98 protein-coding genes, 1 tRNA gene and 1 riboswitch (2 of these 100 cut by a window edge) are annotated in these 115343 nt (G+C 51.3%); of the genes, 46 read left to right on the top strand and 53 right to left on the bottom strand.

Annotation, left to right across the window (positions count from 1 at the left end; all coding sequences use genetic code 11):
* Positions 1–2855: the 5' portion of an ExeM/NucH family extracellular endonuclease gene (locus tag NG665_RS00720; protein ID WP_252673424.1), read on the bottom strand. The gene continues 439 nt to the left of window position 1, outside the view; 2855 of the gene's 3294 nt are visible here — the first part of the coding sequence; its start codon is at positions 2853–2855; the stop codon falls past the left edge of the window.
* 175 nt (positions 2856–3030) lie between these two features.
* Here NG665_RS00720 and NG665_RS00715 point away from each other — a divergent pair, with 175 nt between their 5' ends.
* On the top strand, positions 3031–3444 hold the full coding sequence (locus tag NG665_RS00715) for a DUF3806 domain-containing protein (RefSeq protein WP_252673423.1): 414 nt from the start codon (positions 3031–3033) through the stop codon (positions 3442–3444).
* Here the strand turns inward: NG665_RS00715 and NG665_RS00710 are convergent.
* From NG665_RS00710 to dnaK, 5 genes are all read right to left on the bottom strand, one after another.
* Positions 3431–3988 carry an NUDIX hydrolase gene (locus tag NG665_RS00710; RefSeq protein WP_252673422.1) on the bottom strand — a complete coding sequence of 186 codons (558 nt, stop codon included), beginning with the start codon at positions 3986–3988 and terminating at the stop codon, positions 3431–3433. The two genes, NG665_RS00715 and NG665_RS00710, sit on opposite strands and share 14 nt — an antisense overlap.
* Complete coding sequence (locus NG665_RS08645) at positions 3985–4647, bottom strand: heat shock protein transcriptional repressor HspR (RefSeq protein WP_289812918.1); 663 nt, start codon at positions 4645–4647, stop codon at positions 3985–3987. The genes NG665_RS00710 and NG665_RS08645 overlap by 4 nt, the downstream gene beginning before the upstream one ends.
* A 58-nt stretch (positions 4648–4705) precedes the next feature.
* Positions 4706–5695 (bottom strand): DnaJ C-terminal domain-containing protein, encoded by a 990-nt coding sequence (locus NG665_RS00700; RefSeq protein ID WP_252673421.1) that lies wholly within the window; start codon positions 5693–5695, stop codon positions 4706–4708.
* Positions 5696–5764: 69 nt separating this feature from the next.
* The gene (gene grpE / locus NG665_RS00695) at positions 5765–6385 is read right to left on the bottom strand and encodes a nucleotide exchange factor GrpE (protein WP_252673420.1); all 621 of its coding nucleotides are present in this window, start codon (positions 6383–6385) and stop codon (positions 5765–5767) included.
* Positions 6386–6460: 75 nt separating this feature from the next.
* Positions 6461–8311: a molecular chaperone DnaK gene (gene dnaK, locus NG665_RS00690; RefSeq protein ID WP_252673419.1), complete on the bottom strand. Its 1851-nt coding sequence runs from the start codon at positions 8309–8311 to the stop codon at positions 6461–6463.
* 357 nt (positions 8312–8668) lie between these two features.
* On the opposite strand from dnaK, the gene NG665_RS00685 reads away from it, so the two are divergent.
* A complete protein-coding gene (locus NG665_RS00685) occupies positions 8669–10762 on the top strand; it encodes a prolyl oligopeptidase family serine peptidase (protein WP_252673418.1) in 2094 nt (697 codons plus the stop codon).
* Between the two features lie 7 nt (positions 10763–10769).
* Here NG665_RS00685 and NG665_RS00680 read toward each other — a convergent pair whose 3' ends face one another.
* The 3 genes from NG665_RS00680 to NG665_RS00670 form a co-directional block, all read right to left on the bottom strand.
* Positions 10770–11948, bottom strand: a complete 1179-nt coding sequence (locus NG665_RS00680; RefSeq protein WP_252673417.1) for a carboxylate--amine ligase — start codon at positions 11946–11948, stop codon at positions 10770–10772.
* A complete protein-coding gene (locus NG665_RS00675; RefSeq protein WP_252673416.1) occupies positions 11948–12949 on the bottom strand; it encodes a lipid II:glycine glycyltransferase FemX in 1002 nt (333 codons plus the stop codon). Before NG665_RS00675 ends, NG665_RS00680 begins: the two co-directional genes overlap by 1 nt.
* 107 nt (positions 12950–13056) lie before the next feature.
* Positions 13057–14349, bottom strand: a complete 1293-nt coding sequence (locus NG665_RS00670; protein ID WP_252673415.1) for an MFS transporter — start codon at positions 14347–14349, stop codon at positions 13057–13059.
* A gap of 77 nt (positions 14350–14426) precedes the next feature.
* Between NG665_RS00670 and NG665_RS00665 the strand changes: the two genes are divergently transcribed.
* Complete coding sequence (locus NG665_RS00665; protein ID WP_252673414.1) at positions 14427–15758, top strand: DUF4921 family protein; 1332 nt, start codon at positions 14427–14429, stop codon at positions 15756–15758.
* A gap of 122 nt (positions 15759–15880) precedes the next feature.
* Here the strand turns inward: NG665_RS00665 and NG665_RS00660 are convergent, their stop codons facing one another.
* The 11 genes from NG665_RS00660 to dcd form a co-directional block, all read right to left on the bottom strand.
* The gene (locus tag NG665_RS00660; protein ID WP_252673413.1) at positions 15881–16528 is read right to left on the bottom strand and encodes an ABC transporter ATP-binding protein; all 648 of its coding nucleotides are present in this window, start codon (positions 16526–16528) and stop codon (positions 15881–15883) included.
* Positions 16528–18228 carry an ABC transporter permease gene (locus tag NG665_RS00655; protein ID WP_252673412.1) on the bottom strand — a complete coding sequence of 567 codons (1701 nt, stop codon included), beginning with the start codon at positions 18226–18228 and terminating at the stop codon, positions 16528–16530. Before NG665_RS00655 ends, NG665_RS00660 begins: the two co-directional genes overlap by 1 nt.
* A 13-nt stretch (positions 18229–18241) precedes the next feature.
* Positions 18242–19318 carry a thiamine ABC transporter substrate-binding protein gene (locus tag NG665_RS00650; RefSeq protein WP_252673411.1) on the bottom strand — a complete coding sequence of 359 codons (1077 nt, stop codon included), beginning with the start codon at positions 19316–19318 and terminating at the stop codon, positions 18242–18244.
* 57 nt (positions 19319–19375) lie between these two features.
* Positions 19376–19480, bottom strand: a riboswitch (TPP riboswitch).
* 153 nt (positions 19481–19633) lie between these two features.
* Complete coding sequence (locus NG665_RS00645; protein WP_252673410.1) at positions 19634–19894, bottom strand: DUF4235 domain-containing protein; 261 nt, start codon at positions 19892–19894, stop codon at positions 19634–19636.
* A 53-nt stretch (positions 19895–19947) separates the two neighbouring features.
* Positions 19948–20304, bottom strand: coding sequence for a monovalent cation/H(+) antiporter subunit G (gene mnhG / locus NG665_RS00640; protein WP_252674117.1), 357 nt, complete (start codon positions 20302–20304; stop codon positions 19948–19950).
* On the bottom strand, positions 20304–20564 hold the full coding sequence (locus NG665_RS00635) for an MrpF/PhaF family protein (protein ID WP_252673409.1): 261 nt from the start codon (positions 20562–20564) through the stop codon (positions 20304–20306). Before NG665_RS00635 ends, mnhG begins: the two co-directional genes overlap by 1 nt.
* Complete coding sequence (locus tag NG665_RS00630; RefSeq protein WP_252673408.1) at positions 20561–21172, bottom strand: Na+/H+ antiporter subunit E; 612 nt, start codon at positions 21170–21172, stop codon at positions 20561–20563. The genes NG665_RS00635 and NG665_RS00630 overlap by 4 nt, the downstream gene beginning before the upstream one ends.
* The gene (locus NG665_RS00625) at positions 21169–22719 is read right to left on the bottom strand and encodes a Na+/H+ antiporter subunit D (protein WP_252673407.1); all 1551 of its coding nucleotides are present in this window, start codon (positions 22717–22719) and stop codon (positions 21169–21171) included. Before NG665_RS00625 ends, NG665_RS00630 begins: the two co-directional genes overlap by 4 nt.
* Positions 22719–23219, bottom strand: a complete 501-nt coding sequence (locus NG665_RS00620; RefSeq protein ID WP_252673406.1) for a Na(+)/H(+) antiporter subunit C — start codon at positions 23217–23219, stop codon at positions 22719–22721. The genes NG665_RS00625 and NG665_RS00620 overlap by 1 nt, the downstream gene beginning before the upstream one ends.
* Entirely contained in the window at positions 23216–26101 is a 2886-nt protein-coding gene (locus tag NG665_RS00615) for a Na+/H+ antiporter subunit A (protein WP_252673405.1), read from the bottom strand. Before NG665_RS00615 ends, NG665_RS00620 begins: the two co-directional genes overlap by 4 nt.
* Positions 26102–26154: 53 nt before the next feature.
* Positions 26155–26736, bottom strand: a complete 582-nt coding sequence (gene dcd, locus NG665_RS00610; protein ID WP_252673404.1) for a dCTP deaminase — start codon at positions 26734–26736, stop codon at positions 26155–26157.
* A gap of 106 nt (positions 26737–26842) precedes the next feature.
* On the opposite strand from dcd, the gene NG665_RS00605 reads away from it, so the two are divergent.
* Positions 26843–27517: a metal-dependent transcriptional regulator gene (locus tag NG665_RS00605; protein WP_252673403.1), complete on the top strand. Its 675-nt coding sequence runs from the start codon at positions 26843–26845 to the stop codon at positions 27515–27517.
* Positions 27518–27557: 40 nt separating this feature from the next.
* Here NG665_RS00605 and NG665_RS00600 read toward each other — a convergent pair whose 3' ends face one another.
* The 4 genes from NG665_RS00600 to NG665_RS00585 are packed head-to-tail and all read right to left on the bottom strand — an operon-like array spanning position 27558 to position 31079.
* On the bottom strand, positions 27558–28424 hold the full coding sequence (locus NG665_RS00600) for a metal ABC transporter permease (RefSeq protein WP_252673402.1): 867 nt from the start codon (positions 28422–28424) through the stop codon (positions 27558–27560).
* A complete protein-coding gene (locus NG665_RS00595; protein WP_252673401.1) occupies positions 28421–29368 on the bottom strand; it encodes a metal ABC transporter permease in 948 nt (315 codons plus the stop codon). The genes NG665_RS00600 and NG665_RS00595 overlap by 4 nt, the downstream gene beginning before the upstream one ends.
* Positions 29365–30075, bottom strand: coding sequence for a metal ABC transporter ATP-binding protein (locus tag NG665_RS00590; protein WP_252673400.1), 711 nt, complete (start codon positions 30073–30075; stop codon positions 29365–29367). Before NG665_RS00590 ends, NG665_RS00595 begins: the two co-directional genes overlap by 4 nt.
* Before the next feature lie 44 nt (positions 30076–30119).
* Positions 30120–31079 carry a metal ABC transporter substrate-binding protein gene (locus tag NG665_RS00585; RefSeq protein ID WP_252673399.1) on the bottom strand — a complete coding sequence of 320 codons (960 nt, stop codon included), beginning with the start codon at positions 31077–31079 and terminating at the stop codon, positions 30120–30122.
* Between the two features lie 264 nt (positions 31080–31343).
* On the opposite strand from NG665_RS00585, the gene NG665_RS00580 reads away from it, so the two are divergent.
* Positions 31344–31847 carry a phosphoribosyltransferase gene (locus NG665_RS00580; protein ID WP_252673398.1) on the top strand — a complete coding sequence of 168 codons (504 nt, stop codon included), beginning with the start codon at positions 31344–31346 and terminating at the stop codon, positions 31845–31847.
* A gap of 73 nt (positions 31848–31920) precedes the next feature.
* Here NG665_RS00580 and aroD read toward each other — a convergent pair whose 3' ends face one another.
* Complete coding sequence (gene aroD, locus NG665_RS00575) at positions 31921–32673, bottom strand: type I 3-dehydroquinate dehydratase (protein ID WP_252673397.1); 753 nt, start codon at positions 32671–32673, stop codon at positions 31921–31923.
* A gap of 114 nt (positions 32674–32787) precedes the next feature.
* Between aroD and NG665_RS00570 the strand changes: the two genes are divergently transcribed.
* The 10 genes from NG665_RS00570 (at position 32788) to NG665_RS00525 (ending at position 44724) form a co-directional block, all read left to right on the top strand.
* A complete protein-coding gene (locus NG665_RS00570; RefSeq protein WP_252673396.1) occupies positions 32788–33684 on the top strand; it encodes a hypothetical protein in 897 nt (298 codons plus the stop codon).
* A gap of 58 nt (positions 33685–33742) precedes the next feature.
* Positions 33743–34477: a YwiC-like family protein gene (locus NG665_RS00565; RefSeq protein WP_252673395.1), complete on the top strand. Its 735-nt coding sequence runs from the start codon at positions 33743–33745 to the stop codon at positions 34475–34477.
* 17 nt (positions 34478–34494) lie between these two features.
* The gene (locus NG665_RS00560) at positions 34495–34899 is read left to right on the top strand and encodes a phage holin family protein (protein ID WP_252673394.1); all 405 of its coding nucleotides are present in this window, start codon (positions 34495–34497) and stop codon (positions 34897–34899) included.
* A 13-nt stretch (positions 34900–34912) separates the two neighbouring features.
* Entirely contained in the window at positions 34913–35578 is a 666-nt protein-coding gene (locus NG665_RS00555) for a DedA family protein (RefSeq protein ID WP_252673393.1), read from the top strand.
* An 83-nt stretch (positions 35579–35661) separates the two neighbouring features.
* Positions 35662–37125 carry a hypothetical protein gene (locus NG665_RS00550; protein ID WP_252673392.1) on the top strand — a complete coding sequence of 488 codons (1464 nt, stop codon included), beginning with the start codon at positions 35662–35664 and terminating at the stop codon, positions 37123–37125.
* A gap of 83 nt (positions 37126–37208) precedes the next feature.
* Positions 37209–37439 (top strand): heavy-metal-associated domain-containing protein, encoded by a 231-nt coding sequence (locus NG665_RS00545; protein WP_252673391.1) that lies wholly within the window; start codon positions 37209–37211, stop codon positions 37437–37439.
* On the top strand, positions 37436–39619 hold the full coding sequence (locus NG665_RS00540; RefSeq protein WP_252673390.1) for a heavy metal translocating P-type ATPase: 2184 nt from the start codon (positions 37436–37438) through the stop codon (positions 39617–39619). Before NG665_RS00545 ends, NG665_RS00540 begins: the two co-directional genes overlap by 4 nt.
* A gap of 9 nt (positions 39620–39628) precedes the next feature.
* Positions 39629–42253, top strand: a complete 2625-nt coding sequence (locus tag NG665_RS00535; RefSeq protein ID WP_252673389.1) for a lysylphosphatidylglycerol synthase transmembrane domain-containing protein — start codon at positions 39629–39631, stop codon at positions 42251–42253.
* Positions 42254–42286: 33 nt separating this feature from the next.
* Positions 42287–43969 (top strand): phosphoglucomutase (alpha-D-glucose-1,6-bisphosphate-dependent), encoded by a 1683-nt coding sequence (gene pgm, locus NG665_RS00530; protein ID WP_252673388.1) that lies wholly within the window; start codon positions 42287–42289, stop codon positions 43967–43969.
* 5 nt (positions 43970–43974) lie between these two features.
* Entirely contained in the window at positions 43975–44724 is a 750-nt protein-coding gene (locus NG665_RS00525) for a GntR family transcriptional regulator (protein ID WP_252673387.1), read from the top strand.
* Between the two features lie 660 nt (positions 44725–45384).
* On the opposite strand, the gene NG665_RS00520 is transcribed toward NG665_RS00525, so the two are convergent.
* Genes NG665_RS00520 through NG665_RS00510 form a run of 3 tightly spaced genes read right to left on the bottom strand, consistent with a single transcriptional unit; the run spans position 45385 to position 52128 of the window.
* The gene (locus tag NG665_RS00520) at positions 45385–46563 is read right to left on the bottom strand and encodes a hypothetical protein (RefSeq protein ID WP_252673386.1); all 1179 of its coding nucleotides are present in this window, start codon (positions 46561–46563) and stop codon (positions 45385–45387) included.
* Positions 46553–48964 carry an RHS repeat-associated core domain-containing protein gene (locus NG665_RS00515; RefSeq protein WP_252673385.1) on the bottom strand — a complete coding sequence of 804 codons (2412 nt, stop codon included), beginning with the start codon at positions 48962–48964 and terminating at the stop codon, positions 46553–46555. The genes NG665_RS00520 and NG665_RS00515 overlap by 11 nt, the downstream gene beginning before the upstream one ends.
* Before the next feature lie 14 nt (positions 48965–48978).
* Positions 48979–52128 carry a DUF6531 domain-containing protein gene (locus NG665_RS00510; protein WP_252673384.1) on the bottom strand — a complete coding sequence of 1050 codons (3150 nt, stop codon included), beginning with the start codon at positions 52126–52128 and terminating at the stop codon, positions 48979–48981.
* Positions 52129–52245: 117 nt separating this feature from the next.
* Here NG665_RS00510 and NG665_RS00505 point away from each other — a divergent pair, with 117 nt between their 5' ends.
* Positions 52246–53490 (top strand): MFS transporter, encoded by a 1245-nt coding sequence (locus tag NG665_RS00505; RefSeq protein WP_252673383.1) that lies wholly within the window; start codon positions 52246–52248, stop codon positions 53488–53490.
* Between the two features lie 299 nt (positions 53491–53789).
* Positions 53790–54905: an App1 family protein phosphatidate phosphatase gene (locus tag NG665_RS00500; RefSeq protein WP_252673382.1), complete on the top strand. Its 1116-nt coding sequence runs from the start codon at positions 53790–53792 to the stop codon at positions 54903–54905.
* Here the strand turns inward: NG665_RS00500 and NG665_RS00495 are convergent.
* The 5 genes from NG665_RS00495 to NG665_RS00475 all read right to left on the bottom strand — a co-directional run bounded on the left by NG665_RS00495 (position 54864) and on the right by NG665_RS00475 (position 57560).
* Positions 54864–55283, bottom strand: coding sequence for a hypothetical protein (locus NG665_RS00495; RefSeq protein ID WP_252673381.1), 420 nt, complete (start codon positions 55281–55283; stop codon positions 54864–54866). The genes NG665_RS00500 and NG665_RS00495 overlap by 42 nt on opposite strands.
* Positions 55280–55645, bottom strand: coding sequence for a helix-turn-helix domain-containing protein (locus NG665_RS00490; RefSeq protein ID WP_252673380.1), 366 nt, complete (start codon positions 55643–55645; stop codon positions 55280–55282). Before NG665_RS00490 ends, NG665_RS00495 begins: the two co-directional genes overlap by 4 nt.
* 62 nt (positions 55646–55707) lie before the next feature.
* Positions 55708–56262, bottom strand: a complete 555-nt coding sequence (locus NG665_RS00485; protein WP_252673379.1) for a hypothetical protein — start codon at positions 56260–56262, stop codon at positions 55708–55710.
* Complete coding sequence (locus NG665_RS00480) at positions 56259–56444, bottom strand: hypothetical protein (protein ID WP_252673378.1); 186 nt, start codon at positions 56442–56444, stop codon at positions 56259–56261. The genes NG665_RS00485 and NG665_RS00480 overlap by 4 nt, the downstream gene beginning before the upstream one ends.
* A gap of 90 nt (positions 56445–56534) precedes the next feature.
* Positions 56535–57560, bottom strand: coding sequence for an endonuclease/exonuclease/phosphatase family protein (locus tag NG665_RS00475; protein WP_252673377.1), 1026 nt, complete (start codon positions 57558–57560; stop codon positions 56535–56537).
* Positions 57561–57738: 178 nt separating this feature from the next.
* Between NG665_RS00475 and hrpA the strand changes: the two genes are divergently transcribed.
* The 4 genes from hrpA (at position 57739) to NG665_RS00455 (ending at position 65205) form a co-directional block, all read left to right on the top strand.
* Positions 57739–61995: an ATP-dependent RNA helicase HrpA gene (gene hrpA, locus NG665_RS00470; protein ID WP_252673376.1), complete on the top strand. Its 4257-nt coding sequence runs from the start codon at positions 57739–57741 to the stop codon at positions 61993–61995.
* A gap of 487 nt (positions 61996–62482) precedes the next feature.
* Complete coding sequence (locus tag NG665_RS00465) at positions 62483–63397, top strand: ABC transporter substrate-binding protein (protein ID WP_252673375.1); 915 nt, start codon at positions 62483–62485, stop codon at positions 63395–63397.
* A 38-nt stretch (positions 63398–63435) separates the two neighbouring features.
* The gene (locus NG665_RS00460) at positions 63436–64410 is read left to right on the top strand and encodes an amino acid ABC transporter permease (protein WP_252673374.1); all 975 of its coding nucleotides are present in this window, start codon (positions 63436–63438) and stop codon (positions 64408–64410) included.
* A 15-nt stretch (positions 64411–64425) separates the two neighbouring features.
* Entirely contained in the window at positions 64426–65205 is a 780-nt protein-coding gene (locus NG665_RS00455) for an amino acid ABC transporter ATP-binding protein (protein ID WP_252673373.1), read from the top strand.
* Between the two features lie 146 nt (positions 65206–65351).
* Here the strand turns inward: NG665_RS00455 and NG665_RS00450 are convergent, their stop codons facing one another.
* A complete protein-coding gene (locus NG665_RS00450; protein ID WP_252673372.1) occupies positions 65352–66035 on the bottom strand; it encodes a hypothetical protein in 684 nt (227 codons plus the stop codon).
* A gap of 240 nt (positions 66036–66275) precedes the next feature.
* On the opposite strand from NG665_RS00450, the gene NG665_RS00445 reads away from it, so the two are divergent.
* Positions 66276–67679 (top strand): ATP-binding protein, encoded by a 1404-nt coding sequence (locus NG665_RS00445; RefSeq protein WP_252673371.1) that lies wholly within the window; start codon positions 66276–66278, stop codon positions 67677–67679.
* A gap of 183 nt (positions 67680–67862) precedes the next feature.
* Positions 67863–68312: a SprT-like domain-containing protein gene (locus NG665_RS00440; RefSeq protein WP_252673370.1), complete on the top strand. Its 450-nt coding sequence runs from the start codon at positions 67863–67865 to the stop codon at positions 68310–68312.
* A gap of 109 nt (positions 68313–68421) precedes the next feature.
* On the opposite strand, the gene NG665_RS00435 is transcribed toward NG665_RS00440, so the two are convergent.
* Both NG665_RS00435 and nrdF read right to left on the bottom strand, forming a co-directional pair.
* Positions 68422–69003, bottom strand: coding sequence for a low molecular weight protein-tyrosine-phosphatase (locus NG665_RS00435; RefSeq protein WP_252673369.1), 582 nt, complete (start codon positions 69001–69003; stop codon positions 68422–68424).
* Positions 69004–69166: 163 nt separating this feature from the next.
* Entirely contained in the window at positions 69167–70141 is a 975-nt protein-coding gene (gene nrdF, locus NG665_RS00430; RefSeq protein ID WP_252673368.1) for a class 1b ribonucleoside-diphosphate reductase subunit beta, read from the bottom strand.
* An 87-nt stretch (positions 70142–70228) separates the two neighbouring features.
* On the opposite strand from nrdF, the gene NG665_RS00425 reads away from it, so the two are divergent.
* On the top strand, positions 70229–71419 hold the full coding sequence (locus NG665_RS00425) for a DUF418 domain-containing protein (protein ID WP_252673367.1): 1191 nt from the start codon (positions 70229–70231) through the stop codon (positions 71417–71419).
* 34 nt (positions 71420–71453) lie between these two features.
* Here the strand turns inward: NG665_RS00425 and nrdE are convergent, their stop codons facing one another.
* Genes nrdE through nrdH form a run of 3 tightly spaced genes read right to left on the bottom strand, consistent with a single transcriptional unit; the run spans position 71454 to position 74259 of the window.
* Positions 71454–73604: a class 1b ribonucleoside-diphosphate reductase subunit alpha gene (gene nrdE, locus NG665_RS00420; RefSeq protein WP_252673366.1), complete on the bottom strand. Its 2151-nt coding sequence runs from the start codon at positions 73602–73604 to the stop codon at positions 71454–71456.
* On the bottom strand, positions 73586–73987 hold the full coding sequence (gene nrdI, locus NG665_RS00415) for a class Ib ribonucleoside-diphosphate reductase assembly flavoprotein NrdI (RefSeq protein ID WP_252673365.1): 402 nt from the start codon (positions 73985–73987) through the stop codon (positions 73586–73588). Before nrdI ends, nrdE begins: the two co-directional genes overlap by 19 nt.
* 20 nt (positions 73988–74007) lie before the next feature.
* Complete coding sequence (nrdH, locus tag NG665_RS00410) at positions 74008–74259, bottom strand: glutaredoxin-like protein NrdH (RefSeq protein WP_252673364.1); 252 nt, start codon at positions 74257–74259, stop codon at positions 74008–74010.
* A gap of 439 nt (positions 74260–74698) precedes the next feature.
* Between nrdH and NG665_RS00405 the strand changes: the two genes are divergently transcribed.
* A complete protein-coding gene (locus NG665_RS00405) occupies positions 74699–75160 on the top strand; it encodes an S-ribosylhomocysteine lyase (RefSeq protein WP_252673363.1) in 462 nt (153 codons plus the stop codon).
* Positions 75157–76494: a 5'-methylthioadenosine/S-adenosylhomocysteine nucleosidase gene (gene mtnN, locus NG665_RS00400; protein ID WP_252673362.1), complete on the top strand. Its 1338-nt coding sequence runs from the start codon at positions 75157–75159 to the stop codon at positions 76492–76494. The genes NG665_RS00405 and mtnN overlap by 4 nt, the downstream gene beginning before the upstream one ends.
* 171 nt (positions 76495–76665) lie before the next feature.
* Here the strand turns inward: mtnN and NG665_RS00395 are convergent, their stop codons facing one another.
* On the bottom strand, positions 76666–78843 hold the full coding sequence (locus NG665_RS00395; RefSeq protein ID WP_252673361.1) for a S9 family peptidase: 2178 nt from the start codon (positions 78841–78843) through the stop codon (positions 76666–76668).
* Positions 78844–78961: 118 nt separating this feature from the next.
* On the bottom strand, positions 78962–79579 hold the full coding sequence (locus NG665_RS00390; RefSeq protein ID WP_252673360.1) for a ribonuclease H family protein: 618 nt from the start codon (positions 79577–79579) through the stop codon (positions 78962–78964).
* A gap of 71 nt (positions 79580–79650) precedes the next feature.
* Between NG665_RS00390 and NG665_RS00385 the strand changes: the two genes are divergently transcribed.
* Both NG665_RS00385 and NG665_RS00380 read left to right on the top strand, forming a co-directional pair.
* Positions 79651–80589 (top strand): macro domain-containing protein, encoded by a 939-nt coding sequence (locus NG665_RS00385; protein ID WP_252673359.1) that lies wholly within the window; start codon positions 79651–79653, stop codon positions 80587–80589.
* An 8-nt stretch (positions 80590–80597) separates the two neighbouring features.
* Positions 80598–81431, top strand: a complete 834-nt coding sequence (locus NG665_RS00380) for a trimeric intracellular cation channel family protein (protein ID WP_252673358.1) — start codon at positions 80598–80600, stop codon at positions 81429–81431.
* A gap of 42 nt (positions 81432–81473) precedes the next feature.
* Here the strand turns inward: NG665_RS00380 and NG665_RS00375 are convergent, their stop codons facing one another.
* The 4 genes from NG665_RS00375 to NG665_RS00360 form a co-directional block, all read right to left on the bottom strand.
* Positions 81474–82379, bottom strand: a complete 906-nt coding sequence (locus NG665_RS00375; RefSeq protein ID WP_252673357.1) for a class C sortase — start codon at positions 82377–82379, stop codon at positions 81474–81476.
* 110 nt (positions 82380–82489) lie between these two features.
* Positions 82490–83983: a SpaH/EbpB family LPXTG-anchored major pilin gene (locus NG665_RS00370; RefSeq protein ID WP_252673356.1), complete on the bottom strand. Its 1494-nt coding sequence runs from the start codon at positions 83981–83983 to the stop codon at positions 82490–82492.
* 48 nt (positions 83984–84031) lie between these two features.
* Positions 84032–86809 (bottom strand): MSCRAMM family protein, encoded by a 2778-nt coding sequence (locus tag NG665_RS00365; RefSeq protein ID WP_252673355.1) that lies wholly within the window; start codon positions 86807–86809, stop codon positions 84032–84034.
* A gap of 639 nt (positions 86810–87448) precedes the next feature.
* Positions 87449–87532, bottom strand: a tRNA-Leu gene (locus NG665_RS00360).
* A gap of 240 nt (positions 87533–87772) precedes the next feature.
* Between NG665_RS00360 and NG665_RS00355 the strand changes: the two genes are divergently transcribed.
* From NG665_RS00355 to pknB, 6 genes are all read left to right on the top strand, one after another.
* On the top strand, positions 87773–88471 hold the full coding sequence (locus tag NG665_RS00355) for an FHA domain-containing protein (RefSeq protein WP_252673354.1): 699 nt from the start codon (positions 87773–87775) through the stop codon (positions 88469–88471).
* Positions 88468–88926, top strand: a complete 459-nt coding sequence (locus NG665_RS00350; RefSeq protein WP_252673353.1) for an FHA domain-containing protein FhaB/FipA — start codon at positions 88468–88470, stop codon at positions 88924–88926. The genes NG665_RS00355 and NG665_RS00350 overlap by 4 nt, the downstream gene beginning before the upstream one ends.
* Positions 88926–90230, top strand: a complete 1305-nt coding sequence (locus NG665_RS00345; RefSeq protein WP_252673352.1) for a PP2C family protein-serine/threonine phosphatase — start codon at positions 88926–88928, stop codon at positions 90228–90230. The genes NG665_RS00350 and NG665_RS00345 overlap by 1 nt, the downstream gene beginning before the upstream one ends.
* Positions 90227–91765, top strand: a complete 1539-nt coding sequence (locus NG665_RS00340; RefSeq protein WP_252673351.1) for an FtsW/RodA/SpoVE family cell cycle protein — start codon at positions 90227–90229, stop codon at positions 91763–91765. Before NG665_RS00345 ends, NG665_RS00340 begins: the two co-directional genes overlap by 4 nt.
* Entirely contained in the window at positions 91762–93207 is a 1446-nt protein-coding gene (locus NG665_RS00335) for a peptidoglycan D,D-transpeptidase FtsI family protein (RefSeq protein ID WP_252673350.1), read from the top strand. Before NG665_RS00340 ends, NG665_RS00335 begins: the two co-directional genes overlap by 4 nt.
* 83 nt (positions 93208–93290) lie before the next feature.
* Complete coding sequence (gene pknB / locus NG665_RS00330) at positions 93291–95192, top strand: Stk1 family PASTA domain-containing Ser/Thr kinase (RefSeq protein ID WP_252673349.1); 1902 nt, start codon at positions 93291–93293, stop codon at positions 95190–95192.
* Positions 95193–95325: 133 nt separating this feature from the next.
* Here the strand turns inward: pknB and NG665_RS00325 are convergent, their stop codons facing one another.
* A complete protein-coding gene (locus tag NG665_RS00325; RefSeq protein ID WP_252673348.1) occupies positions 95326–95481 on the bottom strand; it encodes a hypothetical protein in 156 nt (51 codons plus the stop codon).
* 3 nt (positions 95482–95484) lie between these two features.
* Entirely contained in the window at positions 95485–96417 is a 933-nt protein-coding gene (locus NG665_RS00320) for a class E sortase (protein WP_252673347.1), read from the bottom strand.
* Positions 96418–96541: 124 nt separating this feature from the next.
* On the opposite strand from NG665_RS00320, the gene NG665_RS00315 reads away from it, so the two are divergent.
* Positions 96542–96811 (top strand): cell division protein CrgA, encoded by a 270-nt coding sequence (locus tag NG665_RS00315; protein ID WP_252673346.1) that lies wholly within the window; start codon positions 96542–96544, stop codon positions 96809–96811.
* A gap of 833 nt (positions 96812–97644) precedes the next feature.
* On the opposite strand, the gene NG665_RS00310 is transcribed toward NG665_RS00315, so the two are convergent.
* Both NG665_RS00310 and NG665_RS00305 read right to left on the bottom strand, forming a co-directional pair.
* A complete protein-coding gene (locus NG665_RS00310) occupies positions 97645–98220 on the bottom strand; it encodes a rhomboid family intramembrane serine protease (protein ID WP_252674116.1) in 576 nt (191 codons plus the stop codon).
* Positions 98221–98301: 81 nt separating this feature from the next.
* A complete protein-coding gene (locus tag NG665_RS00305; protein ID WP_252673345.1) occupies positions 98302–98823 on the bottom strand; it encodes a peptidylprolyl isomerase in 522 nt (173 codons plus the stop codon).
* 302 nt (positions 98824–99125) lie between these two features.
* On the opposite strand from NG665_RS00305, the gene NG665_RS00300 reads away from it, so the two are divergent.
* The 3 genes from NG665_RS00300 to NG665_RS00290 all read left to right on the top strand — a co-directional run bounded on the left by NG665_RS00300 (position 99126) and on the right by NG665_RS00290 (position 101989).
* Positions 99126–100013, top strand: coding sequence for an apolipoprotein A1/A4/E family protein (locus tag NG665_RS00300; protein ID WP_252673344.1), 888 nt, complete (start codon positions 99126–99128; stop codon positions 100011–100013).
* Positions 100014–100218: 205 nt separating this feature from the next.
* Positions 100219–101094 carry a glucose-1-phosphate thymidylyltransferase RfbA gene (gene rfbA, locus NG665_RS00295; RefSeq protein WP_252673343.1) on the top strand — a complete coding sequence of 292 codons (876 nt, stop codon included), beginning with the start codon at positions 100219–100221 and terminating at the stop codon, positions 101092–101094.
* Position 101095: 1 nt separating this feature from the next.
* The gene (locus NG665_RS00290; protein ID WP_252673342.1) at positions 101096–101989 is read left to right on the top strand and encodes a glycosyltransferase family 2 protein; all 894 of its coding nucleotides are present in this window, start codon (positions 101096–101098) and stop codon (positions 101987–101989) included.
* Positions 101990–102140: 151 nt separating this feature from the next.
* Here NG665_RS00290 and NG665_RS00285 read toward each other — a convergent pair whose 3' ends face one another.
* Both NG665_RS00285 and NG665_RS00280 read right to left on the bottom strand, forming a co-directional pair.
* Positions 102141–102758 carry a dTDP-4-dehydrorhamnose 3,5-epimerase family protein gene (locus tag NG665_RS00285; protein WP_252673341.1) on the bottom strand — a complete coding sequence of 206 codons (618 nt, stop codon included), beginning with the start codon at positions 102756–102758 and terminating at the stop codon, positions 102141–102143.
* Between the two features lie 159 nt (positions 102759–102917).
* Positions 102918–103934: a glycosyltransferase family 2 protein gene (locus NG665_RS00280; RefSeq protein WP_252673340.1), complete on the bottom strand. Its 1017-nt coding sequence runs from the start codon at positions 103932–103934 to the stop codon at positions 102918–102920.
* Between the two features lie 344 nt (positions 103935–104278).
* Here NG665_RS00280 and NG665_RS00275 point away from each other — a divergent pair, with 344 nt between their 5' ends.
* The 5 genes from NG665_RS00275 (at position 104279) to NG665_RS00255 (ending at position 110509) form a co-directional block, all read left to right on the top strand.
* Positions 104279–105541 (top strand): lipopolysaccharide biosynthesis protein, encoded by a 1263-nt coding sequence (locus tag NG665_RS00275; protein ID WP_252673339.1) that lies wholly within the window; start codon positions 104279–104281, stop codon positions 105539–105541.
* Positions 105542–105746: 205 nt separating this feature from the next.
* Positions 105747–106598: a dTDP-4-dehydrorhamnose reductase gene (gene rfbD / locus NG665_RS00270; RefSeq protein WP_252673338.1), complete on the top strand. Its 852-nt coding sequence runs from the start codon at positions 105747–105749 to the stop codon at positions 106596–106598.
* 28 nt (positions 106599–106626) lie between these two features.
* Positions 106627–107736, top strand: a complete 1110-nt coding sequence (locus NG665_RS00265; RefSeq protein ID WP_252673337.1) for a glycosyltransferase family 4 protein — start codon at positions 106627–106629, stop codon at positions 107734–107736.
* An 87-nt stretch (positions 107737–107823) separates the two neighbouring features.
* The gene (locus NG665_RS00260; protein WP_252673336.1) at positions 107824–109620 is read left to right on the top strand and encodes a phosphotransferase; all 1797 of its coding nucleotides are present in this window, start codon (positions 107824–107826) and stop codon (positions 109618–109620) included.
* 31 nt (positions 109621–109651) lie between these two features.
* Positions 109652–110509, top strand: coding sequence for a LicD family protein (locus NG665_RS00255; RefSeq protein ID WP_252673335.1), 858 nt, complete (start codon positions 109652–109654; stop codon positions 110507–110509).
* A 36-nt stretch (positions 110510–110545) separates the two neighbouring features.
* Here NG665_RS00255 and NG665_RS00250 read toward each other — a convergent pair whose 3' ends face one another.
* Positions 110546–111427 carry a glycosyltransferase family 2 protein gene (locus NG665_RS00250; RefSeq protein ID WP_252673334.1) on the bottom strand — a complete coding sequence of 294 codons (882 nt, stop codon included), beginning with the start codon at positions 111425–111427 and terminating at the stop codon, positions 110546–110548.
* A 52-nt stretch (positions 111428–111479) separates the two neighbouring features.
* On the opposite strand from NG665_RS00250, the gene NG665_RS00245 reads away from it, so the two are divergent.
* A complete protein-coding gene (locus NG665_RS00245; RefSeq protein WP_252673333.1) occupies positions 111480–112700 on the top strand; it encodes a lipopolysaccharide biosynthesis protein in 1221 nt (406 codons plus the stop codon).
* Between the two features lie 15 nt (positions 112701–112715).
* Here NG665_RS00245 and NG665_RS00240 read toward each other — a convergent pair whose 3' ends face one another.
* The gene (locus NG665_RS00240) at positions 112716–114263 is read right to left on the bottom strand and encodes a DUF2142 domain-containing protein (protein ID WP_252673332.1); all 1548 of its coding nucleotides are present in this window, start codon (positions 114261–114263) and stop codon (positions 112716–112718) included.
* Between the two features lie 139 nt (positions 114264–114402).
* On the opposite strand from NG665_RS00240, the gene NG665_RS00235 reads away from it, so the two are divergent.
* A complete protein-coding gene (locus NG665_RS00235; protein ID WP_252673331.1) occupies positions 114403–115116 on the top strand; it encodes a glycosyltransferase family 2 protein in 714 nt (237 codons plus the stop codon).
* 2 nt (positions 115117–115118) lie between these two features.
* Positions 115119–115343: the 5' portion of a DUF2304 domain-containing protein gene (locus NG665_RS00230; RefSeq protein ID WP_252673330.1), read on the top strand. It continues 126 nt past the right edge of the window; 225 of the gene's 351 nt are visible here — the first part of the coding sequence; the start codon lies at positions 115119–115121; its stop codon lies beyond the right edge, outside the window.

Below are 115343 nucleotides of genomic sequence, written 5' to 3'. Positions count from 1 at the left end.
TCAACACTTACCGTATACTTCACGCCCTCGACCGGCTGAACTTCGACAAATGGTCGAACACTACAGGTCACTGGATCGGCTGCAGACGGTTCACCTGGCACTACCGTAATCGGGTCTGGCTCAGGATCGCGAGTATCGATAGCCACCTTGATTGGATCGTGGTCTGAGGAACGGAATGGTGATTGGGCATCGAAGAGATTTTCGTAGTTGATGTTGTAGTTCCAACGCGAATACTCGAAAGCAACCGGCTCCATCGCGTTAACGTTCCATACATCAGCGGCCTTAACCATTTCCATGGCTGCCGGGTTACCAAGAGCATGATCGAGCGAACCGACAACACCACCGAATTGGTAGGAATGATTCGTTACGCCCATCTTCTCGGCAATTGACTCGTATCCGAACTGATCTTCCAACGTTACCAGCGGGTCTTCATGGGTGTAGGAATTCAAATCACCGAGCACAAACACCGGTTCTTCAGCGAAATTCGCAGCGACCCATTGTGCCATTTCGGTTACTTGCAAGACTCGCATATTGTTGTTGTTTCCTTGGAAACCATCGTTTGGCACCGTGTCTTTATCGGAACCCTTAGACTTCAAGTGGTTAACGACGACGACGAACGGCTTACCTTCAGCCACACCATTCTTGATCGCTTGGAACTTTTGTGCCAATGGCTGGCGGGCATAAGCCCACTGATCACCGTCGTACAAAACCTTAGATTCGTCAATTGGTTTAACCTCATCTTTTTGGTAGATGAAAGCCAATCGAATAACGTCTTGGTCGTCTAACGCAGGCAACTTATCGACCGTAGGCGACTTCACGTATGCCCACTTCTCAGTGCCGGCGTCTGCGTTCAATGCTTGAACCAATTTGGCGATAGCGAAGTCGCGATCCTTCCCAAACTTGACTGAGTTTTCGATTTCTTCAAGTCCTACAACCGATGAGTCAAGGGCGTTAATTGCTTTAACGATCTTCGATTCTTGCTTGGCAAACGCGGCAGCCGAATATGCTCCACGCGGTAAACAACGGTTGGTGGTCAGTTTCGTTCCATCAAACGCCGCATAGCCGGAACATTTCTCGACGTCTTCACCCAAGGTGGTGAAGTAGTTGAGCACATTAAACGAGGTAATCGTGACATTACCTTCGTCAAACTGTGGTGCGTCTTGGCGGGTAGAGGTAAACGATACCCACTTCGTCCACTCAGTATTAGTCAGATCGTTTTTGTCTGAAAGTGGCTTCGTTGGCTGTAGATTCCACCGATTTTCGTAATTGTTTCGGCCAACTGAGTTTGCCCGGTAGTCCAAGATCATCGGCTTGGGGAGCTTGATAACCGTACCGACTCGCAACGGATTATTCACGTCCAAGTATGGCACTGGGTTGTTGTAGTTTGGCCAACGGTTATCAGCCTTGCCGAAGGTGGTGTAATCAATGGAAGCACCGTCATCAAGGGCGATGCGTTCGCGTTCGATCTTATCTGCTAAACCTTGCCACTGGCTCTTATCGGCAGTTTGATCCGATGGAATCCGGAACGGCTTGTCGCCTGGCGCCAAATCTAGGCGACCGTGGCGGTTGGTTAAATAGTTAGCTGTAATGGTGTAGTCGCCAGTGACTTGGACCAGCATACCTTCAAGCTTTTCGCGTGCTTCTTCTGCATCTGGAATACGCTCAACAGTAACTGGCTGGGGTGCCTTGAAGCTTTCGTCTTTAACTAGTTGGGTGACGTTCTTCGCTGGGTCACCACCGTTTTTGTCGTAGACGCTGATCTGGGTCAATCCATAGTATTCGGTCGCTGTTCCAGCTACTTCGAGATAATCGCCTACCGCAATCATTCCGGTTTTTCCGCCGTGCTTGTCACTTAAATTCTTAAAGTTTCCGACGTAGACGAAGATACCTTCCGAGGCATTGCGTGCTTCTTGTGCAGTTGTTCCGCCGCTTCCAGAGGTTTGGAGGTAGAAGCCTTGGAAACCACCATATGGATAAACCGCAGTGACGACGCCGACCGTTTTGACGTTTTGATCAGCATACGGGCTTTGATCGCCTTCACCCTGGATTTGTGCAATGGTCAGGTACTGAGATGGATCAGCAGGATCAGTTGGATCTGCTGGATTAGCCGGGTCAGCAGGATTAGCTGGGTCAGCAGGATCGGCTGGGTTGGTCGGATCAGCAGGATCTGCCGGGTCAGCCGGGTCAGCAGGATCGGCTGGGTTGGCCGGATCGGGTGGAGTGACCTCAGCATTATCCTTCGCGCTCATCGGAGTGGCAACCAAAACCGAGAAATCTGCACTGTTGTTATTGGTATCAACACCAGCAACAGTGCGTTGGAAAGACATCTCTCCCTTGGCAACTCCTGCAATAGCCTGACCTTCACCAATGCCTGATGTACCCCAACCAACTAGGTCAACTGCCGCAGCATCAGCGGTGAGCTGCGATGGAACACTATCTGTTGCAAAAAGACCAACCGAGGCACCAGCTTTGGCTGCACTCATATTAAATGCGCCATCGGTTTGATCGGCATTCAATTCATGTACCGGATTGCCATCACGAGCTGTGACGAGATAATAACCCTTAGGCGCAACTGTTCCCACCAAATGCGTTTGACTACCCGCCTTCTTACCGCTGCGAGCATAGCCTTGCAGTACATAATTACTGAGGTCAATTGGATCATTAGTTGGGTTATACAGCTCAACAAAGTCCCGGTAAGTTCCTTTATTCGCTGTACCATCAACATAAACTTCGTTGATAACTAGATGGTCTGTTCCAGTGCTCTGCGCCGCAGTGGCTGGCAATGCTTCCACCGCGATTCCGAGCATAGATACCAGCACAACACTCATCAACTTCTTCGAACGCGAAAGCATCATATGCGTGCACTCCCTATCCATCTCAACGCCATCGCCATTCGATAACGTCTGCAATGCTATAAGACCATCTAAAATTATCAATTTTCCTGTTATAACGCAGGTAGATAGTCAGAAATAACGAAACGATGTGAGGCACTACATTTACACCGAGCCTGCTACCAGTACACTAGTGGTTATGACTAGCTTGCATGTACGCCAATTATCCGAATCTGAAATCGACCACATTACCTCGAATTCTCAACTTGCTGAAGAACGCGGTTTACTACAATCGCTCGATATGCTTGATACCGCCGCTGGAGAGCTACGCCGATCCACGCCAACAGATCTGAGTGCGGACGTCGATATTTTAGGTGCAGCTCTGGGACTACACCTATCACAACGCACCCAGATGCAGTGGGCGGCACTCACTGATGGCGTCGAATCTGCAATCGTCTTAATTGGCACTGCCGGCCAGTCAACAATCGTCGTCTACCCATTCGACGTCGCCCAGCGGCGCTGGAAGGATAACGACGACGAAACATTCCAGTCCTACGTCGCCGAAGTTCTCCAGGCAATCGAGCAGAGCGAAACTGACGCTACCGCGGACTAAACCGGGAAGGAATCACCAGTTTCCGGGTCACATCCCACGGTTGTGTGAAACCTTCCCGGATCAGCAACCGATCCATAAGATACCCGGTTAAACCCCAGATCATCAGCCCATCTAACGCGAAACCAGGTCCAGTGCGCGTCGAATACTGCCACGTACCTCGATTGTCCGGGTGGGCAAGGTCAGCTAGCTTGAGCCAATGCGCACTAGCAACTTCTAACTGGCTCAATACCAGCGGATACGGATTCGACGTCGAATATCGGGCTGCGAGCCGGCCCACGACGGGCACTATTTTTTGCCCGGTACGCGGCGCTACTATGGCAGGCATCTGGCCATCCACATCAATATCTTCTGGGCAGATACCCACTTCTTCGAAGGTCTCTCGAAGCGCAGTTTGTACTGGGGTTTCATCCCCTTCTTTCCCACCGCCCGGAAAACTGATTTGCCCAGCGTGGCTACGCATACGCGAGGCCCGAACAGTAACCAAAACTGCCGGGTCATCTTCAGCCGTCAATAACGCCAAGACTGCTGCGTTGAAATGCGTCATGAGATATCGTGAACGTCTACGATATCGCTCTGATCATCGTCCAGCTCTTCGCCGGGGCTCAAATACGGCAAGCTTTGCCTATCAATCCGCGCACGCATGTGCTGCTCAAAAAGTTCCATCAACCAGTCAAGCTGACCTGGACTTGGCACAAGTGCACTGGAGGTATCGTAATGCCCGCTATCGTGAAGTGTTTGGGTTGTACGCTTGCGTTCATCTTCGCGAACTGCCCGCAAGGTACGTCGCAAAACGTCGATGGATCCAGAAGCTTCTACTTGGCCAGAGGAGTTCACGGCAATCACACGCTGTTGACGTTCTTGTTGTGAACGCAGCTTTTCTTCAACAAACGTGTATTCGGCGCGCAACTGCGCTAGTTGGCGTTCGATAACGGATTTCGCGTTGGCGAGCTGGGCGAGCTCGTCACGCAATTCGAAAATACGTGATATGCCAGCTAGGTTTATGCCTTCTTCTTGCGATAACCGCTGGATCTCGGTGAGCCGTTCGACGTCGTTGAGTGAATATCGCCGGCCGCCTCCGCGAGTGCGTTTGGCAACAACCAGGCCAAGCCGGTCATATTGGCGTACCGTCTGGGCGTGCATTCCAGCTAGTTCGGCGGCAACCGAGACCGTAAGAATCGGTGCATTGTGTGAGACTTTTGCCAACGTGCCCACCTCCTAGTGGATTGTGCGCCCGCCGCGAGTGCGCGGCGGGCAGATTTGGTTAGATATGAGCCATCTTAGTAAATTCTGCGCGCGGATCGTGATCTTGCATCGCTGTGCGATATTCTTCGACGGCGCGGCGAGCCTGGTCAGGTAGCTCTTCTGGAACGTTGATGGTGAGATGAACGAACATATCGCCAACGACTCCGTTAGCTCCTTGGAGGCCTTTGGCACGTACGCGCATTTTCTTTCCAGACGACGATCCTGCCGGGATCTTTACTTTCACTGATTCACCATCAATGACGGGCACATCGATCACGGCACCTAGTGCTGCTTCATCGAATGATACTGGCACGGTGAGGTGAACATCGTGTCCGTGGAGTTCATAAACCGGATGGGTCTCTACAGTGACTTCGACAAGTAGATCGCCGTTTTGGCCACCGTTGGAGCCTGGATTGCCTTTGCCTTTCAGGCGAATTTTTTGCCCGCTCGCAACGCCCTTCGGGATGCGGGCAGTTACTGGTTTACCGTTGATATTCAGGGTTATGGTTGCACCATCAACAGCTTGACGGAACGTCAGTTTTGCTGAGGCTTTGACGTCTTGGCCGCGTTCTGGCCGACGCCCGAACCCGCCGAATCCGGATGGTCCGTTGGGGTGTGGTGCTCCTTGGCCGAACATGTTTTTTAAAATATCTTCAAATCCGGGGGTGTCACCCATCGAGCTATACTGTGCTCCGCCGCGGGCGCCTTGCCCGAAAACTCCAGAGAAAATATCTTCGAAGCCGCCACCAGATCCGGGGGTAAACCGTGCCCCGCCAGACATTGAGCGAATCGCGTCATATTGTTTGCGCTCTTGGTCGTCTTTGAGCACGCTGTATGCTTCGGAAATATCTTTGAATTTTGCTTCTGCGCCGGTATCTCCCGGGTTGCGATCTGGATGGTATTTTCGCGCAAGTTTACGGTATGCGTTTTTGATTTCTTCGGTGCTTGCATTCTTGGAAACTCCAAGGGCCGCATAGAAATCTTTGTTCATCCAATCTTGACTTGCCATAGTCCTCACCTCCTCACAGGTGTACTTTGGTTGTGTAGTTCAACGTAGGTTGGGTTCTTTAGCTTGAAATTACTCTGGTTTGACGACGCCGACGCGCGCCGGACGCAAGATACGTTCGCCGACCTTGTATCCGGGTTGAATAAGCTGGCTGATCTGTTCTTCTTCGACGTCACTAGAGGTGGTAGCCATGAGTGCTTCGTGGAGGTTGGGATCAAACAGATCGCCTTCGGCGCCAAAGCGCTCAAGCTTGAAATTGGTTTCCAGCGTTGATTCTAACTTGGTGATAATTGCACCAGTTGGGCCTTCCAGATCGCCATGAAGGCGCGCTAAGGCAGCATCGTCAAGTACGGGTAGGAGTATGTCGAGAACTTTGTTGACTCCTGCTTCGTATTGCATGATGCCATCGGCTTTGGAACGCTTAACGTAACCGTTGTATTCTTGGCGCAAGTTATATAAATCTGCATTGCGGCGGGCAAGTTGTTCTTCAAGTTCTGCCACTTTAAGCAGTGCTTGATCTGCTTGTGATAACTCTGGTTCGCCATCTTCGACCGCGCTGATTCCTGGCTCGGGTTGGCTTGTTTCCTCAGTTGGTTGAGCTGCAGGTTCGGTGGTTTGGTCTGCCGCCTCGTTATGCTCTAGCTGTTGATCATCTTCGGACTGGGAGTGTGGGTTGAGTGGTTCATCTACCATTATTGTTCCTCTTTTTCTCGTGATATATGTAGCGTGCGGGGGCCGCGATGATACCGCGGCCCCCGGATACGGCTATCACTTGGAGTCGTTGTCGTCTACGATCTCAGCATCGATGACGTCATCGTCGCCTTGAGGACCTTGCTCAGTGGCACCAGCGTTGGCTTGCTCGGCTTGAGCTTGTGCGTAGAGTGCTTCACCGATCTTTTGTGCCTTGGTGTTTAGCTCTTCAGAAGCAGACTTGATGGCTTGAATATCTTCGCCCTTGAGTGCTTCGTTGAGAGCTTCAACAGCAGTGCGCACTTCGGTTGTTACGGCATCATCGAGCTTGTCTTCGTTGTCCTTTAGGACCTGCTCGATGCTGTAAACTTGCTGTTCTGCAGTGTTACGGATATCGGCTTCTTCCTTGCGCTTAGCATCTTCGGCAGCGTGCTCTTCTGCTTCTTTAACCATGCGCTCGATATCTTCCTTCGACAGCGCCGAACCGCCGGTGATGGTAACCGACTGTTCCTTGCCGGTGCCCAGATCCTTAGCTGAGACATGGACGATACCGTTGGCGTCAATATCGAATGTGACATCGATTTGTGGGCGTCCGCGTGGAGCTGGAGCGATACCACCTAATTCGAAGGTGCCAAGGAGCTTGTTGTCGCGGGCGAATGGACGTTCGCCTTGGTAGACCTGAATGAGAACCGAAGGCTGGTTATCTTCTGCGGTTGAGAAGACTTGGGAGCTCTTGGTTGGAATTGCGGTGTTGCGCTCGATCATGGTTGCCATCCGCCCACCGAGGGTTTCGATACCAAGGGATAGTGGGGTGACGTCGATGAGCAAAACATCGGTGCGATCTCCAGCTAGTACGCCTGCTTGGAGAGCTGCACCTACAGCAACAACCTCATCTGGGTTTACGCCCTTGTTTGGTTCCTTACCGCCGGTGAGTTCTTTGACTACTTCGGTCACAGCTGGCATACGGGTTGAGCCACCAACGAGGACGACGTGATCGATCTCGGAGATCTTCACATCGGCATCTTCGATAACCTTCTTGAATGGAGACTTGGTTCGTTCGAGCAGATCTTTGGTCATTTCTTCGAAGGCTGCGCGGGTGAGGCGCTCATCGAGGTGGAGTGGACCGTTTTCTGACATCGACAGGTACTGCAAGTTGATGTTGGTGGAGGTGGCCGAAGAAAGTTCCTTCTTTGCCTGCTCTGCAGCTTCCTTCAACCGCTGGAGTGCAACCTTATCCTTGGATAGGTCAACGCCGTGGTTGTTCTTTACCTGGGTGACGAGCCAGTCGATGATGCGCTGATCCCAATCATCGCCACCGAGCTTGTTATCGCCCGAGGTTGCCCGAACCTGGATGGTGGAAAAACCATCTTCGTCTTTGCCTACTTCGAGGAGGGAGACATCGAATGTTCCACCGCCGAGATCGAAGACGAGGATGAGCTCATCTTCCTTACCTTTTTCAAGCCCGTAAGCCAGAGCCGCTGCGGTTGGCTCGTTGACGATGCGCTGGACGTTTAGGCCAGCGATCTGGCCGGCATCTTTGGTTGCCTGGCGCTGTGCATCGTTGAAGTATGCCGGGACGGTGATAACCGCATCGGTCACGGTATCGCCCAAATAGGATTCTGCATCCTTCTTCAATTTCTGTAAGATAAATGCGGAAATCTGTTGCGGGGTGTAGGTCTTTTCGTCGATGTCAATCGACCAATCTTCGCCCATGTGGCGCTTGACGGACGAAATAGTGCGTTCGACGTTGTTTACTGCCTGACGCTTTGCGATTTCACCGACAAGAACTTCACCAGTCTTAGAAAAGCCCACTACTGATGGGGTGGTACGCATACCTTCTGCGTTTGCGATAACGGTTGGTTCGCCGCCTTCAAGGACGGTGACGACCGAGTTTGTTGTTCCTAGGTCAATACCCACTGCTCGTGCCATGGAATTGTCTCCTTATCTGTTAGCGCTATGCGCTGTTCACATCTTCTACCTCTCAAGTGTGCACCAGTAACGAACTTATGTCCAGTTGACTAATTCATTCTTGAGTCTGCTCTACTCAACTTCGGTGAACCGTTTTTTATTCCCACCACTTCCATTCCACATAACCACATTCCGTAAAACATTGCTATATCAACACTTGCACCATTTGATATCTGCGCTACCACCGGCGGATCGCGGCAGCTACACCGCCCGCAAAATGATTCGTGCCACCATCTGCGCTCAGAGCGAATCAGGCGTGAAGACATGGCCCCCAACGCCGGTGCGATATACTTTGACTCAGCAGAAAGGTAAAGCAACATGCAGATTAACGACTCGACAACAGCCAACGATCCCTATCGTTATCTAGAAGACCTCTCCCCAGATAACCTTCAGTGGGCAAATACTATATCTGAGCACACCATCCAACACTTCTCCGGCCCAGAGTTCATCTCGCGCCAAAACCAGCTCGATGAGATCCTTTCTGCAAAAGACCACCTTGTTATCGGCATTCAGCGCGGGGAGTTCGTCTACGATTTTTACGTCGACGGCGATCATCCGCGCGGCCTGTGGCGGCGCACCCCAGCCGCCGACTATCTCACCTATGTTTCACCAGAAACTGAACCCGAGTGGGAAATCTTGCTCGATATTGACGAACTAGGCAAAAAAGAGAACGAATCATGGGTATTCGGTGGCGCCCAGCTACTCTACCCCAGCTACGATCGCGCCCTAGTTTCGTTGCATCCGGGCGGCTCAGATACCAACGTCGTGCGCGAATTCGATATCGCAACCCGCTCGTTCGTCCCTGAAGAACAAGCCTTTATTAAACCCAACTCCAAGGGCACGATGCGTTGGGTGGACCGCGATAGAGTGGTTATTAGCGCCGACTTTGGCGCCGAGTCTGTGACTGCTTCTGGCTACCCGATCTCGGCACGCCTGTGGTCGCGCGGCGAAAAACTAGCCGACGCAACCGAGATCATTCGCGGCGAGTTCGACGACGTCGTCGTCGCAGCCTCCTACGACCACACTCCCGGACACGAAAAGCTTCTCGCGCAACGCGCCACCGATTTTAGAAATACGATCGTCTACGACGTCGATATCGCCAAGTTGGCGAACGGTGAACCAGAAGCATTGCGGCCAATCAAACTACCCAGCTCAGCTATGGTGAGCGTCGTACGCAATTGGGTTATTGCCGAACTACGCTATCCGTGGGAAGTCCACGGGCAGACCTATCCAGCTGGTTGCCTCCTGGCAATCGACTACGCCAGCGCACTATCTGGCCCGACGCCACACGATATTCACCTCATGTATGAACCCAACGAGACATCATCGCTATTGAGCGTGAGCCCAGTAGCTTCCGGGGTCGTGTTCACCACGCTCGACGACGTGCGCGGGCGGTTCTGGTTTGCTCACTACGCCGATTCACAATGGCACATCCTCGAACTACACCCCCAGATACCTGAGTTTTCCACCGCCAGTATTGCCGCGGTTGATTCCCACACATCCGATGAGGTGTGGATCATAGCCTCCGGCTTCCTCGACCCAACAACCCTCTTCCACGGCACAGTTTCACCAGATGGCCTGGCAATGAAACAACTACGCCAAGCACCCCACCGGTTCGATAACTCTGGATTAGGCGTTGCCCAACACTGGGCTACATCAGCGGACGGCACCAAGATTCCATACTTCGTCGTCGGCCCACACGATGCGATCGCTGGAAAGAAAAACGTCCGAACTTTGCTCGATGGATATGGCGGATTCGAAGTCTCGCGCCTGCCATCCTATATTTCCACCTACGGCAAGATGTGGCTGGAACAAGGCTACGTCTATGCGCTGTCAAATATTCGCGGCGGCGGGGAATACGGACCGCGCTGGCACCAAGCAGCACTGCGCGAAAACCGCCACAAAGCCTATGAAGATCACGCAGCCGTTGCCGCCGATTTAGTTGCTCGCGGTATCACAACTGTTGCCCAGCTTGCCGCAACCGGCGGATCGAACGGCGGTTTACTGATGGGGAATATGTACACCACCTATCCTGACCATTTCGGGGCTATCGTCTGCCGCGTCCCGCTTCTCGATATGAAACGATTCTCCCATCTGCTAGCTGGAGCATCCTGGATGGCAGAATACGGCAACCCTGATACTGATGATTGGGAATACCTCAAGCACTACTCCCCCTACCATAATGTTCACGAAGGACCTTACCCACCCATTTTGATCACCACCTCAACGCGCGATGATCGCGTACATCCAGGCCACGCCCGAAAATTCTTCCAAAAACTAAGCGATGCTGGCTTTGAAGCCTACTATCACGAAAATACTGAAGGCGGACATGCCGGGGCAGCAGATATCAAACAAACCGCGCTTCTCACGGCACTAATCTTCTCCTACCTCGATTCAGTGCTCGCGCCGTGAACGTGGGCTACCACCCTAAGGTTCGTCCAATGTTTTCCCGTAGTTTGCCCAACCGTTGGATTCGTATCGGATCGTCGTCGAAACCATAATCGAGCGCATTGCCCGTATTCTCATAGCGCGTAGCGTCCATAAAATAAGATAACGCGCTGCCGGTGAGCTGGTTGGCTACTTGGGAACGCAACGCCGTAATCCACGAAAACGGCTGCCGAGAAATCTTAGGGAAGTCCCTACCTTCAGCATCCCTAATCGCATGGTCGATAAAATTCACGCCGTTGAGCAAACCATAATAGGAACTGCGCCCCAAGCGCGTATTCATCTCCAACATATAAGGAACATCTGTTCCTAGATCAACCTTGAAATCAATATTAAAAAACCCGACATACCCCAAGCCATCTACCGCACGTTGGCACAAGTCTTGCAAATCAGGGCGATCGGTATCGGTGAGCAATAAATGGTTGCCCACCCACATTGGCCGAGTATCAGTCAACACACTGCGCGCTTGGACAAAGACCGTGCGCCCATCGCGGCTACGATAACCATTGACGGAAAACTCTTGAGTGTTATCCCCCGAAATATAGGTTTGCACCAGCATGTTTCCACTAAAGCCCGAAGCGAAAACCGCAGCCAGATAATCCTTGGCCTCAGCGGCATTGTGCGCATGAAACCCTTTATGTTTTTGTGGGAAATCGAAAGAATTAAACGTCTCGTAATCGTCGGCTTTAATGAACTGCTCTGCGTCTAAGACCTGCGAGGAATAGTTATGTGGACCGGCAATCAGCGTCTTAGGAACGGCAATCCCCAACTCTTCCATTCGCGCATAAAAGAAACTTTTATCCATCAACGCCCTGCCCAACTGAGCATCCGGGTAGGGCATCACGGGCGAGAAATCTAGCAGATCTAGGGCCCGGTAAAGCATGTGAAGATACTCTTCGGTAGGGGCAATCATCAAGAAATTCTCGACGTCTTTATCACGGCTGGCCCAGACCTCATTGAGTAGCGCCGCAAAAATATCGACATCAGCAGAAAACCCGGAACGAACATGAACCTGGGCAATTTTGGTGTGGTAAAACGGCGCCAGAATACCTGCGCCGCACACTACCGCCTGGCGCCCGTAGGCTTGATGGTAGGCGCGAGCTTGAGTGTATGAATTCTCGTCTGTTCCCAAGATCAACGGAACAATAGCCATCAGTCTTCCTTCCGGCCAGTCAACTCCCGGAACCGGTCATATTTTTCGGCATCGAGAATGCGATCTATATTCCCGATCCAGTGAATAACGTTATCCTCGGTGAACTTGCGCTTGAAATGATAGAGCCCATTATCTTCATCCGTATGGAAAATACCGCCCATGTCATAGTATCGGCAGCCCTGCTCAGCAGCATACGATATTTCCTCATAGTTGATCTGATAAGACTGCCCCACCTGGAACTCGTGAGAATCTGCGCCATAGAGGGCATTGGCCGTATCGTTAAACGTAATCAAAAACGAAGTGGTGATCGCTCGTCCTTCAAACATCGAAAAGCTCAGTCGAACCCGATCTTCAAAGGCATCATAGAGCCGCTCAAAATAACTATAGGGCCGATACGAAATCCCGTGATGTTGATTCATCATCTCAAAAAGACGATAAAACTCCGGCAGATCCTCACGCCCACCCACGCGGTTAGTAACCCCAAGCCGGTAAGACTTACGCACATTTTTCCGAGTGTTCTTCGACAACGCCGCCAACAACTCTTCCCGATTGCGTCCATTGATATCCAACACCAGGCTCATCAGTGGCTGAGTGGTATTGGCATCCTCACGCTGGAACGGATACCCGGCTTGAGCGTAGGCCTGACGCAAACCTTCATCATCAGCCACGCTCGGATCAATTCGCAACAAGAAACCCTCGTGGGCCCGAGCATACGCTTCGGCTTCGTCGATAAGGCTAGTAACGACGTCGATCTGGTTCAAATCACAGACCGGGCCACGCGGAGCGTAAAACAACCGGGCGCCAAACCGTGAATCCATAATGGATAAAACCGAAAGGGTGGCATCGATTTCGCCGTCAGTTTCGTGATAGAAATAGTGGCTATCCCAGCCGGCTTTCACATGCGCCCAGGCACGAGTTTGCAACAGGTTAGCGTGCGGGCTCGAAGCTATAAAATCATCAAAACGTTGGGTTTGGTTCGCGTCGTTAATATCGAGAAACATAGTTTAAGAATAGTCTAGGAGATTGGCTACCTGCACGAACACCACTCCACTCACACAAAATGTGGTCTTTTAACGGTGCGGAAAAGCCCACGGGTTCGGCGATTTTGTCATTTTTCTGAATCGAAGAAGATCCATGCCAACCCAGCGATGATCAAAACACTACCGCCAACAATATATGCGGCAAGATAACCCGAATAGTCGATGATCAGCCCGGCGATAATCGGGCCGAGAATAGTGCCGAAATCGGTGAACTGCTGGAAGAAGGAGACCACCGATCCGCCTTGCCGATCACCGATGATGTCCGCAACTGCTCCTTGTTGAGCCGGCTGAATAAAACCAGCGCCAATACCACCGAAGAAACACAGGGCAATGAATGTCACCGTCGTGAGTGAAAAACCGAGCGCAATCGTAAATACGCCTGAGATCAGCAAACCCCAAATCGTCACGCTGGCGCGACCATAGAGATCTGCCCAGCGCCCGGCACGTAGCAAGGCCACCACATTACCCAGAGCAAAGGCCGTCATTGCACCGCCAGCCAGCCAGTCGCCCGCCGGCAGCCAGTGCGGGCCAACCATAATCGTGCCCGCTAGAAGAGGAACCACCGCAACACGCATACCCATATTGGCCCAGCCTTGAACGAATGCAGTGCCTAACACGAGCGGGAAGCGTCGATGCTCAAACGCCCCAGCGATAGTTAGCACGCCGCGGTCAGTTGAGTTAGGCACCATAACCGTGGGCGCAACTTTAGGAAACACCTCCGCAGCGCGCGGAGCTTGGGCTTTGCCGCCAGAGCGCTTGAATAAAATTTTCCGCCACTGACGACGCCGATGCCCATCAGCAGGAATTTCGTAGGCAACGATCGCCATCGCGATTAACAACATCACCGCATAGATCATGAACGGCCACCGATAGCCTAGTGGCGCGATCAACGCCCCCAAGGCTGGGCCAGCAATATTACCGATAAGGAACCCACCACCGAACGCTGCCGAGGCGCGCCCGCGCGCATTGGGCGGAGCCAACTGGATTACCAGCGACATCGCTGCAACCGAAAACATTACCGAACCAAAACCACCCACACCGCGCAGAATCAACAAATGCCAGTATGCTTGCGAGCCCGCGCTAGCAGCTGAGGAGATAGCAACAATGAAAATACCGAGCAAGTACAGTCGGCGTTCCCCGAGACGCCCAGACAAGCGCCCAGCTGCTGGAGCAAAAATAAGTCGGGTGAAAGCGAATGCGGACACAACTAAAGTGGCCGCCGTCGTCGTTACCCCGAACTGGATAGCGAACCGCGGCAAGACCGGGGCAACGATTCCATAGCCCAACGAAATTGCAACCGACGCTGCAACAATCACCCAGATTTCGCGCGGTAGACGCACTTTCTCAACATTTTTACTCACATATTTATGTGTATCAGGCACGCCCAGAAAAGAAAAGCTGTAGCCACGTGCCCTGACACACGTATAAACTAAGAACCATGGTTGACACATATTCTTTCCCACCGCCCATCACAAAAATGGCAGACGGCACGATCAAACAGATCAACCCGTTTTCCGGAACCGAAGTGTGGACCATACCCGGGCGCGCTGATCGTCCGATCGATATCGTGCACACCGACGTCGAACCGATCGATCCCGAACTCATCGGCCACACGTGCGCGTTTTGTACCCAGCGAATTTTAGAGACGCCGCCGGAAAAAGCGCGGATTGTGCGTAAGCGCGACGATGCCGTGGTTTACCGCGGTACCGACGTCGATATGCTCACTCGCGAGTGGGAGTTCCGTCGCATCCCTAACCTGTTTGAGATTTTGTCGTTTGACTACTGGGCGAAGAACTATGATTATCGTCTGCCGGCTGCTGCTCGTGGCCGGCTCGAAGCCTACATGGCTGATCCGGCTGGGCGCGCTCACGTACTTAAAGTCTTGCGGATGAAACTGCATAACACCCATACTGAGGAAGAGTTTGAGGCACTTAGCGATCTCGAAATCACCACGTTGGCCTATCCGCTTTTCGGGGGCGGCCACGATTTGATCCTGGCACGCCGGCATTTTATTCCCGGAGCAACCACCACCGCACAGTTAGCTTCGGCTGGCACTCTCACACCACAAGAACACGAATGGTTTATTCGCCTCACAGTTGATGCTATGCATGATCTCTACACCCAAAATAAATACGTTCGTTACGTGCAAGTGTTCCAAAACTGGCTCAAACCAGCCGGTGCGTCCTTTGACCATTTACATAAGCAGCTCGTAGCAATCGATCAACGTTCAGTTAACGGCAAACTCGAAGTCGAACGAGTGCGCCAAAATCCGAACCTGTACAACGAAGCTGCCGTGAACTATGCGGGCTACCATAATTTAATTTTGGCTGAAAACGCCCACGCTATTGCGATTGCGGGATTTGGCCACCGTTATCCGACGTTAGAGATTTGGTCTAAATCCCCTGCCTCCCAGCCGTGGGAACACACCGATGAAGAACGTCGAGCGATGAGCGATTTAATCCATGCGATGCATGCAGCAACTGGCCCAGATGTTCCCACCAATGAAGAATGGCATTGTAAACCGATTGATGCTGATGTGAATATGCCGTGGAAAGTGCTGATTAAATGGCGTGTTTCCACCTTGGCTGGATTCGAAGGTGGCACAAAGATCTACGTCAACACGATTGATCCATGGGCACTGCGTGACCGCGTCGTGCCGCGCCTACTAGAGCTGCGCGCCGAAGGGGCAATCGCACACAATATCTCCATTGCCAGCGAATGCAGCAATGAGCCTAATGTGCTCAAATATAATCCGAATCTTTCCTTATAGGAATCTCGGGGTTTTCAGCGGCGAGTAGAACAAGCAGTAGCGACACCCCTATAAAGCCGATGATACAACCACTGTAAACCCCGTGGTAGCACCACGTTAAGGTAAATGTTGGCCGCAAACACTTACTGCACAATCGTCCCATCTGCCATGCGCAAAACACGATCGGCAACCGAGGTAGCCTCATCCGGATCGTGAGTGACGAAGATAGCCGTCATCTGAGCAGCTTTGAGGATCTGGCGCACATCTACTGCCAGGCGTTGGCGCAACTCTTTATCCAGAGCAGAAAGCGGTTCATCGAGAAGGAGTACCTGTGGGCGCGCAGCGAGCGAGCGCGCCAAGGCAACCCGCTGGGCTTGACCTCCCGAAAGAGTGCCCACCTCACGCTTTTCAAAGCCAGCCAACCCCACGACGTCGAGCATGTGTGCCACCCGCGCTTGACGTTCACTGCGCTTAACCCCAGCCATTTCGAGACCGTAAGCGATATTGCGTTCGACGTTGCGGTGCGGGAAAAGTTGGCCATCTTGAAACACCATGCCCACGTTGCGCCGGTGTGGGGGAACTCCATCCATATCCTGCCCACCCACTGTGATACGACCCTGCGCGATCGGCTCCAGCCCAGCAATTGCCCGCAACAGTGTGGACTTACCCGACCCTGAAGAACCAAGTAGCCCTAAAATCTGGCCGTGATCAACATCCAGGCTCACATCTCGTAACGCCTGGAAACCATCTGGATATCTCAAACTCACATGCTCAATGTGGATCGTGGTCATCACGTTTTCTCCTTGTTGGGCCGCTGAGACGAACTGCGCGGTTTGCTCAACACTTCCACTACCACCATCACCAATGCAGTGATCGCACACAAAATCACGGTGCCAGCGTATGCCATTCCTTGATCAGCTGCCCCTGCGCGACTAACGAGCTGATAAATCATGACCGGCAATGTTGGTTCACGTTGCAATACGAGGAAGGAGGTAGCTGAAAATTCCCCGATACTAATCGCAAACGCAAACCCGGCCCCAACTCCGAGTGCCCGCGCAAGCACCGGGCCTTCAACGGTGAAGAAGGCGCGAAAGCGTGAAGCACCCAACGTCACGGCAGCATCGTAGAGATCGCGATTAACCCCGTCTAACATCGGAACGATGGTACGAATAAGAATCGGCAACGCCACCAGAGCTTGCGCCAACGGCAACAACAGTGGCGAATCGGCAACAAAACGTAGCGAACTGCCCATCGCTACCAACATACCAAAGCCCAACGTCACAGACGAAATACCAACCGGAACAATGAACAGCGCATCGTAGAGACTTTGCACCCGATGCCAGGCACGTTGATGGGTGCGCATTTTGCGCGTCACCAAAAGTCCAACCATGCCACCAACAACGACGGCGATCACCGAAGCATAGATAGCTGACGATAACGATTGCCAGATGGTTGAGGCGATAGCGAAATCTACTGACCTTGCCGCACCTGCCCGGAACAAATCAGTGAAATTAGCGATTGTGAACTCCCCGTTACGCCGCAACGAACGAATAATGACTTGGACAATCGGTAAAACAATCAGCGCAAGCACAATCGCTAAAACACCGATAACCATCGGGCGTTGTTGGCGGGTAACGCGCGGCAAGCTACGCACGAAACGCGAATGGGTATCAACCACAACCGCGTCTTTACTAAAGCGCTGGGAGATAATGAGGGCAGCAACGACGATAATTGCTTGAACCAGAGAAAGAACCGCGGCCGTGCCAAGGTTGAGGAACTGCGCTGTTTGCCGATAGATTTCTGTCTCTAACGTTCGCGTGCGCGTTGTTCCCAGTATCATCACCAAACTGTATGAGGTTGAACAATACAAGAAAACGAGAGTTGCTGCCGAATACACTGCTGGAGCCAACCGCGGCCACGTCACAGAGGTAAACGCACGCAGTGGCGAGGCGCCGAGCGTGCGCGCTGCAGCTTCATAGTTCGGATTGAGTCCGCCCCACGCCGCACCCACGGTACGGACGATCACCGAAATGTTGAAAAACATCATTGCTAGCACAATGAGTATCGGCGAACCGGCAAGGTTGAGGAAACCGAATAAACCGCCGTCGTCGTATAGGGAACGAAACGCGGTAGCAACCGCGATCGTGGGCAGCACGAACGGGAAGACAATCAAAAATCGAATAATGTTTTGGCCCGGGAAACGTCTGCGATACAAAATGTAGGCAGCTGGCACGCCCACCGCAATGGACAATAATGTTCCGGCAAAAGCTAAGGCTAACGTCGTCACCAACGCAGTGCCTGCTCGCGCTCGCGACAACTGCTCGCCTATGCCGGCCAAGCCGCCTGAATTCCAGCTCGCCGCCAGTTCTGCTACACCCAAGCTCAGTAGATCAATAACCGGAGCGAAGAAGAACAATCCGAGGAAGAGCGCCGGGCCTAGAGCGCACAGCGCCCACACAATCAGTGGGCGCTGTGTCAGAGATTTCAACATCGAAGGAGTTTTCTTAGAACAGTTCCGTAACCGCGGTAATCCATTCTTCCTTCGAATCGACAATCTTTTGCGGATCTAGGGATGCAACAGCGTCTGGCCGCGGCGCAAATTCTGCCATGCCCTTGGGCAACTGTGCAGATTCGTCGATTGGATACGTAACATTTTCTTCGGCAATGACGGTCTGAATCTTCGGGGTAGACAACCATTGGAGGAACTTTTGTGCACCCTCAACGTTCTTCGCACCCTTGAGAACACCGGCGTATTCCACTACCGGGTAGCAGCCACCGGCAACGTTAGCTGTGCTGGAGGCGTCACCTGCTTCGTTAATCGTCCAAAATGGCGAAGAAGCATATGACATGACGATCGGATAGGCACCCTTACCTTCACCGGCAGTGAAATCTACCTGGTAGGCGTCCTTCCATCCGGCATCAACCTTAGTGCCGTTAGCCAAAAGCTGCTTCCAGTAATCAACATAGCCATCTTCACCAAAGTGCGAAATTGTTGCCGCCAGCAACGCAAACCCAGTATCGGACTTTGACGGATCCTCAATCACAGTTAGGTTTTGGTATTCTGGCTTCACTAAATCTTCCAAGCCAGCCGGAGGCGTCAAACCTTTATCTTCGAAATAGGCAATATCGTAGTTGAAACATGCATCAGATCGATCTAGTGGCATAGCACCGCTAGCTTGGGCGATCTTGTATTTATCGGCACCTTTGGGACCATCTAGTTTAACCGAATCGTCAAGAACACCAGCGTTAGCAACGTCGATAATGTTATTAGCAGTTAAGCCAATAACTGCGTCACCTACCGGATTGTTCTTCGTTAAGATGAGTTTGGAGTCCAGCGTGCCAGACTCTTCACCATTAACTAGCTCAACTGTGAATCCTGATTCCTTGGTGAATGCAGCAAGGACATCGTCAGGTAAGGAGAAGGATCCATTGGTAACGACCTTAACCGTCTGTGGAGCCTTCTGAGTTTCCTTCTCCATCGCATCAGGCGTTTTATCTGCCGCTGGAACGCTCGATGAGCAAGCGCTTAATGCCAGTGCACATGCGGTAACTAAACCAAGGCTCAACTTACGGGTTTTCATATCTTTCCTCCGTTATTCATGGAGGGCCTGCTACACATAGCATTAAACCGTAGCGTAGTAGGGAGAGAACTCACTTCCTCCGCCGGTATGACCCGGATCAGGTATGAGGGTCTGCAGAAAAGTTCGCACTCTCAGCACATTTGCGCTCCCCTGTGACATCCTCATCCTATCACCGAGTTTTCGGCATGAGAAAAGCGAAAACCAAGGTTTGAGTTTCCTCTCACTAGGAGCGAACAGCAAAATCCCGAGATCGCCTACACTCATCTCCGCTACGGAGTTAGAACAGGTAATCTCGGGATCGTCTGCGAAGAAAAATCAGGCTTTGTCTTCAGAATTCCGTGCGCCATACCATTGGGCGGTCTTGCGTTGCATCGCCTCGTTGACAAGAGCAGTCACTCCTGCCGTGACTGCAGAGAAGGTAGCAATCTGTGCCAGCGGGAGATCGAGATCAGTCTCATCACCATTCGGTGTGGCTTTCCCCAAGCCCTTTTCCCACACCAGCGTCACAACCTGACGGGCAACAAGACCAGCAACAGCGCCGGTAGCCAAACTTAGAAGGCGGTATCCGAGGTTCATCTTTTTCCTTTCGTAACGCAACTCGCCAGCATCGTTGGCGAGCGCAACTATCTTTAGTCTACCGTGAGATCTCCTCCAGCGAGCAGGTCACTATCTAATTCATCAACATCAAAAGCGGACATACCAGGCCGGCGGGTGCGATAAGCGGCCCGGGAAATAACATGTGCCGAAATCGGTGAAGTAACGAGTTGGAAACCAATGACGGCAAGGAGAGTCCACGTCACTGCACTATCGCGCACAACCAACATCACGCCGAACATCAGCAAAATAAGCGACATCACTTGCGGCTTAGTAGCAATATGCTGCAAGGAAAACACATCAGGAACCCGCAACGCGCCAATAGTGGCGATTAGGGTCAATACACTGCCGAAGAAAATCAAAACAGTGCCAACCCAGTCTAATATCACCATCACTCTTCCTCCTTAGGCAGTGCACGCGCAGTGACCGTAGAACCAACGAACCCTACGAGCGAAACCACCACAAACACCGGCAAAAGATCGGTGCGCCGCGTAACGGCAAACAAAATGGCGATACCTCCAACCAGCACTGAGGTGATCATGTCTAAGGTAACCACGCGGTCTAAAATAGTTGGCCCGCGCCCCAGACGCCACATCAATAACACCACCGCAATCAACTCAATCACGGCACTTGCTGCTAATAGCCAGATCACTGCCCATCCTCCAATCTGCCATATGAGCGTGAGGGGCCAGGAACATAGCCTGCATCAACCAACTCATCATGCGAAGCAAAGGCGCGCAACAACCGCTCTTCAACGGTAAGTATCGATTGCCGCGCGTTATCAATTCCACCCGCCAATTCCATATCAAAAATATGAACATAGAGAATAGATTCTTCACGCGAAACATCAACCACCACTGTGCCGGGGATCAGTGCCGTCAATCCAGCCACACTCGCAATATAAACATCGGATCGCGAATGTAGCCCTACTTTGATAACTCCAGATCGAGGCTCATGCCCGCGAACTATAAACCACGATATCTGTGCAGTGGCTAGCGCCATCTCCCACATCACCGTCGTCACCAACAAAACTACTCCCCACGGCCGAAACCGCCCGTCGAAGGCGACAGCTGGAAATGGAGCCAAGCTCGTAACTACCAGCGCAGCTAAAAAGCCAGCCGCAACATTTCCGACGCTGAACTCACCCCAAAGTAAAACCCACGCCAGAGTCAAACCAAGCAACAACCCCATCGAAGCGTGCGGGAATCGTTCCGACTGCAAAACCGCATGGCGCATCGAGCGCGAACTACGATATTTCACCGCTGAGCCTCCTTTTCCTCAGTGACCTCACTACTTTGGCCCGTGCCGCGTTCCTCGTCAGGTAAAACTGCTGAAATATAGGGGGTGCGTTGATGTAACTCGCTGGCCGCATCCCAGGTGTATCGTCCCAGCGGTCCCGCACCCAGCGAAATTCCGATCGTCACTGCTACTAGAGTCGCGGTGGAGATAATCATAGCGCGCGGAATAGTTTTCTCCGGCAACTCGTGCGGTGCCTCTTGCCAAAACATCATCGTCCATGCTCGCGTCACCGCATACAAGGTCAAAAGCGATGTCACCACGCCAGCACCGATGAGCCACCAGTCGATTGCTAACCCACGCGAGGCAGAGGCTTGAATCAGGCCAACTTTGCCGAAAAATCCCGATAGGGGCGGAATACCTGCGAGGTTTAGGGCCGGGATCAGATACAGTACAGCAAGCACCGGAGCCAGCTTTGCCAATGATCCGAGTTTGATCAGCGAGGTCGTGCCCCCGCGACGTTCAATTAGCCCTACCACCAAGAACAGGGCAGTTTGGACCGTAATATGATGGACGGCGTAATAGATTCCGGCACCCAAACCGTTGTCAGTTGACGACGAAATTCCCCACAGCATGTAACCGATGTGCGAAACCAGAGTGAAGGAAAGTAGACGTTTAATATCTTGTTGCGCCACTGCGCCAAGAATACCGACGAGCATGGTGACGATTGCGAAAACACCAAGGATGAGATCTATCCGGTTCGAGGCGAAGAGCAAGGTTTGAGTTCGAATAATGGTGTAGATACCAACCTTGGTCAATAATCCGGCAAAAACTGCTGTTACCGGAGCCGGAGCAGTCGGGTATGAATCTGGTAGCCAAGCAGATAGCGGGAAGATCGCTGCTTTAATACCAAAACCGATCAGCATCATCGTCTGGATCGCAAGGCCCACACCCGGATCGACGTCGGGCAGGCGCAACGCCAACTGCGCTAGATTCACTGTTCCAGTAGCTGCGTATGTGAAGGCAATCGCCATCAATAGCACAACTGAAGAGATGAGCGAAACCACAATATACACTGTGCCAGCCCGGATGCGATCATGGGTTCCACCTAAAGTGATGAGCACGAACGAGGCCATGAGTAACAGCTCAAAACCCACGTAGATATTGAATAAATCCCCGGAAAGAAACGCGTTGGACACCCCGGCAGAAAGCAGTAAGAACGCCGGATGGTAGACCGCGATCGGGGCCGCATCATCGCCGTCGGCTGCACCTTGGGATACCGAATACACCAGCACTGCCAGCGTCACAGTTACTGACGTGGCCAACATGATCGCCGCGAGCCGATCACCTACCAAACTCACGCCCACTGGCGAAGCCCAGCCACCGACGTCGAGCACAATCGGCCCGGACTGAGATAAAAATACTAACGCGAGCGCAACAACGAGCACGATAGATAAAATCGTGATGGAAATCCAGCCTTGCAAGCGGCGAAACGACGCCGAAGCCAGCGATAACCCGGCACCTAAGATAGGGACGACTACCGGTAGGGCAACAAGAAAATTCAGGTTCATCAGTGTTTCGCCTCCGAAGTCTCCTGCTGGCTCATGTGTGCCTCAGATTCATTTTCACTGCGTGACTCCGTCTCGTCTCGAGCTTCTTCTGCGTCATCTTCAATACGCTGTGGCTTATCGGCACGCTCGGCAATCTTTACTGCCTCCGAATGTTTCGCAAGGCGCTTGTCTTCAAGGTCGTCTTGGACTTCGTCGTTGCCATATAACTGCCACGAACGATAGCCAACTGCCAATAAAAACGCCGTTAAACCCAAGGAGAGCACGATTGCAGTCAGCATCATTGCTTGGACGAGCGGGTCAGCCATCTGGTGTGGTTCTGCCTGCCCCACAATAGGAGGCTGGCCAGATGGACCACCGGCTATAAGGAATAAAATATTGACCGAATTGGTGATCGAGGCTAACCCCACCACGATTCGCGAGAGGGATCGCTCCGTAACTAGGTAGACTCCCACTGCCATGAGTACACCAGCTAAAAGTATTAAAACTGCAGACGACGTCATGGGTTCACCTCCCCAACTAGGTGCGATACCCGGTTCGACTCAGGTTCTTCGTCTTGTTCGATATGGCGGTCGATTTCGGCGCCTAGGGAACGCACGATATCGAGACAGAAACCGACGACGGCGATGTAGACGCCGATATCGAAGAACAGTGCCGTGGCGAGCTTGACTGGCCCAAAGATCGGCATCACGAACTCCAATGAGGCCGTTTGTAGAATCGTGCCTCCAAGGGCGATGGGTGCTAGTGCGGCTATGGCTGCAATAATCATTCCACTTCCCATCAAATGCCCCGGGTGGAGCGGGATAGCAGCACCGAGCTCGTAGCGCCCACCGGCGATGTAGCGCAAAACCAATGCGATACCAGCGAGTAGGCCGCCAGCGAAACCGCCGCCAGGGAGGTTGTGCCCGGAGAAAAGATAGAAAACTGACACGATGAATATTGTGTGGAAGATCAGCCGGGTACCGACTTCGACGATGACGGAGCGATGGGCTGGGTCTTGGAGGCGCGATGCTGCCAGCCAGACGTGGTTATCTGCCCGGGATCTGTGGGCCAGATCGGCGTCGGGGATGATTAAGTTGCGGAATCGATCTACGCGCCCGGAACGGGCGTTGATGAATAGGAGGGAGGAAATTCCAATACCGCACGCTACCAGTACCGACATTTCGCCTAGGGTGTCCCAGGCACGAATATCAACTAGCGTCACGTTCACAATATTTTTACCGTAGCCGTAGGCGTAGGCTTCGTCGTGGAAAAGTTCGGAGATGGGTGTTAGGCTGCGTGCACCGGCCGCAAGCCAGGCCATTGCAGACATTGCCACACCCATAAGGATCGCCAAGCCGAGGCGTATGTGCCGCACAGCTATGACGGGCCGCGCCGAAAAGTATACGGGTAGGCGACGCATTACCAGAATGAAGACCACCAAGGTCATTGTTTCTACCAGCACCTGGGTCAGGGCTAGATCTGGAGCGCCGTAGAGTTCGTAGATTAGGGCTACGCCATATCCTGAGACTCCAATGAACATGATGGCTTTTAATCGCCGTCGCGAACGCGCCGCCAGAACCGCAGCGATGGCCGTTACCAACGCAACTCCTGCTTGGGGTAGCGAATCCCATAGCCGCACGCGCGCTATGGTTTCTACCCCACCCCACCACAGTGATAGTGGAACAGCAACAATAATAAACGTCATGATCATCGACATGTATGCCGGTAGCGAGCCGCGCTGGGTTAACGCCGTCGCCCAGCCTGAAACGGTTTCGAGTTCGGAAATGATCCAACGGTACACACCATCAGCGCTCAGTGGAACATCATAGGTGTGCATCTTAGTGGCGAAGCGTCGCGTTAGTACGAAAAGCACACCACCCACCCCGATGATCGCACACGTTATGAACAACGGCAGGTGGAACCCGGCAAAGACAGCCAGGTGGGCGCGATCCCCGGGAAGAGTATGGGCGTACGGAGCTAGAACGTTTTCGAGTGTGTTTGCGTTGAGTCCGACGACGATGCCCAGTATTGCTAGAAACATGATTGGGGAGGTCATGAGCCAGGAGGGGTGTTTTACATCGGTGCGTCCAACGCCAGGCTTGGTTGCAAACCCACCCCACCAAAAGCGTAGCGTGTAGGCAACTGTGAATGCTGAGCCGAGTGCGATGACTATCCAGGTGAAGGTATCAAGTCCGTTGGAATCAACTAAGCCTTCTAGGGCGGCTTCTTTCGCAACAAATCCTGCTGTCAAGGGTAGCCCCATCATTGAAGCCCCTGCTAGACCAGCCCCTATCGCTACTGGCAGACATTGTTTGCCGACGCCGGAGAGTTCGCGCAGATCACGTGTGCCGGTTGACCAGTCGAGCGAACCAACGGATAAGAAAAGCGTGGATTTGAATAGGGCGTGGGCCACCAATAACGCTAGACCTGCTAGGAGGGTTGCTGGGGTTCCATAGCCTACAAGTACGATGATGAGTCCGAGTTGCGAAACTGTGCCAAATGCTAAGACGAGTTTGAGATCGAACTGTTTCATGGCGCGAAAACCGCCCACAATAAGTGTTCCTAGGCCGGCTGTAATAACCACGTATCGCCATTGTGGTAGGTGGGCAAAGCCGGGTGCTAAGCGGGCAATGAGATAGACTCCGGCTTTAACCATCGCAGCTGCATGAAGATAGGCCGAGACAGGTGTGGGGGCAGCCATTGCTGCGGGTAGCCAGAAGTGGAATGGAATCAGTGCAGATTTAGATAATGCGCCGATGAGGACCAAGACTACTGCGGTGGAGATCAGTACGCCGTGGGTAGAAACCAGATATGGGCCTTGGGATACCAGTTCCGATAGCCGATAAGAGCCACCGGAGATTTGCCCGAGGATAATGATTCCGGTGAGCATCGCCAAACCACCGGCGGTGGTAACGATGATGGCTTGGCCGGCCGCGCGCCGGGATGCACTGGAGGTGAAGTTGTGCCCGATGAGCAGATACGAAAAGACGGTTGTTAATTCCCAATACATGTATAGGGCGAGGGTGTTGTCGGTTGTGACAAGGCCGAGCATTGCTCCTGAAAAAGCCACGAAGACGCCTGCGAATCGCCCTAAGCCTTGGGCGCGTGGGGAAAAGTAGCGTGCACAGTAGATCAGGACCAGTCCACCGATCCCGGTTACGATTAAGCCTAATACCCACGAAAGGTGGTCGATGCGCACATCAAGGTTGAGGTTTACTTGGTCTACCCACGGTATTTGTTCTTCGAGGCCTCCGCCGCCCAACACTTGTGGTGCGTGCAATATCAGCCATGTGAAGGCCGTGAGCGGAATAGCTGACAGAATCAAAAATCCTAGTCGGCCAGCTCGCATTATTCGCGGTGCGCTGAGGCCACCTAGCACGAAAAGTGCCAGCACAAAAAGCATCGTCATCCCTTCGCTGTGTCTTGTTCACAGTTTACGGGAAAGTTCCCGGTATTTTAACGAGTGACGTCGATGCGGTGGAAATTGAGGTGGGAACGTGAGGCTGTGGGGCCGCGTTGGCCTTGGTAGCGCGATCCGTTGGCACCGCTGCCGTATGGGTGAGCTGCGGGGGAGGAAAGTTCGAAGAAGCACAACTGCCCGATTTTCATTCCCGGGTAGAGCTTGATCGGCATGGTGGCAGTGTTGGATAACTCCAATGTGACATGGCCAGAAAACCCCGGATCAATAAACCCTGCCGTGGAATGGGTGAGCAGACCTAGCCGGCCAAGGCTTGATTTACCTTCAAGCCGAGCGGCAACGTCTGCTCCCAGAGTCACTAGCTCATAGGTTGCTCCCAAAACAAATTCGCCGGGGTGGAGGATAAAAGCTCCGTCAGCATCTACTTCTACTAGCCGCGTGAGATCGTTTTGATCGGCTGCCGGATCAATAACATCGTATTTGTGGTTATCGAACAGGCGGAAGAGACGGTCTAGGTGCACATCGACGCTCGAGGGCTGGATCATCTGCGGATCCCATGGTTCTAACGTGATGCGACCTTGGTGGACATACCGAGCAATATCACTATCTGAAAGCAGCATGGTTCTATTGTGCCACCTTCTGGACGCACCTGACTATCTTTTTGCTAAATTCCACCTGGGTAAGGCATAAATCGAACCGGCTCACTGGGCGTGTTACCATGCATTTATGCCAGTTTCTTCGCTATCTGAAAGCAGCCAAAACTACATGAAGGCAATCTGGTCTCTGGGCGAATGGTCTGATGAGCCGGTTACTGCCTCGAGCCTTGCCACGCGTGCCGGGGTTAAACTCTCTACCGCCTCAGATGCGATTCGTAAACTCAAAGACCAGGGATTGGTTGACCACGCTCCCTATGGCGCGGTGTATCTGACCGATCACGGGCGGGCGTTGGCGGTTGCGATGGTTCGGCGCCATCGACTCATCGAGACTTTCTTAGTTGATATTTTGGGATACGCCTGGGATGAAGTCCACGCTGAAGCCGAAGTCCTTGAACATGCGGTTTCTGACATTATGATCGAGCGCATGGCACTTCGGTTAGGTAACCCGGATCGCGATCCACACGGCGATCCTATCCCAGCTGCTGACGGAACGATTATTCGCCCGCGAGCTGTTTTGCTCAGTTCGATTGACCAGGGCGGTCAATTCCGAATTGAACGGATTTCCGACGACGATCCGCAGTTGTTACGTTTCTTCGATGCCTGCGGTATCGCCTATGGATGTACCTTGGTAGCTCAACCTCCGGCTCCTTATTCTGAATCAATTGAGGTGCAGGTATCAGGCCATAACTCCGTATTGTTGGGCAGTGGGGCACTGCGCGCAATCTGGGTTAGTGCCGTTGAGTAGGCTTAGTCCAATCTAGGCAAATCCAGAACAACGCCTAGCTTTAGTGCTGGCTTTGCGATTGGTGAACCACTCCGAAACGTTTACCACCAATCAAGACAACGGCAAAGACCAGCCCATACCATACTGCCATTGCCGCCGATGTTGGGGCGTGGAGAATATAAGCCAGCCAAAACCCTACAATCGCCCCAGATACTGCGATGATCATTGTGCTCACAAGCATCTGGCGCATTGAAATACTAAAGAGACGAGCTGTTGCGGCTGGTGCGATCATCAAAGCCACGATTAAGATAGCTCCGGCTGCGTTAAACGCCGCTGTCACGGTTACTGCAACGAGAAACATGAACGCCGTATCGACGCCGCGGGTTCGAATACCGAGGGTTCGAGAAAAATCTGGATCGAAGCTCGTGATCTTTAGTCGCGGATACATCGCCCAGATAACGATGATGTTGATAAGGAGTACAACAAGGAGTACATATAAGTAGATTGGCCCATAGGAGGTGCCGTTGATGACGAGCTGATGCCAGGCAGCTAGATTAAGATCGCCAGCCAAAACCACGTGGGTATCGAGGTGGAGGTTACCGAAATTTAACGAAATAAGGATAACGCCGGCAGAAAAGAGCATAGGGAAGATCAGACCCTGTGGCGCATCGCCAGAAACGAATCCTGATCGCATCAGCCAGTCGTTTCCTAAAACCACCACTAGGCCAGCAACTGCCGCACCAATAATGAGTATCGGGGAATCAAAGTCATGCGTGATGTAGTAGCCCACCACAATGCCAGGCAAAATTGCGTGGCTCATCGCATCGACGAGCATCGAGCTTTGCCGCAAGACGATAAATGATCCAGGTAAAGCACACACTAACGCGGTAACAATAGCGAGCAAACTGGTGCCAATAACAAAACTCATAGCGAACTTCCGGCTAGTTGGTTGTGCTCTAACAGTTGTTTCTTCAATTCGTTACGTGCTCGACGTCGAGCCCATGCCTGCATAATGAGTGAGCGGCGCGGCGAGAAAAGCAACGAAATCACAAAAATGACGAACAGAACAATCACAATCATTGGCCCGGTGGGAACCTTACCAAATGAAACCGCTAAATAAGCTCCGATTCCAGAACCGATAGCACCTATAAAAGCCGATACAATGACCATCGAGCTTAGGCGAGTTGTCCATTGCCGGGCGGCCGCAGGTGGAGTGATCACGAAGGCAACCATAACCACTAAGCCCACCGCACGTAGGCCAATGACCGAGGCGATAACAATCGTGCCAAACATGAGCGTGTCGATGAGCTTGCCGTGAATACCCATCATGGTGGCGTGAATTGGATCGAAGGATCGGGCAGAAAATTCTTTCCAGAAAATGAACACTATCAGTAACGCGATCGAGCCAACTGCTAGCGAGGTGTAGAAATCTTCCCGGGTAATCGTTGACGCATTACCAAATAGGTAATCTTGGATTCCACCTTTTCCAGGAAGTGGCGCATCGGCAACAATACGCATTAAAACCATACCCAAACCGAAAAATAGCGATAACGTGACGGCCATCGCCGAGTCGAGGTGAACTTTTGAGTTGCGCACTATCCATTGGGTGAACAAAACTGCCGAGGTACCGATAATCACTGCGCCAGTAATCAGCGCCAGCATATTGCGGCCATCGGTTTGAAGGACGACGACGGAGAAAAGGAAAGCTGCCAGAGTTCCTGGTAGTGCGGAATGGGAGATAACATCGGAGATCATCGACTGTTTACGCAAGTATGCAAAAGAGCCGAGCGCACCGGCCACAAAACCAATGACCATTGTGCCAAAGAAAACCATTCGGAACGTGTGGTCGGTGAAGAACTCTATCAAACTCACGCGAAATTTCCCCACTCTTCGTCGTCCGCCACACGGTAGGCGGTACGGATATTTTCTGGTGTCAAGGTAGTCGCGCTAGGACCAGATGCTACGATATTGCGGTTTAGCAACGTGACGTGATCGCAATAATCTGCAACAGTAGCAAGGTCATGGTGAACGATAACAACAGTGTTTCCTTGGGAACGCAGATGATGTAGCACATCAACAATGGCACGCTGGCTTTTCGCATCAACGCCCTGGAAGGGTTCGTCCATGAAATACAGTTGTGGTTGTTGAACTAAAGCTCGAGCTAGGAATACGCGCTGGCGTTGGCCTCCAGATAGTTCCCCGATTTGGCGGTGTGCAAGTTCAGGGATCCCGGTTTGTTCAAGGGCTTGTAGCGCTTGGTTGCGCTCGTTACGTCCCGGGCGGCGCAGCCAGCCAAGTTTGCCGTAGGTTCCCATCATAACGACGTCGATAACCGTTGTTGGAAAGTCCCAATCGACACTTACGCTCTGTGGCATATATCCAACGCGCTCGCGCACATTTGCTAACGGTTGCCCAAAGAATTGAGCAGAACCAGTAAGTGGCTTAACTAGACCTAGCATTGCCTTGATGAGCGTTGATTTCCCGGCGCCATTTGGACCCACGATACCCATGACGATGCCTTCGGGCACGGTGAAATCAACGTTATATAGGACTGGATCGACACGGTAACACACCGACATGTTCGTTGTTGAACATGCCGGTGTGCTTAGTGTTTGCGTGGATGTCACTTGCCTAAAGCCTTCGAGACAGCTTCGGCGTTATGCATCAAGGAACCGAGGTAGGTATCAACACCCTTCTCAGCGCCCAGGGAATCAGCAAAGAGTTCATCATCGGAAATCTTTACTTCCCATCCGTTCGCCTTAACTGCTTCTTCCAAAGCCTTAATAGCTTGTGGATTTGCAAGGTTGTCCAAGAAAATTGCTGGAACTTTGTTGTCTGCAATGAGTTTAGCGAGGTCAGAGATTTCCTGAGTGGAGAGCTTTGCTTCTGAAGAGACGAAATCGGTTGCGTGAACTTCAAGATCGAAGGTCTGACCGAAGTAGTTAAATGCATCGTGACCAGAAATCAAGATGCGCGGTGGGGCAACCTTATCGAGGAGAGCTTTTGCCTCCGCAACAGTCTTCTTGATCTCTTCGCGGTACTTCTTGGCGTTGTCTTGGTAGGTCTGAGCGTTATCTGGATCGATCTCAGCTATCTTATCGGTTGCAACTTGAACTGCTTCAGACCAAGCCTCTGGGCTATTCCAGATGTGTGGATCGTGGAGTTCATTGCCATCTTCGTCAGTTTCTGGCCATGGCAACAGATACTTCTCATCGAGAGCATCGCCAACAGCAACCTGCTTATCGCCGAGTGATTCGAGCTTGTCGAGCATCTGAGCTTCGAGGTGTAGACCATTCCAGAGCACAACATCAGCATTTTGCAGTGCTTCGATATCTTTCGTTGTAGGTTGGTAGGTGTGTGGATCGCCGCCTGGGCCAACCATGGTGATTACCTCGGCGTCTGGTGCAATGTTAGCGACAGCGTCAGCGAGGTAACCGGTGGTTGCGAATACAGTAAGCTGCTTGTCAGCACCTGCATTGTCAGTTGATTTAGCTTCATCGGTTGATGATGAACAACCTGACAACAGCAATGCACCCGCAATAAGTGTCGTAAAACCTAGCTTAATAGCAGAAAAGGCCTTCATAAATACTCTTTCATCAGAAGAAAGTGAATACTTGCATGAGAAAGGACAGTATGCGACAGCCAACTCTCTCAGAGACGAGACTATCTATTTAGGGTACCCTTATTCAACAATTCACTGCGATATGTTTTATACAACACACGCGTTATGAAAATCTGTTCCTGCAATAGCAGCTCGAGAACTTAGAACGTTTCATAAAATGAGGTAACTGCTCTCACTATATGAATCCATTACATACAAATGTCTCAAAAGCGCTAAACTCATGTCATGGCTTACCATGCAGATACCACAGATACATCCGGAAAAGAAGTTCTCCATTGGGCCGAGTTTGGCGATGCAATGCGCGAACTGGCTCAAACAATCGCAGATTCAGGATTTGAGCCTGAAGTAATTATCGCTATTGCTCGCGGTGGACTTTTACCCGCCGGTGCATTGAGCTACGCCCTCGGAGTCAAGCTTTCGGATGCAATGAACATCGAATTCTATACCGATGTTGAAAAGACGTTACCTGATCCGATCCTTCTCGAACCACTGTTAGATATGGAGTCTATTAAAGGCAAGAAACTCCTTATCGTTGATGATGTTGCCGATTCTGGCCGCACCTTGAAAATGGCGGTCGATATGCTTGCCGATCTCGGCGCTGATGTGCGATCAGCAGTTGTCTATGACAAACCACGTTCGGTAATCACCCCTGATTATTTCTGGAAGGCTACCGATAAATGGATCGTTTTCCCGTGGTCCTCACAGCCGCCGGTAACGCCGCAAAATTAAGTGATCTGATCTTTTCGCGTCACAAATCCTTAAATGCGTGGGGCAGTTCATGAACTGAACTGCCCCACGCATTTTACGCTTCAGGAGCATCTCGGACAGCCAAAATCTCAGAAATATGTGGCTGGCCCGGAGCCGAGGGCCGCGAACATGCAGCAAAGGTAGCCACCGAACCATAGTTCCAGCCTTCAAACCGAGACCGGCGCCCTTGTTCACTCATTGCCACCGCAATAACCATTCGCTGAGTTTCTTCCGTGACCTCACGAGTGACGTCGAGCAGGCGATCGACGTCGTCAGAATTGTGTGCGGTAACAGCGAGTTTAGCGACCACCCCGGGAATTGCCAGCATGTCGTCATACATGATCCGTAAAATGTCTGCCTCTGGGGTTGAGAGCCAGTTGTGATCTGAAATAACAACCGTATAACCCAGCTCTTGGGCACGGCGAGCCAAATCTGGAGCTGCCCGATGCCAATACTCGATATCGACGACGATGCGATCCCCGGGAACACGCAATTGCAATAACGTATCGAGCATTTCAGCTAATAACAACCGGTAACGCCCCTCGCTGACTTTAACTGCACCACCTTGGCTGGCGGTCCGAATAGTTAGCATGAGCGGTATTTGGGTTGCTTGGACAAGCTGCGGAATAATTTCTGAGCCGAGCTGGGAGAAAGAGAAATTCGGATGCTCCCCGAAGAGCATGTCTACACGCCACTCAATAATATCGGCTCCGGCGCGCTGAGCTTCTTGAGCTTCTTCAACCAGCATCGCCAACGTCGTTCCCAATAACGGCACAATTACAGTTCGAGTACCCGGCGAAAAAATCATTCTCACTCCTCCAACTCTCGAATATGCTGATGAAACCAACGATACCGCAGGGTCGTTATATCGGGTAGAGTAACGGGTGAAGATAAATTCGTACGCACTCAAACTAAGGACCACATGTCGATCGACCTCAACCAGTTTGACTCATCTGATGCCCCGAGCTCGCCACAGTCGCGAGGTCCACTGTACTTTTTCATTGCCAGCCTCGTCGTCCTCTTTGTTGTTGGCATCATTATCTTCTTTGTCTTCTTCATCAACCAAGGCCGCAATATTGTTGAAGCGCCTAGCTCTCAAACGAATCAAGAAGAACTAGCCAATCCGCAACAATCAACCCAGCCCGAGCAAAACACGCAGCCTTCTGCTGATCCTCAACGCCAACAACTCTTGGACGGGACGTTGTTGCGCCAGGCTGCTTCCACATCGTCTTGTGCCGATCCGATGACCGATGCGGTAGCGTTTTTTGACTTTGTGTTAGCAGCTGACTCCCAGGGTCAATGGAATGCTGATTCCCAGAAAATAGTCACTGACGCACTAGCCCTCCTTGACAAACGATGTGACTCGAAGAAATCGCACTTGCTCTCCGTCCAGCATGCGCTCGTTGATCCACAAGCACCACCACAAATCAATGCCCTTGTTACGGACGCAGCATGGATAACGCGGGTGCGCCCAGCACCAGATAATGCCGAAATCCCCACCGGAAGATTTACTACCGGCTTGGAGAATATTCACTGTTCAATCGAATCTGACGGCGCTTCGTGCACTATCAATAACTATACTTGGAGTGCGCCCGATACCTGCACCGGCAAACCGGTCACATTCCGGATCGACCCATCGATGGACCAACCAAAGCGAGGCTGTCTATCGGCAATCGTTGGCGAAACCCAATACCCCTACGGAACAACACTGGCGAGTAATGGCTACGCCTGCACGGTAGCTTCGAGTGGCATTACCTGCTGGTCAGAATTTACCGGCCACGGTTTCGAACTGAGCCGCCAGAACGCTAACCAGTTCTAGCGCCATGGTTTCTCGACGACGAACGCGCTGGATTCCGAACTATCACGGCGCGTGGGCTATGGTTATCATCCCACCCTTGTTAGGGATTGCGTTATCGGGATGGTCCTGGCTACATCTGGTTTTAATTCCGCTATGGTGGATTGGATATTTTGAGTTCTTTGCCATAGGTTTATGGCTGCGTAGCCGCGCCAAGGCCCGCTATCGTACCCCGGTTATTGTTTATAGTTTGCCCTGCATAATTTTGGGCTTGATTCTAGCCTGGTATGCTCCAGCCTTGCTCATCTGGATCCCTGTATTTCTCCCACTTATCGCCATCACTTTTTGGCAATCGTGGTTACGAAAGGATCGTTCACTGCTAAACGATACCGTGACGGTGAGCGCCGCATCGCTGATGCTCATGGTCAGCGCACATTTAGGAAGTTTGTCTGCCCAATCCTTTTCGTGGGCGGATGCTTGGATCACAACCGGATATGTGTTCGGTTATTTCATGGGCACAGTGTTCTACATAAAAACCAATATTCGCCAACGTGGGAACATGTCCTGGCTCATCACTTCAGTCCTATGGCATGGGGGATGGTTGATAGTTGCTGGACTGGATTCATCTGGTTTCCTAACAGTGCCAAGCACCCACGTTTCTTATTGGCACACTGGAGTATGGGCGATACTGTTGGCGCGAGCTATCGCAGTACCAACGTGGGGAGCACGCCGTGGCTGGCTGAGCGCTAAAATCCTTGGGATTGCAGAGATCGTTTTTTCTGCCGGTGTGACAGCCACACTGCTGCTATCGCACTAACCTGCTAAGCTAAGCCCATGAAATTTCTTGTTCGTATCTTATCCAACGCACTTGCCCTGTGGGTAACAACGTTGCTCTTTAACGGCTTTGCCTTGCTTGAACCTAGTATCGAGACTCAATCCAATCTCGATCCGCAGCTACGCATGATCATCGCTTTGCTTGTGGGCGGACTGATCTTATCGTTCGTTAATTCTTTTGTACGCCCAATCGTTAAGCTCTTTTCGCTACCGTTCTACATTTTGACTCTCGGATTATTCTTCGTCATCGTCAATGCTGGAATGCTGATGCTGACCAGTTGGATTTCTCATCAAGTCGGAATTGGCATCTCGGTTGATACATTTACATGGGCTATCGTTGGAGGCATCGTGATCTCAGTGGTGAACACCGCTATCGAAATTATCCTCCCGGCAAAACGTAGGTGAGATACTTAAGCCTATGCTGACTTCTCCATTGATAACCTTTGCCGCACAAGCAGTCGATTCGCAAGATCTTTCTGGGATCGCAGCTTGGACCGTTGAGCTAATGAATACGCTCGGCGGGTTCGGACTAGCATTGATTATCGCGATTGAAAACGTCTTCCCTCCTATACCTTCTGAAGTTGTGCTACCGCTAGCCGGTTTCACCGCATCGCAAGGGGGGACTTTGAGTTTTGCGGGCGCCTTGATCTGGTCAACGCTCGGCTCGTTACTTGGAGCGTTAATCCTCTACGGCATCGCCTATCTTTTTGGGCGCGAACGTTCCCGCGCACTTTTGTTGTGGCTACCGTTAACCCGGGAGTCCGACGTCGATAAAACCGAAAACTTTTTTGAAAAATACGATAAGCCAACCGTGTTTTTTGGTCGTATGTTACCGATCTTTCGTTCATTGATTTCACTGCCCGCAGGCATTGTTAAAATGAATATTGCTCTGTTTATCGTATTGACCACTGCCGGATCGTTGATATGGAATACAGCTTTGATATCTGCCGGCTACCTTCTTGGAGATAACTGGGCCCTAGTTGAAAACTATGTTGGGCTAGGATCGAAAATCATGGCTGTGATCATTGTGATCGCATTGATCGTATGGGCCGTGATCCGGATTCGCGCCAGCAAAAAGCGCTAATCCTACCGTTATCTTTGCCCTAACTACCCAAGTAGCACGTATCCCGGTATCGTTGTTATGAGAGTCCAACGAAGGGATAGTACGTGTCCGTCACCTATTTAATGGCTGTCTCAGATAGTCAGCTTTCTTCCTACCTAGATCATGGCTACGATCTGATCGCAGGTTTTGCAGTTGATGCAGCAAAAGTCGCTGAGATTACAGATATCAGCGCACTGCTCGATATTCTCCAGCTACGCTATCCTGGATCGCCATTTACCGATGATGGCCCACTCCATGTGCTTCATCTGCCGGCAGATGCGTTTACCCAGACCCGCCCTGCAGTTGGTCCCCTGCATCGGCAAGCATTTCGCGGCGGGGTCATTGAACACGCTCCGTTCGACGGTTCGGGAATCGTAACCGGAGGCGGAGTCACAACCGAGCTCATCTTAGTTGAACCCACACGTATCACCACTGGTTCGAGATTATGGAGCTTTATTCCTGGCGAAACAGAACCAGTGCTTCGCGGTGTTTACCATGGCATAACTTTTGGCTGGGAAAATAGTCAAACGGGAGAGTTTGTGGCCACAGTTCCTTCGCCGTTTGCTGGCGCTGCAGTCAAACGAGACTGGGGAGATGTGCCCTGCGATGTGGAACTCGAAAACGATCAACCGGTTGCAGTAACGCTGGTGTGCCCCTTTGAGCCCGAAAATGAATCCGGTTTCGAACAGCTAGAAAATCAACTGTGGGCAAAACGCATCGCCTACGACGAGTCGTTTTCAATCTATACCCCGTTAATCACTGCTCAACTTTCTGGTATTCCGGTACGGATTTTGCGTGCCGTTTCAACCGAGGAACATCCGCTCATGTTCCAAATTGCCTCCCTGATTCCCGATGCGCCTTACTGCTCTACAGTGAATTTCCAGCGTTGGGCTGGCGGAACCTATACTGCGCTCGCGTTGCCGGAAAATCTGGAAAATCAAAATAAACACGAGGCAAGTCCTGTATCTTGGTCAGTCAGTGAACGACCAGCGATCACCACGCAACGCACCGAAGCCTTGCAGATAGACGATCAAAACACTGTAGTTCAAGAGGCGTTTAATCTTCTTGGGCAAACAACACCACCAAGCTGGACTGAACTATCACTCCAGGCACAAATCATTGGTGATCACGTGGCCTATGAAGCCACTGCCCTGCTCGCCAACGGTCAAGGCGCACAGTTGAAAGTTATTCCAACTGCGATTGTCCATTACCTGCGCCAACTCAAAAAACTGCGTACGAAATCAGGGCAAGCACCTTTCTTCGCAATCGTTATGCAAGCGAAGAAAGATGGCCAAGGCTCAGTTTCACTCAACGCTAAAGCCGAACCTCCCTATGCCGATCTGGTACCCGATACCCAGTGGGCACGCGAGTTGGCACTCGTTAAAGCCAGCGGGCATCCAGTTCCACAATGGCTTGCCGCCAAGGTTTCCTCAGATACCCACTCCGGTAGTTCCTTCGGTTTGGGCACTGCCAGCCATGAGCGAACTTACAGCGATTTAACGACGAATATGGTCGCTGTTTCCAAATAACCAAAACTGGGATCTTCCTTCGCCCCGCTACTTATGCCATGATTAGTAGCGGGGCGAAATAGTTAAAAATGAAAGGACTTCCAATGTCTCAAACAACTCTCGAAATTTCTGGCATGACCTGTGGCCACTGCGCCCAACACGTCACCGACGAACTTAGCGCACTAGCCGGGGTATCAAACATCAATGTTGACCTCCACGCTGGTCAAACCTCAATCGTCACCTTCGATTCGAACTCTCCGCTTTCCGATGAAGATATTCGCGAAGCAGTTAGCGAAGCCGGAGACTACACCGTGGAAAGCATTAACGTAAAGTGAACGTCGATCTCAAGATTACGGGCATGACCTGCGCGTCGTGCTCGGCACGTGTGGAAAAGAAACTCAACAAAGTTCCAGGCGTAAGCGCCGTCGTTAATTTAGCTACCGAACGCGCCCACGTCGAATTCCCTGCAGAATTAACTAACGCAGATCTTATCGCCGTCGTCGAAAAGGCTGGCTATGGCGCAACCGTTGCTAAAGATGACACCCTCGACACCACCGAGTCTGAGGCCCGCAGTAACGATTTTCGACGTCGATTCATCGTGTCCGTAATCTTGAGCGTTCCCATTATTGCACTGTCCATGATTCCTGCCTTCCAATTTACCGGCTGGCAATGGCTAGTGAGCGCGCTAGGCATCCCCGTGGCATTCTGGGGCGGCTGGCCCTTCCACAAGGCAGCATTCTCCGCTGGCCGTCACGGTGCATCAACCATGGACACCCTCGTATCGTTAGGCGTCATCGCCTCTATGGCATGGTCACTGTGGGCGCTTCTATTTGGCGGGGCCGGGCACTTAGGCTACACCATGTCAATGAGTGGGCTACTAAGCCTTGACGCCCACGGACACACCCATATTTACGTCGAATCTGCCGCCATGATCGTCACCTTCTTACTGTTGGGACGATGGCTAGAATCACGTTCCCGGCGTCACGCTGGTGACGCCTTGCGCCTCCTGCTATCAACCGGTGCGCCCTCAGCCCACCTGGTTCAACGCGCCGACGGCACCCCTACCAACGAGACAATCCCGGCCGCCAACCTCGAAGTCGATGACGTATTCGTGGTTCACGCCGGTCAAAAGATTCCAACCGATGGCATCGTCGTTTCTGGCTCTAGCGCCGTCGATGCCTCGCTCATCACCGGCGAATCAACCCCCATTGATGCAACCGAAGGCGATCGCGTTATCGGCGCTACCCTAGTAACCAACGGTTCGTTGCGTATTCGCGCCACTCGCGTTGGCTCCGATACCACCCTTGCCCAGATGGGTAAACTTCTCGAACAAGCCCAAGTAGGAAAAGCACCCATCCAACGACTCGCCGATCAAATCGCGGCCGTATTCGTCCCCGGTGTTCTTCTCATCGCACTCATTACCCTAATCGCCCGCATCCTGCTTTTCGACAATTCCCTGGATATGGCGCTCTCATCTGCCATCACTGTGCTCGTGGTAGCCTGCCCATGCGCATTAGGCCTTGCAACCCCAACTGCACTGTTGGTAGGTTCGGGCCGCCTATCTCAATTCGGTATCCTTATCTCGGGCCCTGAAGCCTTAGAAAATGCGCACTCACTAGATGCGATCGCGCTAGATAAAACCGGCACCCTGACCACCGGAGAACTTAAGATGACCGACGTCGTTAATCACTCTTCGATTAACACCCTAGCCGTGCTTGCCGGAATCGAAACCCACTCCAACCACCCGCTGGCGCGCGCACTTCTCGCCAGCGCTCAAGTGCGCGGAATCGAACCCATCACCGTTACCGATGTGCGCGAAGCAGCCGGCCGCGGATTAAGCGCCCGCTGGAACAACGAACAAATATTCGCCGGAAGCTTGGCGTGGCTACGTGAAAACCAGGCACCGGTTCCAGAACTCGACGAGCCTGGAACAATCGTCGCCTGCGCAAGCCGAAACGAATTTTATGGCTACGTCGTCTTGCGTGATACGATCCGAACCGATGCGATTCAGACTTTGACGTGGTTGCGCGATCAGGGTATCGAACCGATGATGGTTACCGGCGACAACCTCGCCAGTGCCACCGATATCGCTGCCACGTTAGGTATCACCACAGTTCACGCCAACGTCTTGCCTGAAGATAAATATGCGCTTATCACCGAGCTCCATAAAGCAGGGAAAAAAGTTGCTATGGTCGGCGATGGGATCAACGACGCTGCCGCACTAGCTGCAGCTGATCTTTCTATTGCGATGGGAAGCGGCACCGATGTGGCGCAAGCAAGCGCTGATGTGACCATCGTTGAATCGCGGATCAACGCAATCCCGAAAATGCTACGTATCGGCCAAAAAACCTTGCGTATCATTAAAGAAAATCTCGCGTGGGCATTCGGATACAACCTGATCGCCATTCCACTGGCAGTTTTCGGAATTATCGCCCCCGGACTAGCTGCTATCGCAATGGCAAGCTCGTCAGTTATCGTTGTTGCCAACTCGCTACGCTTACGCAATGCCCGTTAAGATGGAACGGTGAACACCCAACCAGATTCGCTCACCGACACCACACATGCCCCTCCTCGTCAGGTGCTTCTTGTTGATGCGCCGCAACGCTGGATCCGCCAACCAGCAGATCTCGTTGGGGCATTGCTCGCTGGTGGCGTTATCGCCGGGGTGGTATTTCTAGCCCTATATGCACGTCTAACAGTTCTTGCCGTCACAAGTGACGTGCGCGCAGCAACATCGAGCCTGCTGGAACAAATTTTCTTCCTTCCCATCAACACCTTGCAGGGTTTAGTCTCATTCTTCCTACCGATCGCCTTGATCGCAGATTTGTTGATTCGCAGGCGATGGCGTGCCTTGGCTAGTGCACTACTAGCTTCCCTAGTCACTATCGCACTCGTACAAACCTCACGATTCCTTATCGAATACGCGGTCAGCGATGGATGGATTTCGCCAGTAAGCCCCTTAAAGATGTTTACGCAACCCGTTGCCTATCTTGCAGTTATCAGCGCATTACTCATCGTTGTGGGAACATACCGCAGTTCACGTCTGGTGCGCTGGGGCTGGATTTTGACAATCGCAGTTACTCTACTAGCAACTCTTCAAGGCACCTACACACTTCCCAACGCCGTTGCCACCATCTTCTTAGGAATCGCTGTTGCGCTGTGCGCCCGCTTTGCGCTTGGGACGTTACCTCGGCGTTTAACTGGCACATCTTTGGTCGATCTTATCCGGCGCTCGGGGATTGATCCGGTCGAGATTATTCGCTACGACGAAGACGTCACGAATAACGTACAGTCCTGGCAGGTTCAGGCGCGCAGCCCGATTGGCTACAGTGATGCCGGAGCCTTACAGCGACTTGCACGCATGTGGGATAACTCCAGTAACGACGACCACGTAGGCGATGCACAAGAAATTACCGACCGCGTCTCAACTATCTCACCCTTAGCTGGCGTTAATGCAGCTGATTTATCGGCGCGCATGCGCGCAACATTTCCAGCATTTCGGCCAAAATCTGTGTCGCGCATGTATGTGGTGCGCGATGTTCATAACGAGTCATTCTACGTCCATGTTCTTGACGAAGATCAAATAATTGTTAGTATTTTGGCTAATCTATGGCGTCAACTGCGTTTCAAAATCGCCTATCGGGAAGGTGCGCGAACGCTTCGTGATGCCGCCGAGCACCACGTTTTGATGCAACTGTGCGCTCAAGATGCCGATATTTCTCAGCCACTTTTTGTTGGCAGTGCCTACGCAGATTCCTCAGCGTGCCTGGTTTATCGAACCTCGCAGTCCGTTCTACTCGACGATGTTGCCGGCGAAACCATCACCGACGATCAATTAGATTCGTTTTGGCAAACGATACAACACGCTCATTTGCGCGGATTATCTCACGGCGATATTCATGCTGGATCTATTCGCTACGGCGAGCAGGGGCTAGAAATTACCCAATGGCAAAATGGTTCAATAACTGCCGGCGAAACAGTTCGCCTCGTTGATCTCGCCCAAACTTTAGCCATGCTTTCTGGCGTTGTAGGAATAGATCGAGCCGTAGATTCCCTCTCGCGTGCGATTCCTTTTGAACGGATCATGTCACTTGCTCCGTTGCTCCAAAAAACGATTATGCCAGCGCGCACTCGCGAAGATTTCCCTAAAGCGAAAGATTTCCAAAAGATTCGCCAGGAGCTCGAAGAGCGTTTACCAGACATGGGTTCGATGGAATCAGTTGAGATCAAGCGTTTTTCACCAAAAACGATTATCACAGTGTCAATTGGTGTTATCGCCGTATATCTGTTGGCTGCCTCGGTTAATTTCCACGATCTGGCAATGGCAATCAAATCTGCTAACCCGATGTGGATGGTGCTATCTTTCTGTGCGGGATTGATAACCTATCTGGGTGCCGCCATCACGTTGAAAGCATATACTCGCGAGCATGTTCCACTCGGTCAATCAATCATTATCCAAATCGCGGCTTCGCTGGTGACCTTGGTGGCACCGGCCGGTATTGGGCCAGCTGCTCTAAATCTGCGATTCTTACAAAAAAAGAATGTGGCTACCGCGGCCGCTGTTGCTACCGTGACCGTGGTTCAAGTTGCACAGTTTGTGACGACGATTTTATCTCTGGCGGTTTTAACGCTGGTCACCGGCGAACTAGGTTCGCTATCCATGCCATCAGACTCAGTCATGATCGGTATTGGTATCGGTGTGGCCGGTATTGGCGCAGTTTTCCTTATCAAACCGCTACGCCAGTGGATTTTGCGTAAGATCCAACCCACTGTGGAACAGATCTGGCCGCGGCTAGTGTGGCTGGGCACTCATCCGCAACGCTTGCTGTTGGGATTATTCGGCTCACTGATTATGACGATTGCCTTTATTTCCTGTTTCGGCTTTGCGTTGGGGGCGTTCGACTACCAGTTACCGTTGGTGACATTGGCGGTAACTTACCTCATTTCTAACTCGGTAGGTTCGCTAGTTCCTTCTCCGGGTGGTATCGGTCCGGTTGAAGCAGCGCTAACCGGTGGTTTAGTGTTGGCCGGAATTCCGTATTCGGTAGCATTATCAACCGCGGTACTCTATCGGTTATTCACTTTCTGGGGGCGGGTGCCACTGGGTTGGATCGCGTTACGAATCGCCACTAAGCGTAATTACATTTAACCGAAATTCGGCAATGTTTAGTAGACTGAAGTTATGAATGAACGCGCAGGAACTCTGGCCCAACCATCCGATCTGATCGACGTCGATGCTCTCATCAGCGCCTACTACGATATCGAACCAGATCCGGACAACCCTGCCCAGCAGGTTGTGTTTGGTACCTCTGGTCACCGTGGTTCAGCTTTCGATGGTGCTTTCAACGAAGCACATATCGTGGCAACCACGCAAGCTATTGTTGAATACCGCCGCGCACATGAGATTGACGGCCCGCTGTATATTGGTCGCGATACGCATGCGCTCTCCGAACCAGCCGAACGTACCGCATTAGAAGTTTTGGCTGCCAACGACGTCGAGGTACGCATTGACGCCCGCCATTCCTGGACTCCCACTCCGGCAGTGTCGCTGGCAATTTTGACGGCGAACGGGGCAGATACGTTCGAGGGCGTACGCACCTCTGGCCCAGGTTTGGCTGACGGCATCGTCGTCACCCCTTCCCACAATCCACCTCGCGACGGCGGTTTTAAGTACAACCCGCCCCACGGTGGCCCGGCCGGTTCTGACGCTACCTCGGCAATCGCTGCCCGAGCGAACGAGATTTTGCGCGAAGGTTGGCGCAATGTGCCCCGAGTTTCTTACGAGGTCGCGGTTAAAGCCGAAACCACGCGCGGGCATGATTACCTTTCTGCCTACGTTGATGATCTGCACACAATCATTGATCTGGACGCTATCCGCAATGCTGGCGTGCGCATCGGTGCCGACCCGATGGGTGGGGCGTCTGCCGAATATTGGGGTGCGATAGCTGAGCGTTACGGTCTCGATTTAACCGTTGTTAATCCGGTTGTTGATCCGGCGTGGCCGTTTATGACTCTTGATTGGGATGGCAAGATTCGGATGGATTGCTCTTCGCCCTATGCGATGGCTTCCCTGCTTGAACGCATGAAGCCAGACGCTTCTGGTCGTTCGCCGTTCGATATTGCTACCGGCAACGACGCCGATTCGGATCGGCATGGAATCGTTACCCCTGATGCCGGGTTGATGAACCCGAACCACTATTTGGCTGTTGCTATCAACTATTTGTTTACCCATCGTCCCCAGTGGCCAGCTGGCGCTGGCGTTGGTAAGACTCTTGTGTCGTCGTCGTTAATCGATCGCGTAGTGGGCAGTATCGGACGAAAGCTAGTGGAAGTGCCGGTCGGTTTCAAATGGTTTGTGCCCGGGCTGATCTCTGGCGAAATCGGCTTCGGTGGTGAGGAATCTGCTGGCGCGTCCTTCTTACGCAAGAACGGGACTGTGTGGACCACCGATAAGGATGGTCTGATTATGGATCTGTTGGCGGCCGAGATCACCGCGGTGACGGGTAAGAGCCCGTCTGAGTTGCATCGTGAATTAGTGGCTGAGTTTGGTGCCTCGTCGTATGCTCGTATCGATGCAGCGGCTACGAAGGCTGAGAAAGCCAAGTTGGCTGCGCTGGCTCCAAGCGATGTGACTGCGACCGAGCTGGCTGGTGAGGCGATCACTGCGCGGTTGGTTGAGGCACCTGGAAACGGGGAAAAGATTGGCGGACTGAAAGTCACCACGGAAAACGCGTGGTTTGCGGCGCGCCCGTCAGGAACCGAGGACGTTTACAAGATCTATGCCGAATCTTTCCGCGGCGATGAGCACCTGGCGCGCGTTCAAGAAGAAGCGAAGGCTGTGGTTAGCGCAGCGCTCGGCGCATAGCTGCCATGTTGCGTCAATATCAGCCTCGGATCGAGCTTAACCGCACCTCTGATATTCCGTTGCATATGCAGATTTCGGAACCGATCGAACGCGCTATCGTCGATGGGCAGTTGAGTGCGGGTACAGTGATCGAGAACGAGATTTCGATGGCGCGTCGCCTGCAGGTTTCGCGCCCTTCCGTGCGGCGCGCTATGCAAACGTTGGTAGAGCAGGGTTTGCTGATCCGTCAGCGCGGTAAAGGTACGATTGTGGCGCCTAAGCCGCGCCATCGGCTTCTCAAACTCACCTCGCTGAATGAAGAATTGCGGGTGCAAGGCCAGCATCCTACCACCCAGATTTTGGCGTACAACGTGGTTGCCGCTAATTCAAAAATGGCACACCAGCTCGATTGTTTACCCGGCTCACCGGTGTTGGAACTCGAACGGCTGCGCTATCGTGATGGGGTTCCCATCGCGTTGTTATATAACTGGATGCGCGCCGATATTGCCCCAAGTTTTGCTGACCTAGAACAATACGGATTATATGAGCTGATCCGTAAATCTGGCACAACGATCGCTTCAACGACTCAATCAGTTGGCGCCGAGCGCCCTACTCGGCGCCAAGCTAAGCTCCTTACTATCCCGTTGCGCCAGCCAGTGCTCACGATCAACCGTACCGCGTTCGACGATACCGGCGATATTGTTGAATGGGGAATCCACACTTATCGTGGAGATCTGTATCGTTACGAATCAACGGTCTTCGCACAAGGGGAGTAAGATCTGAATTTGATTATCGTTTCTTAAAAATGCGAAAATCTGAGCTAGTTATCGGTTGGAGTTTTCATGCTGAAAATGGCTCGATTTCACTGCCTAGGTGATTACCCTATTGTCTGTCCTTACTGATAATTCTTTTTATTACCCGTCTTCATTCTCAAACTCGGCTGTCGTACGATAGCTGAGACTGTGGTAGATAATGGAGTGGCTTCACCAGTCACCTCACTTAAACGTCATAATCTGTGCGTCGACGACGCCTAGCCTCGGCTTGAATACGAATCAGGTCATTCTTGTTCGTCACGCGATCGAAATTATGGTTCTTGTTCCGGTAGCAACTATTGGGGGACGTGACATTGTTTTCGACTACCTCGAAATAGACTCTCCTATAACGAAAACACTACTGAAATAGCCTCATCATTTTCGACGGCGAAGAAATCTACGCAACAATTTATGGTCACGAGATCCCCGCACGGCAACCATGGAGGACCAAAGCAACCGATCTCCTAGAAGACCCCGCAACCACATCACAAAACAGCCCAACGGACAAGAACGCGGAGTTCTCTTAGGCTTCTTCACCAGGGCTTCTCCACTCATTGACTTGTAACATCCGAGATAACAGTTGCAGAAGCCCCCGCGATGATAGCGCCCTTAAAAACGTGAATATCACCATTTGAAGCAGAACGTATCGATCGTGCTCGGCGTATCACTAGGAAAAACTGCTACCGGTGGAGCTAAAACAGAAGCAGGATTACTAAAAAATTGGTCAATCAACTCCGGAGTCAAACCAGCAGTCTTCTTCCTCGCATCATCCCAATCAGTCGGATTCCAACGCCGCAACCCCACCATCCTCGTAGAAACCAAAGCCGGATAACACTGATACCAACCACCAAAAGGAGCCCCCACCGCCCCACGATGAAGCACCGCACTACGAAACGAGACAGACAGATTCGCACCCAAAAGCGGATCAAAATGCCGATGCCAACCACTAATCACATGATGCCAAAACACCCGGCCATCTATCCCCACCATCACAATCTCATACCGATTCCTGCCAATCACCCGCGCCCACAAACACGCAAACGGACCATACTTAGCCACAGTCCGCTGCACAAACTGATACCCACGATGATTACCAATCAAAAAACCGACCAATGCACCCCCACTCCACGACCAGATAATCCAGGGGGACACATAATCACGTAATGCCAACGCAATCGGCAAAGTCACACCAAACCCAACCCAAAACATCACCACATTCCAGGCAGCGTTAGGTAACCTCACCAACGTCGCATAATACAAACACAACAAAGCAAACGTCACAGCCGGAACCACCTTAAACCAGCTCTCGGCCTGCCACGTAGGAACAACCACCCCAATAACCAACAAAACCAACGTTAAAACCCACTCAACCAACATAAACTTCGACAAATCCGGCACCGAAGGAACTCTCATGTCACGCTTACCACGCCAATCATGAACCATCTCAAACCACAACGCAGACAAACACCTACGCCGTAAAACCTCATCATCAAGGCCCAACGCATAAATCAACATATCAACATACGAACGTGGATCAACCTCAGAAAAAACCGCATCAGACAAGAAAATCCTCACATACCGCAAATTCTTCCGAGCCCTAAACCTATCCCCCGCCCGCAAAGCCTCCAACACCTCATCAAAAAGACTTTGAACCTTCACCTCATCAAAATCCAACCGGCCAGCACCCAACCGAGCAAACCACCACTGCCCCAACACCGGATGAACCGCCCGATACTGCAACCGAGCACACTCAACCATCACCCGCTCAACACACACAATCTCCAACCCAAACTCACTGACCATGAAACACCCCAAACGGAAAATCGATATTCCTAACATCTCTACTAATCACTGGAGAATCGGGCGAAGCCTGATAAGAGAAAGTTACAATCTCTCTCCCCTTTTCCCATTTATCAACATTCACAGACTTTACTGAACCAGTATGAAGGTAATCCTCACCCAGAGCATAGATACTATCTGGAGCAAGCGTAGAGGTACGCGGGTCATAGCCGAAATTAGGTTTCCTTACAAAATCTTCAATCTTATCTTCCACAGCGTTATTAAAAGAGTACGGTGAAAGTCCATACAAAGGCCCATACCGGTTCATTCCTCTAGTCTCAATTCCCACCACACCTGAACGCGTGATCAACGCAGTGGGTGAAAACAAGGCACCCTTAACCTCTTCACCAAAAGAACCCGTCTGTATACCAAACGCATCTTTTATAGGCTTCTCAACAACCGTGCTAACCACATCTTCAGCGCTCTCTTTCAAGAACTTAGAACCATACGCAATAGGCTTTTGTAACAATTTCCGGCCATTTTCACCCAGATACTGGAATGTTTTTTCCATTCCATCGGCAACAACTTTTGACAAACCTGACAGCGCTAACCGCCCCAGTAGCAACTTCATTCCTGCCCCAACCCCTGTACCAACCAACGTAGTAATTCCAACACTAATCCAATCTACGGTTCCACCATTGAGTTGTTGGAAGGTAGCATCAACACCAGCACCAAACAGTGCTGCGCCAGCTGGCCCGCCAACACCTGTGAACATTATTACCCCACCTGCAACCATCAACCCAAGACCAGCTAGAGTGTTCCAACTCCAAAAGTTCTCTTTCGCGCGAGTGAAAAAGCTCCTCTGGTCAATCGTTGTTGAGTAGGCCTGCATTTGTTGATCGGTTACGGGTTTGAGACCATAAGGATCAGATAGGTTAAGCGGATTATTAGAAGCATAATTATAAGGGCTAGTTTCCCACATAACACCGGCCGGAGCAGATAATGGATCTTGAGAAAGAAAGCTCACGGTAGCCGAGTCGTAGATCCTCGCCCCCATCCAATCAAGCCCATTAATACGCAAACTAGCCCCAGCAAGACTCACCCCGTCTGGCAACACCCCCGTAAGATACTCCGGACTGGCTCCGGTAAAACTGTAAGGATTTAACACGCTAGTAGAAGCATTCGGCCGCCAACCATGGACTTCCTGATATTGACTTTTCAAAGAGGTACTATCCGGAGTGAGGTATTGGCCTCCAGGCAGACTAAAAACCGGATCTAGACCAATACCCGTTACCGCTGGCATCGCGCTAGCATAATCCCACTCAATACTGGTGTCATTAATGCCAGTAAGGTATCCAAGCGCATCCACTCTTAAACGTTTAGTATCGGCTAGCATATCCGGACCAGTGAAACTAACACTTTCCAGAAAGCCGTTTAAACCCCACGTGTAGGTAGTGGACTGCCCCAGCGAGTTTTCTTGACTGGTTCTTTGCCCAATCTTGTTATAAGTGTAAACAGTCTCTACCGCACCAACCCCATCATTGCTACCAACAGTAGTAGTGGTGTAGGTTAGCTGCGAGGCTTGGTTATATGTGAAAAACTCGCTAACTGCTTCACCACCAACATGATAGGTGCTAGAAGTTAAACGTCCGCTTTGATCATAGGCCCATTGGCGCGATTGCCCACTACTAGTTCGCATGCTCGTTAACTGGTTGGCCTCATCATAGGAATACTCAATGACTTCCGAGACAGTTTTCACGTTTGCCACTCGCCCGAAAGCATCACGGCCAATCAGAGTAACATCCTTAGCCTCACCAGGTTTTTCAGTGGCATGCTGAGCAATGAAACCATTATCCCACACCCACTCGTGCGAACTATCACCGGTCTTGATACGTGTAAGATTCCCGGCTTTATCGTATGAGAAGAATGCCTGACCCAGCAGGGGATGCTCAATACTAGCTAACTGCCCACTAACATCGTAGTCATAACGCGTCTCAACCCCTGCCTCGCTCACATACTTAACACGCTGACCATCCTTATTGTAAAACCACTCAGCTTTACGCCTACCGCCGTCGTTACCAGACGTGGTTTTACTAGCTAACTGTCCTAGCCTGGTAAAGACAAGCGTATGGGTGAGCGGATCAGCACTTTCGGCGTTAGTGTAATCAAATAACGTGATAGTGCGACTGAGTTTATCAGTTTCTACTTTGGATAACAGCCGCCCATTAGCGTAGGCCTCACTCAAGCGCCCGTTAGCATCATAAGCATAAGTAAAACTAGTGCCCTGAGCATCCACCATAGCGTGAACTCGGCCAGCTTTATCATACTCAGCTCTAGTAGTGTTACCTAACGGGTCTACTACCTGGATCAGATTACCTGCCTGGTCATAAGTATAAACATGCGTTCCACCAGCAGGATTAATCATTCGAACAAGCCTGCCTACAGCATCGTACTCATACCGGCTAGCCCCGCCAACCCGTTAATAGCCTTAACAAGTTGCCCTGCCTTATCGTATGTAAACCAGCGCGGACCGCCGAGACTATCGCGCGTGAAAATCAACCGCCCGGCTTTATCATATTTACGCTCTATAACGCCTTGGCCTGGCACAACAGCTTTTACGAGTCTGCCCACTTTATCGTAAACATAGCTCGATTCATCCCCTACCGGGTTAATCACTTTGGTCAAACGAGAATCCGCGTCATACTCACACCGATACATTCCCCCATTTGGAGCAAGAACAGTGGCTAGCCTGCCGCACGCATCATACGTGTAACTAGTATTCAACCCCTGCGCCGAGGTATGGGAAACCACTCGGCCGGCAAGATCACGAGTCAGGATAGTTAAACCACCATCAGCATCAAGAAACTCTACTGGCTGACCAGCCTGGTTATAAGTGACAATCTCCGCATCCCCAGACACATCAACGGTCTTGACCGGACGCGCAAACTCGTCAAACTCCACAACCACATCAGTCTTACCCGAACTATCACAGCTAGCCATCCGACCCGTAATAGAACTACCGGTAACTGTAGCCTTAACTCCTTCTGGATCAACCACACCCGCAAAATTTCCCAACTTATCCCACTGATAAGTCCAGCTACTACCAGAGGGGTCTGTGAAAGACTTCAGCCGCGAAAGCCCATCATACGTAAAAGCATACTCAGCCCCATCAGGAAGCTTGATGGCTTGCACATTGCCCAAATCATCAAACTCTTGAACCGTGGCCCGACCTAACCCGTCAACAGCTTTAACTAGCTTGCCATGCGGCCCATACTCAAAAGACTGCACTACCCCGGTTGGATCAGTATTCTTCACCAACCGACCGGCCTTATCGTAGTGATAGGTCCACACTCCGCCTTCCGCATCGACGATTTTTTCAAGAAGTCCCGCAGGGGAGTAGGAAAACTCAGTAACAAAACCCAATGGGCTAATCGTCTTAACCACATGACCTACCGCATCGCGTTCCATGGCCGCAACAGCTCCCTGACCGTTAACTACTGAGATCAAATCACCGTGAGCATCATAATCGAACCCGAGCCACACACCTTGCGGATCAACCACCGAATCCAACAAGCCATCACGCCAGACAAGCTCACTAACCCCGCCGAGTGGATCAACAATCCGGCACGGATTCAAACACGTATCGTCAGCATACTCGTAGCTAACTGCCCCTCCAGAACTACTGGAAACTTCTACGATGCGATCAAACTCGTCCCATTTATAAGAAACGTGCGCTTTAGACGGCAACACCTCACGCACAAGACGGGAACGCTCATCATACAAACGCACCCGTTGATTGCCGTTCCGGTCCCGAACCATCACAAGGTTACCCCACCGGTCATAAGACATCGATTGACGCTGATCATCACTATCAATCACACCCACCGTATGGCCATAAGCATTCGCTATCCACGTATTCGCCCGACCCCCATCGCCGTCGCTAACGACGGTGATATTGCCCGGCAAATAGACATACTTAACCCGCCGCTCAAACTCTGTGATCTGGCTAGTCACCCGCCCCTTGTTATCGTAAACGTTCACGCACTCAACCACGCCAGCAGCATCCACCACCCGCGTAATCAACAAACCATCCCAAACATACTCACGCGAACCAGAAAGACCATCGACCCGAACTAGTCGAGACTGAGCATCGTAAACATAACAAACCTCACGCCCATCATCACTACCTACCCGCTCAACCAGGCCCTCAGAGGTATATGAAACCTCCATGAACCGGCCACGTTCACTCAAGATTCCAACAACAAATCCGGCATCATCACGATCCACGAATAAGCCACTACCCGCACCTCGAGACTCACCCAGCCACATACCAGTCTCAGTAAAGTACCATTGCCCGCCAGCATTATCAGATACCAGCCACACAATCGCATCCACACCAACGATGTTCGCAATCCGATCCATCAACCAACCATTGCGAACCCTATCTATACCGGTACGGCACACCCAGAAGCTATCACGCACAGCCCGAACCGGACTATCCTCCACCACCCCAAAAGGCACTAAACGCCCGTCAGCCATTAGCCAACCAACACATCCGTCACCGTCCAGTTCCAAACACTGATCCAATACGCTAGACCACCCTGGACCAAATACTCCTCCATACCCGTTCAACGAGCCCACCGAGTTATACAACCGAGACAAACCCAAACCTGCAGCTGAACCAACAAAGCTCAAATCCAACTCAGGCTCCACAAAATTACCAGTCGCACTATTGACCGGATCCTCAATATAACCAGTCTTGGTATCAATACCAGCCAGAGTCGGTGAAGAAATATCTAGATCTTCGCGCACACAATCAACTCCACGTGATGCCAGGACTTGCGCAATCGCTTGATCGGACAGGCTTGTAACTCCACTACCAGAACCAGCCAACGCAAAAGCATCCCCAACCACACGCAACCAGTTCACATCATTCTCATTTAGGCTATTCCACCTATCCAACTGTTTAAAAACATCATTAACCTGAATCGAACCATACTGACATTGACTTGTAAAAATCTCATAGCAATCTGCCAAACGAGAACCAGAAATAAGATTCGTACCAGCATCTCTTATATTGTTCGAAGCACCCATCAAATTTTCTGGAATAGCACTAGAAACTCCACCGGCTGGCCCTTTTTCAAGCTCCTGTTCCCGATTATTAGTTACACTCGCAGTAACAGACACTGCCGGCGGATCAGCCGGTGGCAAGTGCGGCGGTTCTTCTTGACCAACCAACCAATCCCACCCTTTTTCCCACCAATCATCATGCCGAGCGAAATACTCACGAACTAACTGCCTACGCCGATTTTCTTCGCCGGCTTGCTCTTTCACATATTCAACCTGGCTAGCAAGCCTCGTTAACGCTTCTTGTAAAGCCTGTCCGTCATAGGAACAAACCCGCATATTACGAGCAAAAACAGTAGAAAAATAACCAGAAAAACTATCTGACGCTAAACTTTCGGCACCCACACGCACCGACTCGAAATCAGAAATTTTCCCTGCAGCCCTGCGCAACAAATCACTAAAATCATCAGCCGCAGCATTACTAAACCGAACCGGGTTTTCATAATCGCCAAAGTTCACCATGAGTTTCCTCGTTTACTTTCCAATAACAGCAATGACACTAAAGGGTCACTACGGAAAAAGAGTAACACGACTTAAGCCTTGACCAGACAATCCAAAAACCCGTTAATATTACTAACCATGACGCCGATGTCTTTCCAAACGTTGCGCCGCGTGCGCAGGGTGATGGTTGTTGGCCTGATCCTCACAGTTTTAGGTAATCGCCTCATTGAAGGTGGCTGGAACGCGCTCACTGCTGCTGGCCAGGTCAGTGTGGGCACGTTCGTGCTGATTTCTTCTGCCGAACAGTTATGTGTTTTTGCTTTTCCGCTCTATGCGCATATCCTCAAGAAATATTCTCCGGATACGACGCTTATTACTGTTGATTTCATTGAAGCCTTGCTGTCGGTTGTCGCTGTTGTTGCGCTGACGTTTACTGGCATACCTGGAACGTGGCTGTTGATCGGATATATTGCGATCGATCTTTTCCTCGCACCGGTATCCGATATTGCTGAGGAGTTTTACGGCGCGGCGTTCGCTCAACAGTCCGAAGAGCATGCGCTGTCATTTAACGCCGCACTGTATGCCTGGCTCGGCTTTATCGGCCTGGTTGTTGCCAGCCCGGCCGGCGCGTGGATGTCTGTTCTTTCCGTGCAGGTTCTCTTTATCGCCAACGCGGTGTTGTCGCTTGCCGGTGCTGGTTTCCGAATGTGGGCTCGGCACACTTACGCTATGCCCGCGTTGATTGATGCCGACGACGAGGAGTTCTCGGCGACCGGTGCGCGCCTGCCGATGCGTCAGTTCTTCTTTGATCTGTTCCGTTCCGGCCCGGCTTCTCCGTTGCTGTCGTTTGTTTTGCAAGTTATTGGAGCGTTGACTGGGTCGCTGGTGTTCTTGTGGGCAGCGAACTTGAGTGACCGCTCGGCACAGGTGGCTATGGGGTGGGTGCTGATTGCCTTCGGCAGTGCAGCAACCGTTGGCCCACTCGTTGGACGACGTATTTCTAAGGCGATTCCAACGAAGCGAGCCTTGCAGGTGACTGCTAGTCTTTCGGCAACGAACATTGTGATCGCCGTCGTCCTCATTGCCAGCAATAACGCCCCATTCTATACCGCGCTCGGTTTCATTTTCTTCAACGTTCTATTCAACAAAGCCCGGGTGATTATCCTGGAAACTCACCGCCAGGTGTTCTTCCGCGGAAGTCAGTTCGCTCGCATCATGAGTTGGTCGTACAGTTTTGGTGCTGTTGGAACGATTTGTGGATTGCAGTTGGGCTACCTGCTCAACACGCCAGATTCTCCGCTGAGCGCATTGCTTATTGCGGCTAGTTTGTGGGTTGTTGTTGCTGGCGTGGTAAGTTCTCGTAGCTCCCACCCATCCTCCTGACACTCCTCACCACCGGCCCTACCTCAGCTACCTACCTGACTACTCCACCGGCCTGTAACAAAACCGGGGTATATGGGGCGATAGGCCCATATACGAGGACATCTCCCCATATACCCCGGTTTCGTAACAATGAAGAGACTAGAAACTCCTCGGAACCAACCAAGCAAGATCAATCAGCAGGGCCAAGCAAGAACAACCAGCAGAACCAGCCGGCAAGATCACCTCGACGGATAATCGCGACATAACGCCAGGAGCAAAGACATCCACCCCAACTAGCTTACTTTCGTTAGACTGTATCTATGGGATTAGCTAATATTGCTCGCAATGTCGAAGATTCAATTAACCGTCGTGGCATCGTCAAATGGCGGCGCGCCGGCTGGCTCCCCCGTATTACTGCCTATTCTGGCTACGGTTCAACTGTCGCAGTGCGCATTCTCGCTCGCGCAACTATGGAGGATCCGCAAGCCGAAGATAAGACTTTTACCTTACCGTTCTTACCTAGCCTCACTCATTCCTATGCTCGGCAACGAGTTGGTGAAATTGTTTCTTTCGCTACCGAAAAGGCCGTCGAAGCAGAGCGTGGTTGGCGGCAATTCTTCACCACCCAGGTAGGATTTTTACCTGTCACGGTCACGATTGGTAATCAAACAATTCAGGCCCGAACTGACCGCAGTGGATATTTAGATATAGTCGTCGAAAATCACGGGTTAGCGCCAGGCTGGCATGAAGCCACCATCACACCAGTTGCTGGTGAATCAACTAAAGCTCCAGTCATGATTGTCTCACCTAAAGCGAAGCTGGGCTTGGTCTCCGATATTGACGATACTGTGTTAGTCACTTGGCTTCCGCAAGCTGCCCGAGCTTTCTGGAATTCATTTGTCAAACACACCAACGCCCGGCAGGCCGTCCCCGGGATGGCGGAGTTTTACCAAAAGCTGCTTGCCGGTTCGCCAGAGGCTCCTGTGTTCTACTTATCTACTGGAGCGTGGAATACGTATTCCACGATTTTGCGTTTCATGCGCTTAAATAATTTACCCATCGGCCCGATGCTCTTAACCGATTGGGGCCCGACCCCCACTGGTCTTTTCCGTTCCGGGCAGGAGCATAAGAAGACGCAGTTGCGAAATCTGTTGATTATGTTTCCTCAGATTCGGTGGATTCTTGTTGGCGACGACGGCCAATACGATCCGCTCATCTACGATGAGCTCGCCCGCGAACACCCAGCACGAGTGCGCGCGATTGCGTTGCGTGAACTGAACCCAGTAGAGCAGGTTCTCTCACACGGCTCACCTGAGGCATTCCGCAAAGACCGCGAGGACCGTGATATTGAACGCGACGGCGTACCGGTTATCCGTGGAAAAGACGGATATGAACTAGGCATGCGCGCCCGTCGTCATGGATTCACGATCTTTTAGCATAAGTGGAATCGCTGGAATATCTATCATTCCACATAACTGAGAAACATATACCCGCACATACGGCAAAACATCAGAAACTACTCGCCCCGAAAGAAAACTCTCCCAGTCATAGTCTTTCGGCAACGCACTAAGATCATCCTCAGAATGATAAATTCCACGCACGTGTATATTTACGTTGGCGATTTGAGTTTTAATCAAAAACTCAACATCAACTAGTAGCTCGTTATTAATAGCTTGCGGAACGTAGAAACTAATATTAGTTTCTACGTTCAGCTTGTCCGCTTGGTCAATCTGGACATTTTCTGAACGAATGAGATTTTCTACTCCAGATTTCACTACTTTGACATGCTCTAAGGCTATTTTGTCAAGCGTCATGCCGGAACCTTGTCAGTGTAATGAACAGTATATTTATTTTTTCCGTATTGCAGATGTGGCATTTCTTGATACGTGGTTACATCTTGGATAACGTGGCGTACTTCAGCATCTAAAACTAGTTGGTATTCAATACTTACCCCAACAATACGAGCATACCGTCGAATAGTTTGTTGCGTAGGATTAGCCTGCCCTGATTCAAAACGCGAAATAGTCGACTGGCTAACGGACATTTTCTGCGCAATTTCTACTTGCTCAATCCCTAATTTTTTGCGCATTTCTACTAGGTCAGAAATAAGTTGCCGATCGCGTTTATTTTGTTCCCGTCGTTTACGGATGGATTCACGTCTTTCGCGATTTAGCATGCCCCTCCCCCATTCGCTATATGCAACTGGTGCATATAGCGAATATATCCTATGTCTACTCACTAGACAACAGGAAAGTTCTCAACCCATGATTCACATCTACTCATTGCCGTTGCCATAAAGTCATTCTGCATACTATTAAGCCTGCTATTACCATCTTGTTTGACATGCATCAGCAAAGTCACAATTCCCGTAAAAGGTGGCTGCTCTGGTTCCACCACATAGATACGAATCCGATATTTCCCCTCTCCGAGTTCATACGGCTCATGCAACCGAATTTCAATCAGCCCCGGCTGCGATTGAGTTTCCGTCACATCAGCACGACGCCCGTAACTCAGTTTCCCAAACGCTGCTCTTTCAAATTGATATTCCACCGCACCTATCAGCTCGTCAATTTCTTCATCAGAGATATGGATATCCACTCCGGCAAAACTTTCAAGGAACGAACCCAACTCTAGAATGTCAAGCATCACCCAGCAGTCATCCGGAAGCGCGTCATTTAGCGGCGACCAATCACTATTTTCACGTTTTCCACCAGCGTGACGGATCCGGTAACTTGCTAATCCAACCGGCGGGTTACAGCATCTTACAGCCCCCGTTGCTGGTACAAAATTCACATCTCGTCCTCAACGACAATTTCATTCACAGTATCGCGGTTTGGCGCAGAAAAACCACCAAGAGGCGAAGAATTCCATAGTTTCTCGGCAAAATCCACGATCTGCTCGTAACGCTCTCGGCCTGCCTTGGCACCGAGAACATAGGCTCCGCCAGCAATAATCAATGTACGAAACAGCTTCATAGCTATTCTCCTTTATTCAACACTCTTACTGTTAATGAAAAGTCTAGCGACCGCCCGCATAACCTGGCACCCGCCGAACACCTCTCCGGCTCACTTCTTCGCCGAAAGCCGAACAAGTAACCCGCGATGGTCTGAATCTCCAACACGAACCACAGCAGCATCTGAACCGGTGTACCGCTTACCATCGTGCAACACACGATCAATTGGCGCAGAAAGAATCGCTGGAGTGGAAGCCGGCCAGGTTCCTACTGCACCAGAGCCCGCCTCGTAGGCACCATCAGCACACGAAAAACCGTGCGCCATCTGGTGATCGACTGTGGAATTGAAGTCACCAGCCATGATGAAGTTCGGCTCTGAACACAAGCTATAAACTGAGTGGGTTTCCCAACGCCACTGATCGATGAGCGCTGGTAGCGGCGCAATCGGATGCACACCGATAAAAACCGGCCCCTCGCCGGTAACTGGACGAGCCGAAACACCTCCAGCCAAACTCGATGCAAGATCGGACTCCTCGTAACTACCTAGAGCGCGCGAAACAAGTAGAACTGTGGAACGGAATTCTGGATCATATTCTGAGGCGTGGTTGTCAAACTGTTGGAAATCCAGGCCATTCTTAGCGAGCATAGTAACCAATTCATGCCCGTGAGCAACGGAGGTTTCCGGCAAAATTACTACGTCAACGCCATTATTCACGACGAGTTCGCTTACCAGCTTCATCGCAGTCTGGCCACCTAAAGTGTTGTAGGTTAGCACGGTAATATCACCGTTGCCCTGTGCGGAAAGTGAAACTCCGCGATCAGAATCGAGCTTTCCGGGATTAGAGATACCGCGTTCGATGAGCATCGCAACCTGGATGCAACTAGAAGCAAAAAGTACAACTCCCAATACGGCCGCGATTCGGCCCATACCCAGCAGTTTGTGGCGCACGAGAGAAAAAATCAGGAGCGCAACGGCAACGAAAAGCAACCCCGCAGCTAACCATAATCGTAGTGACATCACTTGAGCCAATGGCGTAGCTAGGGCAAGATCGCGCGTAACGCTCAATAAATCTGGACGAATAAGCACTGCAGCACACGCCGCAAGTGCTAAGGAAATCAATCCCCAGAGATATTTCATCTTTAGCCTCTTTTCTCATCTAACTGAGCACCAGTCTAGACCACACTTCCCACACAAAAATGATCCGACAACACTCGCCTACATTTATCCCTGCGACGTCCCACACAGTCACCACACCAGACACTCTCACAGCGAACCACCCTGACATCGCCCAACGACCGTGCGAAAATAGAATACGATGTCTGAAAATAACCGCCACCCCAATTCTCAGGAGAACTCCCGCCCACGCCGTTCTGCTGCACATCGACGTCGGAAAAACCACCAGCACCAGCGCGCACTGCGCGGACCGCGCCCCTTCACCCCCGAACAACTAGCCGCCCGGCGAGCAATCGTCCCGGCCATCACCTACCCGGCACAACTACCCGTCTCGGCCCGCCGCGCAGACATCATGGCCGCAATCAAAGACAACCAAGTCGTTATTATCGCCGGCGAAACCGGATCCGGAAAAACCACCCAGCTACCAAAAATGTGCCTCGAACTGGGCCGCGGCATCACCGGAATGATCGGCCACACCCAGCCGCGACGCATCGCCGCACGCTCCGTCGCCCAACGAATCTGCGACGAACTCGACGTCGAACTCGGCGGACCAATCGGATACCACGTACGCTTCACTGAAGAAGTCTCCCCCACCACGCTCGTCAAACTGATGACAGACGGCATCTTGCTCGCCGAAATCCAATCCGACCCGATGCTGCGCCGTTACGACACCATCATCATCGACGAAGCCCACGAACGCTCCCTCAACATCGACTTCCTCATGGGCTACCTCGCCCAACTCCTATCCAAACGCCCCGACCTCAAACTCATCATCACCTCGGCAACCATCGATTCCCAACGGTTCGCACAACACTTCGGGAAGTTTATACACAACGGCGGTGACGACGTCGTCGCCCCAGTTATCGAAGTCTCCGGACGAACCTTCCCCGTCGAAATCCGATACCGTCCACTCGACGGCGAAACCAGGGTGCTCGACGGCGAAACCGAGACGCTACCAGGCGGCGAAAACGCCGAATACCTCAGTCGCGAAGAAGCCCACGACCAAATCACCGGAATTATTGATGCCGCCGAAGAACTCATGAGCGAAGGGCCGGGCGATATCCTCGTCTTTCTATCTGGTGAAGGCGAAATCCGTGAAACCTTCGGTGCGTTCAAAGACGAACTCGGCAACCGATTTATTGAACCAGGCGGGCACTCAACCGTGCCCGGCGCCGTCGAAATTATGCCGCTGTATGCCCGACTATCGGCGGGAGAACAACAACGCATCTTCCAGCCACACAATAATCGGCGTATCGTGCTCGCCACCAACATTGCCGAAACTTCGCTCACTGTGCCCGGAATCCGCTACGTCATCGATCCGGGAACTGCCCGAATTTCGCGGTATTCGCCGCGCACCAAAGTCCAACGCTTGCCTATCGAAGCCATCTCGCAAGCCTCCGCAAACCAGCGCTCAGGCCGATGTGGACGAGTCGCCGATGGCATCGCGATTCGCCTCTACTCTGAAGAAGACTTCGCAGCTCGCCCTGACTTCACCGAACCCGAAATCCAACGCACCTCGTTGGCCGCAGTCATTTTACAGATGGCGTCGCTGGGGCTCGGTACCGTTGCCGACTTCCCGTTCATTGACCCGCCAGACCTAAAATCTGTGCGTGCTGGCATTCAGCTTCTCGAAGAAATCGGCGCCCTCGAACCTGACATGCACACCCCGGTGCTGACTAAGATCGGCCAGAAACTCGCGCGATTGCCCATTGATCCCCGGCTTGCACGAATGTTGCTTGCCGCGGTAGATAATGGTGCCGCCACTGAGGTTCTCGTGCTGGTTGCCGCCATGTCGGTCCAAGACGTCCGCGAGCGCCCGGCCGAGTTCAAAGCCCAAGCCGATCAACTCCATGCGAGATTCACCGAACCTAGCTCAGACTTCCTTGCCTACTTAAATCTGTGGCGTTATTTGCGCACACAGCAACGCGATCTATCCGGTTCCGCATTCCGGCGTATGTGCCGTGCCGAACATCTGAACTGGTTACGCTTCCGCGAATGGCAAGACGTCGTCGCACAACTACGCGAACTGGCTAAACCGCTTGGGATTACATTGAAGAATATTGCTCTGCCAACCGCTGCACAAATCCAACAAGCACGCGACAAACACAACGACGTCAGCCAAAATCGCGACGTCGTCCATGCCGTTAAAGCGGTTGGCGCCTCAGCAGATGCTCCTGCAGCTGATGCTATTCATCGTTCGCTACTCGTTGGTCTGCTCTCTAACGTCGGCTCCTACGATCAACGCAAACGTGACTATCTTGGTGCGCGTGGCACCCACTTCGTCACTTGGCCGGGATCTGGGCTTGCCCGGCGCACTCCGGACTGGGTGATGGCCGCCGAACTGGTTGAAACCTCTCGGCTCTTTGCCCGCACGGTAGCTAAAATTGATCCGGCGTGGATCGAACGCGTCGGGGCGCATTTGGTCAAACGCACCTATTCCGACCCGTTTTGGTCTAGCCGCGATGGCGCAGCGAAAGTACATGAAAAGGTTTTGCTTTACGGGCTTACCGTTACCGCAGACCGGCATGTTTTGCTCTCCTCGATCGGCACGCCCTCGGCTCGCGAACTTGCCCGCGAAATATTTATTCGCCATGCTCTGGTTGAGGGACAGTGGCGTAGCCATCATCAGTTCATTAAAGCCAACGCGGCGGCGCTCGCCGATGCGCGCGAGGTTGAAGAACGTCTGCGCAGCCACGGGCTGGTGGCAGATGAGGCGGCTCAGTTTGTTTTCTTTGACGAACGTATCCCGGAGTCTATCGTATCTGGGCGCCATTTCGATTCGTGGTGGAAAAAAGAACGGCATAATCGCCCTGATCTGCTGACGTTCACTCGCGAATTTTTGCTTGGCGAGAACGATGCGTCCAACGAGGATTTCCCTACCGAGTGGATGCAGGGCGAGGTTGCGTTGCCGATCTCCTACACGTTCGTGCCCGGCTCGCACGCCGACGGGTTGTGTATCGACGTCCCGGTCACATTGCTTCCGCAGTTGAGCGACGACGGGTTTGACTGGCTTGTTCCGGGGATGCGTGATGAACTTGTGGTTGCCACTATCCGCGGGTTGCCTAAACGTATTCGCCGGCATCTGGTTCCGGCACCCGATGTGGCGCGTGAGGTTGGCGCGCTCCTGCCGCGCTGGGAGGAAGTAGCTCATGGGCAGCCTGGCGCGCCTAGTTTCCGCGCCGCGTTTAGTGATGCGGTTCGTGTGGCGCGTGGGATTGAGATCGACGACGAAGCTTGGGAGCAAGCCGACTTGCCGCCACATCTTGTGATCACGTTCCGAGTGCGCTCCGAGCGTGGGGCGGTTTTGGAGGAGGCGACGTCGATTGAGTATTTGCAGCGCTCGCTGGCGCCGCAAACTCGTACGGCTGTGGAATCTGTAGTTAAAAATGCGGTGTCGCAGGCGGTGGCGAGTGCTGGTGGTGCTGGCGGTACTGGCTCGAGGACGACGCCATCGCATACTCCTGGCGAACTAGCTGACAACACCGCACTGGGTGCACATATCGGACAAGTCTTATCTACCTGGCCCCAAACTCCTGACGGCACTATTCCTGATTCAGTGGAATCTATCGGCTCACATGGCATGGTGATCCGCGGATACCCTGCACTCGTGGCGGTACCAGTAAAGGAAGGCACCGGCGTCGAACTGCAGATTGTTGCGGAACCAGCAGAACAAATGCGCGACCACCGCCTTGGAATCATCCGGCTCTTGGCACAAGAACTGAGGTTACCTGACGCGCGAATCAGCTCGCGGTGGACTGGTCGTGAATCACTGGCTATGGCAGCCTCGCCGTACTCCTCGACCACCGCGCTTATCGACGATCTTCACCTAGCAGCAGCGCGGAACTTAGCTGATCGGTGGGCACGAGAAGAAAAACAGCCGATTGGGCAGATTCGTCGCGTCGAAACCTATACCGAACTTCGCACATGGCTGCGCGACCGTATTGAAGATGAAATCTATCGGGTGGCACAAATCGTGGTACGTATCCTAGAAGCATACGGCGAGGTGGATAGTTTGATTCGGACAACGAAGTCATTGGCGCTTATTAATACAGTGACCGATGTACGCGATCATGTGAGTTCACTTGTGCGCGACGGTTTTATTGCTGGCGTGCCAGAAGAATATTTGGCGCAGATTCCGCGATATCTGCGCGGGGCGCAGATCCGCCTGGAAAAGGCTGGAACAAATCCGGCTGAAGATTCCCTGGCGTGGCAAATTGCTGATATTAGTGAGGCTGTTGCACAAGAACAGCAGGCGGATATTGCGTATGACCCGCAGCGTAGTGCTCAGCTCGAAAAGGCGCAATGGATGATTGAAGAATTGCGAGTGTCGTTCTTTGCCCAGCAGTTGGGGACTCACGGGAAGGTTTCTGTGCAGCGGATTCGGAAACTGCTGGGATAGGTTGAGGTGGCGAAGGTCTAGGTGCAAATCTGGCTGAGGTAGGTGGCGGTGGCCGAAGGTCTAGGTGCAAATCTGGCTGGCGAAATCCTCATATACCCCGGATTCTGCTTGTCTCCCCCGCCTTCCACAAAACTAGCACGGATTCGGCACTCCTCCCCCAACTTCCACACAACTACCCCGGCTTCCGCACGCACTTCCAATCCTTTATGCCTCATCTAAGCCACCTTCGTCTGCGGAGTTGTCGCAAAACCGGGGTATATGGGGCGATGACCCCGTATATGAGGACATCGCCCCATATACCCCGGTTTCGGCACACAGACCTGATGCCACACCTCACAACAACCCGACAAATCACCAATATAAGGCTTCGCAACAGTTGAATGTGCTCCATCTTACCTAAAACCCACTGTATAAATATACGCGCGCATGTATATACTTACATCACCGGGTTAATAGCCAACAAGAATTCCATCCGCGAGGAGAAACCATGAAAACCCTAAAGATTACTGCAGTAACAGCTGCACTCTTACTCACCTTGGGCGCTTGTGGCTCCGACGCCGCAACGTCTACCACTGACGCATCCGACGCCGCAGCTATTGCCGGCGATGTGCGCGCCACAGACGTATCAACAATCGAAAAGGTCGATGAGATCGCTGCATTACTACCTGAAGCAGTTAAGCAGGATGGAAAACTCACCATCGGCACCAACGCATTTTATGCACCTGCTGAATTTTATGCCGCAGACGGCACCACCATGCAGGGCTTTGATGTTGATCTTGCCAACGCCCTAGGCAAAGTCCTCGATATTGAGGTCACTATGGAAAATGCCGAGTTTGCCGCGATTATCCCAGGTATCGGCTCAACATACGAGGCTGGCATCGCCGCTATCTCAGTCAATCCAGAACGGCAAGAAACCGTTGACCTCATCCAGTATTACGAAGCTGGTTTGCAGTGGGGTGTGCCCGCAGGAAACCCGAAGAACTTTGATCCAGCTGATGTGTGCGGCAAGGTGATCGGCGTACAAACCGGCACGGCTCAAGATGAATTCCTCACTGAACTTAACACTACGGACTGCAAAGACAAACCCGTCCAAATCCAACGGCAGTCTGAACAACCACGCATTAGCCTCGAACTAGCCCAAGGCCAGCTCGACGCTATGTTCGCCGACACCCCGGTCATTGACTACGCCATTTTGCAAACGAATAACAAGATCGAAAAGATCGGCACCCCGATCGACGTCGTTGGCCTGGCAATTGCTACTCCAAAGGGTGAAGCTACCACCGAGGCTCTCACTAAAGCACTCCAACATCTGATTGATACCGGCGAACTTCAACGGATTTTCGACACGTGGGGTATCAAGGATGGTGTTGCCACCACGGCCATCCTCAATCCAGCCAAGTAAAACTTTTACATATTAACTCTCAACAGCCAGGACGTATCATGCCTTCGCACAACAGCCCCGAACTCATCCGTGCAGTTCCAGTCCGCCATTGGGGTCGGTGGGTCTCGGCAGCTATTGTGGCTGTCATTGCCTATGCGATTCTCAATCAGCTCATCACTAACCCGCAATTCCAGTGGGGCGTGGTGTGGGATAATCTTTTTAAGATTCAGATTGTCAAAGGCGTGGCGTGGACGCTCGCTCTGACTGTGGCTGCGATGGCGTTGGGTATTGCGTTGGCGGTGACGATGGCGATTATGCGCCGGTCGGATAATCCGGTGTTGCGCTCGGTAGCAACTGGATATATTTGGTTCTTCCGGGGCACGCCGATTTATACTCAGTTGATTTTCTGGGGACTTATCGGCACGCTGTTTCCAACGATCACTGTTGGCATTCCAGGCGTGGTTGATTTCTTCTCTTTCGCACCGAATAATATTTTTGCTGAGCGCCAATATACGATGTTTTTGTTTGCTGTGCTTGGGCTTGGTATTAATGAAGGCGCGTATCTAGCTGAGATTGTGCGTTCGGGGTTGAACTCGGTGGATCCGGGGCAAGAGGAGGCTGCGAAGGCGTTGGGGATGAGTAGTGGGATGATTATGCGTCGGATTATTTTGCCGCAGGCAATGCGTGTGATTGTGCCACCAACTGGTAATGAAACGATTTCTATGTTGAAGACGACGTCGTTGGTGACGGCGGTGCCGTTGTCGCTTGAATTGACTCACGTGACGAATGCGAGTGGGTTCTCCTCATTCCAGCCGATTCCGTTTTTGCTGGTTGCCGCTATCTGGTATTTGTCGATCACCTCGGTGTTGATGGTGGGCCAGTTTTATCTTGAGAAGTTTTATGGCCGCGGTAGTGCTGGTGGTTCTGTTTCGTCGCGTTCACGCACGACGAAGAAGAGCCGGGCGAGCCGCCAAGCCGCTATTAACGCCGCCCAGACGACGATCGACGATCCGTTTGCTGAATACACACCGTGATTTTGAGGATTAATAATGACTACTGCGTTTGATTCTAAGCCGAAGGTGCGCGTCACTGATGTTCATAAGTTCTTTGGTGATCTACATGTGCTGAAAGGTGTTTCGTTCGAGGTTCAACCTGGCTCGGTGACGTCGATTTTAGGCCCGTCGGGTTCTGGAAAATCGACGATGTTGCGGTGTATTAATCTGCTCGAGACGATTCAGGCTGGGTCGATTTATGTTGATGACACGTTGATGGGGTACCGGGAAAAGGATGGCAAGCTGTATGAGCTGACTGCAAAGCAGGCGGCGGCGCAGCGTGCCAAGATCGGCATGGTTTTCCAGCGGTTTAATTTGTTCCCGCATAAGACGGCGTTGGAGAACGTGATGGAAGCCCCGGTTCACGTGTTGGGTAAGTCGGTTGACCAGGCGCGCACTCAAGCACAAGCGTTGTTGACGCGCGTTGGGCTTGCAGATCGGATGGATCATTATCCGGCGGAGCTTTCTGGTGGTCAGCAGCAGCGGGTGGCGATTGCCCGCGCGTTGGCGATGGAGCCGGAGTTGATGTTGTTTGATGAGCCGACGTCGGCCTTGGATCCGGAGCTAGTTGGCGAAGTTCTTGCGGTGATGCAAGATTTGGCGGCTGAGGGTATGACGATGATTGTGGTAACCCACGAGATGGGTTTTGCTCGCGAAGTATCTGACCAGGTTATTGTGATGGACGACGGCGGTATCATCGAAGCCGGTAAGCCTGCGGATGTTTTTGACAATCCGCGCAGTGAGCGTGCACGCGAGTTCTTCACTCGCGTGGTGTAAGTGGCAGTCACTAACTGAACGACTTAGCTTCTTCGACTATTCTTCGACTATGAGTGTTTGTCCGCCTAGTGTATGTGGTCACTAGCTACGCGTGAATCTAACTTGGTGTCTGGCGTACCGTGGCGAAACGGCGAGCACCGCTGAAACTACCCGCGCAGTGACCCGACGAATAGCATTGCGATAAATGCCGCTATGCCGGCACTTGCCCACCACTGCACGGCGGCCCAGGTTGGATTGCGTTCGAGTGGACCGCGGCGAACCGGTAGTATTTCTGCTTTGTTGGGCAGTAGCCGTGGGCGCTGCTTGAGCTTTTCAATGAGCTCTTGTTGTTCTTCGGTGACTTTCCCTTCAACAAGCTCACCGAGTTCAGGATCGGTTTGGAACAGTGGTAGCAACGTACCCACAGGTGGATCAACAACTTCCCCACCCCGAGTTCGCATCGTCACCATCGAACTAAATGGCTTGCCACCATCTACTGGTAGTGCAACAACCGGTACCAGTATTCCGCGCGAACCACCAGATCGCACTTCACGTACATATTCACTCTCGTTGGTTCCAATAACCCGCGCAACGACCGCACGTTGTGGCACAGCTTCTGGCTGCCAGACATACCAGCAACCGAACAAGATAGCACCAAGGGCAGCGGCCGGCAATAATGTATAGGCCATTCGAGCCAACGGGACTTGATCTATAAACAAGAACATTCCTACAACTGAGCCAACCAAAAACCCCAGCATCACTGCTGCACTCACACGCCGAGCATGGTCAATAGGCCGCGAAGCCGGCAACGCCGCGCGGTTCATTCGCAAAATAATATCGGTTCCAGACATACAGTAATTATAACGACTACCTCCGACACATTTTCCATGCACACTAACCCAATCACAAACGCAGCTTCGCCTAGTTCAGCGTCATCGAGAATCTACTCGAAAATAAATTTTCTACTAACTTTTCGAGTAGAACCTCTATTTTTCGTTGCTATATCAACACATTAAAATCTACTCGAAACCTACTCGAAAATTTTCGAGTAGTGCTAGACTTAAAGCATCGCTCCGCGAACAATAGATTCCGTGTTACAACTCGCGCTTCCAGAGCGCACTACCGCTATCTGTAATCAAAAAGAAGACCAGTGGTTTGATAGAAAATCCATTCGTATTGAACCGAAAAAACTCGCACAAACTTTAGTAGCATTCGCAAATGCAGAAGGCGGCGTAGCACTCGTCGGAATTAATTCTGGAAATATCGAAAGTGTCGAGGACTTTCCGGAAAAATCATCACTACTCCGTCGAACTTTAACGGCAGAATACTTGCAGATGCCCTTCCCTGCTACTGTTACCGAGTGCGAGGTCCTCGATCAACAAGAAAACGTAAAACATATCCTAGTTTTCACCGTTTCTCCAGGACAAAACCTATGCCGTACCGCTAATGGCGATGTCTATGTACGTAAAGGGGATTCGAGTATCAAACAAACTCCTCCAGAAGTTCAAGAACTGGAGTACACTCGTGGAAGCGTTGTTTTTGAGGCTCAGCCTTGCCCGCTAAACCTATCAGAACTCAGCTCCAAGTTTGTTAATGATTTTGTAAAAAAAGTAGGAGCCACTCGCGGTGTAGAGCATCTACTCAAATCACGTGGCCTACTCTCACACGACGGTCAAGTCACTAATGCGGCATGTCTGCTGTTTTCTAATAACCCATCCGAATCGATTCCAGGTAGCGAGATACGGGTCGTTCGATACCAAGGAAAAGAACGACTTACCGGTAATCGACAAAACATTATTTTTGATAAACGGACTGAACTTCCCATTCCTCAAGCAATAGATCAGGCAATAGAGTGGGTAGAGGCTAATATCCCACATCGCAAGTCGTTAAATGCGAATAATAGATTCTCGTATATACCACTCGCGCCAAAAGCTGCCTGGGTAGAAGGCATTGTCAACGCTGCGATCCATCGATCCTATAGTTACACTGGAGACCATATACGAATAGAAATCTTTGATGATCGGATCGAGATTACCAACCCTGGTAGCTTCCAGTACGCAACTGAGCGTTTCCCCAATCCTCTCTCAACAACTCGCTATGCTCGAAATCCTAGAATTGCCCGAACCTGCACTGATCTTGGTTATTCACAAGAGCTCGGCGAGGGAATTAAACGAATTTTTCAAGAAATGCAGACGTATGGTTTAACGGATCCGGTCTACGAACAACCACCTATGCACGTCAAACTTACTTTACCTTTCATTGCAAAAATTTCGGCTACTGAAAGTGGAAACCTACCCAAACATGCAGATCGAGTTTTAATGGCCCTTCGTAAACTCGGCGGAGCTGGTGGAACAACAGATATCGCAACAACTGCTGGGATTGCTAATCCAACTGCACGGAAAATACTTCAATCTTTACAGAAGCAAGGCCTTGTTTCATGGAATGGAAAATCTCCTAACGATCCTCGCGCCTTTTGGCAACTCGAGGGGTACTAAAATAAACCTTTCCCAATATAGTAGACCCTACTCAAAAATAAATTTTCTACTAACTTTTCGAGTAGAACCTCTATTTTTCGTTGCTATATCAACACATTAAAATCTACTCGAAACCTACTCGAAAATTTTCGAGTAGGTTTCGAGTAGCTCTACTTCATTCTCCTGGGGCGCTACTATAGAGGGGTGGATATTGATAAGGCGCGCGCACTGGCCCAAGAGCTCATGGTGTTTCATGGGCTGACTGAGTGGTCCTTCGGTTTTGATCGCGCGAAACAGCGTGCCGGAGCAGCGCATTTTGACCGCCAGCAGATCACGTTGTCGCGAGCGCTGACCGAAGCCTCCACCGACGACGCCGTACGCGACACTATTCTTCACGAAATCGCGCATGTGCTTGTTGGTCCTGGTCATGGCCACGATCGGCTTTGGCACGAAACATGTGTGCGGATCGGTGGTTCTGGGCACGTGCGACTACGCGATGCGCCGCATATTCCAGGCGCCTGGGTGGGCGTGTGCCCGGCAGGGCATCGCGTGGAACGTTTTCGCCGTCCTAGCCGGCCAATGAGTTGCACACGATGCCATCCACGAGAATTTTCTGCCGACCACCAGTTTGTGTGGCGACGGCGCGAACACTAACTCCTGCTTGTTATTGTGGCAGTTAACTATTGCGACGAGCAACTATTACGCCGGCTAACTATTGCGGCAGTTAACTATCGCGACGAGCAACTATTACGCCGGCTAACTATTACTGCACGTGCGCATTGGCTACGAACTGCACAATCCCGCGAGCGCCAGTTTCTACCATCGCCAAAGTATCGTAGAAGCCGGATTCGTCTCCATACCAGGGGTCGAGAACATCGAGTTCGCCATTCGAGGTGTAAAAGTCTGAGCCGCGCCCGGCTTTGACTTTTTCTTTCCCTTCCAGCGCTCCGCCTGGGCCGAAGACTCCGGTTGGACTCGGCGCAACAGTTCCATCAAATTCACGCCATAAGTGGATCCGAGAAATGTGTTCTTCGCCCAGTCCAGCACTAAGCATCATCCGGCGTAACGAGCGCGCATGCCCGGTGGTCATAGCGAGGATAAGATCAGCGTGTGCGAGTTCGACGTCACTAGCTTGGTGCGCCTGGTGATCGCGTGGTAGGCGGTAGCCGCGTTCGCGCAAGACTCGCGCTGCCCGAGAATCGATAGGGTGCCCGCTTTCTTCGCTAGAGACTCCGGCGGAGGTAACATGTGCCTCGATCCCGGCCTCATCGAGTTGAGATTGCAAGACGATGGCTCCCATGGGAGATCGGCAAATATTGCCGGTACAGACCACCAAGATCTTCATCTTTTGCCTTTCTTCCAGCTTCGAGCGGTTAACTATCATTTCGTTGAGCGCCAGCCAGACCCAGGCCCAGACCCAGACCCAGCCAGACCCGGCCAGACCCAGACCCAGCCAGACCCAGCCAGACCAAGCCAGACCCAGGCCCAGACCCAGGCCCAAACCTAGACTAGAAGTCCCAATCGTCGTCTTCTGTTGCTTCGGCAGTACCGATCACATAGGAAGAACCAGACCCGGAGAAGAAGTCATGGTTTTCGTCAGCATTCGGGGACAGTGCCGCTAAAATAGCTGGATTAACAGCTGTTTGATCGGCTGGGAAGAGTGCTTCATAGCCCAAGTTCATCAATGCTTTATTGGCGTTGTAGCGCAAGAACATTTTCACGTCTTCGCTCAAGCCCATCTCGTCGTAGAGCGACTCGGTGTAACCTTCTTCGTTTTCGTATAAATCTTCAAGCAAACAGTAGGTGTAGTCCATGAGCTCGGCTTGGCGTTCGGGCGAGGATTTCTTCACTGCTTGTTGATACTTGTATCCGATGTAGTATCCGTGAACGGCTTCGTCGCGAATAATGAGGCGGATAAGGTCTGCGGTGTTGGTGAGCTTGGCGCGTGAGCTCCAGTACATCGGAGCATAGAAACCGGAGTAGAAAAGGAAAGATTCGAGCATGGTGGATGCGACTTTGCGCTTTTCTGGATCATCTCCGCGGTAATAGTCGAGAACGATCTTTGCCTTCTTTTGCAGATAAGGGTTTTCTTCAGACCACCGGAATGTTTCTTCAATTTCTTGCGATGAAATAAGGGTTGAGAAAATCGAGGAGTAGGATTTTGCGTGGACCGATTCCATGAACGCAATATTGGTGTAAACCGCTTCTTCGTGTGGCGTTACCGCATCGGGGATCAGCGAGATAGCACCGACAGTTCCTTGGATTGTGTCTAACAAGGTCAGGCCGGTAAAGACGCGCGTGGTCATCAGTTGCTCGTGTGGTTTGAGCGTATTCCATGACTGGATATCGTTCGAAAGCGGTATTTTCTCAGGCAACCAAAAATTCCCGGTGAGACGATCCCAGACTTCTTGGTCTTTTTCGTCGATGATCTTATTCCAGTTGATGGCTTGTACTGAATCAATGAGTTTGATCTTTTCGCTCATGTGTTCCTCCCGAAACTTCCATTACCTAATCTTCTCATGCCCTGTGCCTACTTCCAATACGTTTCGCCGACGTTTAGGATGTGAATTATGACGACGACGCACTCTCCAGCAGATTTCCCTGTTCCTGCCCGTACTTCTTCGCGAATCGGCGGCCTTGACTTGGCTCGCGGCCTAGCGATCTTGGGCATGTTTTGGGCGCACATGATTTTTATTGCCGACGGCGATACCCCGCTGGGGTTGTTTGCCCGAATCCCGCATGGTCGTTCCGCTATTCTCTTCGCGTTACTAGCTGGGGTTTCGGTTGCGTTGATGACTGGCCGGCAAAATCCTTATGCTGGTTCACGCATGTTAGAAGCACGCATGCGCATCGTTGGCAGAGCGGTTGTTTTGTTTCTGCTCGCCGGCGCATTGTCTATGTTGGGTACACCAGTTATTCTTATCCTTGGTTTTTATGGATTTTGGCTTATTTTAGTTTTGCCGTTCACTCAGCTGCGAGTTCGCACGTTGGTATGGCTGGCCGGGGTTGGAGCTTTCCTTGGCCCGCTCTTGATTATCGCGACTAAATCTGCGTTTGCGGCTTTGGGTTTACTCGATCCGGGCGATCCGAATTCTATTATTTATGACGTTTTCGTTTCCGGGACTTATCCGGGATTACAGTACTTTGTTTTTGTTGTAGCTGGTTTGGCGATTGGTCGAAGCAACATATCCAATGTCATGTTCCAGGTGCGTCTACTTGCTGGGGGCCTCGTGTTGGCAATTGGCGGCTACGGGTTGGCATATCTGGCTACTGACGGGAAAAATACCTGGCCCTATAACTTCCCCTGGGATCCGTTTATCACAGCAATAAATCAAAATATTTCTGCTGATACCAGCATTGAAACTCTGGGCTGGATATTTCCAACATTTGAGGAATTTGCCACTGCCGAAGCACACAGTGGTTCTGTTTTGGAAACACTCGGTTCTGGCGGTTTCGCGATAGCTATCTTGGGCGGGTGTTTATTGATCGGAGCAGCCGCGCGCCATGTTCTCTACCCGTTAGCTGCCCTGGGCTCTATGCCGCTCACCGCTTACTGTGGGCATATCGTCGCACTGTATTTCTTCCCTGATTGGGTAGGCTCGCCTGAACTTGGTCCGGGTGTAACAGTAGTTGTGGTCTCACTGGTAGTAGCTTCGGTATGGAAAGTGTTTTTCCGCCGCGGGCCGTTGGAATGGCTCGCATGGCAAGGTGGGTTGTTGTTCAGTAGAACTGAACAACAACCCACCGGCGCCGAGTCTTAAAAAGATGAGTATGTCGGTTCGTTGCTTCTATTCGCTAGAGCATACACGAAACACAGCCCTCAACCTCTGTTCCTTCTAGGGCAGCTTGACGAATCCGCATGTAGTACAGCGATTTTATACCTTTTCGCCAAGCGTAGATGTAGGACTTGTTCACGTCTCGAGTAGTAACAGTATCGGGATAGAACAGTGTTAGCGATAGCCCTTGATCAACATGTTGGGTCGCTTCGGCATAGGTATCAATAATTGCTTGCGGGCCAATTTCGTATGCGTCTTGATAATATTCAAGGTTGTCGTTGGAAAGGTAGGCTGCCGGGTAGTACACGCGACCGATTTTACCTTCTTTACGAATCTCGATCTTAGATACGATCGGGTGGATCGACGACGTCGAATGGTTGATATACGAAATAGACCCGGTTGGTGGTACGGCTTGCAGGTTCTGGTTATACATTCCATATTGGGCGACGTCGTCGCGCAATTGTTCCCAATCGGCAATCGTGGGGATGTGAATATCGGCAAAGAGTTCGCGCACTCGCTCAGTTTTAGGTGCCCATTCGCGTTCAATATACTTCGTGAAATATGAGCCATCTGCGTATGCTGATCGTTCGAAGCCTTCAAACTTCTGCCCACGTTCGCGGGCGATCTTCATCGAGGAGCGGATGGCGTGATAGGCCACCGTATAGAAATACATGTTGGTGAAATCGAGCGCAATATCTGAGCCATAGAAAATCTTTTCCCGGCCGAGGTATCCGTGGAGGTTCATCTGGCCGAGACCGATTGCGTGTGACATATCGTTGCCGCGCTCGATGGAGGGAACCGAAGCGATGCTGGTTCGATCTGATACTGCGGTCAAGGCACGGATCGCGGTTTCAACCGAGCGGCCAAAATCTGGTGAATCCATTGTTTTCGCGATATTCAACGAGCCAAGATTGCAGGAAATATCCTTACCCACATGTGCATAGGATAGATCCGCATTCAGTGTTGAGGCCTCGGAGACTTGGAGGATTTCGGAACACAGGTTAGACATTGAGATACGGCCGTCGATCGGATTGGCCTTATTAACGGTGTCTTCGTAGACAATGTACGGGTAGCCGGATTCGAACTGGATCTCGGCGAGGGTTTGGAAGAAGTGCCGGGCGTTGATCTTCGACTTGCGGATCCGCTTGTCGTTAACCATCTCTTCATATTTTTCGGTCACTGAGATTTCGGTGAACGGCACACCGTAAACACGTTCGACGTCGTAGGGCGAAAACAGGTACATGTCTGCGTTTTGTTTGGCGAGTTCGAACGTAATATCGGGGATGACGACGCCGAGGGAGAGCGTTTTGATTCGGATCTTTTCGTCAGCGTTTTCGCGTTTGGTATCAAGGAAACGCATGATGTCTGGATGGTGGGCGTGCAAATAGACCGCGCCTGCTCCTTGGCGCGCACCGAGCTGGTTAGCATACGAGAAGGCATCTTCGAGGAGTTTCATTACTGGGTTCACTCCAGAAGACTGGTTTTCGATACGTTTGATCGGAGCACCGAGTTCACGCAAGTTCGATAGGTTCAACGCAACTCCACCGCCACGTTTAGATAACTGCAGGGCGGAGTTGATGCCACGGGAAATAGATTCCATGTTGTCTTCGATGCGGAGTAAGAAGCAGGAGACGAGTTCGCCGCGTGCTTTCTTACCTGCGTTGAGGAAGGTCGGGGTTGCTGGCTGGAAGCGTCCTGAGATGATCTCATCAACAATGTGTTGCGCTAGTTCTTTATCGCCACTCGCCAACGTGAGTGCTACCATAACGACGCGATCTTCGAATCGTTCTAAGTATCGGGTACCATCGAAGGTCTTTAACGTATATGACGTGTAGTATTTGAACGCGCCGAGGAAGGTTGGGAAGCGGAATTTGTAGGCATAGGCGCGCTTGTAGAGATCCTTGACGAACTGCGGATCGTAGGGCTCGAAAATTTCTGCCTCATAGTATCCTTCCTCGATAAGGTAATCGAGTTTTTCCTCTAGGGAATGGAAGAACACCGTGTTGCGGTTAACGTGCTGAAGGAAGTATTGCCGAGTGGCTTGACGATCGGCGTCGAACTGGATGTTGCCTTCAGCATCGTAGAGGTTGAGCTGGGCGTTCAACGCGTGATAATCGAGGTTTTCGCCGATGAGTTCTTCACCGGTATCGGTCATAAGTCGTTCCACCATTGTGTTAGTCCTTCACGCAGTTTGTGCACATCGCTGGGCGTGCCTAATAATTCAAATCTATACATGTGGGGCACGTGGAGCTTGGCGGAAATAATATCTCCGGCTAGTCCGTATGCTTCCCCGAAATTGGTGTTTCCGCCAGAAACCACTCCGCGGATGTGTGATCTGTTTTGTTCGTTGTTTAAGAACTTGATCACTTGTTTGGGCACTGCGCCACGCTCGTTACCTCCGCCGTAGGTTGGAACTATCAGAACGTAATCTTCGGTGACTAAGAGTGGTTCTTGGCTCGGCAAGAGCGGGATCCGATCTGCTCTGAATCCGAGCTTTTCGATAAACCTTTTCGTGTTTTCCGTTGCTGAGGAAAAATAGACAAGGTAGACCATGGGGTGTCCCGCGTGGTGTTTTAGGCGCGCATAGCTACCGGAGCTGCAGCGCCGGCAAGGCGCTTAATCAGATCGGGGCGGTAGCCGGACCAGTGATCACCGTCTGCGAACACGACCGGGGCTTGCTGGTAGCCGAGAGCTTTGACTGTTTCGAGGGCTTGGGGATCTTGGGTGAGATCGACTTCGGAGAATGAAAGTCCATGCTTTAACAGTGCGCGCTTGGTGGCTGTACATTGGACACACGCAGGCTTGGTGTAGAGAATGATGGACATTTTTTCTCCTTGCTCATCAGTTTTACCGGTTCGGAAGATAACACTACACCTAGTGATGAAAAAATTCTCCACCACTAGATACCGTGTCTCAAAATAATTTGAGACAATTCCCTCTCCCGCTTTCTAAGGGTTGAAATTCCGCCAACATCGCGAAAATTTTCTCCCCCGCGCTATTCACAGCACTTGACAAACCTCTTGACTCTGGCCATCACGAGCAGTGCGTCACAGACCTCACGAGCAGGGCATCACACTGAAGGAGGTAGCCATCGAGGAAAACTCAGATCGCGCTATGTTCCATGGATGAGCATTGCGCTTCGTGGATGAGTTGTAGGTTTCGGACATGGCGAGATAAATAAGGAAAGCGAGCCGTTCGGCCTGCCCATCGTCGCAATCATGTGAAACAATAGAAAAATAAACTTATGAGTCGGAGGAAGAGTTAATGCCTAAAATGAACGTCGAGTCGTTCAATCTGGACCATCGTTTTGTTGACGCGCCCTACGTGCGGATTGCCGATGTTAAGCATCTGCCGCACGGCGATACCTTAACTAAGTACGATGTGCGATTCACCCAACCTAACCAGGCACACCTGCAGATGCCTGCAATACACTCCATCGAGCATTCTTTTGCTGAGTATGTACGCAACCATGCCGACGACGTCGTCGACTTCTCTCCGATGGGTTGCCAAACCGGGTTCTATCTTATCCGCGCCCACGAACCTGATCTGGGCGCAACTCTTGACCTCATCGAACTGACGTTCCGCGATATCCTCAATGCCAGCAGCGTTCCGGCCGCGAACGAGATCCAATGCGGCTGGGGAGCCAATCATAGTTTGAGTGCCGCCCAGCAAGCTGTTAGCGCGATGCTTGAGCAGCGTGCGTCGTGGGAGAACGTTGCGAGATGAAGAATATCGATGCCCTCATTATCGCGGCGATGAAGGAAGAAATGGCCCCATTTCTCGATCTCATCGAATCGTGCCATCCTAAACCTATTGATTCGCCTGTAGGAACCGCATATCAAGCCTCGAAAGGCTCCATGCGGATGGTTCTTTTAGTCACCGGCATAGGCATGAGCGCTTGTTCTGCGGCGCTTGGCTGGGCACTGGCGCATTTCACACCCAAGGTTATCGTGTCAATCGGTTCTGCCGGTGGTTTAGCTCGAGATTCTCGGGTGGGTCAAATAGTTGTTGGCAGCAACTACATTCACGGTGGTGCAGACGGCACCGCCTTCGGCTACGTGCGCGGCCAGGTTCCTGGCCAGCCCGAAACTTTTTCTGGCGATCCTCTTATGCTTGAGGCTGTAGCGAACCTCATCGAGTCAGGAGAAGAATCTGTGCCGATCCGTGTTGGGCAGATGCTTTCCTCGGATGCGTTTATCACCGAACGCAATGTTCGCGATACCCGCCAGGCTTTCCCTTCGGGTCTATCTGCAGACATGGAGTCGCATGCGGCCGCCCAAACGGCACACGCATGGGGGATTCCGTTCATCTCTATCCGTGGAATATCTGATCTGTGTGGTGATCCTGACGATCAGAGCGTCTCTTTCCACACCGAGCTAGCCGAGGTCGCCACCCGCGCTGCGCGAGTTGCCTGCCACGCACTTCAAAACAGCGGCTATATTTCACTCACGCGTTGCACCACGCAACGTTTTTCGCCACCGACGCTTACTAGCGCCTTGTATTTCATGTTGGCGCGGCGCTACGAGCTCGCCGCAGGCAACCCTGAGATTCTTAACGACGCCAACATGGCGGTTGTCCACCAGGAAATCGATAGTTTTGCGCCCGACGTCGTTGAAAAACTCGTCGGAGAAATAGCTGCTGGGAAGGCTTTTGCGCAACAAGAACCCAACTCGGCACTGACGGCTAAAGACTACGATCGCCTGCGCGCAGAGTTTCTGGCTTCGCTTCCCGATGATTCTCAGACGGAAACCTTCACGTGGCCGCCCACGTCGCAAACAATCATTAAACGTTTTGATGGGTATTGGAACGAGGCTTTGACCTCCATCGGGCTCGTCCCTCGTCAGGGCCGTAGTCGCGGTGGCGTAAAGTACTCCGAAAGTGACTATCAGGCAGCGATAACCCAATATCTGCAATACGCACAAGAGAATGATTCCCCGCCATCTTTTGCCGGTTATTCTATGTTCACGAAATTAGATTCCGTGAAGGGTTCAGTGCCTTCTGGTGCTGCGATCCGCCAGCATTTTGGTTCTTGGACTAACGCACTTCGTTCCGCTAAGTAGCGTTCAGTCAGCTTCGTTTAACATGAAACGGACTTGCGAGCTATTTGCTGGTAAGTCCGTTTCATATTAGGCGGTAGGAGAACTAAGTTAGCGCATGCACCTTATTGCACGCCGTGCACCGGCTCAACACTAGCCACTTAGCGCATGCATAGTAGCGCACGTTACTGCACGTTAGCGCACACCGATATTGTCGAAAATAAATGCGAGCTGGGCAGCGCGTTCTTCCCATTTCTTGTAGCGGCCAGAACCACCACCGTGGCCAGCAACCATTTCGGTGTGTTGTAAGATCGGACGCTCTATCTCATCATTGGTAACCGTATCGCGCAGAGCTTGGATCCACTTCGTTGGCTCAATGTAGCTTACGCGCACATCGTTGAGTGAGGTGGAGGCCAAAATCGCTGGGTACTGGACGGGAGCGATATTTTCGTATGGAGTATAGGACTTCATATACTGGTAGACTTCTGCGCTCTCGATAGGGTTACCCCATTCTTCCCATTCGCCAACAGTCAATGGGAGTTCTGGTTTCAAGATGGTGTTGAGCGCATCGACGAATGGAACAATAGCATGAACCACCCGGAAGGCATCTGGAGCTAGGTTGGTCACTGCACCCATCAATAGCCCACCTGCAGATCCGCCTTCGGCAGCCAACCGCTGACGATCTACTAGCCCACTCTCAGCCATCCAGCGCGCGCAGGCCACAAAATCAGTAAACGTATTGCGTTTGGTGAGCATCTTGCCGTTGTCATACCATGCTCTACCCATTTCACCGCCACCACGAATATGTGCGATTGCGTAAACTACACCGCGCTCTAATGCAGAAAGAATCGTGGGACTAAACCAGGGATCGTTAGAAATTTCGTATGAGCCGTATCCGTAGATAATGCCTGGGTTGGTTCCGTCTTTGTTCAGATCGGCACGGTGGACAATCGTCATCGGAATACGCACCCCATCTTGGGCTGTTACCCAGTGGCGATATTGGGTGAATTGGGTGGCATCATAGTTGGGAACTTCGGTTCGTTTAACTGTTATTACTTCACCGGTATCCACACTCCATCGCTGGAAGGTATCCGGAGTGAGCACAGATTCAATAACAAAGCCAACCTCGCGTGCATCCCAGACTTCGTTGCCGTAAAAGTTTAAGGTTGCTAGTTCTTCTGTTGGGATGACGACGCTGTTCGCCCAGTTTTCTGGTACGGCGCCCCCACTCTTATTATCTTGTTCGGTGCCAGTAACACTAGCTGATTTATCGCTTTCACTTTGCGCCGATTCAATTCGAGTAAAGGCTCGCATCTGCATCGCCCCGCCCTCACGCATAAGCAGCACTGCGAAATCTTTAAACGCTACAACCTCAGTTAATCGCTGCCCTGGCTGTGCACTGTAGAGCATGTGCCACGTTTCGGGCTGGCTAGAACCAACAGGTGCAAGAGCTAAATCAAAATCTTCGTTCTCTCGATTGTGAATAATCAGTAGGCAATCGCCAGCCGGCTCAACCGTGTAGTGGAGCCCGGCACGGCGTGGGGATACGATAAAGTTGCGGTGCGGATCGTCGGTTGCAAACAGCCGCACTTCTGCGGTGAGCTTGGATTCGGATTGGACTACGAGCCAGCTACCATCTCGAGAAACATCGATGCCTACCCAAAACAGCTCATCGTTTTCTTCAAAAAGTAAGACATCTTCTGCGGCGCTTTGGCCCACATGGTGCATCCAGACTTGGTAAGAACGCCACGCATCATCGTTGCGGACGTAGTAGACGCGAGTAGCATCTGGGGACCATACGAATCCGTATCCAATTCCTATCAGCGTCTCATCGATTGTTTCATCGGCATCGATCTGAGAAATTCGCACATCGAATAATTCATCACCTGCGTTATCTATTCCAAGTGCCAGGAGTTTACCATCTGGAGATACTGAAGAGATTCCGATGCTGAAAAAGTCTTTGCCGGCAGCTAAAACGTTAGCATCATATAAAAGCTCCGCCTCACCCGCATAGACATCGGGAATATCGGCCGCATCGCTACCAGTGCCTAGTGCGCTACACCGATAGGCAGCCGGATAGGATTTCCCTTCAAAGGTACGACTCCAATACCAATAGTCACCTTCACGCACCGGCACCGAAACGTCGTCTTCCTTGGTGTGACCCGCAAATTCACTGACCAGTTGGGTGCGTAGCGATGCTAGGTGTGCTGTGCGCAGTTCAGTCCATACGTTTTCTGCCTCAATATGGGCTAAAACTGCTGGTTCGGAATCTTGCCGGATCCACTCGTAATTATCGACCACATCATCGCCGTGGAAGGAGCGTGTGATTGGTTTCTTCGCCAAGCGTGGTGCGTGCGTGAGTTCTGTATTCATAAGGTGACCTTAACATCATACTCCGACATATTTTGCTGCCGGATACTAACATCTTTCTGTTTACGTCATTATCACTGCGTAGCACTCTTAACGAGCCAATGCCGTGCAGTTGTTCTTCTTACTTGTGGAGAGCTGTTTGTTCTACTGCGAGCCGATCAGCGAGATCGTTGCCCGGATCTCCGTTGTGCCCGCGAACCCATTCGATATCAGTTCTACCAGTTCGAGCTTCATAGAGATTGAGTATTTCTTCGATGAGTTCTCGGTTCAGCACTGGCTTACCATCGGCTTTGCGCCAGCCGCGGTTACGCCATCCGGCAGCCCATTTCGTCATCGAATCGATGACGTATTTCGAATCGACGCGCAACAAGAGATCAACATCTGGCCCGGCATAACGCAATGCGTGCAGCATTGCGGTTAGCTCCATAATATTGTTTGTTGTTTGGCCAGAACCACCAGAGACTGCGTAGCCCGAGGTTTGATCGACGAACGCCCAGCCACCTGGCCCCGGATTTCCAGAACATGCACCGTCGGTTGCGATCACTAACGTGTGGGATGACGACGGCGATCCTACTGGGTGGCCGATTTTCGTTTCGTGAGCGTCGGGAGGCAGGGTGAAGCCTTCTTGCCTTTTCGGTTTTGTGTTAGATTCGTAGATCTGTTGTTCGTCGTCGTTCAATAGTTGTTCGTCAATTTCGGCAAAGTCAGAAAATAACGAAGGCTGGTGTGAAAAAGTCATGAGACTAGCTTATCTCACATGACCTTCGCGATGAACATGGGTATCCTTAGATGTAGCGAGAAAGGTCTACCATGCTTAAACTATCGGATTACCGTCACGAGATTCATCTTGATGAGCCATTTCCAGAACCAAAAGATGATATCCGTTCTGACTACGATTTACTCATGACCGCACTTGGCGGCATTAACGAAAAGCACTATACCGGCACGTCCTCGCTGGCACACCTATCAACGGATGAGGGGTTGTTGCGGTGGTTGCAAGCCGAACTTGCGGTTCGTGAACCAACACCTCTTGATCCTATTTCCTCACGAGCTATCAACACTTTGCTCTATCGGCAAGTTGGCCATCATGGTCGGGTTGAGGCTGCTAATTTGCGCCGCGTATCAGATATGATCCCGGATTGCGATTATGGGCCTGCACCACATACTGTGTTGTATCGGGGTGATATGCGCCAACTGGTTGTGGATGCGATCGTTAATGCTGCGGTTCCTGATCTCAACGGATGCCCGATTCCGCTGCATGACTGCCTGGATTCAACGCTACATGAACAAGCTGGTCCGTGGATGCGTAACGATACCAACACTGTTCGCCGGCTCAACGGAGATAAGGGGCTGGAGCCAGCTGATGCGATCATCACTCGCGGATACCGCTTGCCTGCTAAGTACGTTATCCACACAACCGGCCCGGAGTTGAAGAATGGCAAGGTGACGCAAAAAGATCGCGCCACATTATTTAAGGCGTACTGGAATTGTATGGAGCTTGCCCGGGTTAAGGGTGATATTCGTTCGATCGCATTCCCAGGACTATCTACCGGCAACGGCGGTTTCCCGCTTGAGGAAGCCACACGGATCGCGTTGGATGCGGTTGAGCATTGGACCTACCAGCACGATCAGTCTTTAGACCTCATCGTCTTTTCTTTACGAACTGATGCAGATGCTGAAAAGGTCTTGAAACAACTTGAGCATTGGGTTGAAAGCGAAAACCGCACCCCAAGCCATGTTCACGCATAGGGCATGGCATGGATCCCGAAACCCTGTTCCGCTTCGTTGACGTTATCGGAGTTATCGCTAACGCCCTGATCGGCTCGGCGTTGGCTCGAATCCTTGGATACGACCTCATTGGGTTTCTCGTCTTAGGTACGGGGACGGCTCTGGGCGGCGGAATCACCCGCGATGTCATGCTCGGGGTGGGTTTCCCGGTTGCACTGACTGACCCGTGGTATCTGGGTGGTGCTTTTGCCGCCTCGATTTTGTCTTACCTGTTTCCGTTCGAGGGGAAATGGTCTCGGCGGATGCTCTCGCTGGCAGACGTCCTTGCTCTGGGATGCTGGTCGGCAACCGGGGCGTCGAAGGGTTTGAGTGCCGGTCTGGACTGGGTGCCCTCTATTTTCCTTGGAGTTATCACCGCAACCATGGGCGGGGTTTTGCGCGACGTGATGGTGAACCGTATTCCCGCAATTTTCGGCGGCAGCCCGCTCTATGCCACTTTTTCTGTTCTCGCAGCAACTCAAATGGTGATCTTCCAATACAACGGCATGTATCAGATAGGCATGGGATCGGCGATCCTCATGTGCGCCGTGTTCGGGATGATGGCTCGCCGGTTTAATTGGCAGTTACCGCGAACCGCCTACGATCTGCGCCGCTATTCCGAACGGTTACGGCGGTTACGTATTCGGCCGCGCCACATGCTCGATGATTCTATTGCTCAGCAAACTTCAACTGAACCAACTATCGCTACCGAAGCTAGCACCAAGGGTGTTGCTCAGGCTGGTCGCGAGTTCCGCCATAAACTTCGGCATAAGAATCCCGATGAGCCGGGAACTATTCCGCGCAATCTACGCGACGAGAGTTAATTCGGTTTAACTCTCGGTTGAATCGTGGTTGCTAGGAAGAGGTTACGCTACTGGTTCGCTAGAGTCGATTGTTTCTTCGCGATTGGCTGCTTTTAGTTTGCGAAGTTTATAGATCGAGTGAATGATGATGGCTAGTGCGACGATGAAGAAGATTGTGTAAAAGACTGCGAACCACGGGAATCGTGGCAGGGAAGAGTCTTGGGAGGCTTCTTCGATGTTCTCGATTGGGGTTGGTGTGATGCGTTCGCCGGTAACGAGGATACGATGGGAGTTAATTCCGAGTGGCGTACAGGTCACAAGAGTTGCGAGGTCGCGATCGGGGTCTGCTTTGATTTGTTCGCTATCTTCTGGGGCAACGACTTTGACGTCTATAACGCGGTAGACGAGAACTTCGTCGAAGATGTTGAGGGTGAATTCGTCACCTAGCTCAACTCGATCAAGATTGGTGAACATTGTTGCGGAGGCGAGTCCGCGGTGTGCTGTAATCACTGAGCGGGTTCCTACGCCACCTACGGGGAAGGATGTGCCTTGGAGGTGACCGGCACCTTTAAGTAGGGTACTTTCATCGGTTCCGTGGTAGATTGGAATATCGACGTCGGCAGAGGGAACAAGTATTCGTCCCATGATGCCGGAATTTTGGATGTTTAAGATATCGAAGTAGTCTGCGAGCCCGAGGGAGGATTCGGTTTGTTTGATATCACCGAGTGGAATATTGGTATTGGGTGCCAATCGGGCACCTGATGTTAATGCGTCGTTGTAGCGGCGTGCTTGTGCGATTTGTTCGTGCGCTGCTGGTTCTACGTGTTTGACTTGTTCATGGACGAGGCCGATGAGTTTCGACTGATAATACTGGTTAGTCCATGACGCCGCAGTGGGATAGAGAAGTACCGCAAATCCGATAATTGCGAGAATACTGGAGATGATTCTGCCGAGGTAAACACGACGCATGGTTTATGTCCTTTGAAATATGCTTGACGTATCAAGCCTCCAAGAAGTACATATGCACATCTTGGAGGCTTGATAGTAAAGGAACCATTAATAGCTAATGGCTACTTTTTTCAGATGTTTGCCTTACGACGGCGGGTAACAAATGCGGTACCTACCGAGATGGACAAGATTGCGAGACCGGCGAAGATCAAGAGAACCTTGCCAGCAGCACCAGTCAATGGTAGTTCTGGAACATCGCCTGGCTGGTATGGAATGTTCTCGATCGTGGTATCAGGATCGTTCTTACCGGAAGTAGCCGTGACAGTAATCTTGGTCACTGTAGTAGACAACTTGTAACCAGCAGGTGCCTGGGTTTCTTTCACCCAGTATTCCTTGGTTGCGTTAGCAGCCGAGCCACGGTACAAGCTTGAGAAGTTAACGATACCGGACTTGTCAGAAGTTGCAGTTTCAATAGCGTTTTGACCAGCGTTGGCGTCTGCTTCGGTGGCGTATACTGCGAACTGAGCATCCTTAAGTGGGAGCTTATCACCAATGGAAGAGGTCTTCTTGATCTTGAAAGAACCGAAGTATGCCTTTGGCTTCTCGTCATCAAGTGGCGGAGGAGTAACCGTGTCTGGACCGTCGCCATCATTGTAGGTCAACTGGAACAAGTTGTTAGGAACAATGTTATCTGTAGGAGCGCTCTCAACGGTGGTGTAGAAGGTGATAACGATGTTCTTACCCTTAGCAGCGTTCAAATCAGCCAATGCTTTTGCAAAGTTGAAAGTCAGAACTTGACCTTGGGCGCCGCCGGTAACATCGTACTTAGCAGCAGGAAGAACCGTGCCATCAATGGTAATTACTGGCTGGTTAGTAGCTGAGTGCTTAACTGCTGCGTCGAGTTGATCAGTAACTTCGAACTTGGTGAAGTCCTTGGTGATCTGAGGAACTGGAACGGTGAGTTCCCACTTAATATCGGAACCGACATTGGTGGTTGGAGTTGTTGACGAAACAATCTTCGAAGGCTTGTTCGTGATTTCATTCTTCGGGTAAACGTGAACGTCGTAGATCCAGCCCTTTGCAGACTTGGCGAAGTTGTCAGTCGTTGCCGGGAATGGAACGGTTACGATGAATGGAGCAACCTTCTTGGTGACATTAGCAGGTGCTTCGGTTTCTTCAACGAGGTATGCGCCAACTTCGAGACCTGTAAACTTTGCGGTACCGTCAGCAACTGTTTTCATTGTTGTAGCGGTAACTCCAGCCACGTCAGCGTTAGCTGGTGTGAGTGTCTTGAGCTTGGCCCAACCTTCATTGGTGGTGAGATCAACATTGTTAATCTTCTTTACTGAGAAGGTTACGTCAGCAAGTGGCTTAGCGCCAGCTGGTGCTGCAAGTTCAGTACCATCTTTTGGATAGGTAGCTGCATCCCATACTGGTGCTTCATACTTGTGGATGGTCAAGCTTCGAGGCTGAGCATCATCAATATTGCCTAATGCTGCCGGATTATTTGCGCCAGGATCGGGAGCTGCGTTAGCTGCTCCTCCAATCAATGCGAACGGTGCGACGAGTGCTAAAGCGAGGGATACGATTGCTCCCCGGCGCTTCACTCCGTTATTTTTCTTCACATGAACTCCTAAATAAATTCGGTGTGTATCTAATGGTTATCGTTGGTTTTAGTTTGTTTTTGTACGTCTATACCCAAACACCAACATGACGGTTGCGGCTACAATGAGCACGCCATATCCCCCGAAGAGGAATAGATCTCTTCCTAGACCGCCAGTCAGTGGAAGAGTCGGACCGACGAATCTTTCGTTTTGAATCTTGTATTCAAACCGAAAATCTTGAGTGGTAACAGTAAATTCTTTTATCCGTTGCGCATCTACTGGCAGCGTATATCCCACAGGTGAGCGTGTTTCGGTCAAGCGGTACTGACCTAACGGTAGCTTCTCAACCTTTAGATAACCGGCACGGTTATCACGGTCGATAGTGTTCGCGCCAGTAGTTGCCGACACGTCGTCAACTATTGTGAGATATGGTTGCCAGCTGTTACCAGCAAACTTTTCTAAACTCCACTCTGAACCAGCCAAGTGGCTAGTGACATCGCTGGAGTCGACTTTTTCGATGGTCAAAATTCCAGGTGTATTAGGAAGATTGACGATATCGGGAGCCGTATAGACGCCGTTAACAACAGTGTCTTTATCGACTAAGTATTTCTTATCTGCAACAGGCAGATATCCTTCTGGAGCACGAGTTTCAACCAGCCAATATTGACCTGCAGTTAAGTTAGTCCACGAAGTATTACCTTGAGCATTCGTCGCCTTCTTTTCGATTAAGGCGCCCCGAGTGCCGTTATTATCCCGGTAGAGTCCGAACTCGACATTATTTCCCGCGATATTACCATTATCGGTCTGCAACACCTTATGAATCTTGAACTCATAGGTAGGCTTAGGTTTAGCTGTGTTAACGAAGGTACACGTCAACACACCGGTAATAGCATCGGTAAGTTCGTATTCGTTTGTCGTTCCGGCCTTCGGGTTATGTGTCTTGCCAGCTTCATCGCGACACGTAAGAGTGGTCGTGTAATTCTCTTTTACTGCACCTTGGGTAAACCGTTCAGTTAGCGTCAAAACGGAACCAACTGGTGCTTTTTGTTCCGCGATAACTTCACGAGGACCTGTTGTTGTACCAGTAGTGGCGCCAGTAAACTCTTCACCCGTACTCAAAGCCGCACTAAATTCAAACTGATCCGCAGGTGAATATCGTTCACCGCTGATGTCTTTGTCCACCTTGAACGACACTCTTGGCAGAGGAATAGGGCAGCCAGTCATGTCTGTAACACCCTTATTCGAGCTTCCAGCGTCAATCTGCCACATATTTACCGGAGTATAATTATCGTTATCGAATAGTGCGTCCGCATCAACAAAGTTTTGGGAATCAGCGGTTTTGGGATCGAATTGATAGAATCGAGTATAGGTATTTTTAGTTTCGTAGTTAACTATTTCCGTACCGTATACACTCACTACTACCTTGCCGGTCGACGAAACGCTCAAGCCTCCCATAGTGAACTTTTTGAACGCCGTGGTGTCTTTGAATGTTACGTTTGAAAAAACGGGATCACTCGTTATTTCTCGAGGAGTTGTGCCGAGCCTATTCTTCAGTGAGTGGTCAAAAATCCTGTTACCGGAGCTATACCAGTTACTTCTAGCGGGATTCCACGTTGCTACTGGATTATCAATGCTAGAACGAATATCTGATGCGGCTAGACGGGTTAGACTCACCTCGTAAGTACCAGGCTGACCAAAGAGTGAAATTGTTTGGGATACGGTCGCAATATAGAGATCACCGTTTTCACCTACAACATAATCACCAGTAACATTATCGTGGCTTGCAGATATCTTGGTGTGACCTAGATATACGATGGTACCGTCTGGCTTCCGGGCGAATGTTTTAAACTCAGAGGTATTGTCCTTTTTATTCCTTATCCCAGTTGTTCCACCGAACACATAGGTCCCATCGGGATAGAGGACTCCAGCAAGAAAATTCGTATCAGCCTTAGAAAAGGTGTTAGTTTTGTCGGCATTCCCGTATCTTGGCGAAAAAGTTGGTTTGATCGGAGATGAATTAATGCCATGTGATCCCTGCGGAACACGATCCTTATAAATGGTTTCGCCATCCCAAGTTTGCGTGCCCCACGAGTTTTCAACTCGCCCATTTCTGGTATGGACATACCACTGCTTCGGCCCGGTTTCATACTCATATATAACGACGCCTTCATCGTAGGCACCATTCGCATTGGCGCTCTCGTTGCTCTTCTGGCTAAGCGCAAAGATTCTTTCGCCACTTACTGCCAAGCCATCGAAGTAGGCGTCATCACCTCCTGGGAATTCCGGGCGATAATTTACTCCCGAAGGCGAAGGGATTCCACCATCGTTATTATTGCTCCACTTGAACGTTCCGAACGGAATATCCATGGTCTGAACAACTTTCGAGGTTTTTGATACTGGATCGTATTTAATGTAACGCACCGCGCCTCGGGAGCCGAGCGTGAAGAAATCACCATCGTTACAGACATGAGCTGCGTTGAGAAGCGGATCATCAACAGCTGCACGCACAGCTAATAGCGGTTCTGACCCGAAGAAATCTTCGTCATCAACCACATTCAGTTCTGGCGATTCAGCATCAGCTTGCTCGGGTTCATCTGAACTCGCATCGCTTCCAACTTCGGCAGGTGGAGTTGCCTCGGCTTCTTGTGCCGTTGGCGCCTCATTCGTAGCCACAGCATCGACCGGAGCCGAAGATTCATTGCCAGTTTCCAGCTTATCGGTTACCTCTACGGTACTGGCAATCTCTGGATTCTCGCTACCATCAGACTCTGCCTGAGCTAGATTCTGAACACCAGCAATTGGGATCAGTGCTAAAACAAGAGTACAGACGAGCACACTTGCGCTCATCCGACCACTTCTTCTTCTACTCTGCACGCGCATTCCTTCCAATCCCTGAGTGTTTCACATATTAAAGATTCGAGATGGACAACCAGAAAATACGCTCTGAAACATAACAAGCTACACTGCGGCAGTACGCCGCACCGTAGACATCGTTGTTTTTTAGAATCACAAACCTAGTTGACAATCATTGCTGGACGAAAATTTCCGTTAGCAATTTTTAATTCTGTTGCCAGTTTACGGTAAAAAAAATTTCTCTGTATTTCGCCCCCCCCCCCGGCTTTTCGAAATATTTGCCTTTTCGTAAAGTTTGTTATATAAGTCTTTTACATTTTACGAGAGTTGAGGCAGTACGTAACTTTCGGCGAAAATACTGACTTTTGCCTTATTCTATAAAGTTCAACTATCTCTGCCCGGCTCAAATTTCGACCTCTGGAACACATATTTTTCTAGAAAAATCCGTTAGTGAGCTTTTACATATGGCAATTTTTCCTCAAGAAAAAGTCAGGCAACGAGCGAAATCATGCTATAAACCACCACAATACGCTGAAATACCAGCAAAAAGTACATATCTGGGAGTAAGTAGAATATATCGGGCAAGATCTGCGACTGGGTTCAACAACCACACACAAGATCTATAACATACGGTGCTCGAGGGGGGAGTTGAACCCCCACGCCCTTGCGGGCACACGGACCTGAACCGTGCGCGTCTGCCTATTCCGCCACTCGAGCAAATATTCCATCAGGAACTACGTCAGGATACACGCGATTCTTCCCGCAATGCAAGTCCAAACACCTGATATAGCGAGCGTTTACGCTACGCATCGGCTCACCAAAATCCGTCCATTTCCAACACGGCACTAGATACGCTACGACTATTAGACGTAGAGTTAGCATAGTGTCATAAAATATGGAAACCTATAGATTGACATAAACACCTCGATGTAGCGATATAAGGTAAGGAAATGGCGAATGGGTGCATTCGATAAAATCGAAAAAACTGTGGAAAACGCAGTAGAGAATGTTTTTTCGCGCGCCTTCAAATCAGAAGTCAAACCAGTAGAACTAGCGTCAGCCATCAAACGCTCCATGGACGAGCGCTCCGCAGAAATTTCTCGCGACCGCATCGTCTCCCCCAACGAGTTCACCCTCACCCTATCTAGCCACGACTTCCAGAAAATCTCCGAATGGGACGAAGAAGCACTACGCGACGAACTCATCGCCATTGCCACCAGCTACGCCCGCGAACAAACCTACGTCTTCCTCGGCCCAGTATCGATAACCTTCACCGAATCCTCAACTCAACCCCGCGGCAAGATCGAAGTATCGTGCCACACCCGGCGCGGCTCAGTAGCCCCAGCAACAACCCCCCACGCCTCGCCACAAAACCCAATCATCGAAGTCAACGGAGAACGCTACATCCTCACCGGCGCAGTTACCGTCATCGGCAGAGGCTCAGTTGCCGATATCCAACTCGATGATTCCGGTATTTCCCGCACACATCTCGAACTGCGCGTCACACCATCGGGCGTTATCGCAACAGACCTGAACTCAACCAACGGAAGTTTCGTTGAAGGCCACAAAATCTCCGCCGCAACCCTCGTAGACGGAAACACAATCACAATCGGCCACACCCGCATCATGTTTTGGACCTCCCCGGAGCCACTATGAGCCCACTAGTCGTCACCCTACTACGCTTCGGTTTCCTAGCGTTGATCTGGCTCCTCGTCATCTTTATGCTCGTCACAATCCGCAACGACATCTTCGGCATCAAAGTACGAGATCGCAACCGCGGCCAAACACCAAAACGCGCCCCCCTCAACGATCAACCCGCCACCCAACCACGCCACCTCGTCGTCGTGCGTGGCCCGCTAACTGGCACCGCGATCCCACTAGGAACATCGGCAATCACCGTTGGTCGTTCCCCAGATCTCGCACTCGTACTCGACGACGGCTACGCCTCCTCACGCCACGCCCGCTTCTATCTCCAAGGTGAAACCTGGTACATCGAAGACCTCAACTCCACAAACGGCACCTGGGTAGGAACACAAAAAATTCAATCACCAGTCGAACTATCTATCGGCGTCCCGGTCATCATTGGTAAAACCACGATGGAGCTACGTTAATGATCCGCTTTGATTACGCCGCATTTAGCGACGTCGGCCTGGTTCGAAAATCCAATCAAGACGCCGGATACGCCTCCTCCCACCTCCTCGTTTTAGCCGACGGCATGGGCGGAGCCGCCGGTGGCGACGTCGCATCCTCCGTCGTAGTTGGACACCTAGCCCAAATAGACGACTCCCACCAAGCAGAAGATCTCCTACCACTACTCAAACAACAACTCAACAACGCCCAAGAACAACTCGTCCACCTAGTAACACAAGACCCCGAACTAGCCGGACTAGGAACAACCTGCATCGCAATCTTGCGCACCGGAAACAAACTCGGCATGGTACACGTCGGCGATTCGCGCGCCTACCTCCTACGAGATCACAAACTCGCCCAAATCACCCGCGACCATACTCTCGTCCAATATCTAGTAGACCACGGCGAACTCACACCCGAAGAAGCACTCCACCACCCCAAACGCCACGTCATCATGCGCAACATTAGCGCAGCCGAAGGACCAGCCGACGTCGATACCTCCATACGAGAAGCCCTACCCGGAGATCGATGGTTACTAACATCAGATGGCCTCTTCGACGTCGTCTCTGACGAAACAATCGAACACACCCTCCAAACCTTCCCAGATCTCGACGCCTGCGGGGAACGACTCATCGAACTAGCGTTAGCTGGCGGTGCCCCCGATAATGTTACGCTCGTCCTCGCTGACGTCGTCGACGACCCCGGAACCGGCTCATCTTACGATCGCGGACCAATCATCGTAGGCTCAGCAGCTATCGATCGCACCAAGCCAACGCGAGCCGGTTTATCTGCAGCCGGGCAATTAGCATCCCTAGCACATCCCGAACAAAGCCAAACAACGCTCGACGTAACAGAAGAAGCTCCCCGACGGCGCTGGATAGCCCGAATCGCAGTCTCACTCATCCTTCTTCTCGTCCTAGCCGGAGGATTAACCGCCGGATACAACTGGACCCAAAATCAATACTACGTCTCAGTTAACAACGGCAACGTCGCTATCTTCAAAGGCATCCCACAATCACTTGGTCCCCTAGAATTATCTGATGTATATCAAGAAACTTCGATAAAACTCACCAAACTCACCCCAGTAGCACAACGCCGCCTCGACACCCCAATTACCCGCGGATCGTTAAGCGAAGCACGAAAAGTCGTACGCGACCTCGCCGCACAACAAATACTTGCCCCAGCAAACCCAGACCAGCAACCAAGCCCGGCAAGCCCGGAGCCAAGCACTACCCGCCAAGATACAAACCCCGATAGTCAAGAATCTTCGGGTGATCGCCCATGAGCATCGTCAGCACCCAACCAGCCCGCTCCGGGCGCGGCCAAGAACTCGGCCTGCTCATCTTTGCCCTCATCGCCGTCCTCGGCGCATGGATCTTGGCATACTACGGAGTCCACAACTCCCAACCGCCACAACTACTCCCCGATAATTTCACCCTCATCGCCGGCGGCGGAGCTGGAACTCTTCTCCTCTGCCATCTGCTGATCCGCCGATTTGCTCCCTACGCCGATCCGATACTATTCCCCGCATCAATAATGCTCACCGGGCTGGGATTGGCGATGATCTACCGGATAGACTTCCAGCTCGTAGCCCGCGGAGACAATCCAGATGCTCGCGGACAAATGCTACTAGCATTCGTCGGATTAATCTTCATGATGACAACCATCGGATTCTTACGAGACCACCGCTGGCTACGCCGCATCACCTACATCTCACTAATCGTCGGCTTACTGTTACTCCTTCTTCCACTAGTGCCCGGCCTCGGAGTAGAAATCTACGGCGCACAACTATGGATCAACATCGCCGGATTCTCCTTCCAACCAGCCGAACTATCAAAAATATTCCTCGCCGTATTCTTTGCCGGATATCTCGTCACACAACGCGACAACCTTTCACTAGCCGGTCCAAAATTCCTCGGTATCCACTTTCCGCGACTCCGCCACTCCTTACCCATCCTCATCGCATGGCTAACCTGCATGGGCATCTTGGCGTTAGAACGCGACTTCGGAACCGCACTGCTCTTCTTCGGTCTCTTCGTCGCAATGCTCTACGTCGCAACCGAACGCACCTCCTGGATCGTGATCGGCGGACTACTATCAACGGCCGGGGTCTGGCTTATCATCCAAGTCATGCCACACATTCAAGCCCGATTCACAATCTGGCTACACGCCTTCGACCAAGACGTCTACGACGCCCAATACGGCTCCTATCAGCTCGTCCAAGGCTGGTTCGGTATGGCCTCTGGCGGACTATTCGGTACCGGGCTAGGCCAAGGCAGCCCCGCGAATTCATTCGCCGCCAACTCTGATTTCATTATCGCCTCCCTCGGCGAAGAACTCGGCCTAGTAGGCCTGCTCGGCATCCTATCCCTCTACGTCATCATCGTCACCAGAGCAATGAAAATAGGTGTTGCGCTCCGCGACGGCTTCGGCAAACTATTCGCCGCCGGCCTCGGATTCACAATAGCTTTGCAATGCTTCGTCGTTGTTGGCGGAATCACCCGAGTCATCCCACTAACCGGCTTAGCCATGCCGTTCCTAGCAAAAGGCGGCTCCGCGCTACTGACAAACTTTATTATTATCGGCATTCTGTTACGCATGTCCGATTCGGCCCGTCGCCCGTTCACCGCCCCCGCCACACCACTTTCGACGATTTCAACCGGCGAACTTCCCGCGAAACTCATCAACGACGACGAAACCGCCACCGACGACGAAACCGCCACCGGCGTCGTCGTCACCACACATAATTCGTCACCTTCACCCGACGATCAAATGGAAACAACTGCTGTTCCTCGCATCACAGAAGAGGAGAAGGCATGAACTTAGCGATCCGAAAACTCACCGCAATTACCATCGTCATGTTTGTGACACTGATGGTAGCCGTAACCTACATCCAATTCTTCAAAGCTCCCGAACTCAACGCCGATACCCGCAACGTACGCACACTATGGCGCGAATACGGCACCGACCGCGGGCCAATCATCGTAGCCGGGCAACCAATCGTAACCTCTGAACCCTACGACGATGAATACAAATACCTACGCACCTACCACCAAGGTGAACTCTACGCGCCACTAACCGGATACTTTTCCACAACATTCAACTCCATGACCGGCCTCGAACGTGAAGAAAACTCAGTACTAGGCGGCTCGGATTCAGCACTATTTACCCAACGTATCGAACAACTCATCACCGGAAAACAACCCAAAGGCGGCGCCGTCGCCCTCACCATCGATCCAGTAGTTCAACAAGCCGCCTGGCAAGCCCTAGGCGACCACCGTGGCGCAGTAGTAGCAATTGAACCCGCCACCGGCAAGATTTTAGCCCTAGTATCAAAACCCTCCTATGATCCAAACTTCGTAGCTACCCGCGATTCTGCAGTAGCAACCGAAACCTGGACCACCCTCAGCAACGACGAACAACGCCCCCTAGCGAACCGGGCACTAGGCGGAAAACTATACCCACCCGGCTCCGTCTTCAAAATCATAACCGCCGCGGCAATGATCGAAACTCTCGGCTTAGACGCCGATTCGATCGTCGAAGCACCATTTTCCTACAGTCCGCCCGGAACAACACACGAAATATTTAACGCCTATGAACAACCCTGCGGCGATGGCTCTGGAAACGTCCTACTGGCAACAGCTTTTGCCGAATCGTGCAACACGCCATTTGCGATCGGAGGCGTCAAAGTCGGAAGCCAAAATCTCATCGACATGGCAACCGATTTCGGTTTCAATCAAGATTTCACGATCCCACTCCAAGTGGTCGCCTCAAAGTTCCCATTCCCCGCAGATTCAGCCACCCTCGCCATGGACTCCTTCGGCCAGCGCGATGTAGAAGTATCTCCGTTAAACATGGCGATGGTTGGTGCAGCAGTTGCAAACAACGGAGTGATGATGAAACCCTTCGTGGTTGCCCAGACCCTCACCGCCGATCTTGCGCTACTATCTGAAACACAACCCACCCAATACTCCACTCCCATCAAACCCCAAACGGCACAGATTCTACGTTCTATGATGATCGGAGTAGTTAACGGCGGAACCGGAACCAAAGCAGCGCTCGGCAATGTGCAAATCGCAGGTAAAACTGGCACCGCAGAGACCGGGCATGACGGCGGAGATCATGCATGGTTTGTTGGGTTTGACGCTACTGAGAATCCACGTATTGCACTGGCGGTCGTGGTTGAAGAAGGTGGCAGCGGTTCACAGATCGCAGCCCCGATAGCACGGCAGATCTTCGAGGCGGCACTCAATCGTGACTAAATCGCAATCGAACAATTACACACTTCACTATCAAGATAAGGCAGACTGGAAAACAGTTAAGTGATCCAGGAAGGAACTCGAGAATGATAAACATCCCACGTATGTTGGGTGGGCGCTACGAAGTCGGAGAGCTCATCGGCCGTGGCGGCATGGCCCAAGTTCACCTTGGATATGACACTCGACTATCCCGAACTGTTGCCATTAAAATCTTGCGATCAGACCTGATTACAGATCAGACGTTTGTTGCACGTTTCCGGCGCGAAGCGCAAAGTGCTGCCGGGCTAAATCATCCATCCATCGTAGCTGTCTACGATACCGGCGAAGAACGAGTCCCTAACGATACGGGCCAAGACATATCGTTGCCATATATCGTTATGGAATACGTCAAAGGCCGTACCGTATCAGAGCTGTTAAAAAACGGGGACGCGCTACCGATTAACGAAGCAGTCCAAATATCGATCGGCATTTTGTCTGCGTTGGAGTATTCACACCGCGAAGGCATCGTACATCGCGATATTAAGCCGGGCAATATTATGCTCACCCATGACGGCAAAGTTAAAGTGATGGACTTCGGTATTGCGCGCGCGCTTACCGATTCTTCCGCTACGATGACGCAGACGAATTCAGTTGTGGGCACGGCCCAATATCTTTCCCCGGAACAAGCCCGTGGCGAAGTCGTTGATTCACGCTCCGACCTCTACTCCGCCGGATGTCTCCTTTACGAACTTCTCACCGGCCGTCCCCCCTTCCGTGGTGACTCTGCAGTTGCTGTCGCCTACCAGCACGTTTCTGAAATGCCGCCGTCACCGATGACGATCGCACCTGACATTCCCGAAATGCTCGACCGAGTGGTGATGAAGTCGTTGGCAAAGAAACGCGAAGATCGCTATCAGCGTGCCATCGATATGCGCGCCGATCTGCTTTCGGCGTTGCGTGGCGGGCACGTAAGCGCCCCAGCTTCAGCAACATGGGGTACCCAGATCCTATCTGCTCAACAGCAACCTGCTCCAGCTACTACAGCGATACCGCAAACAACAACGACTCAAACCGGTGTGACACCGGCAGTAGCGCCGTCGAAGAATAATAACGCTATCTACATCATTTTAGGTATCTTGCTACTGGTTGTTGCCAGCGTCGGGTTAGCGTGGGCGCTACTATCGAGCAATAACTCTCCAACGCCTACTGAACCAACAACTGTTGCTGTTCCTGATCTCGATGGAACCAACCAGGTCTCAGCACGTCAACGTCTCGAAGAAGTCGGACTAACATTTGTTCTAGGGGAGCCACAAGAAGATAAAGATATCCCGGAAGGAAAATTCGTTTCTTCCGATCCGGCGTTTGGTACGAAGGTTAAGGTCGGCTCTGCCGTAACCGTTTCATTTTCTTCTGGCCCTGGGAAAATCACTGTGCCTGACTTTACTACCGGAAAATACAACCAAGATGCTGCCAAGCGTGAGCTAGAGAAACTCGGGTTGAAAGTTGGCCGGGTTGATATCAAGGACGTACCGGGCAATGCGCGCGATATTGTGACCGATACTTCTCCGGCTGCTGGCCAGCAGGTTGAGCGAGGCGCATCGATTAATATCGTTGTAGCTTCCGGCTATATCGTTTTTGATGGCGCTGATATCACTACACACGTTATTGGCCAGTCGCGCGAGGTTGCCGAAGCCTATCTCACCGATACACTCAAGATTCCATCGGTAACTGTTGTGACTTCGGAAAATCCGCAATTCCCAGAAGGCACGGTATTCAACATGGAACCGCAGGCAGGAACGGTGCCTTATGATACTAAGGTGACGCTCTGGGTTGCTAAGAAACCTTCCCAACCGGTTTTACCGCCGTCGAATCCTGATCCGCCGAGCGATAATTCGACCGGTAATGGCGACGATACCGAAAATCCAAATTCCGGTTCAAATACGGGAACTCGACCTAATAACCCAAGCAATCCAGGCGATTCAAACCAACCCGGTAGGTCTAATCCGTAACCCGGTCTAAATATTGGGAGAACATAGCAAGGTTGTGGGTCAGTACGTGAAAGTACTGACCCACAACCTTGCTAGGGCTGGTGTTGTTAGGGCTGGTTCCGTAACTGGGCTCGCTTAGCCAGGCTCACTGGCTTTAACCCACGGTGTTATCAAACCAGCCAGTGGTGTAGTAAATCCACGGATACAGATACGTGAAGAGCAGATAAATAACTCCAGCCAACAAGGCTAACATTTCGAGTGCTTTAAACCATTTCGGCCCGGGCAAGAGTCGCCATAATCCGTAATACATCTATCAGCCTTCCTTCGCATTCATCTCAAGCAATTCTTTGGGCATACCCTCTGAGCGTAGGATCGAATAGTCTAACTCGCCGTGCACGATCCACCGATGTGTTGAAGTGTATTGCGGGTGACAGGTGGTGAGAGTGATTAAGCGCTTCGAAGGAGATTCCGTAACTTGGGTACCATTTTCTTCAGCTTCACGCGCCTTATATGGATCAGGGGACACCACGCGTACTTTATCTGGGGTAACAAGCTCATGGTCTGTCATACGGTAGACGTAAAACGCGTCGGCAGTCTCGACGATAATGGGATCGCCTGGTTCGAATTCTTCAACGAACATCAAGGCATCACCGTTGCCACGACGATGAGCAGCCATAGAGAAGTTCCCAATCTCGCCCGGCCATGCTGTTCCTTCGTAGTGGCCGAATCCGCCGTTATCAAGGATGTCCCAGTTCGTGGTTCCTTCGGTCATGGTACGGGTTGCGGCCTTGCCAAATGATGGGAAATGGACAACGCCGAACATCTGCCCGTGCCCCGGATTAAGGGTAAACGGTGGCGGATCGGTTTGCACTGGCTGGGCAACCACAGTTGGTGCTGTCCCGTTCAGTTTTGCGAAGTCATCGAGCTGTTCGCTTTGTACCTGGTTTGCAACAACGGAGGTCCACCATAGCTGCCACACAATAAAACCCGCAACGATTAATCCAAAAGTAATCAGGATCTCCCCGATAACTCCTAAAACGATCGAAAAGATTCCTTTTTTCCGGCGCTGCGGTGTTAGCTGCTCGGTAGGTTGTGTTTCGTGATGTTCAATCGTTGGAGCAACGTCAAAGGCTCCATCAACACGTTGCCCTGCATCGCTCCCCACGAGTACCCGCGACTCGCGCGGTAGCGCAGATCGGCGCCGTGGCGGAAGGGCTACTTCAGATAGTTCAGTATCTTGTGCCAATGGTTGACTCCTTCAAATTACTTTTCTTTTGCTCACTATACGGGTATATCTCCTTTAAAACTACCGTGTAAGCTCATATACCGATAGTCTTATACTAGTTAGTTTCACTTTGAGCGAGGAAAATATGCCTGAATCTAAGAAACGTAAGAAGGTTGAAGAGCGCCGAATTGCTGCTTCGCGTCAGCAGCAAGAGCGTCCAGCCCCACAACTTCAACGTTCCCCACAGTGGTGGGCACCCGTAATGGTGGCCTTAGCCGTCATTGGTTTGATCGTTGTTGTTACCGCCTATGTATCACACGGCCAAGCCCCTATCCCAGGTTTCGGCAACGGCAACTTGTTTGTTGGCATTGGTTTGATGATGGTGGGCTTCTTAATGACGATGGGCTGGAAGTAGCTTCACCCTGTTACCTAATCGGTATAGTGGGCAAAGGTTATTCACCTTCGCCCACTATTTCGTGTTGTCATGCTACCACTGTTATAGATGGATGCCATCTGCCTGAAATCAAATGGATGCCATCTGCCTGAAATCAACTTGGCCTAATCCACGCAGTTGCCACCGGGCACAATCTGCACAGTTGCCGTTTTTCCTGCCTACCATCCCATAACTATCGCGTTTCCTGCCTGCTCACCCTCAGCAATCTACGTAAACAGCCTCAGCCGGCCAATCAAACCCGGTTTTATTCTGAAATGTCGGATTTTCAAGGCTGGTGATGGGGTTGGCTTGTTTCAAAACCGGGGTATTTGGGGCGATGTCCTCATATACGGGGACATCACCCCAAATACCCCGGTTTCGGCACAACTTCTCGTCTTATCACGGCTGGAAACAGGCTGGATAGTAGCTGAAATAGGCTCTGGAAGCACTGAGTGGCAGTCGAGATGGGTTTAACGAGTGCGATTGATAGCCGAGATGGACCTAGAAAGGCTGACAATCGACAGAAAGTGGTGTTTGAATGCGGCGTAAGAGAGCTGATGTGAGATTTAGGTGAATTGTTTGGTTGCCGAGCCGGTAACTAGATGGACGGGCCGGTAGTTAAGCCGGGCTCACACCAAAAGTTGCGTGACGGATATGTTTTCGTCTATACACTGGACGAAAACGCATCGCTCAGCTGATCCATACCCCGAACACATCGTAGAGTTGGGTAGTACACGCAATGGTGAAGCTAAAACACAAATATCCTTCGAGCCACCTAAACACGCCACTAGCACTGTAAGACACGCAGTGCCTTACTACCATCCGCCGTGCATCTTTTTTGGACGGCGATTGAGTCGCCACCACATAGCAGCGATAAGCGCCCCGGTAATAAATCCGCCCAGATGCGCCTGCCAAGAAATGCTCGGAGTTGTTATCGCAAGCATGACGTTAATTCCCAGCAAAACAAGTATCGCGCGCATATTAGATTTTAGGGCTCGGGTCAGTACAACAAGAGCGCCGAAAAGGCCGAAGATTGCTCCCGAAGCACCCACAGTGACGACATTCCACTGGCCAGTCCACAAAACCCACAAATAAACTGCGCCGTGGCCACCAATCGCACTGGCAAGATACAGCCCAGTAAACCAGAATTTCTTCAGCACCGGCTCTAGCTCTGCCCCCAAGAACATCAAGGACATCACGTTAAACCCCAAATGCAGTATCCCGCTATGCAAAAAAGCACCGGTGAGAATACGCCAAGGCTCTACATTCACCAGCGCAGGAACAAAGGCGTAATCATAGAGCACATCGGAAAACATATAAGTTACCAAAGACGCTAAAACACACAGTCCACTCATCACAGCTGTTACTGGTGGAATATCGACCTTATTCATAAACACTCGCTTACGTTAAAAACTATTCCTGCCCCGCATCAATGCGGGGCAGGAATAGAGTGGTTTATGTGAGAATATCAATCACTCAGAGATGGTGATAGATTCAATCATGATTGGCTCAACAGGGCGATCCATTGGCCCAGTTTGAGTAGTAGCGATCTTATCGACTACCGCCTTGGATTCATCATCGATAACTTTGCCGAAAATAGTGTGGGCTCCATGTAGCCAAGGAGTTGGCGCAACAGTGATGAAGAACTGAGAACCGTTAGTTCCCTTACCCATGCGCTTACCTGCATTGGCCATAGCCAACAGGTATGGCTCATCGAAAGTAAGCTCTGCAGAGATTTCATCATCAAAGACGTATCCTGGCCCGCCAGTACCAGTACCGAGCGGATCGCCGCCTTGGATCATAAAACCGTCAATAACGCGATGGAAAATCGTGCCGTTATACAACGGCTCAGTAGACTTTTCCCCAGTAGCTGGATCAGTCCATTCCCGCTTTCCAGTAGCGAGTTCGGTGAAGTTTGCAACCGTTTGCGGAGCTTGCTGTGCGAAGAGTTCGAGGGAGATATTACCAACTGAAGTTGTCATTAATGCTTTCATAGTCCCATCCTTGCACACCTGCGCCCCGCGAGCCACTACGAACACAACTTCAGTGGCTAAGAGCGAAAATCCCCCATCGACGCCGATACATCAGTTACATACACCGATAACACCGATACCTCAGTTACATACACCGATAACACCGATACCTCAGTTACATACACCGATAATTCGGTTCAGCGCGAACAAGATCACTCAATATTGCCTGTTTGAATGCAACACATCGCTATTTCGTGAAACAATAGACACAATAGAAAGCTCGCTACGAACAATTCATAGCGACACAACTTGGAGGTGGTGCAATGTCTTTCTTTAAGCGCGAGACTGCCGCAACAAAGGCAGCACAAGAAGCAACGAAGCTCAAAGAGCAGGCTGCTACAGCAACCGGATCTTTCCTAGCGAAGGTTGCCGATACATACAATACGTCCCGCACATGGGCAGAACCGCGAATCGAAGAAGCCGCTGAGAAGCTCGTTCCAGTTGCTCAAGATGCGGTTGCGCGAGCAAATCTCGCCGCACGTGAAGCCTACGAGCGCACACGCCCACTAGTTGAAGAGGCAGTCACGAAAGCTAAGCCCTACGTCGAAGAAGCAGTTACAGCTGCTCGCCCATACGTTGATGAAGCCCAGTCTTTCGTTGCTGAAAGTGCCGATCGGGTTAAGGAAGATTATCTGCCACGCGCAAAGCGGGCAGCAAACGCAGCTTTGGCAGAAATCAAAGCCTCAGCCGATGAACATGCCACCAAGGCAGTAACTCTTTCACGCCGTGAATTAAAGAAGGCCAATAAGCTGGCTAAGAAAGCTGAGAAGAAAGCTATGAAGCTGGCAAAGAAGAACGAGAAGAAATCCGGCAGCAAGAAGTTCGTTGGCCTTACCCTCGTTGTAGGCGCAGCTCTTGGCGCAGCCTATCTAGCATGGGCACGCTCGAAGCCCGTTGAAGATCCATGGGCAGATGCCTACTGGGAAGATCTCACTGTTCCTAGCGATGAAGCTTTGAACACCGTTGAAGAAAAGCTCAACGAAGCAGGCGAAAAGGTGAACGAGGCAGAAAGCAAGGTCGAAGAGAAAGTCTCCGAGATGGCTTCCACAGCACAAGACGTTGCTGAGGATATGGTAGAAAAGGTCTCCGATTCTGATATTCCAACCCCACTCGAGGTTGCTGAAAACATCGAAAACAAAGATGCCAATTAAGGTTTATACGTTCACGTCAATGAACCTATAACACCTAGAAAGTCGGTGTATTTCGTGCGCACAACACATGCGACACTGCGAAATACACCGATTTTCGTGTTATTACCTCGTTGACTCCCAGTTGATCCAAATATGGGTCATAATAGTAAGCATACGTAGCAGATAGCACACCAAGAACGCTATCGAAAAGGAAGAAGGTTGAACTATGCGTGGCATTATTTTGGCAGGTGGCTCCGGAACCCGGCTTCACCCCATCACACAGGGCATTTCGAAGCAACTTGTTCCAGTGTATGACAAACCCATGATCTACTATCCGATGACCACCCTCATGCTCGCCGGCATCCAAGACATCCTCGTCATCACCACCCCACACGATGCTGCTAGTTTCCAGCGTCTGCTCGGCGATGGCTCCCAGCTCGGGGTCAACCTCTCCTATGTACAACAACACGAACCCAACGGACTAGCACAAGCGTTCGTACTCGGTGCAGAGTTCATTGGCAACGAACCCGCAGCCCTGGTTTTAGGAGACAACATCTTCTACGGCCCAGGAATGGGAACCCGGTTGCGCCGCCACATCAACCCCAACGGTGGCGCAGTATTCGCCTACCATGTCGATGATCCTCACCGCTACGGCGTCGTCGAATTTGATGACGAATTCCGGGCATTATCAATCGAAGAAAAGCCCACGCAACCAAAGTCCAATTATGCTGTTCCAGGCTTGTACTTCTACGATAACGACGTCGTAGAGATCGCATCACATCTACAACCTTCGCCGCGCGGCGAATACGAAATCACCGACATAAACAAACACTATTTACGCGAAGGTCGCCTCACGGTCGAAGTTCTGCCTCGGGGTACTGCATGGCTAGATACTGGCACTTTCGATTCGCTTGCTGACGCTACCTCTTTCGTGCGCACCGTCGAAGCCCGCCAAGGTTTGAAGATCGGTTGCCCTGAAGAAGTTGCGTGGCGCATGGGCTTCCTCACCGACGACGAACTGGCCGAACGCGCCGAACCGCTACGTAAATCTGGTTACGGTGAATACCTCATGAGCGTTCTAGCTCGCGGAAAGAACGCCTAAGGTGGATTCGTCGGCTATTTTCGCCGTCGTCGTCACATATCATCCACTTGATGTTACTGAGTTAATCGCCAGCCTTGCGAGCCAGTGCGGCGCAGTTATTGTGGTCGATAATTCTGAGGTGACGCCACAGCATCTGGTTGTGGCGTGCGACGAGAATCAGGCTCAACTATTGCCGTTGCAGAAAAACGTTGGGATTGGTGCAGCGCAAAACATTGGAATTGATATGGCGTTGCGACGTGGGGCACGCGGGGTTATTCTCTTCGATCAGGATTCAGTGCCCGGACCTACACTGGTTGGTGACCTGGCCCTACACCTTGACCTTGATGTAGCCGCCGTCGGCCCTACACCTTACGACGGCGATGAGCCACTGGTCTATACCGACCATACGTGGGGGCCTAAACGCCCTGATATCCGGCTGGATTCTACTGAGCCGCTTGAAGTGTCATTCTTACTGGCTTCCGGGTGCCTTATCCGGGCTGATGTTTTGCGTGAGATCGGATTCATGCCGGCCGAGTATTTTATCGACCATGTTGATTTAGCGTGGTGTATGCGTGCGCGCAAGCATGGCTATCGGCTCTTGGCGATTCCAACCGTGATACTGCCACATTCACTTGGAGATAAGGGCATAAAGATAACGGGTCGTAAAAAGACTATCCACGTCCACTCCCCGATTCGTAACTATTATTTGACCCGCAATACTTTTGAGCTTATGCGCAACCCAGATCTACCGTTGCCGTGGCGTATCAGATACGGCTACTGGATTACGCGTTTTGCTGCGTTTACTATCTTGACGAGTCCTGATCGAAGTGTGCGTGCACACCTGATTTTCCGTGGTGTGCGCGATGGGATCCGACGGCGAATGGGCAAGCTCGGTTCACCGCCAGCCCAACGCTAGATTCACCGCCAACGCTAGATTCACCGCCAACGCCAACGTTACCGTCTGCCCAGGGTGGCTCAAAGCATGTAGCTTTGAGCCACCCCAACCTAGCGGTTAAACCACCGTGATGTTACCTGAGGCAGACTCACCATCCGCGCAGCAACACAAACTACTTGCGCAGTGAATCAATAAATGCCATTGCTTCATCATAAGAAGGAAGCAAACCTTGCTCTTGCGCGGTTCGCAAACCCGGAGCGGCCGTATCTTTTTCAGAGAGCAAAAGTTCCATCGGATTACCCGCTCGATCAACGGTTGGCCACGGGATACCCAACGTCGAACACGTAGGCTTCACACCGTGCTCGCGGCCAGGAGCATACGGCGCAGAACACAAATACGTTGCCACCGTATTATCTTCAAGAGCAATAAAAGCGTGACCCAACCCCTCCGAGATAAAGATAGCTCGACGATCGGTATCGTCAAGAAGCACCGATTCGTATTGGCCAAATGTTGGCGAACCTACGCGAATATCAACCACGAAATCCAGCAAGGCTCCTTGGGGGCACATCACATATTTTGCTTGCGAGGGTGGCACGTCAGCGAAATGGATGCCGCGAACTGTGCCCGCTTTCGATACCGACGTATTGACCTGCTGGACATCGAGCTCCCGGCCCACTGCTGCAACGAAGGTTTCTTGTTTGAAGGCTTCGAGGAATAAGCCGCGCGAATCAGGGAATTGCTTCGGGGTGATTCGGAAAGCACCCTCAATGGATAATGGTTCGATTAACATACTAGCTCCTATATTTCATCAAGCGATACAGCCAGTTTACGCCATTGCAGGAACTATCTTGGGAATGAAAGTCCACAATACTGTACTAGATAAAACAGTTAGCCCACGTTACGCGATATGCTTGAGTCTCTAAATATCATGACCCTCGCTCAATAGAGATTAACGTTTTGCAACGTGATGCGGATATTTCTTTCTAAATGCCACGCCTAGGCTACGCACCATCGCAGATAAGCCAATAACACGACTCATCAGATATGCGTAGTGTACTGATTTGCGCCCGCTTTCGCGTGCAACTTTGGGAAATTGAGCGAGTAACTGGTTACGATCCTTGTTTTCATCCGCCTTAGTGAATAAACCTAAAGCTTGGGCTTGCCCAATCCAGACAAGAAATGGGTATGCCAGGAAAGCAAAAAGTGATTGTTGACGTGCTCGACTCAGTTCGGTACTCGCATCGAGATGGCGTTGTAAAATTTTTTGAAGATCATCAACCGCTGATTGGGTTAGGCGATGCGATGTTTGGGCATACTCATGCCCGCGCCGATAAACATAAAAACTATCATCGAGCCATGTTATAGAGGCACATAGGGAAATAACCTTCGCGCTCCAGTCAGTATCTTCGTTGCGCATTCCAACCGGGAAGATAATGTCATTATCGATAATAAACTGCCGGCGAACGACCTTAGTCCAAACCGCACTGGCGAGCAGAGCACGATCAGCCAATAATTTTATTATTTGATCTGCAGATAGCGAGTCGATTTCTTTTTCTACGCCAGGCACACCGTAGTCAAATAACTGCGAGCCATCTGAGTTGGAATCTACATTGATATGACAGAGCACATCGGCTCCAGTGCTGGTGATCTTTTGTTTCATTTTTGCTAGCACATCGTCATAGCGCCACCAATCATCATTATCCATGAACGTGAGGTATTGTCCAGTTGCTGCTGCGATTCCGGTATTTCGAGCTGCACTTGTTCCAGCGTTTTGTTGATGTATAACTTTTATTCGTGAATCACTTTGTGCAAAATCGTCGCATATTTCAGGCGAATTGTCTGTAGATCCGTCATCAACGAGGATAACTTCCCAATCATCAAAACTCTGAGAGGTGATCGTCCTGAGCGACGATTCGATATATTCTTCTGCATTATAGACAGGAATAATAATGCTAATAAAAGGCATTGCTCGGCTCCACGAAGGTTAGGCATCACAGGACTCATTGCAGATGTTTCCATAATAATTGTACGACGTGTCTTACCAACACCCGCACAATCAGCCTACATATAGACGTAATCGTTTACTTTAGGTATCTAAACCTAGATATGTCAACATGAGGGTGAGGCAGTTGAGGGCGGCTTGACTATCAGTCTTTTGTGTTACGACATATAACCACTCCTAGACATCACTCCTATGTGATGGCATACGGCATACTTTACGAAGTTCACTATCGCGTACTGCTATAGTCTACTTTGTTAAATACACTCTGCTAGAGCCATAGAGATTTACGGGAAAGCTATGAGGTGCGTATGAGCACTAATAAACAGCTGTCATTAAAAAGCAATATGCTGTGGAACTCAGCTGGTTCGACGATACGACTTGCGTGCAATTACGTTATAACGATTGCAGCCGTCCGCCTTTCTTCTGGATTTGATGTTGCAGGAGGCCTGGCGATAGCCATGTCTATTGCAAATCTCGTTCTGCCTTTTGCAGATTACCGGCTGCGCACTCTACAAATTACTGACGTGAAAAATGAACGTTCCTCGAATCACTATGTAGGTCTACGAATTTTGACCTCATTCATCGCCTTTTTCGCAGGTAGCCTCTACGCACTCATCACCACATCATTAACCAATTTAATTCCGGTAATTCTATACCTGATTTACTCTTTAATCGTCAGCTTTACCGAGGTTTTTCGTGCAATCGATTGGCGCCACTATCGTATGGATATCGCTGGAATCTCCTATATTCTACAAGGTATTACAGACGTGGTATTTTTCAGCTTAGCGCTGTGGATGACAAACTCTCTAGTTTGGGCCGTCATCGCTATGATTGTTTCTGAAATCCTCATCGGATGCTTCTATGATGCACCGCGCGCTGCCAAATTCGAGAGTATCAAGCCAATTATTGAGATCCTACCTTCGCTAAAACTCCTTCTTACACTTACCCCAGTTGCTATTTCCCAAGTTCTTAGCACAGTCGTGTTTACTGTTCCGCGCCAACAACTCGAACTCACATTAGGCGCTGACGCTCTAGGGATTTACGCCTCCGTAGCTTCTCCTGTCCTCATCGTACAAATGGGGGCTACATATGTTTACAGTCCACTTCTTCGTGAACTTTCACAACGTCTTCATTCAAATAAGCAATCTGCATTGAAACTGATCAAGAAAACAACAGGTTTCATCCTCCTTATCACCGTAGTGTTATCCATTCTTCTGTTAGTTTTTGGCAACTGGCTTTTAGAGATCTTATTTGGCAGTGAAATTAGCCAGCACACTTACATCCTGCAACCAGCTATATTATTTACATTAGTTACTGCCTTTGTATGGTTTATGAATGATCTATTGATTACTGTGCGAAACTATAAGGGAGCATTCATTGGAAATGCACTCGCTGCAGTTTTAACCGTCATACTATCCCAATGGTTCATTAATATGTTCGGAATTAATGGTCCAAGTTGGGTTGGCACCGCAGCCTATTCGGGTGCACTTGTCATAATGGTTATCTTATTCGCACAAAGCTATCGAAAACTTCCCTCCCCCTCACTAGATGACGATAACCGTGCGGCTTGATCGAAGTGCTCAAACCGAGCGAAGCGGAAGCTAGTCCTTACGCATTTTCACACACCGACTAACCCGAGATTCAGCCAGTTTACGCCATTGCAGGAACTATTTTGGGAATGAAAGTCCACAATACTGTACTAGATAAAACAGTTAGCCCACGTTACGCGATATGCTTGAGTCTATAAATATCACCCGGTGCGATGAGGAGAAAATAATGTCAACATGGATGGTCGTTGGAGCTAAAGGGATGCTCGGAACTGATCTCACGCAACGAATCAAAAAAGATGGTCACCATGTCATCGCAGTCGATATCGACGATATTGACATCACCAGCCGCGAATCTGTCGAACGTGTTGTCACCGACGTCGACGTCGTCGTCAACTGTGCAGCTTTTACCGCAGTTGACGCCGCCGAAGAGAACGAAGGAACCGCGTTCCGCGTCAACGCCACCGGGCCGGCAAACCTGGCACGTCAGTGTGCCGCAATCGGTGCACGGCTAGTACATATTTCAACCGACTACGTTTTCCGGGGCGATGGCGAGACACCGTGGGAAGAAGACGGCTTCATCGATCCGGTTTCGGCCTATGGTCGCACGAAAGTTGCCGGTGAATGGGCGGTTCGCACCTACACAGATAACTACCTCATTGTTCGCACCGCTTGGCTCTATGGCCAATACGGCAACTGCTTTCCAAAGACGATGGCACGCCTTGCACAAACACATGAGACACTCTCTGTAGTTACCGACGAAATCGGCCAACCAACCTGGACAGTTGATCTCTGCGATCTGATCGTGCGATTGATCGACGCCAAGGCACCTTCGGGCATCTACCACGGAACTAGCCAAGGGCAAACTTCGTGGTTTGAGTTCACCAAAGCCATCATGTCCTCCATTGGCAAGGATCCAGCGATGGTTACCGAAACCACTGCGGCGGCGTTTGATCGCCCAGCTAAGCGTCCATCGTTCTCTGCTCTTGGGCATGAAGCGTTGGCTAAAATCGGTGTTGAACCTATTGGTGATTGGCGCGAGCGCTGGGGCATCGCCGCTTCACACGTACTGGGGCTATAGCCCAGTTTCAGGATTAAGAAAAACCACTATGAGAATCGCTATCTTTGTCAACAACTATCCGCCTAGAACCGGTGGCCTCGAATACCATGTGGAAAACCTTGGGCGTGCTTTGGCAAAAATGGGGCATGAGGTGTGGGTCTTAACCATCTTAAACCCGCCCGGAAAACGCTTCGACCACGGCGTCCACGTCCTTACCGGAAGCTCGCACTTTCCCATAGCTGGTGTCATATCCTTCCCGTCTTGGGGATCGACCCGCACTATCGCAAAGTCGTTGCGGGAATTAAAGATTGATATTGTGGCAACCAACACTCGCTTTTTCCCGATGACCTATGTTGGTGTGCGGGCTGCGCAAAAAGCAGGTCTGCCAATCATCCACACCGAACACGGAAGCGGTTTTGTCGCCACAGAAAACCCCGTAGTCTGGCTCGGTTCTCGCATCGTCGATCTGACGTTTGGCAGATTCGTGCTACGTTCTGCACATAAAGTTCTCGGCGTTTCCCAAGCCGTCGTTGATTTCGTCAAAGACCTCAGCGACAAGCCAGCAAACGTTTTCTACAACGCAATCACGCCACCTCGCGATGACGTCACCCGGCCCGATCGTCCCCACCATCTGGTCTTCGTAGGCCGGCTGGTTGCAGGCAAAGGCTGGGATACGTTCTTAGAAACGTTCGCATGGCTAACCCAACAAGGCGTTAACGTCACTGGTGAAGTGATCGGCGATGGCCCCCAACTCGACGATGTACGGCACATGATTCACGAACTCAACCTAGATAATCTCGTCAGCGCACCTGGCCGGATCGATCCAGCTAGTGTGCGCCAAAAACTAGCTGGTGCTACTCTCGTCAACCCCTCAACACTCTCAGAAGGCTTCCAAACAACGCTGGTAGAGGCACTCGCGGAGCAAGGTCGAGTAGTCACATTCCCAGTCCCTGGCGCCGATCTCCTCCTAGCAAAAGGAGCCAGCATTCTTATTTGCCAAGATAAAACCGCTGCCGCACTTCGCTCAACCTTGCTCGATTATCTTCGCGCCCCGCTTCCTCCCTCAGATCCCACACTGATTAAGGATCTGACCTGGCCAGAGCAAGCTCAGCGCTACACCGAGTTCTGCCGCGAGGTCATTGCAGATTTTCGGCGCTGAGCTATCACCACATACCCCACTTGTTCACTTTTATTTCATTAACAGGTATATTTGAACAAAGGCTTTGTTGATAACGGGAGGAACCCAATGGCACACCAACTTAACAAGACACAGTTTGACGTGCTCTACACCCTATCAACGCGCAACCAACCCACAACCCAGCGCCAGCTACAAACCCTCACCGGGCATTCCCTTGGCAAGATCAACACCGCAGTTCGCGATCTTGAAAATCTAGGCTACTTAAGCCAAAAAACTATTACCGAACTCGGCCGCACCGCCCTGGAACCGTATGCCGTTGAAAATGCCATCATTCTCGCTGCCGGATTATCCTCACGCTTTGCACCTATTTCCTATGAACGGCCCAAAGGAACCCTGCGCGTTCGCGGCGAAATCCTGATAGAACGCCAAATTGAGCAACTCCACGCCGCCGGAATAACCGACATCACCGTCGTCGTCGGATATCGAAAAGAACACTTCTTCTATCTGATCGAAAAGTATGGCGTCTCTATCGTCGTCAACGAAGAATATGCCACCCGGAACAACAACGGTTCGCTGTGGCGGGTTAAAGAAAAACTTGGCAACACCTACGTGTGCTCCTCAGATAACTACTTCACTGAAAACCCCTTTGAGTCACACGTCTATCACGCATACTATTCAGCCACTTATGTAGCAGGACCCACCAACGAATGGTGTCTGACCACTGGCCCGGGCGGGCGAATCATCGGCTGCACTATCGGCGGCAGCGATGCGTGGACCATGCTCGGCCACGTGTATTTTGATCGCGAATTCTCCACCACGTTCACCGCACTACTTGAGCGCGTCTACCATCTCCCACAAACCGCGCCGAAGCTCTGGGAATACCTCTTCATCGAAAATATTCGCGACTTCGATATGGTCATTCGTAAATATCGCGCCGGAGTTATCAACGAGTTCGATTCCGTGGACGAACTGCGAGAATTTGATCCATACTTTATGGCTAATGTTGATTCTGAAGTCTTTAACCACATCACCGCCGCACTTTCATGCGACGTTACCGAAATACGTGACTTCTATCCGCTCAAACAAGGTTTAACAAATCTCTCGTGCCACTTTTCAGTCAATAACAACGAATACGTCTATCGGCATCCCGGGATCGGGACTGAAGCACTTATTGACCGCGAGGCCGAAGAACAATCACTCCTCCTGGCCCGGAGCTTAGGACTCGATACTACGTTGGTTGCCACCGATCCCGCAGCTGGATGGAAAATATCGAAATTCGTGGCAAACAATCGCAATCTGGATATCACCAACGACGACGAGCTCGACCGCGCAATGCAGATGATGCGCCGGTTACACGAATCTGGAACAAAGCTAGAGCGCAGGTTTGACTTCGTGGCCGAAGGACTGCGCTTTGAGCAGTTACTTAGCAACCGCAGCCCAATTAACGTACCGGGGTATCGCGAGCTGCGCGAAAAAATCGTTGCGCTGAAGAACTACGTTGACCAAGACCAGTTTCCTCTCGTGCCCAGCCATAACGATTTCCATCCGTTGAACTTCCTCATCGGCGAAGATTCGAGTATGAATCTCATTGATTGGGAATATGCTGGAATGTCAGATGTGGCTGCAGACTTTGGAACGATGGTTGTTAGCTCAATCGGTATGACCACCGAAATTGCCGAAAAAGCATTGCGCTTTTATCTGCAGCGCGAAGCAACCACCCAGGAACGCTACCACTATTGGGCGTATGTTGTTTTCGCCGGATGGTGTTGGTATGTGTGGGCATTGCTTAAGGAAGCCGAAGGCGATGACGCTGGCGAATGGCTTCTCACCTATTACAAACATGCCACGCACGGTGTTGATGAGCTGTTAGCGCACTATAAACAACGTTATACTTCAACTGACTAACTCAGATCGGCCTTAGGGGATTGAATTGGACATGACTGATACCTACGATCCACAAACACTTAAAAGAATCCAGCGCTCGATGCGCGATGTGTTGCGCGAATTTGATCGCGTGTGCCTTGAGCTGGGATTGCGCTATGTGGTCTACGGCGGTTCTGCTATTGGAGCGGTGCGCCACGGCGGTTTTATCCCCTGGGATGACGACGTCGATATTTGTATGTTGCGCGAAGATTATGAGAAGTTCTTTAACGAAGCTCCCGGCCTTCTCGATTCGCGATATGTTCTTATTGATTCGCGAACCGATCCTGCATACCCGAAGACTTTTGGTGTACTCGGACTACGTGACAGTGAATTCACCCCTGGCGTAGCGCACAAACGTGAGTATCGGATGCCGTTAGGCATCGACCTTTTCCCCCTCGATCGTATTCCGCGCACTGCACACGACTTCTCCAAGCAAAGTAAACAGACGTGGTTGTGGGGCCGGTTGCTCTATCTTCGCGGTACACCCAACGCGGTGTTATCTTTACCGCGCCCGATCCAGCTCGCGGTCACTACTGCCTTGCACACGATCCATTGGACGCTCAAGTTATCGCGTGTTACACCGCGAACGTTGGTTCGGCAATGGGAACAGGCCGCGCGACGTTTCGACGACGACGATTCCGATCTTTTCGGTGACTTTTCAACTCGCGATCCCAAACGCTGGTCTGCTACCGTAGCTGAGCTATTTCCGGCTAAGCGCGTACCGTTTGACGGCATCGAGGTTATGTTAGCTCATGACTATGACGCCATACTCACCCGAGGATACGGTGACTACATGCGTATCCCACCCGAACATGAACGCGAAAACCATGCGGCATCTGCGGTTGTTTTTGGCCCCTACGCGCCACAATAAACGATACTCCTGAGAAACAGGATGCGGGCAAAGCTCCTACATCCACAAGTGATTAAGTAGGAATTTACAGCTTTGCCCATCTCGGCGCAACACTGTACCAGGTAGCAACGTCGCCGCATGAATCCGTGACGTCACATGCCATCGCGCAGCCCGCATCGCCTTAGTCCACCCGCGTTCTTTAAAAAGATTATGCGCCAACTGAAAGTATCGTCGTTCATCTTCGAAACGTTGCCCATCGATAGCAGTTGATCCCGATACTGAATAATTCGAGCGCCGATATTCAAAACATTCCTCATCCACGAACGCAATACTTCCACCGTGAACAACAACGTCAATCGTTAAAGCCAGGTCAAGCATGATAGTGAAATCCCGAAACGGATACTGCACAATCGTTGAGCGACGTAGCAATAACGATGGCCAATACATCCAATTTCCGTGCATCAACGATGCTGCTACTTCTTGGCCACTCATCACCGTACCGTTGGTGAGCTGACGCGGGCGAATACGATTCTTTATTTTGTCCGTCATCCCCTCGACTCTATGACCATCTGCGTCAATAACACGAACTGCCGGTTGGATAATATCAGCATCGTGGCGATCAACAGCATCCAACATCGCCGAAACATAATGCGGTAAGAATCGGTCATCACTACCAGGCATCACCAGATACTCGGCAGTCGATAACTCCACACATCGCTGGAAGTTACCGCGCAAACCAAGGTTTTTCTCGTTACGCACATAGCTCACCCGCTCATCGTCAAGACCTTCAACAAGCTTACGAGCCGCATCTCCCGGATAACAATCATCGACAACAACTAAACGCCACTGGTCACAATCTTGAGCTAACACAGACTCAATGAGCTCACCGAGCCAATCAACACGCCCCCAATACGGCACCATGATATCAATAACCATCATCCCCACCTCCATCGCGATAGACTAAAACAAGTCTAACAACGGAAGGAAGGCGATGGGCGCACAAAAAAAGGTACAAGCAGGCATGAGTGTATCCATCGGTGCCGGTATCGCAGCCCTCAGCGGGTTTGCGATCATCTTCATCTCTGCACGTGTGCTCTCCCCGAGCGACAACGCACTGTTCTTATCGTTTTGGGCTACTCTCTTCTTCGCCACCGGAACACTATCAGGTATTCAATCAGAAATAACTCGGGCCGTAGGGTCTGAAACTATCGCCACCCCACCACCTGCTAGCGCCACGCTAACTCCCTATCGCATAACTCTTAGCTATGGCGTAATCGTCTCCATCATAGTTGCCGCTATATGGTTACTTTCCCACAGCAACGATCCACTAGGACCTACTCTTTTCACAACTGCAATAATGATGATCGCAGTTATCTTATACACCGGACAAGTAACAACACTGGGAATTTTAGGCGGATTACGAAACTGGCTCAGCTTCGGCATGCTCAACTCTGCAGAAGCTCTTCTCCGGCTAGCCAGCGTGTTTTTCGTGGCATTTACCATTCAAACATCCCAAGGATTCGCTGCCGCAACAGTTTTAGGTTTTAGTGCCTGGATCTTCTTTTCCTACACTCGCCAACTACGCCGCGCATTGCGCACTCGCATAGCTCTACCTGCCCGCAGATTAGCGAAGAACATTCTCTCCGCCATTGCCTCCGCAGGGGCAACCGCCCTCTTAATCAACGGGTTCCCTACGCTGATGCTCCTGACGACTCCTGCTGCGGAGTTCTCACAGTCATCAGATCTCATTTTGGCAGTCTCGGTTACCCGAGCACCACTCCTTGTACCACTATTCGCATTCCAATCCGTCATCATTTCCTACTACCTAGGCTCGCCGGAAAAACGACGTAGCACCACGAAGAAAATCTTTGGCGGTGTCTTCGCCTTCACGATAATCCTTGCTCCTGTAGTGGCGCTCTTTGGAACAGATGTTATGTCATTCGTTTTCGGTCCGGCTTACGCAAATTCTGCACTCACCCTCACCGTGCTGGCTATCGACGCTGCCTTACTAGCTCTCCTCGTTCTCGGAGGTACCATCACAATTGCTCTTAATCGTTATAAAGAGTGCCTTATTGGCTGGTACTCGTGTGCCGCGGGGGCACTAGCGATCCTGCTTTTGCCGCTCCCGCTAGAAGTGCGCACCCTACTGGCACTCACAATTAGCCCCCTGATCGGAATAAGCATTCACTTTAAAACAATACTTCGCCCGTGAGGTATTGTTACACCTTTACTTCGCAGATACAGCACCTAAATCAACTGCGGTTTCGCGCGAACTTAGTGCAACTGGTTTTTTGCGCCACAAGAAGGCGATACACAGCAAAAATACCAAGAAACTTCCAGTCCCTATCGCCCACGTAGACATTGGAGAAATCGGTACGCTCCACCACCACTGCACGTCAGCATCTAGATCAACCGGATGCACCCCTACAATGCCCGAAACATACCGCCACATAACCGTATGCAACGTCGCACCATAGACTACGAATAACGCCACGAACATAATGATTTTTTGACCAGTCGATAAAATAGCTCTTCCCATACGATCTGCCCACAAGAAGAACATAAAGACCGCAAGCAACGGGAGCATATAGCGTGGCTGGTAAGGGCCAAGACGAGGATAGGAACCAATGGTCACAATTAATACCGGTATTCCAGACATCGCTCCTGCGACCATCAAAACCGACATCCACTTTCTCCAGTTCCCTTCGCTTGCACCAAGGAAAATCATGGAGCCCGTTAAGAACAACGCCAACAACGTAACAGTTGTATCTAACGGAATATCAAACCAGCCCGGGCCTAACCCATAACCCAAAAATCCTGCATAGTAGCGTGGTAAATCATAAAATGTGCGAAGTGCAGTGACGAACGGATTACCGGTATCCGTCGTCGTATTAGCAACAATACTTGCCTGGCCACTGCCCATCATCATATAAACACCGATCACAGCCAGCACCGCAGCATTGATCCATAACAGGTAATCATCACGCTTGAACTTGATCGCCCACGCCAAAGCCGCCGTAGCAACGAAAATGTAAAATGCAGAATCTCCCCGAGAAACAAAGCTCAACAGCGCACCAGCATAGGCGATGAATAACAGCGCTCTGCGATTAAAAATCTTTTTCGCAGTCATCGAACCATACATCGCCGTTGCGTACGTAAACACTCCCGTGATAGCCCACGAACTAGGATTCATTGAGGTAATGAAATACATTCCCATCGGCATCCACGTCGTTAACATGGCGAGAATATAAACTTGACGTTGCGACGGGCGCAATAAACTACCCACGGCACCAAGAAGAATCACAGAAATTAAAAAATTTACCGTCCGCATCAGTATTATCGAATCAGCCACTGAATGCCTAATCAGTAAATGATGAAAACGATAATACCCCGTAGGATAATTACCCCTATCGAAACGATCTGAATACGCTGTGCGATCATTGGACAAAGATACCGGGCAAGCTGCAGATTGCTCAGTTTTAGCAACATGACAATCGGTGGCTAGTGCCACCGGTTCAGGAACTAAAATCTCCTCGTATCCGTCAGCCATGCGGGTTTCACAGGACTGCGATGCCGGTCGCGGACACCATATAGAGCCCATGTGGAAATCATCATCCGGAGAACCGCCGATAGGTGAAGCCAAAATCCACGAAAACCCTGCGCCCAAAAGCGAAAGAAACAACACAACGTGGAGCACAGTTCTGCGAGTTGCAAAACGTGTTCTTACTTTGTGCTCAATATTTTCTTCTGCCAACCCTGAAATTTCTTCCTGCATGCCTTTTCCTTAGGTTACCCACTGTCTCACCACTATCATGGTAAAGAATATTCACGATATTTTTATGATGACCACTCCAAGTCACATCTTTTTCAACGTTGGCAATGGTGTAGAATTTCCCACAGTAAGGAGGATTGTTTTGGCCAAAGAGCGCATTCTAATCATCATTCCCGCCTGGAATGAACAAGATTCTATCGCACACGTGATCGAGTCAGTCCACCGCGAATTACCCACTGCAGATTGTGTTGTTGTCAATGACGGCTCACGTGATGCCACCGTGGAAATTGCCAAGGCAGCAGGAGCATCCGTTTTAGATCTACCGATCAACCTTGGTGTTGGCGGCGCAATGCGAACCGGATTTCACTATGCGCTGCGAAATAACTACACCTACGCAGTCCAAGTCGATGCCGATGGCCAACACGATCCTGCCTATATCCACACTATGCTCAAAGAAGCACGAAATGGTGCCGACGTCGTTATCGGAGCTCGTTTTGCTGGTGTAGGTCATTACACCGCACACGGTCCGCGCTGGTGGGCTATGGTGGTACTCTCGCGCATCATGAGTCGGCTCGCACACACCAAACTCACCGACGTCACATCTGGATTTAAAATCTATTCACGTAAAGCACTACAGCTATATGTAGACAACTACCCCGCCGAATATCTTGGCGATACCATCGAAGCACTCGTTATTGGCATTAAATCTGGTTTAACCATCACGCAAGTTGGTGTCGAGATGCGCCAGCGCACCGCAGGTATTCCCTCCCACTCACCATTCAAAGCCGCCATCTACTTATTCCGAGCCGGACTAGCACTCGCTATCGCATTGATGTCACGCTCTAAGAAAGCATAACTATGACTACTATTCAAATAGTTTCATTGATCGTCATTGTACTGATCGGCATCCAGCTCATCCGGCTCGTGCGCAACCGCGTCCTTAAAGAAAAATATATGTGGTTGTGGCTGTGCCTTGATTTTCTTGCGTTGATCACCGCACTATGGCCCGCTGGACTCTACGCATTGACGAGCATCGTCGGCTTCGACGTGCCGGCAAATATGATTTTCTTCGTCGTCATTGCG

The organism is Arcanobacterium pinnipediorum, from assembly GCF_023973165.1.
In the GTDB taxonomy this organism is placed as follows: Bacteria; Actinomycetota; Actinomycetes; order Actinomycetales; family Actinomycetaceae; genus Arcanobacterium; species Arcanobacterium pinnipediorum.
This window is presented reverse-complemented; position numbering and strand designations above follow the sequence as displayed.

Bases quoted from the DNA above. Each gene is read 5' to 3' on its own strand.
- NG665_RS00715 (WP_252673423.1), top strand. From the start codon at position 3,031: ATGACTAGCTTGCATGTACGCCAATTATCCGAATCTGAAATCGACCAC.
- NG665_RS00710 (WP_252673422.1), bottom strand. From the start codon at position 3,988: ATGACGCATTTCAACGCAGCAGTCTTGGCGTTATTGACGGCTGAAGAT.
- NG665_RS00700 (WP_252673421.1), bottom strand. From the start codon at position 5,695: ATGGCAAGTCAAGATTGGATGAACAAAGATTTCTATGCGGCCCTTGGA.
- grpE (WP_252673420.1), bottom strand. From the start codon at position 6,385: ATGGTAGATGAACCACTCAACCCACACTCCCAGTCCGAAGATGATCAA.
- dnaK (WP_252673419.1), bottom strand. From the start codon at position 8,311: ATGGCACGAGCAGTGGGTATTGACCTAGGAACAACAAACTCGGTCGTC.
- NG665_RS00685 (WP_252673418.1), top strand. From the start codon at position 8,669: ATGCAGATTAACGACTCGACAACAGCCAACGATCCCTATCGTTATCTA.
- NG665_RS00680 (WP_252673417.1), bottom strand. From the start codon at position 11,948: ATGGCTATTGTTCCGTTGATCTTGGGAACAGACGAGAATTCATACACT.
- NG665_RS00675 (WP_252673416.1), bottom strand. From the start codon at position 12,949: ATGTTTCTCGATATTAACGACGCGAACCAAACCCAACGTTTTGATGAT.
- NG665_RS00665 (WP_252673414.1), top strand. From the start codon at position 14,427: ATGGTTGACACATATTCTTTCCCACCGCCCATCACAAAAATGGCAGAC.
- NG665_RS00660 (WP_252673413.1), bottom strand. From the start codon at position 16,528: ATGACCACGATCCACATTGAGCATGTGAGTTTGAGATATCCAGATGGT.
- NG665_RS00655 (WP_252673412.1), bottom strand. From the start codon at position 18,228: ATGTTGAAATCTCTGACACAGCGCCCACTGATTGTGTGGGCGCTGTGC.
- NG665_RS00650 (WP_252673411.1), bottom strand. From the start codon at position 19,318: ATGAAAACCCGTAAGTTGAGCCTTGGTTTAGTTACCGCATGTGCACTG.
- NG665_RS00645 (WP_252673410.1), bottom strand. From the start codon at position 19,894: ATGAACCTCGGATACCGCCTTCTAAGTTTGGCTACCGGCGCTGTTGCT.
- mnhG (WP_252674117.1), bottom strand. From the start codon at position 20,304: ATGGTGATATTAGACTGGGTTGGCACTGTTTTGATTTTCTTCGGCAGT.
- NG665_RS00625 (WP_252673407.1), bottom strand. From the start codon at position 22,719: ATGAACCTGAATTTTCTTGTTGCCCTACCGGTAGTCGTCCCTATCTTA.
- NG665_RS00620 (WP_252673406.1), bottom strand. From the start codon at position 23,219: ATGACGTCGTCTGCAGTTTTAATACTTTTAGCTGGTGTACTCATGGCA.
- NG665_RS00615 (WP_252673405.1), bottom strand. From the start codon at position 26,101: ATGCTTTTTGTGCTGGCACTTTTCGTGCTAGGTGGCCTCAGCGCACCG.
- dcd (WP_252673404.1), bottom strand. From the start codon at position 26,736: ATGCTGCTTTCAGATAGTGATATTGCTCGGTATGTCCACCAAGGTCGC.
- NG665_RS00605 (WP_252673403.1), top strand. From the start codon at position 26,843: ATGCCAGTTTCTTCGCTATCTGAAAGCAGCCAAAACTACATGAAGGCA.
- NG665_RS00600 (WP_252673402.1), bottom strand. From the start codon at position 28,424: ATGAGTTTTGTTATTGGCACCAGTTTGCTCGCTATTGTTACCGCGTTA.
- NG665_RS00590 (WP_252673400.1), bottom strand. From the start codon at position 30,075: ATGTCGGTGTGTTACCGTGTCGATCCAGTCCTATATAACGTTGATTTC.
- NG665_RS00585 (WP_252673399.1), bottom strand. From the start codon at position 31,079: ATGAAGGCCTTTTCTGCTATTAAGCTAGGTTTTACGACACTTATTGCG.
- NG665_RS00580 (WP_252673398.1), top strand. From the start codon at position 31,344: ATGGCTTACCATGCAGATACCACAGATACATCCGGAAAAGAAGTTCTC.
- aroD (WP_252673397.1), bottom strand. From the start codon at position 32,673: ATGATTTTTTCGCCGGGTACTCGAACTGTAATTGTGCCGTTATTGGGA.
- NG665_RS00570 (WP_252673396.1), top strand. From the start codon at position 32,788: ATGTCGATCGACCTCAACCAGTTTGACTCATCTGATGCCCCGAGCTCG.
- NG665_RS00565 (WP_252673395.1), top strand. From the start codon at position 33,743: ATGGTTATCATCCCACCCTTGTTAGGGATTGCGTTATCGGGATGGTCC.
- NG665_RS00560 (WP_252673394.1), top strand. From the start codon at position 34,495: ATGAAATTTCTTGTTCGTATCTTATCCAACGCACTTGCCCTGTGGGTA.
- NG665_RS00555 (WP_252673393.1), top strand. From the start codon at position 34,913: ATGCTGACTTCTCCATTGATAACCTTTGCCGCACAAGCAGTCGATTCG.
- NG665_RS00545 (WP_252673391.1), top strand. From the start codon at position 37,209: ATGTCTCAAACAACTCTCGAAATTTCTGGCATGACCTGTGGCCACTGC.
- pgm (WP_252673388.1), top strand. From the start codon at position 42,287: ATGAATGAACGCGCAGGAACTCTGGCCCAACCATCCGATCTGATCGAC.
- NG665_RS00525 (WP_252673387.1), top strand. From the start codon at position 43,975: ATGTTGCGTCAATATCAGCCTCGGATCGAGCTTAACCGCACCTCTGAT.
- NG665_RS00520 (WP_252673386.1), bottom strand. From the start codon at position 46,563: ATGGTCAGTGAGTTTGGGTTGGAGATTGTGTGTGTTGAGCGGGTGATG.
- NG665_RS00515 (WP_252673385.1), bottom strand. From the start codon at position 48,964: ATGATTAATCCTGCTGGTGGAACGCATGTTTATACTTATGACCAGGCA.
- NG665_RS00510 (WP_252673384.1), bottom strand. From the start codon at position 52,128: ATGGTGAACTTTGGCGATTATGAAAACCCGGTTCGGTTTAGTAATGCT.
- NG665_RS00505 (WP_252673383.1), top strand. From the start codon at position 52,246: ATGACGCCGATGTCTTTCCAAACGTTGCGCCGCGTGCGCAGGGTGATG.
- NG665_RS00500 (WP_252673382.1), top strand. From the start codon at position 53,790: ATGGGATTAGCTAATATTGCTCGCAATGTCGAAGATTCAATTAACCGT.
- NG665_RS00495 (WP_252673381.1), bottom strand. From the start codon at position 55,283: ATGACGCTTGACAAAATAGCCTTAGAGCATGTCAAAGTAGTGAAATCT.
- NG665_RS00490 (WP_252673380.1), bottom strand. From the start codon at position 55,645: ATGCTAAATCGCGAAAGACGTGAATCCATCCGTAAACGACGGGAACAA.
- NG665_RS00480 (WP_252673378.1), bottom strand. From the start codon at position 56,444: ATGAAGCTGTTTCGTACATTGATTATTGCTGGCGGAGCCTATGTTCTC.
- NG665_RS00475 (WP_252673377.1), bottom strand. From the start codon at position 57,560: ATGAAATATCTCTGGGGATTGATTTCCTTAGCACTTGCGGCGTGTGCT.
- hrpA (WP_252673376.1), top strand. From the start codon at position 57,739: ATGTCTGAAAATAACCGCCACCCCAATTCTCAGGAGAACTCCCGCCCA.
- NG665_RS00465 (WP_252673375.1), top strand. From the start codon at position 62,483: ATGAAAACCCTAAAGATTACTGCAGTAACAGCTGCACTCTTACTCACC.
- NG665_RS00460 (WP_252673374.1), top strand. From the start codon at position 63,436: ATGCCTTCGCACAACAGCCCCGAACTCATCCGTGCAGTTCCAGTCCGC.
- NG665_RS00455 (WP_252673373.1), top strand. From the start codon at position 64,426: ATGACTACTGCGTTTGATTCTAAGCCGAAGGTGCGCGTCACTGATGTT.
- NG665_RS00450 (WP_252673372.1), bottom strand. From the start codon at position 66,035: ATGTCTGGAACCGATATTATTTTGCGAATGAACCGCGCGGCGTTGCCG.
- NG665_RS00435 (WP_252673369.1), bottom strand. From the start codon at position 69,003: ATGAAGATCTTGGTGGTCTGTACCGGCAATATTTGCCGATCTCCCATG.
- nrdF (WP_252673368.1), bottom strand. From the start codon at position 70,141: ATGAGCGAAAAGATCAAACTCATTGATTCAGTACAAGCCATCAACTGG.
- NG665_RS00425 (WP_252673367.1), top strand. From the start codon at position 70,229: ATGACGACGACGCACTCTCCAGCAGATTTCCCTGTTCCTGCCCGTACT.
- nrdE (WP_252673366.1), bottom strand. From the start codon at position 73,604: ATGGTGGAACGACTTATGACCGATACCGGTGAAGAACTCATCGGCGAA.
- nrdI (WP_252673365.1), bottom strand. From the start codon at position 73,987: ATGGTCTACCTTGTCTATTTTTCCTCAGCAACGGAAAACACGAAAAGG.
- nrdH (WP_252673364.1), bottom strand. From the start codon at position 74,259: ATGTCCATCATTCTCTACACCAAGCCTGCGTGTGTCCAATGTACAGCC.
- NG665_RS00405 (WP_252673363.1), top strand. From the start codon at position 74,699: ATGCCTAAAATGAACGTCGAGTCGTTCAATCTGGACCATCGTTTTGTT.
- mtnN (WP_252673362.1), top strand. From the start codon at position 75,157: ATGAAGAATATCGATGCCCTCATTATCGCGGCGATGAAGGAAGAAATG.
- NG665_RS00395 (WP_252673361.1), bottom strand. From the start codon at position 78,843: ATGAATACAGAACTCACGCACGCACCACGCTTGGCGAAGAAACCAATC.
- NG665_RS00390 (WP_252673360.1), bottom strand. From the start codon at position 79,579: ATGACTTTTTCACACCAGCCTTCGTTATTTTCTGACTTTGCCGAAATT.
- NG665_RS00385 (WP_252673359.1), top strand. From the start codon at position 79,651: ATGCTTAAACTATCGGATTACCGTCACGAGATTCATCTTGATGAGCCA.
- NG665_RS00380 (WP_252673358.1), top strand. From the start codon at position 80,598: ATGGATCCCGAAACCCTGTTCCGCTTCGTTGACGTTATCGGAGTTATC.
- NG665_RS00375 (WP_252673357.1), bottom strand. From the start codon at position 82,379: ATGCGTCGTGTTTACCTCGGCAGAATCATCTCCAGTATTCTCGCAATT.
- NG665_RS00365 (WP_252673355.1), bottom strand. From the start codon at position 86,809: ATGAGCGCAAGTGTGCTCGTCTGTACTCTTGTTTTAGCACTGATCCCA.
- NG665_RS00355 (WP_252673354.1), top strand. From the start codon at position 87,773: ATGGGTGCATTCGATAAAATCGAAAAAACTGTGGAAAACGCAGTAGAG.
- NG665_RS00350 (WP_252673353.1), top strand. From the start codon at position 88,468: ATGAGCCCACTAGTCGTCACCCTACTACGCTTCGGTTTCCTAGCGTTG.
- NG665_RS00345 (WP_252673352.1), top strand. From the start codon at position 88,926: ATGATCCGCTTTGATTACGCCGCATTTAGCGACGTCGGCCTGGTTCGA.
- NG665_RS00340 (WP_252673351.1), top strand. From the start codon at position 90,227: ATGAGCATCGTCAGCACCCAACCAGCCCGCTCCGGGCGCGGCCAAGAA.
- NG665_RS00335 (WP_252673350.1), top strand. From the start codon at position 91,762: ATGAACTTAGCGATCCGAAAACTCACCGCAATTACCATCGTCATGTTT.
- pknB (WP_252673349.1), top strand. From the start codon at position 93,291: ATGATAAACATCCCACGTATGTTGGGTGGGCGCTACGAAGTCGGAGAG.
- NG665_RS00325 (WP_252673348.1), bottom strand. From the start codon at position 95,481: ATGTATTACGGATTATGGCGACTCTTGCCCGGGCCGAAATGGTTTAAA.
- NG665_RS00315 (WP_252673346.1), top strand. From the start codon at position 96,542: ATGCCTGAATCTAAGAAACGTAAGAAGGTTGAAGAGCGCCGAATTGCT.
- NG665_RS00310 (WP_252674116.1), bottom strand. From the start codon at position 98,220: ATGAATAAGGTCGATATTCCACCAGTAACAGCTGTGATGAGTGGACTG.
- NG665_RS00305 (WP_252673345.1), bottom strand. From the start codon at position 98,823: ATGAAAGCATTAATGACAACTTCAGTTGGTAATATCTCCCTCGAACTC.
- NG665_RS00300 (WP_252673344.1), top strand. From the start codon at position 99,126: ATGTCTTTCTTTAAGCGCGAGACTGCCGCAACAAAGGCAGCACAAGAA.
- rfbA (WP_252673343.1), top strand. From the start codon at position 100,219: ATGCGTGGCATTATTTTGGCAGGTGGCTCCGGAACCCGGCTTCACCCC.
- NG665_RS00285 (WP_252673341.1), bottom strand. From the start codon at position 102,758: ATGTTAATCGAACCATTATCCATTGAGGGTGCTTTCCGAATCACCCCG.
- NG665_RS00280 (WP_252673340.1), bottom strand. From the start codon at position 103,934: ATGCCTTTTATTAGCATTATTATTCCTGTCTATAATGCAGAAGAATAT.
- NG665_RS00275 (WP_252673339.1), top strand. From the start codon at position 104,279: ATGAGCACTAATAAACAGCTGTCATTAAAAAGCAATATGCTGTGGAAC.
- rfbD (WP_252673338.1), top strand. From the start codon at position 105,747: ATGTCAACATGGATGGTCGTTGGAGCTAAAGGGATGCTCGGAACTGAT.
- NG665_RS00265 (WP_252673337.1), top strand. From the start codon at position 106,627: ATGAGAATCGCTATCTTTGTCAACAACTATCCGCCTAGAACCGGTGGC.
- NG665_RS00260 (WP_252673336.1), top strand. From the start codon at position 107,824: ATGGCACACCAACTTAACAAGACACAGTTTGACGTGCTCTACACCCTA.
- NG665_RS00255 (WP_252673335.1), top strand. From the start codon at position 109,652: ATGACTGATACCTACGATCCACAAACACTTAAAAGAATCCAGCGCTCG.
- NG665_RS00250 (WP_252673334.1), bottom strand. From the start codon at position 111,427: ATGATGGTTATTGATATCATGGTGCCGTATTGGGGGCGTGTTGATTGG.
- NG665_RS00245 (WP_252673333.1), top strand. From the start codon at position 111,480: ATGGGCGCACAAAAAAAGGTACAAGCAGGCATGAGTGTATCCATCGGT.
- NG665_RS00240 (WP_252673332.1), bottom strand. From the start codon at position 114,263: ATGCAGGAAGAAATTTCAGGGTTGGCAGAAGAAAATATTGAGCACAAA.